This window comes from Nocardia pseudobrasiliensis NBRC 108224 (assembly GCF_001613105.1).
In the GTDB taxonomy this organism is placed as follows: Bacteria; Actinomycetota; Actinomycetes; order Mycobacteriales; family Mycobacteriaceae; genus Nocardia; species Nocardia pseudobrasiliensis.
Genome location: NZ_BDBS01000009.1, coordinates 172,221 through 286,984 on the forward strand (window position 1 = coordinate 172,221; position 114,764 = coordinate 286,984).

At 67.9% G+C, this 114,764-nt stretch carries 112 protein-coding genes and 1 pseudogene (2 of these 113 cut by a window edge); 48 read left to right on the plus strand and 65 right to left on the minus strand.

The features are described from left to right. The 10 genes from pyk to NP4_RS10430 all read right to left on the minus strand — a co-directional run. On the minus strand, positions 1-947 hold the 5' portion of the coding sequence (pyk, locus tag NP4_RS10385) for a pyruvate kinase (RefSeq protein ID WP_082875732.1). The gene continues 475 nt to the left of window position 1, outside the view; the window shows 947 of its 1,422 coding nt (coding positions 1-947); the start codon lies at positions 945-947; its stop codon lies beyond the left edge, outside the window. A gap of 81 nt (positions 948-1,028) precedes the next feature. Beyond that, positions 1,029-1,697, minus strand: coding sequence for an amino acid ABC transporter permease (locus tag NP4_RS42520; protein ID WP_067995567.1), 669 nt, complete (start codon positions 1,695-1,697; stop codon positions 1,029-1,031). A gap of 21 nt (positions 1,698-1,718) precedes the next feature. Beyond that, positions 1,719-2,477, minus strand: a complete 759-nt coding sequence (locus NP4_RS42525) for a transporter substrate-binding domain-containing protein (protein WP_067995569.1) — start codon at positions 2,475-2,477, stop codon at positions 1,719-1,721. A 318-nt stretch (positions 2,478-2,795) separates the two neighbouring features. Then, positions 2,796-3,206, minus strand: a complete 411-nt coding sequence (locus NP4_RS10400; protein ID WP_067995571.1) for a TM2 domain-containing protein — start codon at positions 3,204-3,206, stop codon at positions 2,796-2,798. 19 nt (positions 3,207-3,225) lie between these two features. Then, complete coding sequence (lgt, locus tag NP4_RS10405; RefSeq protein ID WP_373863820.1) at positions 3,226-4,398, minus strand: prolipoprotein diacylglyceryl transferase; 1,173 nt, start codon at positions 4,396-4,398, stop codon at positions 3,226-3,228. Positions 4,399-4,612: 214 nt separating this feature from the next. After that, positions 4,613-5,404, minus strand: coding sequence for a tryptophan synthase subunit alpha (gene trpA / locus NP4_RS10410; RefSeq protein WP_067995575.1), 792 nt, complete (start codon positions 5,402-5,404; stop codon positions 4,613-4,615). Beyond that, positions 5,401-6,663, minus strand: a complete 1,263-nt coding sequence (trpB, locus tag NP4_RS10415) for a tryptophan synthase subunit beta (protein WP_067995583.1) — start codon at positions 6,661-6,663, stop codon at positions 5,401-5,403. The genes trpA and trpB overlap by 4 nt, the downstream gene beginning before the upstream one ends. Then, positions 6,660-7,484, minus strand: a complete 825-nt coding sequence (trpC, locus tag NP4_RS10420) for an indole-3-glycerol phosphate synthase TrpC (protein ID WP_062510083.1) — start codon at positions 7,482-7,484, stop codon at positions 6,660-6,662. The genes trpB and trpC overlap by 4 nt, the downstream gene beginning before the upstream one ends. A 145-nt stretch (positions 7,485-7,629) precedes the next feature. Next, positions 7,630-8,412 carry a TIGR02234 family membrane protein gene (locus tag NP4_RS10425; RefSeq protein ID WP_082875733.1) on the minus strand — a complete coding sequence of 261 codons (783 nt, stop codon included), beginning with the start codon at positions 8,410-8,412 and terminating at the stop codon, positions 7,630-7,632. Then, entirely contained in the window at positions 8,409-9,971 is a 1,563-nt protein-coding gene (locus NP4_RS10430; RefSeq protein WP_067995586.1) for an anthranilate synthase component I, read from the minus strand. The genes NP4_RS10425 and NP4_RS10430 overlap by 4 nt, the downstream gene beginning before the upstream one ends. Positions 9,972-10,200: 229 nt before the next feature. On the opposite strand from NP4_RS10430, the gene NP4_RS10435 reads away from it, so the two are divergent. The 4 genes from NP4_RS10435 to NP4_RS10450 all read left to right on the plus strand — a co-directional run bounded on the left by NP4_RS10435 (position 10,201) and on the right by NP4_RS10450 (position 12,341). After that, positions 10,201-10,512, plus strand: coding sequence for a hypothetical protein (locus NP4_RS10435; protein ID WP_062510077.1), 312 nt, complete (start codon positions 10,201-10,203; stop codon positions 10,510-10,512). A 54-nt stretch (positions 10,513-10,566) separates the two neighbouring features. Continuing rightward, on the plus strand, positions 10,567-11,028 hold the full coding sequence (locus tag NP4_RS10440; RefSeq protein ID WP_062510075.1) for a peroxiredoxin: 462 nt from the start codon (positions 10,567-10,569) through the stop codon (positions 11,026-11,028). A gap of 59 nt (positions 11,029-11,087) precedes the next feature. Continuing rightward, positions 11,088-11,672 carry a permease gene (locus NP4_RS10445; protein ID WP_067995593.1) on the plus strand — a complete coding sequence of 195 codons (585 nt, stop codon included), beginning with the start codon at positions 11,088-11,090 and terminating at the stop codon, positions 11,670-11,672. Between the two features lie 156 nt (positions 11,673-11,828). Then, entirely contained in the window at positions 11,829-12,341 is a 513-nt protein-coding gene (locus NP4_RS10450; RefSeq protein WP_245997905.1) for a MarR family winged helix-turn-helix transcriptional regulator, read from the plus strand. Here NP4_RS10450 and hisI read toward each other — a convergent pair. Genes hisI through priA form a run of 4 tightly spaced genes read right to left on the minus strand, consistent with a single transcriptional unit; the run spans position 12,338 to position 15,072 of the window. After that, positions 12,338-12,694: a phosphoribosyl-AMP cyclohydrolase gene (gene hisI, locus NP4_RS10455; RefSeq protein ID WP_067995604.1), complete on the minus strand. Its 357-nt coding sequence runs from the start codon at positions 12,692-12,694 to the stop codon at positions 12,338-12,340. The two genes, NP4_RS10450 and hisI, sit on opposite strands and share 4 nt — an antisense overlap. After that, positions 12,691-13,464, minus strand: coding sequence for an imidazole glycerol phosphate synthase subunit HisF (hisF, locus tag NP4_RS10460; RefSeq protein ID WP_067995605.1), 774 nt, complete (start codon positions 13,462-13,464; stop codon positions 12,691-12,693). Before hisF ends, hisI begins: the two co-directional genes overlap by 4 nt. After that, a complete protein-coding gene (locus NP4_RS10465; protein ID WP_067995607.1) occupies positions 13,461-14,297 on the minus strand; it encodes an inositol monophosphatase family protein in 837 nt (278 codons plus the stop codon). The genes hisF and NP4_RS10465 overlap by 4 nt, the downstream gene beginning before the upstream one ends. A 4-nt stretch (positions 14,298-14,301) precedes the next feature. Further along, positions 14,302-15,072 carry a bifunctional 1-(5-phosphoribosyl)-5-((5-phosphoribosylamino)methylideneamino)imidazole-4-carboxamide isomerase/phosphoribosylanthranilate isomerase PriA gene (gene priA, locus NP4_RS10470; RefSeq protein ID WP_174556119.1) on the minus strand — a complete coding sequence of 257 codons (771 nt, stop codon included), beginning with the start codon at positions 15,070-15,072 and terminating at the stop codon, positions 14,302-14,304. Positions 15,073-15,303: 231 nt separating this feature from the next. On the opposite strand from priA, the gene NP4_RS10475 reads away from it, so the two are divergent. After that, positions 15,304-15,780, plus strand: coding sequence for a hypothetical protein (locus NP4_RS10475; protein ID WP_067995611.1), 477 nt, complete (start codon positions 15,304-15,306; stop codon positions 15,778-15,780). Here NP4_RS10475 and hisH read toward each other — a convergent pair. Genes hisH through hisD form a run of 4 tightly spaced genes read right to left on the minus strand, consistent with a single transcriptional unit; the run spans position 15,777 to position 19,484 of the window. Continuing rightward, positions 15,777-16,409 (minus strand): imidazole glycerol phosphate synthase subunit HisH, encoded by a 633-nt coding sequence (hisH, locus tag NP4_RS10480; RefSeq protein ID WP_067995612.1) that lies wholly within the window; start codon positions 16,407-16,409, stop codon positions 15,777-15,779. The two genes, NP4_RS10475 and hisH, sit on opposite strands and share 4 nt — an antisense overlap. After that, complete coding sequence (gene hisB / locus NP4_RS10485) at positions 16,406-17,020, minus strand: imidazoleglycerol-phosphate dehydratase HisB (RefSeq protein WP_067995613.1); 615 nt, start codon at positions 17,018-17,020, stop codon at positions 16,406-16,408. The genes hisH and hisB overlap by 4 nt, the downstream gene beginning before the upstream one ends. Positions 17,021-17,031: 11 nt before the next feature. Further along, the gene (locus NP4_RS10490; protein WP_067995619.1) at positions 17,032-18,150 is read right to left on the minus strand and encodes a histidinol-phosphate transaminase; all 1,119 of its coding nucleotides are present in this window, start codon (positions 18,148-18,150) and stop codon (positions 17,032-17,034) included. Continuing rightward, positions 18,147-19,484, minus strand: coding sequence for a histidinol dehydrogenase (gene hisD, locus NP4_RS10495; RefSeq protein WP_067995622.1), 1,338 nt, complete (start codon positions 19,482-19,484; stop codon positions 18,147-18,149). The genes NP4_RS10490 and hisD overlap by 4 nt, the downstream gene beginning before the upstream one ends. Before the next feature lie 283 nt (positions 19,485-19,767). Here hisD and NP4_RS10500 point away from each other — a divergent pair, with 283 nt between their 5' ends. Continuing rightward, complete coding sequence (locus NP4_RS10500) at positions 19,768-20,190, plus strand: YjdF family protein (protein WP_067995624.1); 423 nt, start codon at positions 19,768-19,770, stop codon at positions 20,188-20,190. Positions 20,191-20,202: 12 nt separating this feature from the next. Here the strand turns inward: NP4_RS10500 and NP4_RS10505 are convergent, their stop codons facing one another. Continuing rightward, positions 20,203-20,814, minus strand: a complete 612-nt coding sequence (locus NP4_RS10505) for a maleylpyruvate isomerase family mycothiol-dependent enzyme (protein WP_067995627.1) — start codon at positions 20,812-20,814, stop codon at positions 20,203-20,205. A gap of 62 nt (positions 20,815-20,876) precedes the next feature. Further along, positions 20,877-21,164 (minus strand): putative quinol monooxygenase, encoded by a 288-nt coding sequence (locus tag NP4_RS10510; protein ID WP_067995629.1) that lies wholly within the window; start codon positions 21,162-21,164, stop codon positions 20,877-20,879. Between the two features lie 134 nt (positions 21,165-21,298). Between NP4_RS10510 and NP4_RS10515 the strand changes: the two genes are divergently transcribed. Next, the gene (locus NP4_RS10515; RefSeq protein ID WP_067995958.1) at positions 21,299-22,135 is read left to right on the plus strand and encodes a helix-turn-helix transcriptional regulator; all 837 of its coding nucleotides are present in this window, start codon (positions 21,299-21,301) and stop codon (positions 22,133-22,135) included. Here NP4_RS10515 and NP4_RS10520 read toward each other — a convergent pair. From NP4_RS10520 to NP4_RS10530, 3 genes are all read right to left on the minus strand, one after another. Then, positions 22,130-23,734: a serine/threonine-protein kinase gene (locus NP4_RS10520; RefSeq protein ID WP_082875735.1), complete on the minus strand. Its 1,605-nt coding sequence runs from the start codon at positions 23,732-23,734 to the stop codon at positions 22,130-22,132. The genes NP4_RS10515 and NP4_RS10520 overlap by 6 nt on opposite strands. A 206-nt stretch (positions 23,735-23,940) precedes the next feature. Continuing rightward, positions 23,941-25,713 carry a penicillin-binding transpeptidase domain-containing protein gene (locus NP4_RS10525; protein ID WP_067995637.1) on the minus strand — a complete coding sequence of 591 codons (1,773 nt, stop codon included), beginning with the start codon at positions 25,711-25,713 and terminating at the stop codon, positions 23,941-23,943. Between the two features lie 58 nt (positions 25,714-25,771). Then, on the minus strand, positions 25,772-26,635 hold the full coding sequence (locus NP4_RS10530) for an arylamine N-acetyltransferase family protein (protein ID WP_067995640.1): 864 nt from the start codon (positions 26,633-26,635) through the stop codon (positions 25,772-25,774). 93 nt (positions 26,636-26,728) lie between these two features. Here NP4_RS10530 and NP4_RS10535 point away from each other — a divergent pair, with 93 nt between their 5' ends. Next, entirely contained in the window at positions 26,729-27,901 is a 1,173-nt protein-coding gene (locus tag NP4_RS10535) for a winged helix DNA-binding domain-containing protein (protein ID WP_067995642.1), read from the plus strand. Positions 27,902-28,235: 334 nt separating this feature from the next. After that, a complete protein-coding gene (locus tag NP4_RS41605) occupies positions 28,236-28,652 on the plus strand; it encodes a tellurite resistance TerB family protein (RefSeq protein WP_067995960.1) in 417 nt (138 codons plus the stop codon). A gap of 4 nt (positions 28,653-28,656) precedes the next feature. Here NP4_RS41605 and nadC read toward each other — a convergent pair whose 3' ends face one another. From nadC to nadA, 3 genes are read right to left on the minus strand one after another with little or no spacing between them, the layout of a single operon-like run. Further along, on the minus strand, positions 28,657-29,514 hold the full coding sequence (gene nadC / locus NP4_RS10545) for a carboxylating nicotinate-nucleotide diphosphorylase (RefSeq protein WP_067995645.1): 858 nt from the start codon (positions 29,512-29,514) through the stop codon (positions 28,657-28,659). 33 nt (positions 29,515-29,547) lie between these two features. Next, entirely contained in the window at positions 29,548-31,146 is a 1,599-nt protein-coding gene (locus NP4_RS10550; protein ID WP_067995648.1) for an L-aspartate oxidase, read from the minus strand. Continuing rightward, positions 31,143-32,168, minus strand: coding sequence for a quinolinate synthase NadA (gene nadA / locus NP4_RS10555; protein WP_067995649.1), 1,026 nt, complete (start codon positions 32,166-32,168; stop codon positions 31,143-31,145). Before nadA ends, NP4_RS10550 begins: the two co-directional genes overlap by 4 nt. A gap of 74 nt (positions 32,169-32,242) precedes the next feature. On the opposite strand from nadA, the gene NP4_RS10560 reads away from it, so the two are divergent. After that, positions 32,243-33,001 carry an NUDIX hydrolase gene (locus tag NP4_RS10560; RefSeq protein WP_067995650.1) on the plus strand — a complete coding sequence of 253 codons (759 nt, stop codon included), beginning with the start codon at positions 32,243-32,245 and terminating at the stop codon, positions 32,999-33,001. Between the two features lie 140 nt (positions 33,002-33,141). Next, on the plus strand, positions 33,142-33,516 hold the full coding sequence (locus NP4_RS10565; protein WP_147287972.1) for a hypothetical protein: 375 nt from the start codon (positions 33,142-33,144) through the stop codon (positions 33,514-33,516). A gap of 8 nt (positions 33,517-33,524) precedes the next feature. Here the strand turns inward: NP4_RS10565 and NP4_RS10570 are convergent, their stop codons facing one another. Next, positions 33,525-34,715 (minus strand): dipeptidase, encoded by a 1,191-nt coding sequence (locus tag NP4_RS10570; RefSeq protein ID WP_067995656.1) that lies wholly within the window; start codon positions 34,713-34,715, stop codon positions 33,525-33,527. Positions 34,716-34,773: 58 nt separating this feature from the next. Here NP4_RS10570 and NP4_RS10575 point away from each other — a divergent pair, with 58 nt between their 5' ends. Further along, the gene (locus NP4_RS10575) at positions 34,774-34,977 is read left to right on the plus strand and encodes a DUF5988 family protein (protein ID WP_067995964.1); all 204 of its coding nucleotides are present in this window, start codon (positions 34,774-34,776) and stop codon (positions 34,975-34,977) included. A gap of 4 nt (positions 34,978-34,981) precedes the next feature. Here NP4_RS10575 and NP4_RS41610 read toward each other — a convergent pair whose 3' ends face one another. Continuing rightward, complete coding sequence (locus NP4_RS41610) at positions 34,982-35,155, minus strand: hypothetical protein (protein ID WP_169813708.1); 174 nt, start codon at positions 35,153-35,155, stop codon at positions 34,982-34,984. A 108-nt stretch (positions 35,156-35,263) separates the two neighbouring features. Between NP4_RS41610 and NP4_RS10580 the strand changes: the two genes are divergently transcribed. Beyond that, on the plus strand, positions 35,264-35,908 hold the full coding sequence (locus tag NP4_RS10580; RefSeq protein ID WP_067995967.1) for a DedA family protein: 645 nt from the start codon (positions 35,264-35,266) through the stop codon (positions 35,906-35,908). Between the two features lie 19 nt (positions 35,909-35,927). On the opposite strand, the gene NP4_RS10585 is transcribed toward NP4_RS10580, so the two are convergent. Continuing rightward, complete coding sequence (locus NP4_RS10585) at positions 35,928-36,464, minus strand: DUF1353 domain-containing protein (protein ID WP_067995972.1); 537 nt, start codon at positions 36,462-36,464, stop codon at positions 35,928-35,930. 208 nt (positions 36,465-36,672) lie between these two features. Here NP4_RS10585 and NP4_RS10590 point away from each other — a divergent pair, with 208 nt between their 5' ends. Next, on the plus strand, positions 36,673-39,432 hold the full coding sequence (locus NP4_RS10590) for an outer membrane protein assembly factor BamB family protein (RefSeq protein WP_067995667.1): 2,760 nt from the start codon (positions 36,673-36,675) through the stop codon (positions 39,430-39,432). A 145-nt stretch (positions 39,433-39,577) separates the two neighbouring features. Here NP4_RS10590 and NP4_RS10595 read toward each other — a convergent pair whose 3' ends face one another. From NP4_RS10595 to bioB, 3 genes are all read right to left on the minus strand, one after another. Further along, a complete protein-coding gene (locus NP4_RS10595) occupies positions 39,578-40,246 on the minus strand; it encodes a DUF2567 domain-containing protein (protein ID WP_067995670.1) in 669 nt (222 codons plus the stop codon). Beyond that, the gene (bsaP, locus tag NP4_RS10600; protein WP_114755711.1) at positions 40,246-40,455 is read right to left on the minus strand and encodes a biotin synthase auxiliary protein BsaP; all 210 of its coding nucleotides are present in this window, start codon (positions 40,453-40,455) and stop codon (positions 40,246-40,248) included. Before bsaP ends, NP4_RS10595 begins: the two co-directional genes overlap by 1 nt. An 82-nt stretch (positions 40,456-40,537) precedes the next feature. After that, positions 40,538-41,563: a biotin synthase BioB gene (gene bioB / locus NP4_RS10605; protein ID WP_062505051.1), complete on the minus strand. Its 1,026-nt coding sequence runs from the start codon at positions 41,561-41,563 to the stop codon at positions 40,538-40,540. 100 nt (positions 41,564-41,663) lie between these two features. Between bioB and NP4_RS10610 the strand changes: the two genes are divergently transcribed. The 4 genes from NP4_RS10610 (at position 41,664) to NP4_RS10625 (ending at position 45,274) form a co-directional block, all read left to right on the plus strand. Continuing rightward, a complete protein-coding gene (locus NP4_RS10610; protein WP_067995672.1) occupies positions 41,664-42,248 on the plus strand; it encodes a TetR/AcrR family transcriptional regulator C-terminal domain-containing protein in 585 nt (194 codons plus the stop codon). 167 nt (positions 42,249-42,415) lie between these two features. Next, positions 42,416-43,447, plus strand: a complete 1,032-nt coding sequence (locus NP4_RS10615; protein WP_067995673.1) for a FecCD family ABC transporter permease — start codon at positions 42,416-42,418, stop codon at positions 43,445-43,447. Beyond that, entirely contained in the window at positions 43,444-44,235 is a 792-nt protein-coding gene (locus NP4_RS10620; protein ID WP_067995675.1) for an ABC transporter ATP-binding protein, read from the plus strand. Before NP4_RS10615 ends, NP4_RS10620 begins: the two co-directional genes overlap by 4 nt. A 13-nt stretch (positions 44,236-44,248) precedes the next feature. Continuing rightward, entirely contained in the window at positions 44,249-45,274 is a 1,026-nt protein-coding gene (locus NP4_RS10625) for an ABC transporter substrate-binding protein (protein ID WP_114755710.1), read from the plus strand. Here NP4_RS10625 and NP4_RS10630 read toward each other — a convergent pair. The 3 genes from NP4_RS10630 to NP4_RS10640 form a co-directional block, all read right to left on the minus strand. Further along, on the minus strand, positions 45,271-46,416 hold the full coding sequence (locus NP4_RS10630) for an alpha/beta fold hydrolase (protein WP_067995975.1): 1,146 nt from the start codon (positions 46,414-46,416) through the stop codon (positions 45,271-45,273). The two genes, NP4_RS10625 and NP4_RS10630, sit on opposite strands and share 4 nt — an antisense overlap. Before the next feature lie 91 nt (positions 46,417-46,507). Then, positions 46,508-47,188, minus strand: coding sequence for a dethiobiotin synthase (bioD, locus tag NP4_RS10635; protein ID WP_067995685.1), 681 nt, complete (start codon positions 47,186-47,188; stop codon positions 46,508-46,510). Beyond that, on the minus strand, positions 47,185-48,333 hold the full coding sequence (locus NP4_RS10640; RefSeq protein WP_082875739.1) for an 8-amino-7-oxononanoate synthase: 1,149 nt from the start codon (positions 48,331-48,333) through the stop codon (positions 47,185-47,187). The genes bioD and NP4_RS10640 overlap by 4 nt, the downstream gene beginning before the upstream one ends. A gap of 83 nt (positions 48,334-48,416) precedes the next feature. Between NP4_RS10640 and NP4_RS43160 the strand changes: the two are divergent. Then, positions 48,417-48,706: pseudogene (locus NP4_RS43160) on the plus strand (PIN domain-containing protein); the annotation flags it as partial. A gap of 94 nt (positions 48,707-48,800) precedes the next feature. Here the strand turns inward: NP4_RS43160 and NP4_RS10645 are convergent. Next, positions 48,801-50,063, minus strand: coding sequence for an adenosylmethionine--8-amino-7-oxononanoate transaminase (locus tag NP4_RS10645; RefSeq protein WP_067995687.1), 1,263 nt, complete (start codon positions 50,061-50,063; stop codon positions 48,801-48,803). Positions 50,064-50,184: 121 nt separating this feature from the next. On the opposite strand from NP4_RS10645, the gene NP4_RS10650 reads away from it, so the two are divergent. From NP4_RS10650 to NP4_RS10665, 4 genes are all read left to right on the plus strand, one after another. Continuing rightward, entirely contained in the window at positions 50,185-51,117 is a 933-nt protein-coding gene (locus NP4_RS10650; RefSeq protein ID WP_067995690.1) for a bifunctional helix-turn-helix transcriptional regulator/GNAT family N-acetyltransferase, read from the plus strand. Between the two features lie 164 nt (positions 51,118-51,281). Continuing rightward, positions 51,282-53,399 carry a glycogen debranching protein GlgX gene (gene glgX / locus NP4_RS10655; RefSeq protein WP_067995691.1) on the plus strand — a complete coding sequence of 706 codons (2,118 nt, stop codon included), beginning with the start codon at positions 51,282-51,284 and terminating at the stop codon, positions 53,397-53,399. A gap of 11 nt (positions 53,400-53,410) precedes the next feature. Further along, positions 53,411-55,822 carry a malto-oligosyltrehalose synthase gene (gene treY / locus NP4_RS10660; protein WP_067995981.1) on the plus strand — a complete coding sequence of 804 codons (2,412 nt, stop codon included), beginning with the start codon at positions 53,411-53,413 and terminating at the stop codon, positions 55,820-55,822. Positions 55,823-55,938: 116 nt separating this feature from the next. After that, positions 55,939-57,342: a S1 family peptidase gene (locus NP4_RS10665; protein ID WP_067995699.1), complete on the plus strand. Its 1,404-nt coding sequence runs from the start codon at positions 55,939-55,941 to the stop codon at positions 57,340-57,342. Between the two features lie 5 nt (positions 57,343-57,347). Here the strand turns inward: NP4_RS10665 and NP4_RS10670 are convergent, their stop codons facing one another. Further along, complete coding sequence (locus tag NP4_RS10670; RefSeq protein WP_067995711.1) at positions 57,348-58,481, minus strand: T6SS phospholipase effector Tle1-like catalytic domain-containing protein; 1,134 nt, start codon at positions 58,479-58,481, stop codon at positions 57,348-57,350. A 128-nt stretch (positions 58,482-58,609) separates the two neighbouring features. Between NP4_RS10670 and NP4_RS10675 the strand changes: the two genes are divergently transcribed. Both NP4_RS10675 and NP4_RS10680 read left to right on the plus strand, forming a co-directional pair. Beyond that, positions 58,610-59,326, plus strand: a complete 717-nt coding sequence (locus NP4_RS10675; protein ID WP_245997904.1) for a response regulator transcription factor — start codon at positions 58,610-58,612, stop codon at positions 59,324-59,326. Further along, positions 59,323-60,579 (plus strand): sensor histidine kinase, encoded by a 1,257-nt coding sequence (locus NP4_RS10680; protein ID WP_067995716.1) that lies wholly within the window; start codon positions 59,323-59,325, stop codon positions 60,577-60,579. Before NP4_RS10675 ends, NP4_RS10680 begins: the two co-directional genes overlap by 4 nt. Here NP4_RS10680 and NP4_RS10685 read toward each other — a convergent pair. After that, positions 60,560-61,402, minus strand: a complete 843-nt coding sequence (locus NP4_RS10685; RefSeq protein WP_067995983.1) for a hypothetical protein — start codon at positions 61,400-61,402, stop codon at positions 60,560-60,562. The genes NP4_RS10680 and NP4_RS10685 overlap by 20 nt on opposite strands. Before the next feature lie 210 nt (positions 61,403-61,612). Here NP4_RS10685 and NP4_RS10690 point away from each other — a divergent pair, with 210 nt between their 5' ends. The 3 genes from NP4_RS10690 (at position 61,613) to dnaE (ending at position 67,480) form a co-directional block, all read left to right on the plus strand. Next, positions 61,613-62,626 (plus strand): esterase/lipase family protein, encoded by a 1,014-nt coding sequence (locus NP4_RS10690; protein ID WP_067995717.1) that lies wholly within the window; start codon positions 61,613-61,615, stop codon positions 62,624-62,626. Positions 62,627-62,638: 12 nt separating this feature from the next. After that, positions 62,639-63,784: an AI-2E family transporter gene (locus NP4_RS10695; protein ID WP_067995723.1), complete on the plus strand. Its 1,146-nt coding sequence runs from the start codon at positions 62,639-62,641 to the stop codon at positions 63,782-63,784. A gap of 144 nt (positions 63,785-63,928) precedes the next feature. Continuing rightward, positions 63,929-67,480: a DNA polymerase III subunit alpha gene (dnaE, locus tag NP4_RS10700; protein WP_082875740.1), complete on the plus strand. Its 3,552-nt coding sequence runs from the start codon at positions 63,929-63,931 to the stop codon at positions 67,478-67,480. On the opposite strand, the gene NP4_RS10705 is transcribed toward dnaE, so the two are convergent. From NP4_RS10705 to NP4_RS10720, 4 genes are all read right to left on the minus strand, one after another. Continuing rightward, positions 67,481-68,089: an MspA family porin gene (locus NP4_RS10705; protein ID WP_067995734.1), complete on the minus strand. Its 609-nt coding sequence runs from the start codon at positions 68,087-68,089 to the stop codon at positions 67,481-67,483. 50 nt (positions 68,090-68,139) lie between these two features. Further along, positions 68,140-69,147 (minus strand): LacI family DNA-binding transcriptional regulator, encoded by a 1,008-nt coding sequence (locus NP4_RS10710; RefSeq protein WP_245997903.1) that lies wholly within the window; start codon positions 69,145-69,147, stop codon positions 68,140-68,142. 104 nt (positions 69,148-69,251) lie between these two features. Beyond that, positions 69,252-70,139 (minus strand): methyltransferase domain-containing protein, encoded by an 888-nt coding sequence (locus NP4_RS10715; protein WP_067995737.1) that lies wholly within the window; start codon positions 70,137-70,139, stop codon positions 69,252-69,254. 66 nt (positions 70,140-70,205) lie between these two features. Then, complete coding sequence (locus NP4_RS10720; RefSeq protein WP_062505091.1) at positions 70,206-70,427, minus strand: hypothetical protein; 222 nt, start codon at positions 70,425-70,427, stop codon at positions 70,206-70,208. Positions 70,428-70,514: 87 nt separating this feature from the next. On the opposite strand from NP4_RS10720, the gene NP4_RS10725 reads away from it, so the two are divergent. Together NP4_RS10725 and ilvA are read left to right on the plus strand one after the other, a co-directional pair. Further along, positions 70,515-70,949, plus strand: a complete 435-nt coding sequence (locus tag NP4_RS10725; protein WP_067995738.1) for a nitroreductase family deazaflavin-dependent oxidoreductase — start codon at positions 70,515-70,517, stop codon at positions 70,947-70,949. Between the two features lie 51 nt (positions 70,950-71,000). Then, entirely contained in the window at positions 71,001-72,356 is a 1,356-nt protein-coding gene (gene ilvA / locus NP4_RS10730; RefSeq protein WP_067995739.1) for a threonine ammonia-lyase IlvA, read from the plus strand. Here ilvA and NP4_RS10735 read toward each other — a convergent pair whose 3' ends face one another. Next, positions 72,357-72,962, minus strand: a complete 606-nt coding sequence (locus NP4_RS10735; protein WP_067995989.1) for a class I SAM-dependent methyltransferase — start codon at positions 72,960-72,962, stop codon at positions 72,357-72,359. A 73-nt stretch (positions 72,963-73,035) separates the two neighbouring features. Here NP4_RS10735 and NP4_RS10740 point away from each other — a divergent pair, with 73 nt between their 5' ends. Next, positions 73,036-73,893 carry a helix-turn-helix transcriptional regulator gene (locus NP4_RS10740; protein WP_067995992.1) on the plus strand — a complete coding sequence of 286 codons (858 nt, stop codon included), beginning with the start codon at positions 73,036-73,038 and terminating at the stop codon, positions 73,891-73,893. Between the two features lie 462 nt (positions 73,894-74,355). Here NP4_RS10740 and NP4_RS10745 read toward each other — a convergent pair whose 3' ends face one another. The 3 genes from NP4_RS10745 to NP4_RS10755 form a co-directional block, all read right to left on the minus strand. Further along, positions 74,356-74,835, minus strand: coding sequence for a hypothetical protein (locus NP4_RS10745; RefSeq protein WP_067995751.1), 480 nt, complete (start codon positions 74,833-74,835; stop codon positions 74,356-74,358). 73 nt (positions 74,836-74,908) lie between these two features. Next, complete coding sequence (locus NP4_RS10750) at positions 74,909-75,526, minus strand: FMN-binding negative transcriptional regulator (RefSeq protein WP_067995753.1); 618 nt, start codon at positions 75,524-75,526, stop codon at positions 74,909-74,911. A gap of 188 nt (positions 75,527-75,714) precedes the next feature. Continuing rightward, entirely contained in the window at positions 75,715-76,965 is a 1,251-nt protein-coding gene (locus NP4_RS10755; RefSeq protein ID WP_174556117.1) for a serine hydrolase domain-containing protein, read from the minus strand. A 222-nt stretch (positions 76,966-77,187) separates the two neighbouring features. On the opposite strand from NP4_RS10755, the gene NP4_RS10760 reads away from it, so the two are divergent. Continuing rightward, positions 77,188-78,573, plus strand: coding sequence for an alpha/beta hydrolase family protein (locus NP4_RS10760; protein WP_307596920.1), 1,386 nt, complete (start codon positions 77,188-77,190; stop codon positions 78,571-78,573). On the opposite strand, the gene treZ is transcribed toward NP4_RS10760, so the two are convergent. Together treZ and NP4_RS40830 are read right to left on the minus strand one after the other, a co-directional pair. Then, positions 78,545-80,293, minus strand: a complete 1,749-nt coding sequence (gene treZ / locus NP4_RS10765) for a malto-oligosyltrehalose trehalohydrolase (RefSeq protein WP_067995759.1) — start codon at positions 80,291-80,293, stop codon at positions 78,545-78,547. The genes NP4_RS10760 and treZ overlap by 29 nt on opposite strands. Before the next feature lie 20 nt (positions 80,294-80,313). Then, positions 80,314-80,523: a hypothetical protein gene (locus tag NP4_RS40830; RefSeq protein WP_147287971.1), complete on the minus strand. Its 210-nt coding sequence runs from the start codon at positions 80,521-80,523 to the stop codon at positions 80,314-80,316. 407 nt (positions 80,524-80,930) lie between these two features. Here NP4_RS40830 and NP4_RS10775 point away from each other — a divergent pair, with 407 nt between their 5' ends. From NP4_RS10775 to NP4_RS10785, 3 genes are read left to right on the plus strand one after another with little or no spacing between them, the layout of a single operon-like run. Continuing rightward, positions 80,931-82,145 (plus strand): helix-turn-helix domain-containing protein, encoded by a 1,215-nt coding sequence (locus NP4_RS10775; RefSeq protein ID WP_067995762.1) that lies wholly within the window; start codon positions 80,931-80,933, stop codon positions 82,143-82,145. Continuing rightward, the gene (locus NP4_RS10780) at positions 82,130-83,026 is read left to right on the plus strand and encodes a phosphotransferase (RefSeq protein WP_082875742.1); all 897 of its coding nucleotides are present in this window, start codon (positions 82,130-82,132) and stop codon (positions 83,024-83,026) included. The genes NP4_RS10775 and NP4_RS10780 overlap by 16 nt, the downstream gene beginning before the upstream one ends. Before the next feature lie 12 nt (positions 83,027-83,038). Continuing rightward, complete coding sequence (locus NP4_RS10785) at positions 83,039-83,650, plus strand: class I SAM-dependent methyltransferase (RefSeq protein WP_067995769.1); 612 nt, start codon at positions 83,039-83,041, stop codon at positions 83,648-83,650. On the opposite strand, the gene NP4_RS10790 is transcribed toward NP4_RS10785, so the two are convergent. Both NP4_RS10790 and NP4_RS10795 read right to left on the minus strand, forming a co-directional pair. Continuing rightward, positions 83,651-84,319, minus strand: coding sequence for a response regulator (locus NP4_RS10790; RefSeq protein WP_067995770.1), 669 nt, complete (start codon positions 84,317-84,319; stop codon positions 83,651-83,653). Further along, entirely contained in the window at positions 84,301-86,004 is a 1,704-nt protein-coding gene (locus NP4_RS10795; protein WP_245997902.1) for a sensor histidine kinase, read from the minus strand. The genes NP4_RS10790 and NP4_RS10795 overlap by 19 nt, the downstream gene beginning before the upstream one ends. 181 nt (positions 86,005-86,185) lie before the next feature. On the opposite strand from NP4_RS10795, the gene NP4_RS10800 reads away from it, so the two are divergent. The 3 genes from NP4_RS10800 to NP4_RS10810 are packed head-to-tail and all read left to right on the plus strand — an operon-like array spanning position 86,186 to position 88,918. Further along, complete coding sequence (locus NP4_RS10800; protein WP_067995771.1) at positions 86,186-86,992, plus strand: ABC transporter ATP-binding protein; 807 nt, start codon at positions 86,186-86,188, stop codon at positions 86,990-86,992. Beyond that, positions 86,982-87,869 carry an ABC transporter permease gene (locus tag NP4_RS10805; protein ID WP_067995777.1) on the plus strand — a complete coding sequence of 296 codons (888 nt, stop codon included), beginning with the start codon at positions 86,982-86,984 and terminating at the stop codon, positions 87,867-87,869. The genes NP4_RS10800 and NP4_RS10805 overlap by 11 nt, the downstream gene beginning before the upstream one ends. Next, positions 87,869-88,918 (plus strand): ABC transporter substrate-binding protein, encoded by a 1,050-nt coding sequence (locus NP4_RS10810; protein ID WP_067996006.1) that lies wholly within the window; start codon positions 87,869-87,871, stop codon positions 88,916-88,918. Before NP4_RS10805 ends, NP4_RS10810 begins: the two co-directional genes overlap by 1 nt. Before the next feature lie 156 nt (positions 88,919-89,074). Here the strand turns inward: NP4_RS10810 and NP4_RS10815 are convergent, their stop codons facing one another. Continuing rightward, a complete protein-coding gene (locus tag NP4_RS10815) occupies positions 89,075-89,653 on the minus strand; it encodes a VOC family protein (protein WP_444980113.1) in 579 nt (192 codons plus the stop codon). Next, positions 89,557-90,480: an EamA family transporter RarD gene (gene rarD, locus NP4_RS10820; protein ID WP_373863821.1), complete on the minus strand. Its 924-nt coding sequence runs from the start codon at positions 90,478-90,480 to the stop codon at positions 89,557-89,559. The genes NP4_RS10815 and rarD overlap by 97 nt, the downstream gene beginning before the upstream one ends. A 179-nt stretch (positions 90,481-90,659) precedes the next feature. Here rarD and NP4_RS10825 point away from each other — a divergent pair, with 179 nt between their 5' ends. Beyond that, a complete protein-coding gene (locus tag NP4_RS10825; protein ID WP_067995779.1) occupies positions 90,660-91,031 on the plus strand; it encodes a group I truncated hemoglobin in 372 nt (123 codons plus the stop codon). 3 nt (positions 91,032-91,034) lie between these two features. Here the strand turns inward: NP4_RS10825 and NP4_RS10830 are convergent, their stop codons facing one another. From NP4_RS10830 to NP4_RS10840, 3 genes are all read right to left on the minus strand, one after another. Then, positions 91,035-91,850, minus strand: coding sequence for a PhzF family phenazine biosynthesis protein (locus tag NP4_RS10830; RefSeq protein WP_067996013.1), 816 nt, complete (start codon positions 91,848-91,850; stop codon positions 91,035-91,037). Positions 91,851-91,951: 101 nt separating this feature from the next. Then, positions 91,952-94,375: a cation-translocating P-type ATPase gene (locus tag NP4_RS10835; RefSeq protein WP_067995782.1), complete on the minus strand. Its 2,424-nt coding sequence runs from the start codon at positions 94,373-94,375 to the stop codon at positions 91,952-91,954. A gap of 25 nt (positions 94,376-94,400) precedes the next feature. Continuing rightward, positions 94,401-94,991 carry a helix-turn-helix domain-containing protein gene (locus NP4_RS10840; protein ID WP_067995785.1) on the minus strand — a complete coding sequence of 197 codons (591 nt, stop codon included), beginning with the start codon at positions 94,989-94,991 and terminating at the stop codon, positions 94,401-94,403. A 13-nt stretch (positions 94,992-95,004) separates the two neighbouring features. Here NP4_RS10840 and NP4_RS10845 point away from each other — a divergent pair, with 13 nt between their 5' ends. Then, a complete protein-coding gene (locus tag NP4_RS10845; RefSeq protein ID WP_245997901.1) occupies positions 95,005-95,523 on the plus strand; it encodes a GNAT family N-acetyltransferase in 519 nt (172 codons plus the stop codon). Positions 95,524-95,888: 365 nt separating this feature from the next. Here the strand turns inward: NP4_RS10845 and NP4_RS40835 are convergent, their stop codons facing one another. The 3 genes from NP4_RS40835 to lspA form a co-directional block, all read right to left on the minus strand. Next, on the minus strand, positions 95,889-96,542 hold the full coding sequence (locus tag NP4_RS40835; protein ID WP_245997900.1) for a hypothetical protein: 654 nt from the start codon (positions 96,540-96,542) through the stop codon (positions 95,889-95,891). Then, complete coding sequence (locus NP4_RS10855; protein WP_067995793.1) at positions 96,535-97,461, minus strand: RluA family pseudouridine synthase; 927 nt, start codon at positions 97,459-97,461, stop codon at positions 96,535-96,537. The genes NP4_RS40835 and NP4_RS10855 overlap by 8 nt, the downstream gene beginning before the upstream one ends. 73 nt (positions 97,462-97,534) lie before the next feature. Further along, positions 97,535-98,125 carry a signal peptidase II gene (lspA, locus tag NP4_RS10860; protein ID WP_245997899.1) on the minus strand — a complete coding sequence of 197 codons (591 nt, stop codon included), beginning with the start codon at positions 98,123-98,125 and terminating at the stop codon, positions 97,535-97,537. Positions 98,126-98,203: 78 nt separating this feature from the next. Between lspA and NP4_RS10865 the strand changes: the two genes are divergently transcribed. The 3 genes from NP4_RS10865 to NP4_RS40840 all read left to right on the plus strand — a co-directional run bounded on the left by NP4_RS10865 (position 98,204) and on the right by NP4_RS40840 (position 100,220). Then, positions 98,204-99,181 carry a hypothetical protein gene (locus NP4_RS10865; RefSeq protein WP_245997898.1) on the plus strand — a complete coding sequence of 326 codons (978 nt, stop codon included), beginning with the start codon at positions 98,204-98,206 and terminating at the stop codon, positions 99,179-99,181. Beyond that, positions 99,178-99,882, plus strand: a complete 705-nt coding sequence (locus tag NP4_RS10870) for a sensor domain-containing protein (RefSeq protein WP_082875743.1) — start codon at positions 99,178-99,180, stop codon at positions 99,880-99,882. The genes NP4_RS10865 and NP4_RS10870 overlap by 4 nt, the downstream gene beginning before the upstream one ends. Positions 99,883-100,046: 164 nt before the next feature. Next, a complete protein-coding gene (locus NP4_RS40840) occupies positions 100,047-100,220 on the plus strand; it encodes a hypothetical protein (RefSeq protein ID WP_156524902.1) in 174 nt (57 codons plus the stop codon). A 77-nt stretch (positions 100,221-100,297) separates the two neighbouring features. On the opposite strand, the gene NP4_RS10875 is transcribed toward NP4_RS40840, so the two are convergent. From NP4_RS10875 to NP4_RS10885, 3 genes are all read right to left on the minus strand, one after another. Beyond that, positions 100,298-103,561 carry an arabinosyltransferase domain-containing protein gene (locus tag NP4_RS10875; protein ID WP_067995810.1) on the minus strand — a complete coding sequence of 1,088 codons (3,264 nt, stop codon included), beginning with the start codon at positions 103,559-103,561 and terminating at the stop codon, positions 100,298-100,300. A gap of 151 nt (positions 103,562-103,712) precedes the next feature. Continuing rightward, the gene (locus NP4_RS10880; protein WP_067995812.1) at positions 103,713-104,222 is read right to left on the minus strand and encodes a WKL family lipoprotein; all 510 of its coding nucleotides are present in this window, start codon (positions 104,220-104,222) and stop codon (positions 103,713-103,715) included. A gap of 101 nt (positions 104,223-104,323) precedes the next feature. After that, on the minus strand, positions 104,324-105,712 hold the full coding sequence (locus NP4_RS10885) for a DNA polymerase IV (protein WP_245997959.1): 1,389 nt from the start codon (positions 105,710-105,712) through the stop codon (positions 104,324-104,326). Positions 105,713-105,981: 269 nt separating this feature from the next. Between NP4_RS10885 and NP4_RS10890 the strand changes: the two genes are divergently transcribed. Continuing rightward, complete coding sequence (locus NP4_RS10890; protein ID WP_067995814.1) at positions 105,982-106,881, plus strand: UTP--glucose-1-phosphate uridylyltransferase; 900 nt, start codon at positions 105,982-105,984, stop codon at positions 106,879-106,881. Here NP4_RS10890 and NP4_RS10895 read toward each other — a convergent pair. Then, entirely contained in the window at positions 106,857-107,291 is a 435-nt protein-coding gene (locus tag NP4_RS10895; protein WP_067995816.1) for a MarR family winged helix-turn-helix transcriptional regulator, read from the minus strand. The two genes, NP4_RS10890 and NP4_RS10895, sit on opposite strands and share 25 nt — an antisense overlap. 76 nt (positions 107,292-107,367) lie before the next feature. Here NP4_RS10895 and NP4_RS10900 point away from each other — a divergent pair, with 76 nt between their 5' ends. Continuing rightward, positions 107,368-108,435 carry an ABC-2 transporter permease gene (locus NP4_RS10900; protein ID WP_067995820.1) on the plus strand — a complete coding sequence of 356 codons (1,068 nt, stop codon included), beginning with the start codon at positions 107,368-107,370 and terminating at the stop codon, positions 108,433-108,435. On the opposite strand, the gene NP4_RS10905 is transcribed toward NP4_RS10900, so the two are convergent. The 3 genes from NP4_RS10905 to pruA form a co-directional block, all read right to left on the minus strand. Continuing rightward, positions 108,436-108,921: a C40 family peptidase gene (locus tag NP4_RS10905; RefSeq protein WP_067995822.1), complete on the minus strand. Its 486-nt coding sequence runs from the start codon at positions 108,919-108,921 to the stop codon at positions 108,436-108,438. It lies immediately after the preceding gene. A gap of 596 nt (positions 108,922-109,517) precedes the next feature. Further along, positions 109,518-110,489 (minus strand): proline dehydrogenase family protein, encoded by a 972-nt coding sequence (locus tag NP4_RS10910; RefSeq protein ID WP_067995825.1) that lies wholly within the window; start codon positions 110,487-110,489, stop codon positions 109,518-109,520. Then, the gene (gene pruA, locus NP4_RS10915) at positions 110,490-112,133 is read right to left on the minus strand and encodes an L-glutamate gamma-semialdehyde dehydrogenase (protein ID WP_067995828.1); all 1,644 of its coding nucleotides are present in this window, start codon (positions 112,131-112,133) and stop codon (positions 110,490-110,492) included. A gap of 89 nt (positions 112,134-112,222) precedes the next feature. Here pruA and NP4_RS10920 point away from each other — a divergent pair, with 89 nt between their 5' ends. From NP4_RS10920 to NP4_RS10930, 3 genes are all read left to right on the plus strand, one after another. After that, positions 112,223-113,863 (plus strand): PucR family transcriptional regulator, encoded by a 1,641-nt coding sequence (locus NP4_RS10920; protein ID WP_245997897.1) that lies wholly within the window; start codon positions 112,223-112,225, stop codon positions 113,861-113,863. Between the two features lie 157 nt (positions 113,864-114,020). Continuing rightward, positions 114,021-114,350 (plus strand): WXG100 family type VII secretion target, encoded by a 330-nt coding sequence (locus tag NP4_RS10925; protein WP_067995835.1) that lies wholly within the window; start codon positions 114,021-114,023, stop codon positions 114,348-114,350. Between the two features lie 8 nt (positions 114,351-114,358). Next, positions 114,359-114,764 carry the start of an Rv0964c family protein gene (locus tag NP4_RS10930; protein WP_082875745.1) on the plus strand. 956 nt of this gene lie beyond the right edge of the window, so the window shows 406 of its 1,362 coding nt (coding positions 1-406); its start codon is at positions 114,359-114,361; the stop codon falls past the right edge of the window.

Genomic DNA, 114,764 nt, shown 5'->3' on the forward strand with positions numbered 1-114,764 from the left:
CCGACCGAGGTCTCACCCGAGAGCATCACCGCGTCGGCGCCGTCGAGCACGGCGTTGGCCACATCGGAGGCCTCGGCGCGGGTGGGCCGGGAGTTGCCGATCATGGATTCGAGCATCTGGGTGGCCACGATGACCGGCTTGGCGTTCTCGCGAGCCATCTGGATCGCGCGCTTCTGCACCAGCGGCACCTGCTCGAGCGGCAGCTCCACGCCGAGATCGCCGCGGGCGACCATGATCGCGTCGAAGGCCAGCACGATCGCCTCGAGGTTATCGATCGCCTCGGGCTTCTCCAGCTTGCCGATCACCGGCACGCGGCGGCCGACGCGATCCATCACGTCGTGTACCAGCTCCACGTCCGAAGGCGAGCGCACGAACGACAGCGCGATGAAGTCCACGCCCAGCTTCAGGGCGAATTCGAGATCGGCGATGTCCTTTTCGGACAGGGCGGGTACCGACACGTCCATGCCGGGCAGCGAGACGCCCTTGTTGTTGGAGACCGGGCCGCCCTCGGTGACCCGGCAGACCACGTCGTTGCCGTCGACGCGCACCACGGTCAGGCCGATATTGCCGTCGTCGACCAGCAGGCGGTCGCCCGGGCGGGCGTCGTGGGCCAGTTCCTTGTAGGTGGTGGAGACGCGGTCGTGGGTGCCCTCGACGTCGTCGACGGTGATCCGCACCTCCTCTCCGGTGGCCCAGGTGGTACGGCCGTCGATGAAACGACCGAGGCGAATCTTGGGGCCTTGCAGATCGGCGAGAATGCCGACAGCGCGGCCCAATTGGTCCGCGGCCTTGCGAACCTTCTTGTAATTCTCGGCGTGATCGGCGTGTTCGCCGTGACTGAAATTCAACCGGGCCACGTCCATGCCGCTTTCGACAAGTTCGCGGATCCGGTCCTCGGAGGCCGTTGCCGGTCCGAGAGTGCACACAATCTTTGTCCGTCGCATCACGTGCTCGAGCCTAGTCCTGTCGAAGATCGACCGCTGAGCTGGCATACCCTTCGCTATCAATCGACCAAACCATGACGCGCGTCACCTGGCCACATGCCTGGCAAGACGCGTCTCGAGGCGGGTTTGCGCAAATCCGAGTATCAAACAAATTATCCAGTAGTACACCGCCGCGACACCATAGAGAGCGAAGAAGTCGAAGGTCGGCGCGGCCGCCAATTGCGCTACCCGCAACAGTTCAGTCACCAAGATCGTGGACGCCAGCGAGGTGTCCTTCACCAAGGAGATGAGCGTGTTCGACAGCGGCGGCACGGCAATGCGCGCGGCCTGCGGGAGAATGATCGAGCCGAGAGTCTGCACCTGCGACAGACCCAGCGCCTGCGAGGCCTCCCACTGCCCGTGCGCGACCGACAGAATCGCCGCGCGCACGATCTCGGCCGCGTAGCCGCCGACATTGAGACTGAAGGCGATGACCGCGGCCGGGAACGGATCGATCACAATGTTCAGCTGCGGCAGCGCGTAGAACACGATGAACAGCTGCACCAGCAGCGGGGTGCCGCGGATGATCGAGATGTAGAACCGGGCCAGCGCCGACAGCGGCCACATCGTCGACATGCGCGCCAGCGCGACGGCCAGCGCGATCGCCAGACCGATGGCGAAGCTGATCGCGGTCAGCGGCAGCGTCTTGGTGACCGTCGCCTCCAGCATCGGCCAGAGGTTGTGGCGAATGAGCGTCCAGGTGGGTGAGTCCATACCGGTGGACGAGGTTACCGGCTACTTGCTGACGTCGGCGCCGAAGTATTTCTCGGAGATCTTGGCCAGGGTGCCGTCGGCGCGCAGTTTGTCCAGGGCGGCGTTGACGTCCTCGATCAGCTTGGCCTCGTCCTTGCGGCCCGCGAACGCCTGATGGCTGGTCTCGCCGGTCTTGCCCGCGACCTTGATGCCGGAGTCGCCGGTCTTCTTGCTGTACTCACCGACGGCCAGCGTGTCGTTGACCGTGGCGTCCACCCGGCCCTGCTTGAGCAGCTGAATGGCCTGCACGAAGCCCTCCACGGCCTCGACCTTGCAGCCCGCGCCCGCGGCGACCTTGCCCCAGTTGCTGGTCGAGGACTGCGCGCAGGTCTTGCCCGGCAGATCGGACAGCGTCTTGATCGACCCGTTGTTGGCATTGGTCACCAGCACGCCGTCGGAGGTGGTGTAGGCCTGCGACAGGGCGTACTTGTTCTGCCGGTCCGGATTGACCGTCACCTGATTGGCCACCAGATCGAACCGCTTGGACTCGAGCCCCGCGAAGATCGCGTCCCACGGCGTCTGCACGAATTCGACCTTCTTACCGAGCTTGTCGGCCACGGCCTGCACAACCTCGATGTCGTACCCCGTCAGCTTCCCGTCGGTCCCCTGGAAACTGAACGGCGCATAGGTCCCCTCGGTCCCCACCTTCAGCACATTGGGATCGCTCCCGCTCCCGCAGGCGGTCAACAGCCCGGCAGCGGCGGCAACGGCGAACACGGCAGCGAACAGCTTGCGGCGCAATGGAGTACCTCTCCGGCAGTATGCGGGGTTTCCCTCATACGAGACACATAGAACCGCCACAGCCTACGACATGCGTCTTCGAAGGTGGAGGATGACGCTCGGCGTGAGTCGAATCCCCTCGCTTCGCTCGGGGAAGGGGAACGAGCGCGGGGAAAGGGGGAACGAGCACGGGGAAGAGAGGAACGAGCACGGGGAAGAGAGGAACGAGCACGGGGAAGAGAGGAACGAGCACGGGGAAAGGGGCCCGTCCCAGCGCAGCCCGCCCCCAAATCTTCCCCCGGCGCAGCCCGCCCCAAATTTCCCGAGCGAAGCGAGGGATCAGTTCTCCTGCAACGGCAGCCCGTTCGGATCACGCACCTTGCCCGTCAGGATGAGCACCCCGTCGATGATCCCCCAGATATGCCCCACCCCGCAGGTGAGGACACTGACCACCAGCTGGGCCACGCCCAGCGCCGGGTAGCCGAGGTAGAAGCGGCCGACGCCCGCCCAGCCGAGGAAGATCTGCAGCAGGCCCGCGACGAGTTTGGACTTGTCGGAGTAGGGCTCGCCGTAGATGTTGCGGCCGTAGGGGGCGTTGGGGTCGACGCCGGGCGGGACGGGGGCCTGTGGGTAGGCGTAGGGCTGGGCGTAGGGCTGCTGGGCGTCCTGGGGGCCACCGACGCCCGGGCCGGTACCCGCGGGGCCGAACTGCGGGCCGTAGCCGGGCTGCTGCTGGTACGGATCGGTCATGCTGGTCCTCCTCGATCACTCAATTCTGGCCGGAGTCGGCGGATTTCGCCGCCTTGGTCTCGGCCGAATCGGTCGCGGAGTTATCGTTCGCGGGCTCGGATTCGTTGCCGTCGTCGGCGGGCGTCTCCGCCGTCGCCTCGGACTTCTCCTCGGATTCCTTCTCGATCACCTCGGTCGATTCCGGCTCGTCCGCGGCGGGTTCACCGTCCACCACGGTCACCGCCTCGGTCGCCGAATCAGCCTGGGCCGATTCGGATTCCGCCTGCGCGCCGCGAGCCCGCAGCGCGGCCAGCTGCCAGGGCCACGGCCGGTCGGCGCCGGGGCGCAGCGCCTCGGCGGTCTCGCGGCCCTTGGTGGCGAGGACGAAATAGGCGATGGCGCACGCGAATACGATGATCGAGGTGTAGGTGTTGACGCGAATGCCGAAGATATGAGTGGCCTCGTCGTCGCGCAGCAGCTCCACCCAGAACCGGCCGAAGGTGTAGATCGCCACGTACAACGCGAACAATCGGCCGTGGCCGATGCGATAGCGCCGATCCAGCCACACCAGCGCCACGACGCCGAGCACATTCCACACCAGTTCGTACAGGAACGTCGGCTGCACGATCTTCTCCACCACGCCGGTGGAGACGCCGTTCATCATGTCCAGCTGACCGTCGGAGCCGAACCGCTCGTAGATCTCGAGGCCCCACGGCAGATCGGTCTTGCGCCCGTAGAGTTCCTGATTGAAGTAGTTGCCCAACCGCCCGATGGCCTGCGCCAGCAGAATCGCGGGCGCGATCGCATCGCCGAAGGCGGGCAACGGAATCCGATACACCCGGCAGCCGATCCAGGCGCCGATGCCGCCGAGCAGCACCGCACCCCAGATGCCGAGGCCGCCCTCCCAGACCTTCAGCGCGTTCATCGGATGCCCGTCCGCGCCGAAATACTTCTGCCAGTCGGTGGCCACGTGGTATAGCCGACCGCCGATCAGGCCGAACGGCACCGCGAACATGGCCACGTCCAACACCGCGCCCGACTGCCCGCCGCGTTCCTGCCAGCGCTTCTCACCCCACCAGATGGCGATGATGATGCCGACGATGATGCACAGCGCATATGCCCGCAGCGGCAGCGGACCCACATACCAGACCCCACGCGGCGGGCTGGGAATGTAGGCAAGCACGGCCGAGGATGGAAAAGTCACGGGCCCCACCGTAACGGAATACGCCGACGACGCGCCCGCGGGTCCGGGCGAGCGCCGCTCGATCGTTGCCGGACCCCTCGACCGACTCGAGCAGCCCGGCCCCCCGAATCCAGCGACGCACGCGTCACCGCGGGCGTGTGGGAACACTCGCCGGCGTACTCCGTTCAGCGCGACCCGAGGAACGGGTCGCTATATCGAAATACGAGGCGCGGGCGCCGATGGTTCAGGACGGAACGGCGGCCGAACGCACGCCACGGGCGAGTTCGGCGGTGAGCGCGCGCACCGCGTCCAGGCCCTCGGCCGCAGCCGACACCAGGGCCGAACCGACGATCACACCGTCGGCGTAGGCGGCGATCTCCGCGGCCTGTGCGCCATTGCGCACACCCAGGCCGACGCCGATCGGAATATCGGAATGCGCGCGCACCCGCGCGCACAGTTCCGGGGCCATCGACGACACGCTGTCGCGCGCGCCGGTCACACCCATGGTCGAGGCGGCGTAGACGAATCCACTGGTGGCTTCGAGGGTTTTGACCAGCCGCTCCTCGGTCGAGGACGGGGCGACCAGGAAGATGCGGTCCAGATCGTGTGCGCGGGAGGCGTCGAACCACTCCCCCGCCTCGTCCGGAATCAGATTCGGGGTGATCATGCCGAGCCCGCCCGCAGCGGCGAGATCCCGCGCGAACCGGTCGACGCCGTACTGCAGCACCGGATTCCAGTAGGTCATCACGACGGCCTTACCGCCCGCCTTCGTGATCGCCTCGACGACGGCGAATACGTCGCGCACCCGAATGCCCGCGCTCAGCGCCTGTTCGGTGGCGGCCTGGATGGTCGGCCCGTCCATCACCGGATCGGAGTACGCGACGCCGACTTCGATGATGTCGCAACCGGATTCGACCATCGCGGTGCAGGCGGCGATGGATCCGGCCAGATCCGGATAGCCCGCGGGCAGATAGCCGATCAGCGCGGCCCGGTTCTCGCCGCGGCAGGCCGCGAAAGTACTACCCAGGCGACTCACTGATCGGTCTCCTTGTCGAACAACCCGAACCAGCGGGCCGCGGTGTCCATATCCTTGTCGCCGCGACCGGACAGGTTCACCAGAATGATTGCGCCCTCGCCCAATTCGCGGCCCAGCTGCAGCGCGCCCGCCACGGCGTGCGCGGATTCGATGGCCGGGATGATGCCCTCGGTACGCGAGAGCAGCAGCAGCGCGTCCATCGCCTCGGCATCGGTGATCGGCCGGTACTCGGCGCGGCCGACATCCTTGAGGAAGGCGTGTTCGGGACCGACGCCCGGATAGTCCAAACCGGCGGAGATGGAATGGGATTCGATCGTCTGGCCGTCCTCGTCCTGCAGCAGATACGAGTACGCGCCCTGGAACGCGCCGGGGCGTCCGCCGGTGAAAGTGGCGGCGTGCCTTCCGGTTTCGACGCCGTCGCCCGCGGCCTCGAAGCCGACCAGTCGTACGCTCGGATCATCGATGAACGGATGGAAGATGCCGATGGCATTGGATCCGCCACCCACACAGGCCACCACGGCATCGGGCAACCGCCCGGTCCGCGACTGCACCTGCACCCGCGCCTCGAGGCCGACGACGCGCTGGAAATCGCGCACCATCGTCGGGAACGGATGCGGGCCCGCGGCCGTGCCGAAGCAGTAGTAGGTGTCGTCGGCGTGCGAAACCCAGTCGCGCAGCGCCTCGTTGATGGCGTCCTTGAGCGTCTGCGAGCCGGTGGTCACCGAGACCACCTCCGCGCCGAGCAGCCGCATGCGGGCCACATTCAGCGCCTGGCGGGCGGTGTCGACCGCGCCCATGTAGATCACGCACTCCTGGCCCAGCAGCGCACACGCGGTCGCGGTGGCCACGCCGTGCTGGCCCGCGCCGGTCTCGGCGATGACCCGGTTCTTACCCATTCGCTTGGCGAGCAGCGCCTGACCGAGCACATTGTTGATCTTGTGAGATCCGGTGTGGTTCAGATCTTCCCGCTTGAGCAGGATGCGCGCACCGCCCGCGTGCTCGGACAGCCGCTCGCATTCGAATACCGGCGAGGGGCGACCGGCGTAGTCGCGCTGCAGCCGGTCCAGCTCGTGCAGGAAGCCGGGATCGACTCGGGCCTTGTCGTATTCGGCGGTGACCTCCTCGATCACCGCCATCAACGCCTCGGGTACGTGCCGACCGCCGTAGACGCCGAAATGGCCGCCCCCGTCGGGGTCGTGACTGCGCTTGACGACGCCCTCGCTCGCCTGCGGCAGCGCGGTATCGGGGAGATCCGTCATCGGCTGGCTCCGCGGCGCAGCGGGCGCGGGCAGGACGGATGCGTTCCGGCGGTGGCCAGTTCGGAGACCGCGGCGCGCGGGTCGCCACTGGTCACCAGGCTCTCGCCGACGAGTACGGCATCGGCTCCGGCGCCCGCGTAGGCGAGCAGATCGGCGGTGCCGTTGATACCGGATTCCGCGACGCGAATGATCTCGGTCGGCAGGCCGGGCGCGATGCGCGCGAACACATCACGGTCGACCTCGAGGGTTTTGAGATTGCGGGCGTTCACGCCGATCACCGAGGCGCCGGCCTCCAGGGCCCGGTCGGCTTCCTCTTCGGTGTGCACCTCGACCAGGGCGGTCATGCCCAGCGATTCGGTGCGGTCGATCAGCGAGGACAGCACATCCTGTTCCAGCGCGGCCACGATCAGCAGGATGACGTCGGCGCCGTGGGCGCGCGCCTCGTGGATCTGATAGGGCCCGACGACGAAGTCCTTGCGCAGGATCGGCACATCGACCACGGCGCGCACGGCGTCCAGATCGGCGAGCGAACCGTGGAAGCGGCGCTGTTCGGTCAGCACGCTGATGATGCGCGCGCCGCCGTCCTCATAGGCCTTGGCGAGTTCGGCGGGGTTGGGGATGTCGGCCAGCGAACCCTTGGAGGGGCTGGCGCGCTTGACCTCGGCTATGACCCCGACACCGTCCTGATGCAGTGCGGCCAGCCCGTTGCGCGGCGACGGGGCGGCGGCGGCAGCCTTCTTGACGGCCTGGAAATCCAGGAGGGCTTCCCGAGCGGCCACATCCGCGCGGACCCCGTCGAGAATCGAGTCGAGTACCGTCATCTGGCTCGAATCCTTTCTGGGGAGACGGACTTGCTGCCTGAGAATCCCCCCAGGCGCTGTCTCACCGATGCTGATAAAGAGTAATTGGCTATGTTCGCCGCGCCGACGGCGGGGTGTTCTGCGTCGCATCCGCGAGCCGCGCGGGTCATCGCTTACCCGGCTCGTCGTCGGTCGGATCGGTTCCCGCGTCGAGCGCGTCCCACAGCACGCGTTCGGACAACCCGCCGGTCGGGGTGGATTCGTCCGGTCGTTCCGATGTATCCGATTGGCCGCTGGCGGCTTTCGCGTGCCGCTCGGCCACCTGCGCGGCGGCCGCCGCGCGGCGGAACACCGGATTGTCGTACTTGCCCGACAGCCGCGCGGTGGTCTCGGGCATACGGGCCAGCAATACGCCCGCCACGAACGCCGCCAACGCGCCCAGCACGCTCAGTAATGCGGGGAATCCGGCCGTGGTGACCTGGTCCACCTGTGCTCGGGCGGGCAGTTCGGCCAGCCGGGCCGCGCGGGCGGCGGTATCGCCGTGATGGGTCAGCATGGCGAAGCCGGGCACCGCGGCCACCGCGGCCAGTACCGCGACCACCACGCCGACCAGCCGTCGCAACCAGCCCCGCGCGGCCAGTACGGCCGCGACCGATGCCAGCAGCACCAGCGCCAGCGGCGTCAGCGCCCCGAACCACAGCCCGCCGTTGAGCTGATGGGTCCGCGGTTCGGTGAGCCCGTCGGAGGAGCGCAGCGTCACCCAGTTCAGCCGCGAGGAGCCCCACAGCGCGAGCGCCGCGACCGCGAGCAACAGCACCGGCCCGATCGGATATTTCCGAGGGTGGGCCACCGCAGCGGCGTGAGCGGCGTCGGCCTGCGGATCGTCACGACGCGGCGGCTGGGGCCCGCGCGAATCGGGCTGGGGTGGTTCGGTTTCCGGGGAACTCATCGATCCTTGCCGTCGTCGGGGGCGAAGGTGCGTACGGTCCTGGCCGCGGCGACGGCCTTGAGTACCGCCATGGCCTTGTTGCGGGCCTCGGTGTCCTCGTATTCGGCCTTGGAGTCGGCGACGATGCCCGCACCCGCCTGGACGTAGGCGACGCCGTCCTTGAGCAGTGCGGTGCGGATGGCGATCGCGGTATCGGCGTCGCCCGCGAAGTCGAGATAGCCGACCACCCCGGCGTAGACGCCGCGCCGGGTGGGCTCGAGCTCCTCGATCAATTCCATCGCCCGCACCTTCGGCGCACCGGACAGCGTGCCCGCGGGGAAGCATGCCTGCACCGCGTCGAGGGCGATGCGGCCGGGCGCGAGCCGACCCGACACCGTCGAAACCAGATGCATCACATGGCTGTAGCGCTCGACGTGGCGGTAGTCGGTGACGCGCACGGTGCCGGGCTGACAGACTCGGCCCAGATCGTTGCGGCCGAGATCGACGAGCATGAGGTGCTCGGCGTTCTCCTTCTCGTCGGCCAGCAGATCCTTCTCCAGCAGCAGATCGTCCTCGTCGGTCGCCCCGCGCCAGCGCGTACCGGCGATCGGATGGGTGGTCGCCACCCCGTCCTTCACCGTCACCAGCGATTCGGGGCTGGAACCGACGATCGAGAACGCGGTGCCGCCCGAGCCGTCGGGCACATGCAGCAGATACATGTACGGGCTCGGATTCGACGCGCGCAGCATGCGATACAGATCCAGCGGACTGCCGTCGTAATCCATTTCGAAGCGCTGCGACAGCACGACCTGGAACGCCTCGCCCGCCTCGATCTCCCCGACCAGTCGCCGCACGCCCGCGCCGAACTCCTCGATCGTTCGCCGGCGGCGATAGTCCGGCTCGGGCCGGTCGAAGATCGACACGGTCGATTCCGCGGGCGCGGCCAGCGCGGCGGTCATGCGATCGAGCCGCGCCAGCGCGTCGTCGTAGGCCTCGTCGACGCGTTCGTCGGTGCCGTTCCAGTTGACGGCGTTGGCGATCAACGTGATCGCGCCCTCGTGATGGTCGAAGGCGGCCAGATCGGTGGCCAGCAGCATGACCATATCGGGCAGTTGCAGATCATCGGTGGCCAGTTCGGGCAGCCGTTCCAGGCGTCGCACGATGTCGTAGGCGAAATAGCCGACCAGTCCACCGGTCAGCGGCGGCAGGCCGGGCAGGCGTTCGGTGCGCAGCACCTCGAGGGTGTGACGCAGGGCCCGCAGCGGATCGCCGCCCGACGGCGCGTCCGCGGGGGTCGCGCCCAGCCAGGCCGCCTCGCCGTCGATCACGGTCAGCGCGGCCGGACTGCCCGCGCCGATGAACGACCATCGCGACCAGGACCGCCCGTTCTCCGCGGACTCGAGCAGGAATGTCCCCGCGCGATCGGCGGCCAGTTTGCGGTAGGTCGACAACGGAGTCTCCGAGTCCGCCAACACCTTTCGGGTCACCGGCACCACACGGTGCTCGGCCGCCAGCGCCCGGAACTGCTCGCGCGTCGTGGTGGTGGGTTCTCCGAGACGATCGGATGAGGGGCCGTGCATTTCTTCATCATTCCAGGCACCGGCAAGCGGGTTTCCCGCACCCCGCGACCGGCGAAAACCCTCCCCGGACCCGATCGCGCGGGCTAGCCTTACCGGCATCGTCGCGGCCGTCGGCTTCCCGGTTCGCGAACTCACCTGATGCGAGGGCTGGCAATCGGACACAGCCGAGCCTTGATCTGTCTCGAATAGAAGTAGACCGAAGACCGCCACAGAGAGGAGTTCCCCAGCGATGTACCCCTCGCAACCGGTGTCGCCGGAAGGTCCGCGACATGCTGCCGGCCAGCCGTTGGGCGGCATGCCCACCCAGGCGCCGCGGATGATGAACATGAGCCCGCCCGCGGGAATAGGCAAGCACAACGCACTCGCCTCGTTCGTCACCTATGTGAAGGCGCTGGAGGGCCTGGACCGCAACAGCTTTCCGCAGGAGTACGCGCAGCACGCCGATCGCATCAAGGAGCTCAAGCCGTTCCTCAAGGCGCACGGCATCCTCGACGTCATGGATATCAAGAACCCGGAAGTTGCCGCGCTGATCGGCGCCTAGTACCGAATTCGCCACCGGTGCCGGGCGCCTCGCGCGCCCGGTACTGTCCATGCCATGAAGCAAGGCCAGCGCGCACCCCAGTTCGAGCTTCCCGATCAGTCGGGCACCGCCCGGTCCCTCGATTCGCTGCTGGCGGACGGGCCGCTGGTGCTGTTCTTCTTCCCCGCCGCCAATACGCCGGTCTGCACGGCCGAGGCGTGCCACTTCCGGGATCTCACCGCCGAATTCGCCGCCCTGGGCGCGTCCTGCGCGGGCATCAGCACCGATTCGATCGACACCCAGGCGGGCTTCGCCGATAAGCAGCGGTTGGCCTATCCGGTGCTGTCGGATCAGGACGGCGCGGTCGCCGAGCGATTCGGCGTCAAACGCGGGCTGCTCGGCAAACTGGCTCCGGTCAAGCGGCAGACCTTCGTCATCGATACCGACCGCACGGTCCTGAAGGTGATCTCCAGCGAATTCAGGGCGAATACCCACGCCGATACCGCGCTGGAGTTCCTCCGCCAACGAAACGGCTGATCCGAAACGCTGTTCGCGACAACCCCTCGGCTCGAGGCCGGGCGCATACCCTGAGAGGTATGACTACGCGAAGCGTGGAGCAATCACCCGGCAGCGGGTCGTCGTCCGCCACGTGGCGCAACCGGATCGTCGGGTTGCTGCTCGTGATCGTGGCGCTGGTCATCGCCTACTTCCTGCTGGCCGCCTTCATCCCGCGCTGGTGGGCCCAGCGCATCGCGGAGATGTCCGGGCACGGCAGCTTCGCCAAGGGCATCTGGTCCGGATTGGCGCTGGGCTTCCTGTGCTCGCTGGTGCCGCTGCTACTTCTGCTGTGCGCGGCGCTGATCTGGCGCAGGCGCGGTGGCCGGTTCGTCGCGGGAGCGGCGGCGGTGCTCGCGGTGGCCGCGGCCGTCCCGAATCTGATGACGTTATCGATCGTGGCGGGTGGCAGCAGCGCCGCGCACGCCGGGGAGCGGGTACTCGACGTCGATGCGCCCGGATTCCGCGGGGCGACCCTGATCGGCGCGATCGTCGCGGCCGCGCTGTTCCTGCTCGTCGTGTTCGGCAGCGTGCGGCGGCGCTTCCGCAAACATCGGGCGGCCACCCGGCCCGAGCAGCCCGCGCCGACGACTACCCCGACGTCGCCGACGCAGTCGGACGCTTGATCAGCCGTGAGAGATGTCACGTCATTTCCAACACGGGTGACCTTCGAGCGAAATCGTGGCAAACTTGAAGCCGCAGGTGACCGTGAATTGAAGTTTCAATAATCCCTAGGATTGCTAACGAAATCACCGTCACTTGGCTGCAAGAGAGGGCGCGAAGTGACGAAGTGGCTGAATCCCATAGAACAGCGAGCTTGGCGGACCCTTGTCGCACTGACGACTCGGCTACCAGCGGCAATGGATACGCAACTGCAGCGTGAATCCGGCGTGACGCATTTCGAATATTTCGTAATGGCAGTGCTGTCGGAGGAACCGGGGCACCGGCTGCAGTTGAGCGAACTCGCCTATAAGGCAAATGCATCGCTATCTCGACTGTCCCATGTCGTGACCAAGTTGGAACGACTCGGCTGGGTGCATCGCGAGGTGCTGCCCGGGCGACGCGGCGCACATGCGGTGCTCACCGACACCGGCTATCGCAAGGTCGAGGAGGCCACTCCCGGCTATCTCGACGCCGTGCGCGGACTGGTCTTCGACGGTATGGATGCCAATCAGACCCGGCAGCTGCTCGAGCTCGGCCAGACGCTGGTCCAGCAGCTGGAGACGGGTATGGACCGCGGTATCGGCCGCTCCAGCGGACGGCCGACGCCGCCCGCGGACTCGATGACCGATTAGCGGGATCGGTCCGACAGCAGAACGTCACCGTCCCAGCAGGTGTGCGTACCGGTGTGGCAGGCCGCGCCCTCCTGATCGACGATCAGCAGGATGGCGTCGCCGTCGCAGTCCAGGCGCACCTCGTGGACGTACTGGGTGTGGCCGGAGGTCTCACCCTTAACCCAGTACTGCTGGCGCGAGCGCGAATAGTAGGTGGCCTTGCGGGTCGCCAGCGTGCGGGCCAGGGCCTCGTCGTCCATCCACGCCATCATCAGCACATCGCCGGTGGCGCGCTCCTGGGCGATGGCCGCGACCAGTCCGGCCTCGTTGCGCTTCAGCCGGGACGCGATCCCCGGATCCAAACTCGTGCTCACCGTACGACGATACCTTCGCCGCGCATGGCGTCCTTGACCTGCGTGATCGTCAGATCGCCGAAGTGGAATACGCTCGCGGCCAGCACCGCGTCGGCGCCGGTCTGCACGGCGGGCGCGAAATCGGCCACCGCGCCCGCACCGCCACTGGCGATGATCGGCACGGTGACGGCCGCGCGGACCGCGGCGATCATGGGCAGATCGAAGCCGGCCTTGGTGCCGTCGGCGTCCATCGAATTGAGCAGGATCTCGCCCACACCCAATTCGGCTCCGCGCACGGCCCATTCGACGGCGTCGATGCCGGTGCTGCGCTTACCGCCGTGGGTGGTGACCTCCCAGCCCGACGGCGTCGGATCATTGCCCTCGGGCACCAGCCGCGCGTCCACCGACAGCACGATGCACTGCGAGCCGAAGCGCTCCGACATCTCGCGCAGGATCTCCGGATCGGCGATGGCGGCGGTATTGACCGAAACCTTGTCCGCGCCCGCGCGCAGCAGCCGGTCGACATCCTCGACCGTGCGCACGCCGCCGCCGACGGTCAGCGGGATGAAGATCTGCTCGGCGGTGCGGGTTACCACGTCGATCATGGTGCCGCGCTCGCCGGTGGAGGCGGTGACGTCGAGGAAGGTCAGCTCGTCGGCGCCCTGGGCGTCATAGGCCGCGGCCAGTTCCACCGGATCGCCCGCATCGCGCAGATTTTCGAAGTTCACGCCCTTGACGACGCGACCGGCGTCGACGTCCAGGCAGGGAATCACGCGTACGGCCAGGGTCATTGCGTTCGGTCTCCCGTCGTGCGGCGCGCGGTCTCCCGATCCACCGCGATATCGATCAGCTCCAGCAGTTCCTCGTGCACGCCGGGCGCGGCCGCGAGCACCGACCCGGAGGCCAGCGTCCACGGCTCGCCGCGCAGATCGGTCACCACGCCCCCGGCCGCGCGCACCAGCGCGACCCCGGCGGCGTTGTCCCAGGGATGATGGCCGAACACGACCGCGCCCCCGAGAACGCCGGATGCGGTGAACGCCAAGTCGATTCCCGTCGAACCATGCATGCGCATGCGCCCCGACAACCGGCTCAGCGCGCCGAGCAGATCGAAGCGGAACCGCCCCGGGATGCGACCGTGACTGTCGAGATTGAACGTGCCGAAGCCGATCATGACATCGGAGAGTTTGCCATGCGCCAAGGGCGGCAACGGATTTCCGTCCAGATACACCGGACCCCCGACCACGGCGGCGTAGCGGCGGCCCAGCAGCGGAAGCCAGGTCAGTCCCAGTACCGGTTCACCGTCGTCGACCAGCGACAGCAGCATGCCCGACAGTGGATGGGCCGCCGAGTAATTGAAGGTGCCATCGATCGGATCGAGCACCCAGGCCGTGCCGGAGCTCAGTTCGGGACCGCCGAATTCCTCGCCGTGCACCGGGATTCCGGTGCGCTCGCGCAATTGCTCGGACAGGGTGCGCTCGAGCTCGAGATCCAGCGCGGTGGCGAAGTCGCCGCGCCCCTTCTGCACCGCGCTCGGGGCGCCGATGCCCTCGGCGAAACGCGGTGCGACCGAATCCAATACCTCGCTCGCGATGGCGAGCAGCGCGTTGCGGTCCCGGACGGCCATCGCCTCAGCGCACCGCGGCCAGGGCCTCGGGCAGCGTGAATCGCCCGGCGTACAGGGCCTTTCCGACGATCGCGCCCTCCACTCCCTCCTCGACCAGCGAGGCGATGGCCCGCAGGTCCTCGAGGGTGGAGACGCCACCGGAGGCGATCACCGGCGCGTCGGTGGCATTGGTGACCTCGCTCAGCAGCTCGAGGTTGGGCCCGGTGAGGGTGCCGTCCTTGGTGACGTCGGTGACCACATAGCGCGTGCAGCCGTCGCGTTCGAGGCGCTCGAGCACCTCCCACAGATCGCCGCCGTCGCTGACCCAGCCGCGCCCGCGCAGCCGGTACTCCCCGTCGACGAGGCGCACATCCAGGCCGACCGCGATCTTGTCGCCGTATTCGGCGATCGCGCGGGCGCACCACAGCGGATCCTCGAGGGCCGCGGTACCGAGGTTGACCCGGGCGCAGCCGGTGGCCAGGGCCGCCTTCAGCGAGTCGTCGTCGCGGATGCCGCCCGACAGCTCGACCTTGACGTCCAGTTCGCCGACCACCGCGGCCAGCAGCTCACGGTTGGAGCCGCGCCCGAAGGCGGCGTCCAGATCGACCAGATGCACCCATTCGGCGCCGGCCTCCTGCCAGGCGAGCGCGGCATCACGGGGCGCGCCGTAGCTGGTTTCGCTCCCGGCCTCCCCCTGAACCAGGCGCACGGCCTCACCATTGGCGACATCCACCGCGGGTAGCAACACAAGACGAGCGCCGCCGCCTCGCTGGCGCTCGGCCGCGCCGCCCGTCAGGGACGCTGTGTTATCTGGTTCGCTCGCAAGCTCGCTCACGTGAGAAGCCTACTGGGCAATCTTTACGGCATCCGAACCGGGCGGCACGCAATGCGACCTGTGTCACGCGTGGCCTCTACCACGGCAGGGTTTGGCCGGTCGCCGAGTGGGTTACAGACACAGTGGACGTGTCATCGGGGGCACGGGCACAGGTCCTTTCGCCAGTCCATGTCGACCAACGAGGGGTGACCCATGTTCCGGATCACGCTGCGGCGCCTGGCCGTCGCGCTGCCTTCGGCGGTAGCCGGAACGGCTGCGCTGGTAGCCAATCCGGCCGCGGCCGCGCCGTCGGACCCATTGACCCAGGCGGCCTGCGATTTCGGTTGGCAGCTGAACACCTACGACTACAGCAACTACGACGACTACACCCGTCGCGTCCTGGACCGCTCGACCGGCGAATTCCGCGGTCAGTTCGAGGGACAACTACCCGACAAACGCGCCCAGGCCGTGGCCGCGCACACCCGCGCGGAAGCCCTCAAGGTCGAATGCGTCACCGACACAGCCGATCCCGATCACGCCCAGACGATCGTCACCGTCGACCAATCCACCCGCAGCGACACCACTTTCGGCATTCCGCAGCAGGCCCGCTCGGTTATGCGGGTGAACCTCGACAATGTCGACGGACGCTGGCTGGCCGGGCGCGTGGATCCGGTGCTGCCGCAGCGCTAGAGCGACGATACCCAGTTGCGCAACAACTGCGCGCCCGCGTCGCCGGACTTCTCCGGATGGAACTGGGTGGCGCTGAGCGGGCCGTTCTCGACCGCGGCCAGGAAGCGGCCGCCGTGGTCGGACCAGGTGAGTTTGGCCGGTTCCAGCGGGCCCTCGCCGGTCCACTCCCACTTCTGCGCGGCGTAGGAGTGCACGAAGTAGAAGCGGGTATCGGCGTCCATGCCCGCGAACAGGACGCTGTCGACCGGGGCCCGGACGGTGTTCCAGCCCATATGCGGCAGGATCGAGGCGGGCAGCCGCTCGACGGTACCGGGCCATTCGGCGCAGCCCTCGGTCTCGACGCCGAATTCGACGCCGCGCGCGAACAGGATCTGCATGCCGACGCAGATGCCCAGCACCGGGCGGGCCCCGGCCAGGCGCTTGCCGATGATGCGTTCACCGCGCACCGCGCGCAGACCGGCCATGCAGGCGGCGTAGGCGCCGACGCCGGGCACCACCAAACCGTCCGCGTTCAAGGCGATTTCAGGGTCGGCGGTGACCGTCACCTCCGCGCCCGCGCGAATCAGCGCGCGATTGGCGGAGTGCAGATTGCCCGAGCCGTAGTCCAATAGGGCGACCGACTTCGTCACAGCGTCCCCTTCGTCGACGGCACGCCGCTCACGCGCGGGTCGAATTCCACCGCGGCGCGCAGCGCCCGCGCCACGGCCTTGAATTCGGCCTCGGTGACATGGTGCTGATCGCGGCCGTAGAGCACCCGCACGTGCAGGGCGATGCGGGCGTTGAGCGCGATCGACTCGAAGACGTGCCGGTTCAGCACGGTCGAATAGGGCGCGCCGGGCCCGTTGGTGGGAATCACGGTGTGCAGCAGGTGTTCCGGCTCGCCGGTGTGCACGCAGTACGGGCGGCCGGAGACATCGACCGCGGCGTGGGCGAGGGTTTCGTCCATGGGAATGTAGGCGTCGCCGAAGCGACGGATGCCCTGTTTATCGCCCAGCGCCTGTCCGAGCGCCTGCCCGAAGACGATCGCGGTGTCCTCGACGGTGTGATGCGCCTCGATCTCGATATCGCCCTCGGCACGCACCGACAGGTCGAAGCTGGCGTGTGCGCCGAGCGCGGTCAACATATGGTCGTAGAACGGCACGCCGGTGGCGATATCGGTCTTGCCGGTGCCGTCGAGATTCAACTCGACGACGATGCTCGACTCCTTGGTGGTGCGTTCCACCCGCGCGGTTCGGTTCATACTCACTTCCGTCACTTCACGACCTCCGCGCTCGCGAGTTTCTCGCTCACACGCAGGAATTCGTCGTTCTCCGCGGCCAGGCCGATGGTGGCGCGCAGATAGCCGGGGATGCCGACATCGCGGATCAGCACGCCCTCGTCGAGATACCTCTGCCACGCGCCCGGTGCGTCGGCGAACCGGCCGAACAGCAGGAAATTGGCGTCACTCGGCGCGACCTCGAAACCCAATTCCCGCAGCGCCGCCGCGACCCGATCGCGCTGCGCGGCCAATTCGGCCACGCTGGCGAGGGTTTCGTCGGCATGACGCAGGGCCGCCCGCGCGGCGGCTTGGGTGACCACCGACAGGTGATAGGGCAGGCGCACCAGCAGCAGCGCATCGATCACCGCGGGCGCGGCGGCCAGATAACCCAGCCGCCCACCGGCGAACGCGAAGGCCTTCGACATCGTCCGCGTCACAACGAGTTTCGCCGGATACCGATCGATCAGCCCGATCGCGCTGGCGGCCGCGGAGAATTCGCCGTAGGCCTCGTCCACGACCACCAGACCGGGCGCGGCCTCGAGGATCCGGATCAGATCCGCGGCCGCGACGCTGTGTCCGGTCGGATTGTTCGGGCTGGTCACGAAGACGATATCGGGCCGCCGCTCGGCGATGCAGGCCAGCGCGTAGTCCACATCGAGGGAGAAGTCCGCGGCGCGCTTGGCCTCGACCCATTCGGTATCGATGCCCTCGGAGATGATCGGATGCATCGAATACGAGGGCACGAAGCCCATGGCGCTGCGACCCGGACCACCGAAGGCCTGCAGCAGCTGCTGCAGAATCTCGTTGGAGCCGTTGGCCGCCCACACATTCGCCGTATCCAGGGCCACCCCGGTCTGCCGGGTCAGATACGCCGCGAGCTCACCGCGCAGCGCGACCGCGTCGCGATCGGGATAGCGGTGCAGATCGGCGGCCGCGGCGCGGATCGACTCGGCCACATCGTCGATCAGCGCCCGGCTCGGCGGATGCGGATTCTCATTGGTGTTCAGCTGCACCGGAACGGTCAATTGCGGTGCGCCGTAAGGCTTCTTACCGCGCAGATTGTCCCGCAGCGGCAGATCGTCGAGGCTGATCGCGGATCCGGGGACGGTCATGACAGCGCCTCGAAACGAATCCGCACGGCCTGACCGTGGGCGGGCAGGTCCTCGGCGTCGGCCAGCGCGACCACATGTCCGGCAACGTCTTTCAGCGCCGCCTCGCTGTAGTCGACGACGTGGATACCGCGCAGGAAAGTCTGCACGCTCAGACCCGAGGAGTGCCGGGCGCATCCGGCGGTCGGCAGCACATGATTGGAACCCGCGCAGTAGTCGCCGAGGCTGACCGGCGACCACGCACCCACGAAAACCGCTCCGGCGCTGCGGACCCGGGCCGCCACGGCGGCGGCGTCGGCGGTCTGGATCTCCAGGTGTTCGGCGGCGTAGGCGTTCACCACGCGCAGGCCCTGCTCGATGTCGTCGACCAGTACGATGCCGGACTGCTTGCCCGACAGCGCCTCCGCGACGCGGTGGTGGTGTTTGACGACCGCGAGCTGAGTGTTGATCGCGGCGTCGACGGCGTCGGCGAGTGCGACGCTGTCGGTGACCAGCACGCTGGCGGCCAGCACATCGTGTTCGGCCTGGCTGATCAGATCGGCGGCCACATGCGCGGGGTCGGCGGTGGCGTCGGCGAGTACGGCGATCTCGGTGGGCCCGGCCTCGGCATCGATGCCGACCAGGCCGCGACACAGCCGCTTGGCGGCGGTGACATAGATATTGCCCGGGCCGGTGATCAGATCGACCGGTTCCAGTGCGACGCCGTCGGTATCGACGCCGCCGTAGGACAGCAGCGCGACCGCCTGCGCCCCGCCGACGGCCCAGACCTCGGTGACGCCGAGCAGTTTCGCCGCGGCTAGGATGGCCGGATGCGGCAGGCCGCCGAACCGCGCCTGCGGCGGCGAGGCCACCACCAGCGATTCCACGCCCGCGGCCTGGGCGGGCACCACATTCATCACGACGCTGGACGGATAGACCGCATTGCCGCCGGGTACGTACAACCCGACCCGCTCGACCGGAACCCAGCGCTCGGTGACCGTCCCGCCCGGGACGACCTCGGTGGTGGTGTCGGTGCGGCGCTGATCGGCGTGCACCTTGCGGGTGCGCTCGATGGCGACCTCGAGGGCCGTGCGCACGGCCGGTTCGAGTTCGGCCAGGGCCTGGTCCAGGGCCGCGGCCGGAACGCGGATCGAGGCGGGCGCGACGCCGTCGAACTTCTCGCTGAATTCGATTGCCGCGCCCACGCCGCGATCGCGGATCGCCTCGACCACCGGGCGCACCTGATGCAGCACCGAGTCGACGTCGACTCCCCCGCGCGGCAGCGCGGCGCGCAGCTCGGCGGCGGTGGGAGTGCGACCGCGCAGATCGACGCGGGCGAGCTCGATGCGGGATGTCATGGCGGTGGAAATCCTTCGTCTGTGCTGGTCATCAGATCGGCTTCTGGCCAGTTACCAGACTATCCGGTAGCTGCCAGTGGATATTCACCGCCGTCGCCGGGCGGAAATCCGATGGCCCGCCGCGGCCGGATGTCGCTACCATCGCGGGCGGGACGAGCGAAAACACGGCCCGGTCGGTAGTCCGGGCGGTCGCGACCCGCGGCTCAGTAACCTCCCTCCCAGGGTGTCCGGCCCGTCCTCCCACCCGCGGCGCGCAGCCGCACCACAACCATGGGAGGAAACGATGCCGAGCACGTTCAGCGTGTTCTACGACGGCCAGTTCTGGGTCGGGGTCCTCGAGATCACCGACGAATTCGGTGTGCGCGCGGCCCGCCATATCTTCGGGGCCGAGCCGAGCAATGCCGAACTCGAGGAATTCGCCCTGCGCCACTACGGCCGTCTGCTCGACCGAGCCCTGGCCGCCCCGCCCGTCCCCCTCGAGTCCCGGCCGACCGCACGACTCAACCCGAAACGCCTGGCCCGCCTGGCCGCCCGTGAACAGGCGGCTCGCCCGGTGAGTTCCGCCGCACAAGAGGCCCTGCGTGAGGCTCACGAACAGGCGGGCCACGAGAACCGCGCGGCCGCCAAGCGCCGCCGCGTCACCGAATCCGAGCAACGCCGAGAGGCCGCCGCCCGCAAACGAAAGGCCAAGCGCCGCGGGCATTGACGCGACGGAAGCTCAGGCGGGCGTCGACATCCGCTGCCGGAGCACTGATACGCCCGCACCGTCGAGGTCGTCCAGTGCGGCCGATCGGCCCACCATGGCCATGGCCAAGGCTTCGCCCGGCCCGCGGACCTCCGGGCCGGATCCGGTGGACCAGTCCAGATCGGTCGCCGCGAACCGCAGTCCGCGGGTGTAGCGACCCGGCCCGGCGAACGGGTCCGGATGCGACAGCACGCTGCGCAGCCGGTCCTCGGGGATCTGCCGGGTCCGGCCGAGCGGGCGGCGGATGTCCTGCTGATGAACGAGCATGTCGGACAGGCCCACCCGCGGCGCCAGCCGGGTGATGCGCTCGCCGGAGTTCTCCAGCCTGCTCACCAGCTGTGTCGTCGACAGGGCGCGGGACTTGTCGGCCAGCAGGTTGTTCATGCGGTCGGCCGACAGGCCACAGCGCAGGAATACACCCGCGTAGGTCGGGGCGGCGATGGCGTCGTAGAGCAGATGTCCGACGACATCGCGCACCCGCCAGCCCGCGCACAGCGACGGCGCCAGCCATTCCTCATCGGACAGGCTCCGCAGCAGCGCGATCAGCTCCGCCCGCTCGGCCCGCAGCAACTCCCGGGTGTTCACAGCGAAAGACTATCCACGGCAACGGTTGTCGCGGAAGTCATAGTTCCGGCCGGTAGCGGATGCTATTCGGCGACCAGGCGGCGAATCACCAGCGGCTCGGCCAGGATCTCCTCGAGCACCTTGGCCACATGTTCGAAATGCGGTGTGCGGAAATGCTCGTCGAGCGCTTCCCCGCCGGTCCACTCCTCCACGATCACCATGTGCGCCGGATCGTTGGGGTCGACGAACGGTTGATAGGAGATGCAGCCGGGTTCGGCCAGCGACGGCTCGATCATCCCCTCCAGCGCGGTGCGCAGCCGATCCTCCTGTCCGGCCGCCGCGCGGGTCTCGGCAATAACGAACAGACTCATGGGTTTTCACTCCTTCAGGCTGAAAGCTTTATGGGACCCACTCTCGCCCTCTCCAAGAGGACGCGCCAGTGCGCCGCTCGCCTGGGCACGACGTGACCAGGTTCGGTTCCGCCCCGCCGACGATACTGATGATCATGACATTCGATCGACGCGCCGAACTCGGCGAATTCCTCCGCTCGCGCCGGGCCCGGCTGCGTCCGCAGGAGTTCGGCCTGGCCGATCACGGCACTCGTCGCCGGGTTCCGGGTTTGCGCCGCGAGGAATTGGCGATGCTGGCCGGGATCAGCGTTGATCACTATGTTCGTCTCGAACAGGGCCGCACCCTGCAGTTCTCCGAATCGGTGCTGGACGCCGTGGCTCGCGTGCTGCGGCTGACCCCGATCGAACGCGAACACCTCTACCGGCTCGCCCGGCCATGGTCGGGTGCGGAGACCGGTGACGATCAGCAGGTCCGCCCGGGGTTGCGCCGTCTGCTCGACACCGCCGATATCCCGGCCTATATCGTCGGACGCGGCGCCCGGGTGCTGGCCTGGAATCGGCTGGCCGCAGCGCTAATCACCGATTTCGCCGCGCTCGCGCCCGCGGACCGCAATCTGGCGAGGCTGGTATTCCTCGACGAGGGCATGCGCCAGCTGTTCGAAGACTGGGACGCCAAGGCCGCCGATGTGGTCGCCTATCTGCGCCTGGACCTCTCGCGCCATCCGGGCTGCCCGCTCATCGGCGCTCTGATCGACGAATTGTCCTCGGGCAGCGCCGAATTCCGAACGCTGTGGGCCCGGCACGAGATCCGCGACAAGACTCACGGCCGCTACGTCTACCGGCATCCGGAGGTGGGTCGCCTGGAGCTCGCCTACGAAACCCTGCGGCTGCCCGATGACCCCGATCAAGCCTATATCGCCCAGACCGCCGAGCCGGGCTCGCCGTCGGAAACGGCGCTGCGCCTGCTGGGTTCGCTGAGCGTGCGGCTATGAGTTGGAGGCGGACATCCGGGTGTCGCTGTCGATCAGCGGGCGGCCGCCGCTGCCGATGACGACTCGCATGGTCACCCGCTTGCTCTGGCCACCGGCGGTGACACTGGCGACCGACATGTCCACCGAGCCATCGGAATTGGTGCCCGAGCCGCCGCCCGTGCCCTCGATGCCCCGGTATCCCGTCACCGGGTGCTGGGACCAGTAGCTGTCGAAGTCCTTCTGACTGCCGTACACCTGCTGCGCGGCCGGGGTGAGCATATTCCAGGCGGTGCTCGTGCCCTGATCGACCAGGGCACTGTAGAACTGGTCGATCATATCGGCGGCGGCGCCGACGGTGGCCTGGCCATTGCTCTTGGTCTTGCCCACCGCGGCGGCCGCGGACGTGGTGCTGCCGCCGCCCGTCGGGCCACTCACCGCGGAGGAATTGCCCTGCGCGCCGGGTGAATTCGAATCCGAGCTGTTGAACATCGCCACCAGCGCCACGGCCACGATAACCAGGCCCACCGCGAAACCGCCGATGAACAACAGCGGCTTGCGATTACGCGGCGGCTCCGCGTCGACCGGGGTCTGCACCGGATGCGAACGGGTCGGATGCGCACCCGGCGGGGCCGGGCGAACCGGCGGCATCTCGGGTTCGGAATACGGTGCGGCCGTAGCCATCATCTCCGCGGTGGAGATATCCGCCTGTGCCGCACGGCGATCCAGGGTGCGCACGGCCTGCTGCCGACGCGGGGCGGCCGCGCGATTGGCGGCCGGGCGACGGGTCGCGAGCATATGGGTGGGCTCGGAATCCGCGCCGTAGTCGGCGAAGTCGGCCAGGATGTCGCGGACCTCGGTCATGCTCGGGCGATCCTCGGGATCGAAGCTGAGCAGATCGAGCAGCAGATCGGTCAGCGGTCCGGCATTGCGGGGCTGACTGAGCTGGCCGTTGGCCGCGGCGTAGAGCAGCGCCAGCGGATTCGGGTTGGTGCCGTAGGGCGGCTCACCCTCGAGGGAGTGGAAAAGCGTTGCGCCCAGGGCGAAGACGTCGGCGGCCGGGCTCGGCTCCGCGCCGCGCGCCACCTCGGGCGCGAGATAGGCGGCGGTGCCGGAGATCAGGCCGGTCGCGGTCAGCGTCACATCGCCCTTGGCCTTGGAGATGCCGAAGTCGGTGATCTTGACCGTGCCGTTCTCGCCGAGCAGCACATTGCCCGGCTTCACGTCGCGGTGCACGATGCCCGCCCGATGCGCGGCCACCAGCGCGGAGGCGACCTGCTCGCCGATGCGCGCGACCTGCGGCAGCGGCAGCGTGCCCTGCGAGGACAGCACCACCGCGAGGCTCTGCGAGGGCAGATACTCCATGATCAGGCACGGATCACCCTCGTGGTCGGTGATGTCGAAGACCACGATGGCGTTGGGGTGCTGGAAACGCGCGGCGTTGCGGGCCTCACGAGAGGCGCGCTGGCGCACGATGTCCTTCTCACCCGGCGGCAGGCTCGGCTGGGTGAGGATCTGTTTGATCGCCACCGATCGTTCGAGTCGCTCGTCGACGGCACGCCAAACGACGCCTGTGCCGCCGCTACCAATCCGTTCGACCAGGCGGTAATGCCCTGCGATCACTTGGCCGGTTTCGATGGCACTACTCCGAGTTTCTCCGCGATCCATGACTTACCGATGTGCGGTTGCCCGCGTGTTCCCCGCACGAGTGTAGCTGGCCCGACCGGGAGCTCCGACGCCGGAGTGAGATCTGAGCGAAATATGTCCGACACCTGTGCGATGAAGGCGAGATCACTGTGTGATCACCGCTACATGTTCCGTGACCAACGTCACTTCACCGTCCGCAGAAACCGACCCGCCGCATCCACGGCCGGGGTGGAACTGCCCGCGTCGGAGATGAATACCGCCAGCGCCAGATCGCCATCGATGCCGACGAACCAGCCGTGCGCGTGCTTGTCGTCGATGTACTCCGCGGTGCCCGTCTTGCCCAACATGCCCGGAATGTCGCGCAACTGGGTGGCGGTGCCGTTCGTAATCGTCTCGCGCATCATGGATTTCACCCGGTCGGCGACGGCGGCCGGAAGCGGTTCCGGATTGTGGTCGGGCACACCGGGTTTGCCGTTGACAATGGTCGGCGCGGGCACCGAACCGTGCGCGAGCGCCGCGGCGACCAGCGCCATGCCGAACGGGGTCGCGGTCACCTTGCCCTGACCGATCCCCTCCTCGACGCGCAGCGCCGCGGTGTCGGCGACGGGAACCTTGCCGGTGACCGTGGTCATGCCCGGCGCGGTGTAGTCGATACCCAGGCCCAGTTGTGCGGCGGCCTTGGCGAGGCCGTCCGGCGGCAGGTTCACCGCCAACCGGCCCATCGTGGTGTTGCAGGAGCGCGCGAACGCGGTGTGCAGCGGCACCTGGCCGAGGTCGAAGTTGTTGTCGTTGGGGATCTGACGACCCTCGATGTTCTCGGTGCCCGGACAGGGCAGCACGGTGTCCGGGGTGACCTGACCGGCCTGCAACGCCGCGGACACGGTGACGGTCTTGAACGTCGAGCCCGGTGGATACAGACCGGTGAGCGCGATCGGGCCCTGCGCGTCGGCCGGGGCGTTCTGGGCCAGGGCCAGCAGATTGCCGGTGGACGGCTGGATGACGACCATGGCCGCCGGGGTGGGGATGGGCGTGAGTGCGTCCTCGGCGGCGCGCAGCATGCCGATGTCGAGGGTGCTCGGGATATCGGCGACCGGTTTGGCGTCCTGACCGCCGATTCGCTGAGTGCCGCCCGCGGTCTGGGCGCGTACCGCCCAGCCCGCCGCGGCGTCGGAGTCGTGCTGCCACAGCTCCGACAGGCCGGACAGGGTCGGCGAGGAGAGCGTTTTGTCGGTGGCCACCAGGCGGGTCTGCGGGGCGAGGGTCACATTCGGCAGGGCCGTGAGCCGATCGGAGATCGGGGCGAGATCGGCCTGGCGCAGATTGACGGCGGTGATGGATTTGCCCTGCGCGGCGGACAATTCGGACTGTAGCGCGGCCGCGGTGATGCTCGGGTCGATCGGATTCAACAGGGCGGCAAGGGCGTTGAGATCCGCGCCCGGGGCGACATCGACCAGCGTGATGACCTGCTGGGTGAGCAGTTCCGCGCCGGTGCGGTCCAGTACGCGCGCGGCGGGCTCGGGATAGACCGTGCCGTAACTCAGTGGGCCCGTATCGAGTCCGGGCGCGACGGTGGCCGGACTCCAGCGGATCTTCCAGTTGTCGCCGGCGCGCACCGCGGTTCCGTTGGTCGTATAGGACCACTGGTTCTTGCCGTCCTGGCCGAGCTTCCAGGTGGTGTTGAGCGTGAAAGTAGCGCCCGCGTCGTTCTTCTCGACCGTGCCGACCTCGACGCGCACATCCTTGCCGAGACTGTCGAACAGCTTGCTCAGCGTCTCCGCGGCCTGGGCTGGATCGCTGGTGATCGCGGCCGCGGCGGCCGGATCCTCACGGCCCAGCGCATCGGCGAAATTGTGTACCGTGCTGTTCAACCGGTCGGCCGCTTTATCTCCCGAACAGCCGGCGAGGGCCAGGGCAGGGGTGGCGAACAGGGCGAACAACCTCGTACTCGTACGCACCCGCCCGACCCTACCGGCCACAACAGCTACCGCCCGGAAACGTACGTTTTGTCGGGTGTCATCGCACCCAGAAGCCGGTCGCCAGTCGTTCGGCGTCGGCATCGTCGAGTTCGATGTCGAATTCCTCGGCCAGCAGAGCGGGCAGTTCCTCGGGAGCCACATCGCTGGACTGCCAACTGCCGTCCGGATATTCGCTGGTCCAGGTGCGATCGTCGAGCACGTGATGGACATGGGGCCGGAAGCGTTGCACGAACGGGCGGGTGACGAACGGTGAGCGCGGTGAGGTGGCGACGAAGTGATTGCCGACCGCGTAGTCGATGCGGTACTGCGGGTTCAGGGTGAATGTGTGGCGATCGATCCAGCCGTCGCGGCCGAGCTGATGCAGCGTCCACAGTTCGCTGTCCAGTTCGCCGCGGCCGCGCTCGAGCCGATAGCGCCACTCTCCCGCCGCCACCTCACCCGCGTCCGCCCTCAGCTCCAGTGGAGCCAGCGGCCCCGACCCGAAACCGACGTCGCACAGCCAGATTCGCTCATCGTCGTCGGTGGTGACGCGCAGCAGCGCGTGCGTGGCCGGTCGCAATGCCCCCGTCGCGCCCATGCTGACCCGAGCGTGCAATCCGGTGACGCCGAAGCCGAGCCGCTCCAGCGCGGCCGCGAACAGGCCGACGTTCTCATAGCAGTAGGCCCCGTGCCGTCGCCGAACGACCTTGTCCAGCAACGACTCCGGATCCAACGGAACCGGTCGCCCGAATACCGGTTCGAGATTCTCGAACGGAATCGTGGTGGTGTGGGCGAACTGCACCGCCCGCAGAGTCGCCACACTCGCGCTCCGCTCCCCGTCGAACCCGATATGCCCGAAATAGGCATCGAGATCCAACGCATCCCCGTCCCAGTGATACGCCGCCTCCGCGGGCTTACCCATCTTCGCCTCCGTCTCGCTACACCCGCTGTGGACAACCGCCGGCAACCCTTACATGTTCCGCGAGGGGCCGGGAGGCGGGGTTAGGATTCGACCGTGCGTTCGATTGACGTGGGCGAGCGGCGGGCTCGGCTGGCAGTGCGGCATCGGCTGGCGGCGGAGTATCGGAGTGGGGATGTGGCGGGTATCGCGGGGGCGATGGTCGCATTGCATGCCACCGATCCGGCGACGGTGTATTTGTCGGTGGCCGCGCGAGGGGTGGGGCTCGAGCCCGGGCATGTGGAGAAGGTGCTGTACGAGGATCGGACGCTGCTGCGGATGTTGGCCATGCGGCGGACGATGTTCGTGGTGCCGGTGGATCTGGTGCCCGCGCTACAGGCTTCGGTGGCCGATGCGCTGGCGGACAAGCAGCGGCGGACCTATGGGCGATATCTGACCGAGGTGGTCGAGGGAGATGTGGGGGCGTGGCTGGCCGAGGTGGAGCAGGAGACCCATCGGGTGCTGCTCGAACGTGGCAGCGCGACGGGGGCGCAATTGGGTGCGGCGGTGCCGCAGTTGCGCACGCAGGTGGATACCGCGCCGGGCAAGCCGTATTCGAAGCCGACCAATATCACCACCTGGGTGCTGGTGACGCTCGGCTGTTCGGGGGCGATCGTGCGGGGGCGGCCGGGTGGCACGTGGACGAGTAGTCGGTACAGCTGGACGCCGATCGAATCGTGGTTGCCCGCGGGCATTCCCGCGATGCCGATCGATCGGGCGCGGGCCGAGTTGGCGCGACGCTGGCTGCGCGCCTTCGGTCCAGCGCCGGTCTCGGATTTCAAATGGTGGACCGGGTGGGGCCTGGGGGAGGCACGAAAAGCCCTGGCTCAGTTGGATATCGAAGAGGTGGATCTCGACGGGGTCACCGGTGTCGCACTGGCCGACGATCTCGAGCCGGTGGCCGCGCCGGAGCCGTGGGCGGCGCTGCTGCCCGCATTGGATCCGACTCCGATGGGGTGGCAGTCGCGCGAGTGGTTCCTCGGGGAGCACGGGCCCGCGCTGTTCGATCGCTTCGGCAATATCGGTCCGACGGTGTGGTGGGACGGGCGGATCGTCGGCGGGTGGGGGCAGCGGCGGGACGGTGAAATCGCCTGGCGGGCTTTGGAAGATGTCGGCGGCGCGGCGCGGGCGGCGATCGAGGCGGAGGCCGAGCGGGTACGGGAGTGGTTCGGTGAGGTGCGGGCGATTCCGCGATTCCGTACGCCGTTGGAGCGGGAGTTGACCGCATGAGTGTGGCGGAAATCACGACCCTGTAATTCGGGCTGTTCGGCCGGGAGCATCGGCGTGTGCCCGGCGCGGCCCTCGGCGCGTTCGGACGATGCCGTAGCGCTCGATCGGATGCTGGTCGTCTCGGAGGCGGGCAGGTCATCGGGACGGTGAAATTTCATCGGTCGCAGGCGGTTCCAGATGCAAGGGAATTGCTTGGATATTGCCCCGCGCGCTGGGATCAGTCGGATCGGCTATTGCCGAACCGGCCGCGGCCGATATCCGCGCGTCAGGTCGGGCGCACTCTGTTAGCGTCGGTCCGTTCCGTTCTCGAGTTCGCGTCTCGGAGGTGATCACCTTGTCCGCCGTCGATCGTCCCCCTCCGGAAGGATTGCGCGACAGCGTCTTTCGCGACGCCGCCGTCGGCGTCTGCGCGCTGGTGAGCACCGCCGGAACGACCGGGGATCCGGATCGCCGTGTCCGGATCGCCAACCGTGTCGGCAGTGCCGCTGTCCTGCACCACTTTCCGCAGCGAGAGCTGCGAACCCTGTTCGAAGACAATTGGCTTCGGCTGAATCTGGATCCAGCGTTCGGCCGGGCGTATGTCATGCAGCAGGTCGCCCGGGCGACCGGCCGACCCGCGCAGGCACGCGCCGCGGTGCGCATCGGGCTCGAAATCGCCGGGGCCGACGGCGATGTCGGCGATCGGGGCGCCGCCGCGCTGCGCGAATGCTGCCGGGTGCTGCGATTGACCCCGGCGGAATTCGGGTTGTAGTCCGCTAGAAGTCCAGGCCGAGGTCCAGGGCGCGCACCGAGTGGGTGAGTGCGCCGACGGCCATGTAGTCGACACCGGTCCGGGCGTATTCCGAAGCGACGTCGAGGGTCAGGCCGCCGGAGGATTCGAGCTCGGTCCGCGGCGCGCGGGCGTCGCGGCGCTGCACCGCCGCCTGGGTGGCCCAGAGCGGAAAATTGTCCAACAGAACCAGTTCCACATCCTCGGCGAGTACGGCGTCGAGCTGATCGAGACTGTCGACCTCCACCTCACAGGCGATCTCGGGATTCAACTCCCGCACCGCCCGCAACGCGGCGACCGCCGACCCCGCGGCCACCACATGGTTGTCCTTGATCAGGGCCGCGTCCCCCAGCCCCATCCGATGATTGACCCCGCCACCGGCGCGCACCGCGTACTTCTGCAAGGCCCGCAACCCCGGCAACGTCTTACGGCTGTCCCGAACCCGACACCGCGTCCCCGACACCGCCTCCACCCACGCGGCGGTGGTCGTGGCGATCCCCGACATATGCGTCACCAGATTCAACATGGTCCGCTCGGCCACCAACAGCCCCCGGGTGGGCGCCACCACACTCAACACCGAATCCCCCGCCCCCACCCGACTCCCATCCGAAACCCGCCCCGCCACTTCATATTTCCCCGCCCCGATGACCTCATCCAGCACCAGCAACCCCACATCGATCCCCGCCACGACCCCCGCCTGCCGCGACACCATCTCAGCCTTCACCACCGCCTCCTCGGAGACGGTCGCCAAGGTGGTCACATCGGGCCCATACCGAAGATCCTCATCCAACCCGGCCCGAACAACCCGCAACACTTCGTCCCGATCCAGCCCGGCATCCAACATCACTGCACTCCTATTAGTTTCGAATCCTGTGGGTCATGAGGCTCGGGGGACTGTGGTGGGTGGCCAGTGGCCGGGGCGGTCGGCGCCTTCCGGGGCGAGTTGGGGGCGGCCGTCGGGGCCCAGGCGGAGGGGGAGGCTGCGGTGGAAGTCGTCGCGGGGGGTGGGGTGGTCGGATCGGGTGTGGCAGCCTCGGGTTTCGGTTCGGGCCGCGGCTGCTATGAGGAGGGTTCTGGCGGTGAGGGTCAGGGCCGCGTCTTCCAGGGCGGTGAGGTCGGGGGTGGTGGGGGGCTCGGCGCGGTGGAGTTGGAGTAGGCGTAGGACCGCGGCTCGTAGGCCGTCGCCGTCGCGGACTACCGCGGCGTGGTCGGTCATCAAGGCCTGCAGGGCTTTTCGGTCGGCTCGCGGGAACGACAGTGCGGGGATGTCGGTGACGCGGGCTCGGACCTCGACGCGTTCGGTGGCGGCCGCGCCCGCTCGCTCGCCGACCACCAGGCCCTCGAGGAGGCTGTTGGAGGCCAGACGGTTGGCGCCGTGCAGGCCGGTGCGGGCCACCTCGCCCGCGGCGTAGAGGCCGGGAACCGTGGTGCGGCCGGACGGGTCGGTGACGACGCCGCCGCATTGATAGTGCGCGGCGGGCGCTACGGGGATCAGGTCCGCCCGCGGGTCGATGCCCGCGGCCAGACAGGAGGCGGTGATGGTCGGGAAGCGTCGGTCGAAGCCCTCGATCGCTCGGGCGTCGAGGTAGACGTGATCGACACCCGCCTCCCGCATCCGCGCGGCGATGGCACGCGAGACCACATCGCGCGGGGCGAGATCACCGCGCGGATGCACCCCGGCCGTCACCGAACAACCCTCGTGATCGACCAGAATCGCGCCCTCACCGCGTACGGCCTCGCTGATCAACGGACGCCGCCCGAGACCACCGGCGGTGAACAGCACGGTCGGATGGAACTGCACGAATTCCAGATCCGCCACCACCGCCCCGGCCCGCAGCGCCAGCGCCACACCGTCGGCCGTCGCCCCGGAGGGATTGGTACTGCACGCGTACAGCTGCCCGAGCCCGCCGGTCGCCAGCAGCACCGCGGGCGCGTGCACCACACCCAGCCCTCGCTCCGACACCACGAGCACACCCCGAACCCCACCGGGCCCGGTCACGACGTCCACCGCGGCGGCCCCGAACAGCACCGGCAGCCCGGCCGCGTTCAATGCCCGCTGCACCTCCGCCCCGGTGGCATCGCCGCCCGCGTGAATGATGCGCCGCGTACTGTGCCCGCCCTCGCGCGTGCGCGAAACCTCCCCGTCGCGACCGAGATCGAAGACCGCGCCGAGATCGGTCAGCGCCGCCACCGCCGCGCCGCCACCCGCCACGATCGAGCGCACCGCCTCGACGTCACACAGCCCGGCCCCGGCGACCACGGTGTCGTGTACATGCGATTCCACCGAATCACCCTGCGGCGCAACGACCGCGATCCCACCCTGTGCGTACTGGGTGGAGGTGTCGGCCGGACCGCCCTTGCTCAGCGTCAACACCCGAAGCCCGCGCAGTGCGGCGGTGCGCGCCGCGGTCAAGCCCGCCACGCCACCGCCGATCACCACCAGATCGGCCTCGGCCTCCCAGACGGGCGCGGTCATTCCCCGCCGCCGGGATTGCCGATCTCGATCATCCGCTGCACCGACTTGCGGCCCGCCGCAGCGGTTTCCGGATCCACATGCACCTCGTCACGCCCCTCGACAAGGCACCGCAGCAGGGCGGCCGGGGTGATCATCTTCATGTATTTGCACGAGGCGCGATCGTTGACGGCCTGGAAGTCGATGCCCGGCGCGGCCTTTCGCAGCTGATGCAGCATGCCGACCTCGGTGGCGACCAGCACCTGATTCGACTTGGCGGCCTTGGCGGCATCGATCATGCCGCCGGTGGACAGGATGTGCACCCGGTCGGCCGGGAACGCACCCTCCCCCGCCAGATACAGAGCCGACGTGGCGCAACCACATTCGGGGTGTACGAACAGCTCCGCGTCGGGATGGGTGCGCGCCTGCTCGGTCAGCTCGTCGCCGTTGATACCCGCGTGCACATGGCACTCCCCGGCCCAGATGTGCATATTCTCCCGGCCGGTGACCCGCTTGACGTGCGCTCCCAGGAACTGGTCGGGCAGGAACAGCACCTCCCGATCCGGATCTATCGAGGCGACCACGTCCACGGCATTGGAGGAGGTGCAGCAGATATCGGTGAGCGCCTTTACCGCGGCCGTGGTGTTCACATACGACACCACCAGCGCGTCGGGATGCTCGGCCTTCCACGCGCTCAGTTCGTCGGCGCTGATCGAATCGGCCAGCGAGCAGCCCGCGCGCTGATCCGGGATCAGGACCGTCTTGTCCGGGCTGAGGATCTTCGCCGTCTCGGCCATGAAGTGCACACCGCAGAACACGATGGTGTCCTCGGGCGCCTGCGCGGCGATCCGGGACAGCGCCAGGGAGTCACCGACGTGATCGGCGACATCCTGGATCTCGGGCAGCTGGTAGTTGTGCGCCAGGATCGTGGCGTTGCGCTCGCGCGCCAGCCGCTTGATCTCCTGCGCCCATTCCGGGGTCGCCTCGACCCCGGTGAACCCCGACGGACCGTCCACAACGTGCCCGGCAAGCATCATCGTCGCCATGGCAGCTCCTTCCACAAGCGGTCGGCACCCGTGCCGATTCGCATACAACCGGTTTTCGACTTATAATCGAAAACGTGCCCCATAGTAGCACCATTCACGAATCGCTCACCGCCGTGTTCCAGGTTCGTCGCTTCCCCGACATGATCACCGCAGGTCAGAGCCGTAGCGAGCCCGTCGATCCGAATTCCGTGCGCCCGGCGCCCGGCTGGCACACCGAACTGGCGGTGCTGCTGTGGCAGCGAGCGATGGAACCGCAAACCGGCACCTGGTCGCTACCGGGCGGTCGGTTGCGCGACGACGAGGACCTCGACGCCTCGGCCCGGCGACAGCTCGCCGAGAAGGTGGATGTGCGCGAACTGTGGCACCTCGAGCAGCTGTCGGTGTTCAGCGATCCGCATCGCGTCCCCGGCCCGCGCCGCATCGCCTCGGCCTATCTGGGCCTGGTCCCCCTGACCGCCGATCCGCGACTTCCCGCCGACACCCGGTGGCAACCGGTGTCCACGCTGCCCGATATGTCCTTCGATCACGGCACGGTCGTCCATCACGCCCGCGCCCGCTTGGCCGCCAAACTCTCCTACACCAATATCGCCTTCGCGCTGGCCCCCGCCGCCTTCACCATGTCCACCCTTCGCGAAATCTACTGCGCCGCATTGGGATACGATGTGGATACGACGAACCTGCAACGAGTCCTGTCTCGCCGCAAGGTGATCACACCCACCGGCGCCACCGCCGCACCGGGCAAAACCGGCGGCCGCCCCGCCGCGGTCTATCGCTACACCGATACCGGCATTCGGGTCACCGATGAATTTGCCGCGCTGCGCCCGCCGAACTGACCACGCGGTAACCGCAGCGTTTACGACATAGCGACAACAATTTCGCGCCATCGCCCCCGGGCCGCCCCGCCCTCTGGTATCGAAGAACCAGCGCTGGAAAACCGTTGTGCGACTAGGTGGCCCGACTGGAAGGTATGCCGGTGACGGGGGAACGGTTCGACGAGGAATCGGGGGTGGAGGCGCTCAATCGTGTGCGCCATTGGGACGGCTTGCTGCCGCGGGCAGAAGGGGACCCCGCGGCCTACGAGGAGGTATCCAGTTTCAAGTTGGTGGCCGCGGCCGAGGCGCTCACCTTCGGCGTCGACGAGCGGCTCGTGCAGGCGGCGGGGAATTACAGCGCGCGGCAGATGTGCGAGGTACGCGAGGTGGCCGCGGAGATCCACGCGGACAACGCCGAGATCGAGCGCGAGACCCGCGCGAGCATGAGCGGCGGGCCGATTCCGCGGCCGCGCCCGCCGGTACCCGAGGACCGCGGCCGCCGCGACAAGAGCAGGCGGCATCTTCGCCTGCTCTGAGCCGCGCGCTATCCGCCCAGCCGCTCGATGGTCGCGATCGACGGCCGCCGGGTCCGCCGCAGATCCCGGGCGACCCCTTCGACCTCGCGCAGCACCCGAACCGCGTTGTGCCAGGTCAGCTTCGCGACATCCGCGTCCGACCAGCCGCGCCCGAGCAGTTCGGCGATCAGATTCGGATATCCGGACACATCGTCGAGCCCCGAGGTGACGAATGCGGTGCCGTCGAAGTCGCCGCCGATGCCGATGTGATCGACGCCCGCGAGTTCGCGCATATGGTCGAGATGATCGGCGATCGTCGCGACGGTCGGTGTCGGCCGGGGATGGGCGGCCTCGAAGGCCCGCTGACAGTCCAGACCGGCCGGACTCGTGTCGAACGGATCGAAACCGTGCGCGCGCATATTCTCATCGGCCTGGGCCGTCCACGAAATCGCCTCGGGCAGTACGAATTTCGGCACGAAAGTCACCATGGCGACACCACCGTTGGCGGACAGGCGGCTCAGCACGTCGTCGGGGATGTTGCGCGGATGGTCACACAGCGCGCGGGCCGAGGAATGCGAGAAGATCACCGGCGCTTCGGATATCGTGAGCGCGGCGCGCATGGTGTCGGGTGCGACGTGCGACAGGTCGACCATCATGCCGAGCCGATTCATCTCCCGCACCACCTCTTCACCGAAGGCGGTCAGCCCGCCCGCCTTCGGTTCGTCGGTCGCCGAATCCGCCCACGGCACATTGTCGTTGTGCGTCAGCGTCATATAGCGCACCCCGAGCCGGTGCAGCGCGCGCAGCGACCCGAGCGAACAGTCGATGCTGTGCCCACCCTCGGCCCCGAGCAGCGAGGCGATCCGGCCGTCCGCGCGGGCGGCCTCCATCTCCTCGGCGGTGTGCGCCAGGCGCAGCCGATCGGGGAAGCGCTCGACCAGCATTCGCACGAAGTCGATCTGTTCCAGCGTCGCGCTGACCGCCCGGTCTCCCGCCAGACCGCTGGGTACGTAGACCGACCAGAACTGCGCGCCCACCCCGCCCGCGCGCAGCCGGTCCAGATCCGTATGCAGCCGATCGCTCTGATCGGTGGCCAGATCCACCGCGTCCAGGTCGTAGCCCGCCAGGACCCGCATTGTCCACGGCAGGTCGTTGTGGCCGTCCACAACCGGGGCCTCGCGAAGCAGGGCACGGGCTCGCTCGATCAGCTCTGGTGTCATCGTTCCGTTGTATACCAATCGATTCCGCACGCCCACCCAGCGCGCGCATACTCGGGTGATGAGTGGTGTGAAGGCCTATCTCGAGGGCGGCCCCGAGGCACTTTCCGAGCGCATCGTCTCCATCACCCCGCCGGGGGTCGAGCTGAAGATCCCCTTCCGCGGCGGCTATGAGCACTTCCGGGCCACCGCGCGGCACGCCGAGACCGCCGAGGGGCAGCTACCGGTGTTCGAGTGGGTCGATCGGACCCGGGTCGCCGAATAGCGGTTCAGAACCGATCGCGTTTGCGGTGTTTGACGCCGCGCCGATAGGTCCGATTGCTCGGAACCGGTTGGGTCGCGCCGGATCTGCGTAGTTCGTGGCGGCGGCGCCAGGCCGTGAGGTCGGCGCGCTCGGCGGGCTGGGTCGTGTCCTGGTCGGCCCGCTGCCGGGTTCTCGTCATCGCCGTACCTCCTTTCGTCACGGCGCACCACGGTAGCCCCGGTTCGGCGATGCTGCCAGTGAGTTTCGCGGCCGGACCGCACCTGGCCGACCGGGTACGGTGGCCGATATGGACTCGCTGATGCACCGCATCCTCGATATCTCGCCGGTGTGGGTGTACGTGATCGTCACCCTGCTGGTATTCGCCGAGGATGCGATCTTCGTCGGATTCGTGATTCCCGGCGAGACGGCCGCGGTGCTCGGCGGCGTGGCTGCCAGCCAGAACCATGTGGTGCTGTGGGCGATGATCGTGCTGGTGGTCGCCGCGGCCATCATCGGCGACAGCGTGGGCTACGAGGTCGGCAAACACGTCGGCACGCGACTGCTGAACGCCTCGATCCTGGACCGTCATCGCGCCCGCCTGGACAAGGCGCAGGATTTCCTTGCCCGCCGCGGCGGCTGGGCGGTGTTCCTGGGTCGCTGGACGGCCTTCTTCCGCGCCGTGATGCCCGCGCTGGCGGGCACCGCGCGGATGCCGTATCCGAAGTTCCTGGCGTACAACGCGACCGGCGGCGTCGTATGGGGCGTCACCTTCGTGGTGCTGGGCTATGTGGCGGGACAATCCTACGAGGCGGTCGCCAAGACCGTGGGCCGCACGGCCGCGATCGTCGTGGTCGCGTTGATCGTCCTCGCCCTGATCGTGTGGAAGCTGCGCGAGCGCCGCCGCGAGCGGACGATGGAGGCCCGGTACGAGGCCGCCCACCGCGGCCGATAGTCCGGCGGCGCAGCGATATTCATTCGGCGATGGTGGCCTTCGGTCGCGGCGGTGGCGTGCAGACGCCCGTGACGATCCGGCCGCCGAACCAGAACGCCGTCTCCACCAGCCAGAACAGCAGTAGCCACACCTGCACCACGAGCACCGGCACCGCCAGGAACAGCGCCGACAGCGTCAGCACCAGCAGAAATCGAGCCACATCCAGACCCGTCGCACCCGCGAGCCGAGAGGCGGCCCGCACCCCGGCCCACATCATCCAGCGCTGCGGGGTGGATACGCCCGATTCACGCAACACCCGGCGGAACAGACCGTCGGCGTCCTTGGGCCCGACGATGCCGGTCCGGCACACGTAGTCGTGCAGGATCGCCGCCTTGGTATACGCGCCGTAGCGGGGAATCAACCACACCAGAACCCTTGGGACGGAAGCGAAGTCGGTCCGGAAGCCGACCGGTATCACGAACTGCTGCCGCTTGCCCTCGTAGACGATCGGCTCGTGAACGCGCCAGGACACGGCGTCGATCTCCTCGACCACCGGACCGGACCCGATGAAGCCCACCACCGCACCTCCAAGATCTCCCCGCCCTCAGGTTACGTTCCATACGAAAACAATTCGGCTGCCATTCGGTTAATTTCCAGACAGCGCAGGGGTTTCACGAACGGCCGAGGTACATCGGGCGAACTGTAGCGCCGGGCCACCGCACGACGAATCCCCGTGCCTTAGCTTTCTTTTCGTGTGGAAATGTCTTGTTTGTCTGTTTGTCGCATTGGCGACGCTCGCGGCTCCGGTGCCGGCCGCCGCGGCGGAGACCTCGGTCGAGGCGAGCGGCACGGTCTTCGCCGATTACAACGGCAATGGCGTGCGCGACCATGGTGAGATCGGTCTGCCCGGGATCTCGATCACCGACGGCTCGGTGTGGGCGACCACCGGCTGGGACGGCCGCTATCTGCTGCGTGTGGATCCGACGCGGCGGGAAACCGATCTGGTCCAGGTGGTTTCGCCGGACGGCTACACCCCGGCGCTGCGCGAGGACTCCGTTCCGCGCTTCTTCCGCACCCTCGAGGAGGGCAAGCCCCGCCAGGACGGTATCGACTTCGCGCTGGTGCCAGACCGCCATGCCGCCGATCCGCGCGAGACGTGGCTCATGCTCTCCGACAGCGAAACCGATAATCGCAGCGATGCCTCCGCCGCGAATACGCTGGCGCAGTGGACCGGTCAGGTCGAGGCCATGGCCCGTGATCGGCAGGCGACCATGGCCATCGCGACCGGCGATCTCACCGTCACCGATTACACCGGCGCGCCGCGACGGCAGGGCAGCTACGACATTCTGCGCAACGGCCTGACCAAGGGCCGCTTCGGTCGCCCGTTCTATCCGGTCATGGGCAATCACGACGCGGGCGGCACCGGCGCCACCCAGGGCTACGCGGCCGCTATGGAGATCTACCGCCGCAACCTCGGACCGGAGTGGTACAGCTTCGACCGCAACGGCCGCCACATCGTGGTGCTCGAGGACAACTACGACACCACCGGCCTGGCTCCCCAATTGCAGTGGCTGCGTGAGGATCTGCGCCGCCACGCCAGCAAGCGACAGGTACTCGTCTTCGCCCATCGTTCGCTGTTCACCAAATACGGTGCCGGACAAGCGATCCAGCCAATCGTCGACGAACTGGCGAACTACGACGTGCGCATGTTCGCCGCAGGCCACGATCAGCAGAGCGAATTCCGCCGCGGCGCGTTCCCGCGCTCGGTGGAGGTGAACAATATGGGCATCACCTACGGAATCGACGGTGCGCGACCGGGTTACAAGCTGGTGGACTTCTCCGGCGTGACCGACGATCCGGTGACTCCGACGAACGAGGACACCGGCTACATCTCCGGCGTACACCGGCAGTTCTTCGTACGCGATCGAATGGCGCTGGTCAGTCCCGCGCCCGACGGCGTGTACGGCGGCGCGACCGCGATCCCGGTGGATCTGTACGCCGAGGACGCCGGGCGCGGCGCGACCGAGGCCCAGGTGCGCGTGCGCGACGACCGCGGCGGCGAAGTATGGAGCGCGCGAATGCGATTCGGAACCACCACCGCCGAACCCGGCCGGATCAACTGTTACACCCCACCCGGCGGACGCGCCGAACCGTGCCCCGCTCCGCACGCCAATTGGGCGACCGCGCACGACAGCATCGCCAAGTTACGGCCCGGAACCTATCGCATCGAGGTGACCACGACCGGCGCGGCGGGCGCGCAATGGCCCGAGCTGCGCGGCGGTTTCCGTGTGACACAGGAGGATCGGGCCCCGGCTCGGGGTAGGGATTGGCCGCGCCAGGGCGGTGACGAATCCGGCGGCTCGACCGCGGCGTCGGATCCGGGTCCGGTACTCGACCAGCGCTGGTCGGCCAATACCGGTGAGCAGTTCGTCCTCGACGGCGCGGCCGTGACCGGCGATACCGTGATCGTCACCTCCCAGGCCTTCGCCTCGCCCTACAACCAGGTCCTGGCCTATCAGCGCGATACCGGCCGCGAATTGTGGCGGACCTACCTGGACGGTGACGCCGAATCCTTCCCCACTGTGCACGGCGGCCGGGTGTATCTGACCACCGGCGTGGGCCGGGTGTACGCGTTGGCCGCGGATACCGGCGCGGTGGTGTGGGAGACGATCGACGACGAGCACCGCGCGGGAAAGTCCGTGCGCCGCTACGGCCGTGCGGGTGGCCCGGTGAGCGTCTTCGATGTTCCGGGGCAGCAGCGCACGGTCGCGATCTATCAGCAGTTCGACCGGATCTCCTGCCGCGACGCCGCGACCGGTAAGCAGCTCGGCGGTTTCGCCGCGCCCGCGGGCTGGGGCGAATTCCACGGCACCGCGGTGCGGGCGGCGAATTCGGCCACGGCATATCTGCATTCGGGTTCGAGTCAGACCCTCGTCGCCATGGACCTGACCACCTGCGCGCAGCGATTCTCCGTCGATACCAAGGGCGGCCTGTTCAGTCACTCCTCCCCCGCGTTCACCGAGGGCGCCCGGCAATTGGTCACCATGACCGCGGGCGGGGTGACCGGCCACGATCCGCGCGACGGCCGCGCGCTCTGGCATGCCGACATCCCCGGCAGCGCCTGCGAACCCGGGCCGCCGCCGATCACCGGCCCGGCCACCCGCGGGCAGCTGGCCTATGTCGCCTCGATCGACGGCGTGGTGCGCGCCTTCGACACCGCCGCGAGCAATCCGGCGAAACCGGTGTGGGAGACCGCGGTCGGCTATGTGCCGGGCGCGGGACCGCTCGAGGATCCCGCGCGGGTCGCGGCGGGCTGTACGGCCGCGCCGAACGCCCCCGCGATGCACGCGCTGGCCACCGAGACCGTGGTGTACGCGGGCACCTGGGACGGTCGAGTGGTCGCGCTGGACCGCGCGACCGGAAAGTTGTTGCACCAGTACGACCTGGGCGGCGGGGTCACCTCGGCGCTGTCGGTCAGCGGTGATCTGCTGTTCGCGCTGACCACCGACGGCACCGTGCACGCACTGGCCCGCCGGGCCGGGTAATCGGCGGCCGCCAGGTGCAGGTCCCACGCCCGTCCGTCGGGCGCGGGAGCTACACCCGGCCGAGGAGATCGAACAGCGGCGCGCGACCGGGCCGCGATGTCAGCGGACGGGACCGTACCCTCGCCGAGGTGTCGCGCTCGGTCGGTCAGCGGGAGTCGACGTCCTGAAACGGTCCGCTGTTGCCGAGGGTGATCGGGGTGGAGCCGGAAACCGGGGTGCCGTAGGGACCGTAGGTGACATCGGACGCGTACGGCCTTGCGGCGCCGGTGTTTTCGGAATCGGGCGCGATATCGGCTCCCAGATCCTCCGAGGTGGACAGCGCGGCCAAAATCAGGATCACCAGCGATGCCACCAGCGGCTGCACCAGCAGCGCGGTCCAGCCGGTGATACTCGGCGCGAATTCGACGATCGTGTGCACGGCCGGTTCGACCGGTCGCGGATGGATCCGCCGCGCCACGAACTCACCGCAGAACGACATCAACCACGCCCCGGCCAGCGACGCGAACAGCAACGCGCACTGCATGATCGGGCCGCGCCGACGCCGCAACCGCCACATCGCCGCGGCGGAGATCAAACCCACCACGGCCCCGATGCACACCAGTACGGCAAGGGAATCGAACCGGTGCGCGCTCTCCCCCGTCAGCGCCGCGCCGCGGCCCGGTTCGAGCACCACGACCTTCTCGGTCGGGGCGAGCAGAGCCCACACCACACCGCCGAGCGCGCTCACCAGCAGCACGGCGCCCGCGAATCCCGCCGCGGCGCGCAACTCGATGCGTACCGCGCCGGATCGTACAGCGGTGAAGGTGTGTGCCATCAGCGATGTTCCAGGCTCTTGGAATCGATGATCCCGTGCCGCGAGCATTTCGCCCACCAGCCATCGGGATTCACCTGCACGATCATCCGCCGACCGCACTGTTCGCAGAACCGCGGGGGTTCGAGCCCCAGCGCGGCCGCCGCCGGGACGGTATCGGCGAGCCCGGCCACGACCGGCTTACCCGTGAACGGGTTGTAGCGCTGTTGAATGTCCACGACCACCTCGATGCAGTACTCGTCCCAGGCCGAAGAACGACCATACCCGAACAGCCTGTGCGGGTCCGGACGCCATTCACAGAGTTTCGTTCAGCGCCTTGATCGGCATCTTCAGATCCGACAGCAGATCCAGATCCTGTTCGGCCGGGCGGCCGAGGGTGGTCAGGTAGTTGCCCACGATGACGGCGTTGATACCGCCGAGGATGCCCTGTTTGGCGCCCAGATCGCCGAGGGTGATCTCGCGGCCGCCGGCGAAGCGCAGAATCGTGCGCGGCAGCGCGAGGCGGAAGGCCGCGACCGCGCGCAGCGCATCGGCCGCGGGCAGCACCTCGAGGTCGCCGAACGGCGTGCCCGGACGCGGGTTGAGGAAGTTCAGCGGAACCTCGTCGGGCTCCAATTCGGCCAACTGGGCGGCGAATTCGGCGCGCTGCTCGAGCGATTCGCCCATGCCGAGGATGCCGCCGCAGCACACCTCCATCCCGGCCTCGCGCACCATGCGCAGGGTGTCCCAGCGCTCCTCCCAGGTATGGGTGGTGACCACATTCGGGAAATGCGATTTGGCGGTCTCGAGATTGTGGTTGTAGCGATGCACGCCCATGGCGGCCAGCTGATCGACCTGCTCCTGGTTCAGCATGCCCAGCGAACACGCGACCTGGATGTCGACCTCGTTGCGAATGGCCTCCACACCGGCGGCGACCTGGGCCATCAGCCGGGCATCGGGTCCGCGCACGGCCGCGACGATGCAGAATTCGGTGGCGCCGGTCTTGGCGGTCTGCTTGGCGGCCTCGACCAGTGAGGGGATGTCGAGCCAGGCCGCGCGTACCGGCGACTGGAACAGACCCGACTGCGAGCAGAAGTGGCAATCCTCCGGGCAGCCACCGGTTTTCAGCGAGATGATGCCCTCGACCTCGACCTCGGGACCGCACCAGCGCATGCGCACGTCGTGCGCCAGCGCCAGCAGTTCCTCGAGCCGCTCGTCGCCCAGACGCAGCACCGCGAGGGTCTGCTCCCGGGTGAGCCCGATACCGCGTTCGAGGACCTGCTCGCGAGCGACGGCGAGAATATCGCTGTCGACCTCGGTCCGGACCGGTGCCTGAGTCATGCGCGCGAATCCCTTCGTTCGGCCGGGTGGCCGTGCAACTTGAACGGTGTTCAGGCTAGGGTAGCGGCAGTAGTGAGTCAAAGCGGGAGAGGTTTGGAAAATGCAGCTGCATCGCGGGGACGTGGTCGATGGGGCCATTGCCATCCTCGACCAGTACGGCCTGGCCGATTTGACCATGCGCCGGCTCGCGACCTCGCTGAATGTGCAGCCGGGGGCGCTGTATTGGCATTTCCCGAACAAGCAGGCTCTGCTCGGGGCCGTCGGCGACCGGATTCTCGCGCCGATGGACGAGCCGGTCGAGGCCGAGGACTGGGCCGCGCAGATCGATGAGCTGATGCATCGGATGCGCTCGTGCCTGCTGGCCTATCGCGACGGCGCGGAGCTGGTATCGGCGACCTACGCCTCGCGGCTGACCACGAGCAAGGGACGCGAACGCGTGGCGAGCGCGCTGATCCGCGGCGGCATGACCCGCGAGGAGGCCGACCTGGGCGCCTACACCCTGCTGTACTACGTGCTGGGCGAGACGGTGGACGAGCAGTCGCGCATGCAGATGGACTCCGCGGGCGCGCTGGCCGAGGAGGACTCGCCGCTGTACGAGAACACCAGCGCGACCGAGCGTTTCGACTTCGGCCTGCAGTTGTTCCTGGGTGGCGTACGCCACCTGCTGGGCGACCGGGTGCGCTGACCGGACAAACCGGACGGTAGAGTTCGGGCGTCCTACCCGGCGGGTGCGGGAATCCGGTGCGAATCCGGAACGGTCGCGCCACTGTGTCCGCGGCCTGCCGCGGAAGTCAGACCTCCCTCGCCGGGCGCAACTCTCGAGAGGTCGCGAATGCCCGTGGAGTCCCGGCGATGATCCGTGCCCGGATCTCGTACGTCCTGCCCGCACTCGCCGTACTACTGGCGCTGGCCATGGTGGCGGCGACCGGTTTCGGCGCCGAAAACCTGCCGACCGCAACGGTCTTCGAGGTGCTGCGCGGACATCTGACCGGCGCGGTCGCCACCGACCCCGGTATCGACACGATCGTGTGGCAGCTGCGCGTGCCGCGCACGGTGCTGGCCGCGGTGGTCGGGGCGGGCCTGGCGCTGGCGGGTGCGGCGATGCAGACGCTGGTGCGCAATCCGCTCGCCGATCCGTATCTGCTCGGGGTGTCCTCGGGTGCGGGCGTGGGCGCGGCCGCGGTGATCACCTCCGGATTTCTCGCCGGGGCCGGGGTGTGGGCGCTGTCGGGCGGCGCGCTGGCCGGGGCCTTCGCGGCGAGTGCGGCGGTCTTCGTGATCGCGCTCGCGCAGGGCGGGCTGACTCCGCTGCGGCTGGTGCTGACCGGGACGGTGCTCGGTTCGGCGTTCGCGGCGCTGAGCAGCTATCTGATCTTTCGCAGCTCGGATCCCGCGGCGGCGCAGCGGGTGCTGTTCTGGCTGCTCGGCAGCCTGTCCGGGGCGGACTGGACGCGAGTCGGACTGCCCGCGACGGTGGTCGCGATCGCGGCGGTCGGCCTGTTCGCGGTGAGCGGATGGCTCGACGCGCTGCATGTCGGGGCGGATACGGCGGCCTCGGTCGGGGTGCCGGTGCGGGCGTTGCGGATCGGATTGTTCACCGGGCTGGCGATTCTGGTGGGAGTGCTGGTGGCGGTGTCGGGCGGGATCGGATTCGTGGGACTGGTGGTGCCGCATGCGGCGCGGCTGCTGGTCGGGTCGCCGCATCGGACGTTGTTGCCGGTGTGCGCGGTGAGCGGGGCGCTGTTTCTGGTGGTGGCGGACGCGGGGGCGCGGGTCCTGGTGCGGCCCACCGAGATTCCGGTGGGGGTGCTGACCGGGCTGATCGGAGCGCCGGTGTTTCTGCTGCTGCTCGGACGGCGCGGCTATCGGTACGGGGCGGCATGAGCGGCAAACCGGCGGCCCTGGACATGGTCGACCTCTCGTGCGCGCGCGGGCGGCGGACGGTGCTGAACGGGGTGAACGCCTCGATCCGGCCCGGGGAGACGATCGGCATCGTGGGCCCCAACGGCAGTGGGAAGACGACGCTGCTGCGCACCCTGGCCGGATTGGCGCGTCCGTCGGCCGGCCGGGTGCTGATCGACGGGCAAGAGCTGCACGGACTTTCACCCCGCGCGCGAGCCCGGCTGGTGGCGCTGGTGTCACAGGACGAGCAACCGCCCGCGGATCTGCGAGCCGGTGAGGTGGTGGCGCTGGGCTTGACGCCCTATCTGCCGCCGTGGGGCCCCGGCAGCCCGCGCGAGCGACAGGCGATCGAGAAGGCTTTGCGCGCAGTCGATCTGGATGGTTTCGCCGACCGGCCCGTGCATCGAATGTCCGGCGGCGAGCGGCAGCGGGTGCTGCTGGCGCGCGCACTGGTCCAGGACACCGCGCTGCTTCTGATGGACGAGCCGACCAACCATCTCGACATCACCCACCGGCTGGCGCTGCTGGATCTGGCCCGCGACCTCGACCGCACGGTCGTACTCGCCCTGCACGATCTGGGGCTCGCCGATCGGTATTGCGATCGAGTGTTGTTGGTGCACAACGGGACAACCGGTCCCCTGGCTGCTCCCGAGACGGCGCTGCGTCCACAGGTATTGGCGGAGGTCTTCGGCGTCCGAGCGGCGCGGGTGCGACATCCCGACAGCGGGCGGACGCATCTGCTGCTCGAGGCGCGGGCAGACCTATTGTGAGAGGAGCACGATGATGAGACGGTTCGGATCGGCGGGCGCGGCACTGGCCGCGGTCGCGCTGGTGGCGGGGTGCGGGGGTTCGACCGCGGCCGAAGGCAATCTGGCCGTGCGCAATTGCGGGGAGGAGGTGAAATTCCCCTCGCCCGCGCAGCGGATGTTCGTCAACGACGGCAATATGATCTCGATGGCCCTGGCCCTGGGCGCACAGGATTCGGTGGTTGCGGTGTCGAGTCTGCAGCGCGATGCCGATACGCTGCGGCGGCACTACGGCGATTCGGTGGATAGACTGAAACAGGTTGCGCCGGAATATCCTTCGCGGGAAACCGTGATCGCACAGCGACCCGATGTGATGGTCGCGGGGTGGAGTTACGGCTGGAACGACGCGGCGGATCTGACGCCGGATTCGTTGCGCAAGAACGGGATCGCGGCTTATACGCTGACCGAGAGCTGCCGCCAGCAGGAGGGCGGGCGACCCCGGGGCGTGGTGGAGCCTTGGGAGGCGCTACGCACCGATCTGACCAATCTCGGTGCGATCACCGGTCATACCGACAGGGCCACGGGCCTGGTGTCGGATCTGGATCGCCGCCTCGACGCCCTGCGCCAGGCGCCCCGCGCGGCGCGCACGCCGAATATCTTCGTCTTCGACAGCGCGAGCGATACCGTGTTCTCCAGCGGTAAATTCGGTGCGCCGCAGGCGATTCTGGACGCCGCGGGCGCCCGCAACGTTCTCGACGACGTCGCCGACACCTGGACCGCGGTCTCCTGGGAACGCGTGGCGGCCTCGAATCCGGACGCCATCGTCTTCGTCGACTATCCCAAGCAGACCTTCCAGCAGAAGGTCGACCTGTTGCGCGCCAAGCCGGGTATCAATCAGCTGCGCGCGGTCACCGAGGGCCGCTTCCTGAATCTGCCCTACGCGCTGTGGACCAGCGGGCCGCTCAACATCGACGCCGCCGAACAGATCCGCGTCCGGCTCGAGCACTGGAATCTCCTGCCGCCCTCGACGATTCGACCGCAGGCCGACGACACCGTGAGCTAGCGCGAGGCGGTCAGCTCCTGCCGCGCGATCTGGCGGACGAACGGCACGATCTGCTGAGCGATGACGGTGTTGTATTCGCGCGGCTGCTGCATCGGATTGGCGTGGCCGGTGGTGCGGGTCAGCACCACCAGCAGCGTGCCGTCGATCCCGCCGACCCGATCGATCAGCACCTGATGGGTGTAGGTGTCGTCGACGATCGGGTCGCGGTCGGGATTGTGCGGCCGGATGAACGCGATCGCGGGCCGGGGCTTACCGGCCGCCGGTTTGGCCAGTGCGCGCAGATCGTCGACCGCGCCGCCCGCCACGATCGCCTTGAACTGCGCCTCGATCAGCCCATTGCTGGCGACATCGCGATTGAACACCTTCTGCGCCAGCACCTGTCCCAGCGTCGTACGTAATCGTTGCGCGCGCACGCCGGGCCCGAGGCTGCCGTAGTCGGTGAATTGCTCACGCCGGGCGAAGGTTTCGGCGAGCAACCGCAGGGTGCGACTCTCGCGCGCGCCGGGCATCCAGCCCGTCCAGCGCAGCAGTTCCTCACCCTGGTCGCGGCTCTCCGGCCGCACAGCGTCCAAATTGACCGGGGTGCAATCCAATATCACCGCCGATAGCCTCTTGGCGCTGCCGGTATGGATGTGCTTGCCGATCTCGAGCGCGATCACCCCGCCCATACTGTGACCGACCAGGACGATGTTGTCGATATTCGCGGCATCGGTGACCCGGATGATCAGATCGCTGATCACCTTGGTATCGATACCGGTGTTGTCGTAGCGGATCGCCCACACCGAGCCGAGCTGGGTCAGCGACGGCAGCGTGCGGGCGGTATCGGTCGCATCCAGCCCGCCCAGACCGAGCAGATCGAACACCGCGGTCCCCCGCTGCTGCGGGGTCGCCGGCGCCGCGATGGGTACCGCCCCCGGTTCGGTGCGCGCCAGCCGAGCCCGCTCGGGCTCGATATCCCCCGCCCAGTACTGAGCGAACAGGGACACTGCCACCAATGGCACGACGGCCAGCCGCAACAACACCAGGCGAGTGCGCCGCAAGGTCTTCCAACCATGGCCGAGCCGGGTCTCGGCCAAGCGGGCCTGCCGCCGCGCATCGTCGAAATCCGCGACGGTGGACGGGTGCCGGTCCTCATACAGCATCCCCATCCACTGTAGGACCACTCGCGCGGATGATCATCCGCCCAGCTCGGCGACGTGATCCCGGCAGGGGGGATCCGGATGCCAACCCTGTTCAGCCCAGGTAGCGGGCGGCCCAATCCGTTCGGAACCACCCCGGAGCCTCGGCTTCGAACCGCTCACTCCCCCAACCCCCCGCCCCCTCGGGCACGACACCGACAACCTCCACGCCGGTGACCGCCGGAAGATCCGAGCGATTGCACTCACTGGCGAGATCCGGTGTGGCGGGCCAGGATCCGATGACCAGGCCCGCGCAGTGCAGGCCCGCGGCGGTCAGGGTTCGGGTGGTCAGTTCGCTGTGGTTGAGGGTGCCCAGGCCGGCCGCGGTGACCACCAGGACCGGGGCGCTGAGCTTTTGGGCCAGGTCCAGGAGGGTGAATTCGCCTAGGCGGACCAGGAGGCCGCCCGCGCCCTCCACCAGGGTGAGGTCGGCGTCGGAGAGGGAGTCTATGGCGGCGGCCACCTCGCTCAGGGTGAGCAGGGGCTGGCCGCAGCGGCGGGCGGCGGTGTCGGGGGCCAGCGGTTCCGGGTAGCGGGCCAATTCGAGGGTGCGGGTGGCGCCGGAGAGGCGTTGGATTTCGGCCAGGTCGCCGGGTTCGCCGGGGGCGATGCCGGTTTGGGCCGGTTTACATACGGCCACCGACCGGCCCGCCGCGCGGGCGGTGGCGGCCAGGGCCGCGGTGGTGACGGTTTTGCCGATATCGGTGGAGGTTCCGGTCACGATCAGAACGGTCATCGGGTCTCCTGTACGCCGCGAGCGTGGGCCAGAACCTCGGCGAGAACCGTTGCGATGGTGCGCATCTCGTCATCGGACAGATCGGCGCGGGCGGTCAGGCGCAGGCGTGAGGTATTTTCGGGAACCGAGGGCGGACGGAAGCAGCCGACGCTCAGGCCGCGGATGCGGCAGGTCTGAGCGGCGTCGTAGGCGCGTTGCGCCTCGCCGAGGACCACCGAGACGACCGCCGAATCCGGTTGCGCCACATCGGCGATGCGCGCGATCTCGGCGGCGCGAGCGAGTACGCGAGTGGACATGGCGGGTTCGCGGCGCAGCAGGCGCAGTGCCGCGCGGGCCGCGCCCACCGCGGCGGGAGCGAGGCCGGTATCGAAGATGAAGGTGCGCGCCGCGTCGATCAGATGCGCCCGCACCCGCTCGTCGGCCAGCACCACACCGCCCTGTGCGGCAAGGGCTTTCGACAGCGTCGCGGTGATCACCAGATCGGGCTGTCCGGCCAGGCCGAGCTCGTGCACGAGACCGCGACCGCCCGCACCGCGCACGCCGAGTCCGTGCGCCTCGTCCACGACGAGTACCGCGCCGTTGGCACGCACCACCCGGTGCAGTTCCGCCAGCGGCGCGAGATCGCCGTCGGCGCTGAATACCGAGTCGGTGACCACCAGCGCCCGCTCCTCGGTGCGCGCGGCCAGCAGCCGATCGACGGCCGCGACGTCACCGTGCGGGGCGATCTCGACCCGGGCCCGCGACAATCGGCAGGCGTCGACCAGCGAGGCGTGACTGCCCGCATCCGACACCACCAGCGCTCCCCGCCCGGACAGCGCGGTCACCACACCCAGATTCGCGGCGTAACCGGAGGCGAAGACCAGCCCGGCCCGCGCGCCCACGAAGTCGGCGAGTTCGGCCTCGAACTCCTCGTGTTCGGTGGTCGTCCCGGTCACCAGCCGCGAGCCGGTCGAGCCGGCCCCCCATTTGCGTACCGCCTCGATCGCGCCCTCGATCACCTCGGGATGACGCGAAAGTCCCAGGTAATCATTGGAAGCCAGATCGATCAGCCCGGTCTCCGGCGCCCGCGCCCGCAGCTCCCGCCGCAGTCCCGCGGCCACCCGCCCGGCGGCCCGCGCGTCCAACCAGCTCAACGGATCACTCACAGGCAGGAAGCATACTTGAACGGCGTTCAGGAGCAAGCGGCGATCGGCGAACCGACTCGGGGTCGGCCCATCCAACTACAGGCGTAGTCACTCTCGGCGAGTTGCGCCTGAGAGTCCTCCACGCGGGCGACCCACAAGCGACTGCCGGAGACTGTCCACCTACCAATCGGACCAGCGATACGAACCACTGGCCATCGATGAAGAAGTATCGAACGCATGGGCTCTACTGGTATCCCAGTTGCGGGCAGCCCGACGAAAGGCGCCGACCAACGACACTTGGATCGCAGCCACGGCGATCGCGTACGGGATCCCGGTCGTGACACAGGATGGCGACTACGACGATATGCCCGGCCTGGAGGTCATCGAACTGTAGGTCCGACGGCCGAATTCTCTACCGTCCTGCGGACCAATGGAATTCGCGAAATCATCCGCAGGACGTCGAGGCCGGTTGATGGTCGCAACGCTTCTCACGCCGATGCCGCGGCCACCACACCCGCGGCGATGCGTTCGACGTCCGCGGCGGTGCTGATGTAGGGCGGCATGGTGTAGATCAGATTGCGGAACGGCCGCAGCCATACCCCGGCCTCCACCGCCGCGTGGCTGGCCTTGCGCATATCCACGGGGTGCTCCAATTCCACGACCCCGATCGCGCCCAGCACCCGCACCTCGGCTACGCTCGGAATCGCCTGGGCCGCAGCCAATCCTGCGGTCAGTCCCGCCTCGATGCCCCGCACCTGCGATTGCCAGTCCCGCGACAGCAGCAGCTCGATCGAGGCCACTGCCACCGCACAGGCCAGCGGATTGCCCATGAAGGTCGGCCCGTGCATGAGCCCGCCGTGCCCGGCGCTGACCGTCTCGGCGATCTCCGAGGTACACAGCGCCGCGGCCAGGGTGAGATAGCCGCCCGTGATGGCCTTGCCCACACACATCACATCCGGCGCGACCCCGACCCGATCGGCGGCGAAAAACGTTCCGCTGCGGCCGAATCCGGTGGCGATCTCGTCGAACACCAGCAGCACGCCGTGCTCGTCGCACAGGCGGCGCAGATCCCGTAGATAGTCCGGATGATGGAACCGCATTCCGCCCGCGCCCTGCACGATCGGCTCCACGATCACCGCCGCGAGTTCGCCGGCATACTCGCCCAGCAGCCGGTCCAGCCGCGAAACATACTCCGGCTCATACTCTTTCGGCGGCATCGGCGCGAATACCTGTTCGCTGAGCACATCGGTCCACAGCGAATGCATACCGCCGCGCGGATCGCAGACGCTCATCGGAGTGAACGTATCCCCGTGATATCCGCCGCGCCAGGTGAACAGCCGCCGCTTCTCCGGCCGCCCGAGCGCGCGCCAGTACTGCAGGCACATCTTGACCGCCACCTCCACCGACACCGAACCGGAGTCGCAGAGGAACACCTTGTCCAGCCCGGCCGGGGTCAGCTCGACCAGCAGCTGCGCCAGGCGCGCGGCGGGTTCGTGGGTCAGGCCGCCGAACATGACGTGGCTCATTCGCTGCGACTGCGCCACCAGCGCGGCGTCGAGCACCGGATGCCGATAGCCGTGCACGGCCGCCCACCACGAGCTCATACCGTCCACCAGCTCGCGCCCGTCGGCCAGGGTGAGCCGGGTGCCCGCGGCCGAGGCCACGACCAGCGGTTCGGTGGTCGCCGGGAAGCCGCCGTAGGGATGCCAGACGTGCGCGGCGTCGAGTGCGGTGATCTCGTCGGGTGTCACGGAACTCCTCCACGATACGAAGCTTGAACGCCGTTCAAGTTACCACCGGACCGCGAAAAACCGGTCCGCGACGGCCGAACCGGCCGTATCCTTTGACTCAGTCAAAGGATTGGAGACGAATATGACCGCCGTCACCGACACCGTCGACACCGAGCACATCGCCGCGGTCCGGGAGTTCAACCGCCGCTACACCCGGCTGATCGGGGTACTGCAGGAACACCTCGTCGAGAGCGAACATTCGCTGACCGAGGCGCGAATCCTGTTCGAGCTGAACAACTTCGGCCCGCTCGAGGTCGTCACCCTGCGCCAGGACCTGGACCTGGATCCCGGCTATCTGAGCCGCATCCTCACCCGTTTCGAACAATCCGGCCTCGCGCAGCGCCGCCGCTCCGAACACGACGGCCGACGCCAGGAGGTAGCGCTGACCGAGCACGGCCGCGAGGTCTTCGCCGAACTGGACCGACGCTCCGACGCGAGCGTGGCCACCCTGCTCGGCGACCATTCCCCCACCGAACGCAGCCGATTGGTCAATGCCATGCGGACCATCGAGCGCATCCTCGACGGCCGCGCGGCCGCCTCCTTCACCATCCGCGATCCGCGTCCGGGCGACTACGGCTGGGTCGTACAGCGCAACGGCGCGCTCTACGCCGCCGAATGCGGCTGGAACCTGGCCTACGAAACCCTGGTCGCCCGCATCGTGGCCGACTATCTGGACACCCACGAACCGGATACCGAACGGGCCTGGATCGCCGAATCCGACGGCGAGCCGGTGGGCTCGATCTTCTGTATGCGCGAGGACGACACCACCGCCCGGCTGCGGCTGCTGCTCGTGGAGCCGTCGGCGCGCGGACTGGGCGTGGGCAGCGCACTGGTCGAGGAGTGCCTGCGCTTCGCCGCCGCGGCGGGCTATCGCCGAATGGTGTTGTGGACCACCGACGCCCAGACCTCGGCCCGCCACATCTACGAGCGCGCGGGCTTCGAACTGGTCGACACCGCACCGCATCACGACTTCGGCCGGGAGGTGACGGGACAGACCTGGCGTCGCGCCCTGTGACGCGTCGCGGCCCGGTTACGGGATGGTCAAAAGTCCAGATTCCGGATGTGACCGATTCGTCCAGAATCGCGGCCGGGCACCGAACCCGTCGCGAATCCGCGAAACACCGGCACTCGAACCCCACGCGCATCGACCCGTCGGACCCGGCGGCTACTGTCGGTAGCATGGTGCTGCCCGATCCGACCGGCGACGTGGCCCCGCTGGGCGTCTGGCCGGGGACGCCCTATCCCCTGGGCGCGACCTACGACGGCGCGGGCACCAACTTCTCGGTCTTCTCCGAAGTCGCCGAGCGGGTGGAGGTCTGCCTGATCGATGACGAGGGCGTCGAGACGCGAATTCCGCTGGAGGAGGTCGACACCTACGTCTGGCACGCCTATGTGCCGACGGTCGCGCCCGGTCAGCACTACGGCTTCCGGGTGCACGGACCCTTCGATCCGGACCGCGGATTGCGCTGCGACGCAAGCAAACTGCTGCTCGACCCGTACGGCAAGGCCTTCGCGGGCGAATTCGACGGGCATTCCTCGCTGCACACCTACGGCCAGGACACCTTGGGCCACACCATGACCGGCGTGGTGATCAACCCGTTCTTCGACTGGGCCGACGACCGCTCGCCCACCCGTCCCTATCACGAGACGGTCATCTACGAGGCCCACGTCAAGGGTATGACCATGACCCATCCGGCGGTGCCCGAGCAGTTGCGCGGCACCTACGCGGGCATCGCCCATCCGGCGATCATCGAACATCTGAAATCGTTGGGCATCACCGCGATCGAGCTCATGCCGGTCCATCAGTTCATCCACGATCAGATGCTGCTGGATCAGGGACTGCGCAACTACTGGGGTTACAACAGCGTCGGCTATCTGGCCCCGCATCACGACTACGCCGCCGACCGCCGACCCGGCGCGGCGGTCACCGAATTCAAGGCCATGGTGCGGGAACTGCACGCGGAGGGCATCGAGGTCATCCTCGACGTGGTCTACAACCACACCGGCGAGGGCAATCACCTCGGCCCGACCATCGGCCTGCGCGGTATCGACAACGCCGCCTACTACCGGCTGATGGAGGACGAGCCCGAGCACTACATGGACTACACCGGCACCGGCAACAGCCTCAATGTGCGCCATCCGCACACCCTGCAGCTGATCATGGATTCGCTGCGGTACTGGATCCTGGAGATGCACGTCGACGGCTTCCGCTTCGACCTGGCCGCGACCCTGGCGCGCGAATTGCACGATGTGGACCGGCTTTCCACCTTCTTCGATCTGGTGCAGCAAGATCCGGTGGTGAGCCAGGTGAAGCTGATCGCCGAACCGTGGGACGTCGGCGAGGGCGGCTATCAGGTCGGCAACTTCCCCGGGCTGTGGACGGAGTGGAACGGCAAATACCGGGACACCGTGCGCGATTACTGGCGCGGTGAGCCGTCGACGCTGGGCGAGTTCGCCTCCCGGCTCACCGGCTCCTCCGATCTGTACGAAGCCACCGGCCGTAGGCCGAGCGCCAGTATCAACTTCGTCACCGCCCACGACGGGTTCACCCTGCGGGATCTGGTGTCCTACAACGACAAACACAATGAGGCCAACGGCGAGGGCAATCGCGACGGCGAGAGCCACAACCGCTCCTGGAACTGCGGCGTGGAGGGCCCGACCGACGATCCGGAGGTACTGGCGCTGCGAGAACGCCAGAGCCGCAACATGATCGCGACACTGGTGTTGTCGCAGGGCACCCCGATGCTGCTGCACGGCGACGAGATGGGTCGCACCCAGCAGGGCAACAACAATGCCTACTGCCAGGACTCGCCGCTGTCGTGGATGGATTGGTCGCTGGCACAGAAGAATTCGGATCTGCTCGAATTCACCCGCGCGGCGATCGCGCTGCGCGCCGAACATCCGGTGTTCCGGCGACGACGCTTCTTCGACGGCCGCCCCGCCACCGGCCACGCTCACCCCGGTGACATCGCCTGGCTGACCCCGGCGGGTGAGGAGATGACCGCCGCCGACTGGGACTCGGGCTTCGGCCGCTCGCTGACGGTATTCCTCAACGGCGCGGCCATCAAGGAACCGGGCCCGCGCGGGGAGCGCGTCACCGACGACTCCTTCCTGCTGTGTTTCAACGCCCACGATGCCGCAATCGGGTTCGTTCTGCCCGGCGTCGAGTTCGGCGAGCGCTGGTCGGTGGCGCTGGACTGCGCGACCCCGACCGGGGAGTCCGAGGCGGATTTTCCCGCCGCCGCGACGGTCGAGGTTCTCCCGCGCTGCTTGCTTGTTCTGCGCCGGACGGCATGATCGATGGCGAGATGACAGAACCGACACCGCCCGACGAGGTCACCGGGCCGATCGCCCGCCGTACATCGGTCCGCAGCACCTACCGGTTGCAACTGCGGCCCGACCTGCTCACCTTCGCCGATGCCCGCGCGATCGCGGAGTATCTGCAGCAGCTGGGCATCTCCCACCTGTACCTGTCCCCGATCCTGACCGCGGCCCACGGGTCCACCCACGGCTACGACGTGACCGATCCGACAACGGTCTCCGCGGCGCTGGGCGGCCCGGCCGGACTCAAGGCGCTGTCCGACGAGGTTCGCGCCCGGGGTATGGGGTTGATCGTCGATCTGGTGCCCAATCACGTGGGCGTGGCCGATCCGCGCCAGAATCCGTGGTGGTGGGATGTGCTGCGCAACGGCAAGGGCTCGCAGTTCGCGCACTTCTTCGATATCGACTGGAGTCCGGCCAACGGCGCGGGCGGACGCTTGGCGCTGCCGGTGCTGCAGAGCGAGAACGATCCGGCCGCGCTGACCGTGGACCGCAGCGGCCCCGAGCCCATGCTCGCCCTGCACGATCTGCGCTTCCCCATCGCCCCGGGCACCGACGGCGAGAACGCGCTGCGCATTCACGATCGCCAGCACTATCGCCTGGTCAGCTGGAAGGCCGGGGTGTGCACGTATCGCCGTTTCTTCGCGGTGTCGAGTCTGGCCGCGATCCGGCAGGAGGATCCGGCCGTCTTCGACCTCAGCCATCGCGAACTGGCCGCCTGGTGTGAACACGATCTCGTCGACGGCGTGCGCATCGACCATCCCGACGGGTTGGCCGACCCCGCGGGTTATCTGACCAAACTGCGCCGCCTGATCGGCCCCAATCGGCTGCTGCTGGTGGAGAAGATCCTCGCCCGCTCCGAACCGCTGGACCCCGTCCTGCCCATCGATGGCACCACCGGCTACGACGCGCTCGCCCTCGTGGGCGGGGTCTTCGTCGACCCCGCCGGGGAGCCGGCCCTCACCGAACTGTCGCGCGAATTGTGCGAGCACGGCAGCGACGCGGAATGGTTCGCCGATACCGAACATCGGATCAAACGCGCGGTGGCCGAGAAGCTGCTGGTGCCCGAGGTGCGACGACTGGTGGCCGCGGTCAAACGCGACGGCGGCGCCGAGGATTTCGACACCATGGCGCTCACCAACGCCACCATCGAGGCGCTGTCGCATGTGCCGGTCTATCGCACCGACTATTCGCCCCTGACCGGTGTGCTCGCCGAGGTCATCGCCGAAATCGAAAGGCGCAACGGCGAATTGGCCGCGCCGCTGGCGGTCCTGGTCGCGGCGCTGGCCGCGGGCGGCGAGGCGGCGGTGCGCTTCCAGCAGGTGTGCGGGGCGATCACGGCCAAGGCCGTCGAGGACACCATGTTCTATCAGGCCGCGCGGCTGGTGTCGCTGCAGGAGGTCGGCGGCGATCCGGCCCGATTCGGGCGCTCGCCGTTGGAATTCCACCTCGCCAATGCCGATCGCGCTCGCCGCTGGCCGGCCTCGATGACCGCCCTGTCCACCCATGACACCAAGCGCGGTGAGGATGTGCGCGCCCGCATCTCGGTGCTGTCGCAGCTGGCTGAGACGTGGGCGGGCGCGGTAACGGCGTGGAACGACATCACCCCGCCGCCGGACGGCGCGACCGCGCTGTTCCTGTTACAGAACATGTTCGGGGTCTGGCCGGCCGACGGCCGCGCGGCCGCCGCGGTACCCGGACTGCGCGAGCGGCTGCATCAGTTCGCGGAGAAGGCCGTTCGCGAGGCGGGCACCCGGTCCTCCTGGGAGGAGCCCGATTCCGAATTCGAGACCGAACTGCACCACTGGATCGACGCGGTGATCGACGGCCCGGTCGGTGCGGAGCTGAGCGAGCTGGTCACGAAACTGTCCCCGCACGCCTGGTCGGACGCGCTGGCGCAGAAGCTGTTACAGCTGTGCGGGCCCGGCATTCCGGATATCTACCAGGGCTGCGAACTCTGGGAGGATTCGCTCGTCGATCCGGACAACCGCCGCCCGGTGGATTTCTCCCATCGCCTGGCCATGCTCCAATCTCTCACCGGCACACCGGAACTGGACGCCTCCGGGGCGGCGAAGATGTGGGTGGTCGCCTATGCGCTGTGGCTGCGCCGCGAGCGCCCCGACTGCTTCGTCGGCGGCGGCTACACCCCGCTGTTCGCGACCGGCGAGCGGTCGGCGCATCTACTCGGCTACGCCCGCGGCCGGATCGGCGAACCGCCGCAGGTGATCGTGGCCGCGACCCGGCACAGCGTGGGACTGGCCGATTCCGGCTGGGGCGATACCGCCCTCGAACTGCCCGAGGGCAGTTGGACCGACCGGCTGACCGGGCAGATCTTCTCCGGTCCGGTCCGCGCGGACAAGCTGTTCGCCCGGCTTCCGGTCGCCCTGCTGGTGCGATGACACGCCCGGCCACGCGACACGCTGGCCGACCCGTTGGTCCCTTTTGTGACTGGTGAGACATAGCATCATCGGCTGCATCCGCACGATCGATCGCGTTTCGTCAGGAGGCAGCTCGTATGGAGTTCGGTTTCCGCGCGCGTCGGGTGGCGCTCGGCTGTTGCGTCGCAGTCACGATGATCGGGACGCTCGCCGCTCCCGCCCCCGCGGCTCCGCAATCGCCGGACCTCCCCACCGATCTGGTCGAGGCCCTGCAGCGCGATCTGAAGATCAGCGCTCAGCAGTATCTCGCGCGCATCCGAACCTCCGAGCGGCTCGCCGACTTCGCGTCCACCGCGCGCATCGCGCATCCGAACGTTTTCGCCGGTGTCCGCATGGACGGTGACCGCGGCGTCGTGGCGCTGGCCGACGGGGTGAGTTCGGATGCGGCCCGAAAGGCCGCGCAGCAGGCGGGTTTCGCGGTGGAGACGGTCGGCGACAGCCTGGCCACGCTGCGCGGGCGGCGCACCGCCTTCGAACAGTGGCTGGCTCGGCAGCCGCGATCGGTGGCCGAATCGGTGGTGGGCTACGGCATCGACGTCACGCACAACAGCCTGACCGTGCGGGTCGCCCAGGGCACGCAGCTGCCCAGCGAGGCGGGTCGGCTCCGCTCGATCACCGCGCAGATCCCGGTGGCCCAGCCCTACAGCGGCCCGATCGTCGACAAGGAGCCGATGACGGGCGCCGGCACCGACGCCGTCATCGGCGGGCAGCCCTATGCCTTCGACTTCCTGGGCCGGACCGGCAAATGCTCGTTCGGATTCAACGGCACCGACGCCGCCGGACACGCCGTGAATATCACAGCGGGACATTGCAATCCGAACAATCTGCTCCCCAAGGCCGACAAGTCGACCCAGCCGCGGCACATCTTCGAAACCGGTTTCGACGCCCACGACAAGCGGCGCGGCGACGATCTCGGCTACTTCGAGGCGTCCAATCTCGGCCCGCACGACTTCTCGGTCATCCGCATCGGCGACGCCGCGGCGGCGCGCTTCCGCAACAACCAGATCACCACCCGCCGCATCACGGTGCCGGGCCCGATGTCGGCGGGTTCGGCCGCCGGACTGCATCTGCCGACCAGCAGCAGCGAGGGGTCGGCCGGGACGCCGCCGGCCGGTCCGGATATCGGCATCGACGGCACCGCCGACCCCGTCGTCGGCGGCATCGTCTGCAAGGCCGGTATGCGCACCGGCTACACCTGCGGCCAGGTCATCGACGTCGATCTGGAACTCAATGTGAAGATGAAGCCCGAGGACAAGGACTCCACCCGCCTCGAGCATATGTTCGCCGCCAATGTCTGCGGTCAGCACGGCGACAGCGGTGGTCCGATCTTCGCCGGCTCCAAGGCCGTCGGGATCACCAGCGCCGTCGCCATGGATCCGACCTCACCGTCGGACGGATGCGGTCTGATCCCACTGCTGATCGGTCAGCCGATCAACCCTGTGCTGCAGGCCAATCCGGGTCTGACGGTGCGAACGAACTGACGACCTCAGGCCGTGATCGCCTGCGGTAGCTCCGAGGTCGTCGCGGCCGGCTCGTAGGGAAGCGAGCCGGCCAGTTCGTTCTCCCAGCGCATCACGTTCGGCGGGTTGTAATCCGAACAGGGCTGCGCCGTGGTCGACAGGTACACCTGGTGATCGTCGGGCAGGCCCAATCGCCGCCAGGAGTCGCGATAGAACCGCTTACTGGTCGGATGCGCCACCTTCGCGCACAAATTCAGCATGCGATAGCCGACGGTCAGCGAGTTGTGCGGCGTCACGGAGTTGTCGAAGCCCGCGTGGCGAGCGATCAACTGCTCCAACCGATCCCGATCGAACACCAGGCCCTGCTTCTCGGCCTCGCTCACCATCCAGCGCAGCGTGATGTTCGACAGCCGCGGATCCTGATAGCCGCCGCCGATATCGGTGTGCACTCCCTTGAACCAGACCTGCTTGACCCGCTCGGGATCCTGCTGCACCGCCTCGGGCACCTCCCACAGACACGGCGCGAAGGCGCGGCGGCGTTCGTTGATGGCCAACGCCTGACGCGCGCATTCGACCAGCGGCGACAGCCGCACATCGTGGAAGCGGTAGCGCCACGAGGTCAGCAGCGGCACACCCATCGAGCCCACGGTGTCGAAGACGCCCATGAACTTGATCGGCACCGAGTAGTGGCAGTTCTCCTCGCGGAAGCGCACCCAGTGCTGCGGATCCGGATCATCGGGATTGCGCTTGCGCTCCCGATAGATCCGCAGCGCCTGCGGATATTTCCCATCGATCATCGCCTCGGCCGTCATCAGGCCCAGGCGGTTGATCATGCCCGCGAGGCTGCGCGCGGTATAGGCGCCGCGGCTGAAGCCGAAGATGTAGATCTCGTCGCCGGGCTCCCAGTTCAGGGCCAGCTGCCAGTACATGGTCGACAGATTCGCGTCCAGGCCCAGGCCGAACGCCCCGCCGAGCAATTTGTCGGCGAGATAACCGCGCGAACCGGGCCCGTCGATGTAGAAGACGCGCTGACCCACCCCGCCCCCACGCGCCGAGGGGGTGTGCAGCCGGACCGATTCGGCGATCTTGACGATATTGGACACCGAGGGGTTGCTCTCCGCACCCCACGTGCCGTCACAACAGACCACCAGTCGTTTCATGGGTGAAATCCTCCCGCCCCGTTCGTCCCCGAACTTGCGTAGCCGACTACCCGAATCATCGACTCGGCCCTACGCAAGTGTTAATCGCTTCACAGATTCCTCATGAAGTCCCTGCCATTGTGACGGACATGCCCGCAGAACGCGCTGCCGTCGCCACCGCACCCGGCTGTGCTGAAATGAGCAGGATGCGCGTACTGGTAGTCGAGGACGATCGCGAGCTGGGCGACGAGGTCGCCGACGGCCTGCGGGCCGCGGGCTTCGCGGTCGATCTCGCGCGGGATATGGCCGATGCGGATCTGAAGATCACGGTCAACGCCTACGACTGCCTGATCATCGATCGCGGCCTGCCCGACGGCGACGGCCTGGATCTGGTGCGCGCACATCGCGAATCCGGCGACCGCACCCCGGTGCTGATCCTCACCGCCCGCGACGGCCTGGCCGACCGGCTCGACGGCTTCGCCCACGGCGCCGACGACTATGTGGTCAAACCCTTCGACCTCGACGAGCTGGCCGCCCGGGTGCGCGCCCTGTGCCGCCGCCAGGAACGCCCGGCGCCGACCCGCACCCAGATCCGCGATCTGGTGGTCGACCGCCCGCGGCGGCGGGTACAGCGGGCCGGGGTGCTGTTGACGTTGACGCCCAAGGAGTTCGGCGTCCTGGAACTGCTCGCCACCCGCGCGGGCAGCGTCGTCACCCGCACCGAACTCATCGAATGCTGCTGGGACGAGATGGCCGAACCCGCCTCCAACGTGGTCGACGTGGTGATCGCGCAGCTGCGCCGCAAACTCGGCGCGCCGCCGCTCATCGATACCGTCCGCGGCGTCGGCTTCACCATCGAACCGTGACCGGACGCGATCCGCGCCCGGCGGTCGCACGGCTGCGACGCACCCGTTGGCGGCTGACCGTGCTGTTCACCGCGATCACCGCGATCTGCCTGATCGTCTTCGGCGCCTTCGCCGCGACCATCGACGCCCGCTCACGCCAGCGGGCCCTCGACGATCGCGTCGACCGGATCGCCACCGGCCTGACCCGCGACGTGTTCTGGGACGAGAAGGGCGGACTCGATCTGGAACTGCTGCGCGAGGACGATCTGGCCCAGGGCACGGCCTCGGTCGCGGTGTTGAGCCACGATGCGACCGCGGGCTGGCGCGAGGCGTTCGGTCACCGGCGGCCGGGCCTGCCCACCGACGCGCGGCTGGCGGCGCTGGCCGCCGACGCCGCCACCGAGGGCGAGCAGATCATCCGGACCGTGCCGAGTAACGACGGCCATCCCGTGCGGGTGGCCGCGGTGCCGAGCTGGAACAGCGAAACCCAGGTGGGCGCGGTGGTTTTCGCGGCCGTGGATCCCGCGCCGGGCGAACGCGATCACGACGGGCTGGTGCTCGCGCTCGAACTGGGCGGCGCGGCCCTGATCGCGCTCGCGGCCGCCGCGGGCCATCTGCTGTCGGGGCTGAGCATGCGCTCGGCGCTGCGCATGCTCGACGATCAGGAACGCTTCCTCGCCGACGCCGCACACGAACTGCGCACCCCGCTGGCCACCCTGCGTCTGCACACCGATGCGGGCCTGCGCGAACCGGATCGAGCCACCACGGCACTGACCGATGTGCGGCGCTTGGCCGATCGGATGGGCCGGTTGGTCACCGGACTGCTCGCCCGCACCCGCACCCAGACCGGGGTGGTGCGCCCGGACGCGGTGCGGCTGCGGCTGGATCAGCTGGTCGAGGCCGTCGTCGCCGAATGCGGGCCCGATATCGCCCTGAGCGCCGAACCCACTGTGGTGCAGGCGGATCCGGACCTGCTCACCCTGGCCGTGCGCAATCTGGTCGACAATGCCCTGGTACACGGCGGCGGCCGGGTCGAGGTGAGCGTGGCCGCGGGCCGGGTCAGCGTGCGCGATCACGGCGCGGGAGTGGACGCGACACTCGGCGATCCGTTCACCCACGGCACCACCGGTTCGCCGAGCGGGCACGGCATCGGATTGTCGATCGTGCGCTGGGTCGCCCAATTGCACGACGGCAGCGCCATTATCGAGGCCGCGCCCGACGGCGGCACGCTGGCGGTGCTGGCGCTGCCGGAAATCAGTACCGCGTCAGAATGAGATCGGTCTTCAGCACGTCGGTCGGCGCCAGCCAGCCCTTGGACCGCAGCGTGCCGATGGCCTTGTCGCGCAACGTCCTCGCCTCGTCGCGGGTATCGGTCTTGAACGACAGCTCGATCACCGTCTCGGTGCCCGAGCCCGAGACCGCGCGGATCGGCACCACCTCGAGATCGATATCGGTCCCCTGCCAGGAGCCCGACCAGTCGCGCGCCTCGACCGGCCCGTGCTGGCGCGAGTCCGCCAATCGGTCTCGGCCCCAATTCCTTCCCGACCAGTCCGCCAGCTTGCCGGGAATCCGGTCGACCAGCAGCGTGCGCGCATCCGATTCCGAGGGCAGCCGAGTTCCCTTGTAGCCCTTGGCCGATTCGGACTTCTTGTTCGAGAAGCTGAGCGTCATCTTCTCGTAGGTCCAGTCCACCTGGGCCGCGTAGTTGGTATCGGAGGAATCGAAACCCTGCCGGTTGGCCTCGGTCAGGGCGGCGTCGATATTCTCGCCCGAGATCGCGAAGCGCTTCTTGTAGTCCAGGTCGAGATCCTTGCCGTCCTTGTGCCGCAGGCGCACACTCCAGCCCGCGTTCTTCAATTCCAGCGGCGAGGTGTCGAAGTACTCGTAGGCGAGCGCCCTGGACGAGGCGCCGAGCCCGAAGGCGGAGCGCACCTCGGCGGTGGGCGCGCCCGACGAATCCAGCGCCGCGGCAACGAGATCGAGTTTGACCTCGAAATTCGGCTCGGCGTTCGCGGCGGCCGACGCCAGCGGGGCGCGCGCTCCCCCGAACAGAACGGCGACGATCGCAAGCAGTAAGACAAGATCACGTTTGGCCATCACGGCAGCCTGCGCGGTCGGTATGACCGACCGGCGAGCAATACACAGCGCCGACATGAACTCTCCGATCGTGTCCACGGGTCGGTTCGAGCCACAACCATTCGGTGAGCACACTCACAGCAACATTACTTCCATCCGGACGCTACTATCACTGCAACTGGACGGCCGACCAGTTCGACCCATCGCTGCACACAGATTCACAGGCTCCACATGAAAAGCGTTCTCCGCCGCGCACCCCGTGTCGCGGTAATCCTGGCCGCGGCCACTGCCGCCGTATTCGGCCCCCTGTCCGCAACCGCGTTCGCCGATTCCGGTTCGCATTCCTCCGATACCGTCGGCTACGGCCCGATATTCACCGACGAGGCGATCGCCTTCGCCTACGGATTGGCCAATCCCGATGTCGCGCCGCAGGGTTCCAACGACTGGAACTGCAAGCCCGACGCGGCCCATCCGCGCCCGGTCGTGCTGGTGCACGGCACCTGGGCCAGCGCGTTCGGCGCCTACTCCTATATGTCGCCGCAGCTGGCCGAGGCCGGATACTGCGTCTTCACCTTCAATTACGGGCGCGCGAACGCACCCGGTGACGGACTCGTCCAGCCGAGTATCGGGGCCACCGGATACATCGAGGACTCCGGAAAACAATTGGCGGCCTTCGTCGATCGCGTCCTCGCGACCACCGGCGCGGATCAGGTCGATATGATCGGCCATTCCCAGGGCGGCGTCGTCGCGCGGCAGTATCTGAAATTCGACGGCGGTTCGAATTCCGGCGGATCGAAGGTGCGGCATCTGATCACCTTCGGCGCCACCAATCACGGCACCACGCTGAGCGGTCTGGGCAATCTGCTCGCAATCGTCAAGGCGCGCACCGGAACCGATCTCACCGCGCCGACCGAGGATCTGATCGGGCACGCGGGCATCCAGCAATTGGTCGGCTCATCGGTGCTGAGGAAACTCAACGCGGGCGGCGACACCGTGCCGGGCGTGGACTACACGATCGTGGCCGATGCCCTCGACGAGGTCTCCACGCCCGCCCCGCGCACCTTCCTCACCGCCGGGCCGGGCGCGACCGTGCACAACCGCACGCTGCAGGACGGTTGTGCGCTGGACACCTCCGATCACAATTCGATGCTCTACTCACCGCGGGCGGTGTCGATCGCACTGCACGCCCTGGACCCGGTGGCGCACCCGAACCTGGTGTGTACGACCAACCCCTGGTTACTCTGACAGACTGGGGCGGTGAGCGAGCGGCAAACGGACGAAACGGGCGCGGCGGATCGCGGGACGGTGATCGGCAACGGATTGCTCTGGCTGGCCAAGTGGTCGGTGTGCATCGTCGCGATCGCCGCGGGCGCCTGGGTGATCTTCTACGTCCTCGCGAAATTGTGGGTCGCGGTGCTGCCGGTGCTGCTGGCCGTCGTCGTCGCGACGGTGCTCTGGCCACCGACCCGCTGGCTGGTGAAACGCGGGCTGCCCGCCGCCGCGGCGGCATCGATCACCATGCTCGGCTTCGTCGCCGTACTCGCGGGAATCATCGCCCTGATCGTGCCGTCGGTGGTGGACCAGGTGCCGCAACTGGCCGACAGCGCCACCGACGGCATCAATCGGGTCACCGCCTGGCTACACGGCCCGCCGCTGAATATCCGTGACGAACAGCTGAATTCGGCCAAGGACGCGATCGTCTCGCGGCTGCAGTCGAGTGCCACGCGGATCGCCACCGGAGTGTTCAGCGGCGTGAGCGCGGCCACGAGCGGGATCATCACGCTGTTTCTGGTGCTGGTGCTCACATTCTTCTTCGTCAAGGACGGGCCGCGCTTCGTGCCGTGGCTGCAGGCGCTGTTCGGCCGCCGCGGCGCGCAGCACGTGGAGGAGGTGCTCAACCGGGTCTGGGCCACCCTCGGCGGATTCATCCGCACCCAGGCGCTGGTCAGCCTGATCGACGCGGTCTTCATCGGGGCCGGGCTGGTGATCCTCGGCGTTCCGCTGGCGCTGGTGCTGGCCGTGATCACCTTCCTGGGCGGATTCGTTCCGATGGTCGGCGCGTTCGTGGCCGGGGCGCTGGCGGTGCTGGTGGCGTTGGTGGGCAAGGGTTTCACCACCGCGCTGATCGTGCTGGCCATCATCATCGCGGTGCAGCAACTCGAGGGCAATGTGCTCCAGCCGGTGCTGCAGAGCCGCAGTATGAAACTGCACGCGGTGATCGTGCTGCTCGCGGTGACCGCGGGCGGATCGCTCTACGGAATCGTCGGCGCGTTCCTGGCGGTGCCGATCGCGGCGGTGGCGGCGGTCGTGGTCCGCTATATCGGCGAGCAGATCGACGTGGTCACGACGCCGCCGGAGCCCGAACGCGACCCCGAGGACGAGATCGTCACCGGCGCGAGCTGAGATCGGTTCGCAGACACGCAGAATCGCGACACGCCGATCTTGTCGGGTCCCGACCAGGACCGTGACCTATACCATGAGCCGGTTCTGCGTGTCGGGCCGTGTCGGACCGATTTTCGTCGGTGGCTACCTCTAGAATCCGATGGCGTGTCAGCCTCGTCGGGATCTTTCGTCCATCTCCACAACCACACCGAGTACTCGATGCTCGACGGCGCGGCGAAGATCACGCCTCTGTTCAAAGAGGCCGAGCGGCTGAATATGACCGCGGTCGGCATGACCGACCACGGCAACATGTACGGCGCCTCGGAGTTCTACAACTCCGCCAAGAAGCAGGGCATCAAGCCGATCATCGGCATCGAGGCCTACATCGCGCCGGAGTCGCGGTTCAACACCAAGCGCGTGCTGTGGGGCGACCCGTCGCAGAAGAGTGACGACGTGTCCGGTTCCGGTTCGTACACGCATATGACCATGGTCGCCGAGACCGCGACCGGGCTGCGCAACCTGTTCAAGCTCTCGTCGCTGGCCTCCATCGAGGGTCAGCTCGGCAAGTGGGCGCGTATGGACGCCGAGATCATCGCCGAGCACGCCGAGGGCATCATCGCCACCACAGGCTGCCCCTCGGGCGAGGTGCAGACCCGCCTGCGCCTGGGCCACGATCGCGAGGCCCTCGAGGCCGCCGCCAAGTGGCAGGAGATCTTCGGCAAGGACAACTTCTTCCTCGAGATCATGGATCACGGGCTGTCCATCGAGCGCCGGGTGCGCGAGGGCCTGCTCGAGGTCGGCCGCCAGCTGGGCATTCCGCCCCTGGCCACCAACGACTGTCACTATGTGCACGAGTCGGATTCGGCCAACCACGAGGCGCTGCTCTGCATCCAGACCGGTAAGACCCTCTCCGATCCGACACGCTTCAAATTCGACGGCTCGGGCTACTACCTGAAGTCCGCCGAGGAGATGCGCGCCATCTGGGACGCGGAAGTGCCTGGGGCCTGCGACAATACGGTCCTCATCGGCGAGCGCGTGCAGTCCTACGAGGACGTCTGGGCCCATCGCGACCGGATGCCGATCTTCCCGGTGCCCGAGGGTGAGACCCAGGCCAGCTGGCTGCGCAAGGAGGTCTTCCGCGGCCTGGATCGCCGGTTCCCCGGCGGCGTGCCCGACGAGTACGTCCGCCGCGCCGACTACGAACTCGACGTCATCATCGAGATGGGCTTCCCGGCCTACTTCCTCGTGGTCGGCGACCTCATCACCTACGCCCGCTCGGTCGGCATCAGCGTCGGCCCGGGCCGTGGTTCGGCGGCCGGCTCGCTGGTCGCCTACGCCATGGGCATCACGAATATCGACCCGATCCCGCACGGGCTGCTGTTCGAGCGCTTCCTCAATCCCGAGCGCGTGTCCATGCCCGATATCGATATCGACTTCGACGATCGCCGCCGCGGTGAGATGGTGCGCTACGCCACCGAGAAGTGGGGTACCGACCGGGTCGCCCAGGTGATCACCTTCGGCACCATTAAAACCAAGGCGGCGCTGAAGGATTCGGCCCGCGTGCAGTTCGGCCAGCCGGGTTTCGCGATCGCCGATCAGATCTCCAAGGCGCTGCCGCCGCCGATCATGGCCAAGGACATTCCGCTGTCGGGCATCATGGATCCCGAGCACGAGCGGTACAAGGAGGCCGCCGAGGTCCGGGAGCTCATCAATACCAACCCGGATGTCAACAAGATCTACGAGACCGCGCGCGGCCTCGAGGGCCTGATCCGCAACGCCGGTGTGCACGCCTGCGCGGTCATCATGTCCAGTGAGCCGCTCACCGACGCCATCCCGGTCTGGAAGCGTGCGCAGGACGGCGCGATCATCACCGGCTGGGACTATCCGTCGTGTGAGGCCATCGGCCTGTTGAAGATGGACTTCCTGGGTCTGCGCAACCTGACGGTCATCGGCGACGCCCTGGTCAACATCAAGGCCAACCGCGGTATCGAACTCGACCTGGACACCCTGCCGCTGGAAGATCCGCCGACCTACGAATTGCTCGCTCGCGGTGACACTCTCGGCGTATTCCAGCTCGACGGCGGCGCCATGCGCGATCTGCTGCGCCGCATGCAGCCCACCGGCTTCGAGGACATCGTCGCGGTGCTCGCGCTGTATCGCCCGGGCCCGATGGGCATGAACGCCCACAACGACTACGCCGACCGCAAGAACAAGCGGCAAGAGGTCAAACCCATCCATCCGGAGCTCGAGGAGCCCCTGAAGGACATCCTGGCCGACACCTACGGGTTGATCGTGTACCAGGAGCAGATCATGCAGATCGCGCAGAAGGTGGCCGGATACTCCCTCGGCCGAGCCGATATTCTGCGCCGCGCCATGGGTAAGAAGAAGGCCGAGGTGCTCGAGGCCGAATTCGAGGGCTTCGAGAAGGGCATGTTGGAGAACGGCTTCTCCAAACCGGCGATCAAGGCGCTGTGGGACACGATTCTCCCGTTCGCCGGTTACGCGTTCAACAAATCCCATGCCGCGGGCTACGGCCTGGTGTCGTTCTGGACCGCCTACCTCAAGGCCAACTATCCGGCCGAATACATGGCGGGCCTGCTCACCTCCGTCGGTGACGACAAGGACAAGGCCGCGGTCTATCTGGCCGACTGCCGCCGCCTGGGCATTCAGGTGCTGCCGCCGGATGTCAACGAGTCCGAACTCGAATTCGCCTCCGTCGGCAACGACATCCGCTTCGGTATGGGCGCGGTGCGCAATGTCGGCGCGAACGTGGTGGCCTCGATCATCGCCGCCCGCAAGGAGAAGTCGAAGTTCACCGACTTCTCCGACTACCTCAACAAGATCGACACCGTGGCCTGCACCAAGAAGGTCACCGAATCGCTGATCAAGGCGGGCGCGTTCGATTCGCTCAATCACCCGCGCAAGGGTCTGCTGCTGGTGCACTCCGATGCGATCGACGCGGTGATGGCCACCAAGAAGGCCGAGGCGATCGGCCAGTTCGACCTGTTCGGCGGCCTCGACGACAGCGACGAGTCGATGGCCTCGGTCTTCAATGTGAAGGTCGCCGACGAGGAGTGGGACACCAAGCACAAACTCGCCCTCGAACGAGAGATGCTGGGCCTGTATGTATCCGGCCATCCGCTCGACGGCGTGGCGCATGTGCTCTCGGCCCAGGCCGATACCGCGATCCCGAACATTCTCGAAGGCAATCTCCAGGACGGCGCGCAGGTCACCGTCGGCGGCATCCTGGCCTCGGTCACCCGGCGCATCAACAAGAACGGAATGCCCTGGGCCTCCGCGCAATTGGAGGATCTGTCCGGTGGTATCGAGGTGCTGTTCTTCCCGCAGGCCTATTCGGCCTTCGGTATGGACGTCGTCGAGGACGCGGTCGTGCTGGTGAAGGCCCGCGTCTCAGCCCGCGACGACCGGATCTCGCTGATCGCCAACGATCTGGTGGTGCCGGACCTGTCGGCCATCGGCATGGAGAAACCCCTCGCGGTCACCATGCCCACCCGCATGTGCACCCCCGACAAGATCAAGGCCCTGCAGCGCGTCCTGCGCAGCCACCCCGGCCCCGCCGACGTCCACATCCGCCACGTCGGCGCCCGCGAGAAGACCACCCTGCTCAAACTCGACGACAGCCTGCGCGTTTCACCGTCCTCGGCACTGATGGGCGACCTGAAGGCGCTGCTGGGCCCGGGGTGTCTGGCGGGATAGTTACAGCCAGGTCGGATCGCCGAATACCGCGCCGCTGTCGTCCACATCGGCGGATTTGGCGTACAGGTAGGCGTATTGGCGCAGGGTGACCGGGCCGCTGCACTGGTTGACGGTGAGGTGGAAGTCGCGGATGACGATTTGAACCACGCGGCCCGGGGCCATCTCCTTCTCCCCGAGCGGGACCTCCTTGACCTCACCGGGGGCCAGGCTCATGCTCACGATGGGCTGAAATTCGGCCTGTACCTGGGGAAGTCCGTTCTGACTGCCGGGGCTGGTGACGGTCACCTGGGGGGAGGCGCCCACGCTGCCGCCGCCGATATTGACCGCGCAGCCGACGTGGTAGCCGGTTTTGAGCACACCGACCGCGGCACCGTTGACCAGACCGTAGGCGATACCGCTGAGCAGCGCCTCACGCGTGGTGCCCATGAGATTCAGCGACGCAATCCGATTGATGGTCTCGAACCGGCTGCCAACGGTGAAACTGCCGAATGCCGAGCCGAAGGTCTTCTCGTGCGGCGTCAACTCCTCGACATCCGCCCGCGCGGTCGGCGTGCTGAACAGGACGACACCGACAGCGATAGCGCAGACCTTCCACAGGGCGGACGTCATAGTCGAAACTGTAGTAGCCGACGGCTATCTGCCCAGGGTGGACACGCGGTTCAACGCGGCGCGGCCGAGCTTTCCCGCACCACCAGCGTCGGGGCCACAGGCGGTTGCGGCTCCGGTTCGACGGACTCGATCAACTGCCGCAGCAATCGCATACTGCGCCGACCGACCTCGTCGAAATCCTGGCGCACGGTGGTCAGCGACGGCGTCAGATAGGCGGCCTCGGGAATATCGTCGAATCCGACCACCGACACCCGGCCGGGCACGCCGATACCGCGTTCGGCGAAGGCCCGCAGCACGCCGAGGGCCATCTGGTCATTGGCGACGAATAATGCCGTGACCTCAGGGTTTTCGGCCAGTGCGAGCCCGGCCTCATATCCCGAGCGCGCACTCCAGTCCCCCACGCCGGGGGGCGGTACGGGCGCACCCGCGGCGGCGAGTGTGCGCTGCCAGCCCTCGCGGCGATCGCGCGCCTCGCCGAAGCCGTCCGGTCCGGCCAGATGCCACACCGTCTCGTGGCCGAGGTCGAGCAGATGCCGCACCGCCAAGCGCGCGCCCTCGAACTGATCCACCGCCACCGACGGCAGCCCCACCTCGCGCCCGGCCTCCACCACCACCGCCGCCAGCGGGGTGGGCAAACTGTGCAGCGCCGCGGCCGCGGCCTCCTGCGGGGCGATCACGATCACCCCGTCGACACCCTGTCCGGCAAGGGTGTTCACCGCGGCGAGCACGCTGTCGCGATCGACCTGCTCGAGGGTGACGATGCCGACGCCGTAACCCGCTGCGCGCGCGGCCCTTTCGATACCCAGCAGCATGCAGGCCGGACCGTAGAGGATGGTGTCGAAGGTGACCACGCCGAGCACCTTGGAACGCCTGCTCACCAGTCCGCGGGCCATCGCGTTGGGCCGGTAGCCGAGTTCGGCGACCGCGGCCAATACCCGCTCACGGGTCTCCGGCCGCACCTGCGGGCTACCGTTGAGCACACGCGAGACCGTCTGATGCGAAACCCCCGCCAGCTTGGCGACGTCGGTCATCACCGCCGGTCGTTGTCTGTCCGTCACATCCCGCCTTCCGGTGCACCCGATCCCGGTCTCAGGTTAGCGGTCCGGCGCGCCGGACCGCCGAAACCGCGGCGTTCGAGGGGAATCCGTTCGGCGGCAATCGGTTACGGCTTGTGCGCGAGGACCGCGACGAGGGTGACGGAGACGTGATAGTCGTCGGCGGCGACGCCGGCGTCCAGATCGGCCAGGAATTGCTCGCGCTGGGCGGCGCTGATCGCCCCGGCGGCCTCGGCGCGCCGGGCGAGTTCGGCATAGGGCGGTCGGAACTGCCGGGGTTCCCACACGCCCGCCGCGGATGTGATCCGATCGATGACACAGCCCGCCGTCGCGAGTTGCCCGCGCAGCCGCCGTCCCGCCGCGGGATTGGGCACCCCGGCCAGCATGAAGTCGTGCAGCGCGCGCAGGATCACCGGATCGGCCGGATGCACGATCGTGGTGTACCAGTCGGTGTCGATCAGCGCCACACGCCCGCCGGGGCGCAGCACGCGCGCGATCTCGGCGGTCGCCGCCCGCGGGTCCTGCAGATGCTGATAGACCCGCTCGCATCGGACGGCGTCGAAGGACGCGTCCGGAAACGGCAGGCGATAGACCGAGCCGGTGACGAAATCGACCGGTCCCCCGAAACCGATTCCTTCGCCCTCGACTCCTTCCGCACTCGGTCGAGACCCGTGTCCCGCACTCGCGGCGGCGGCGCCGACCAGATTTGCCGCGCGCTCGCGGGCGAGCTCGATCATGCCGGCGTTGGGATCGATACCCACGGATGCTCCGGTCGGCCCGACCTCTTCCGCCGCTGCCAGCACCTCGGTTCCGGTGCCGCTGCCCACATCGAGTACACGCTCGCCGGGCCGCAACGCCAGGGCCGCGCGCGACCACTCCCGCAAATATTGGATGCCGGGCACTCGATCCTGCACGTCCAGCAGCCACACCTGTTCGTCGAGACGCCCGACGTCGGTGCTCTCGTGGAACGACAGAGCATGCGCGCTATCGGTCATACATCGCCTCGCAGTTCGGAGCAAACAATCAGCCGACACTACGATTCGCGCAGACCCCCCGGTTTATCAACGTGACGGCTGCCACTTCCCCCGCGCGGCGGCAATAACCCAGCGCAACGTCGCCACCGCGGCCGCGGCCAGCACGGCCGCCTGCAGCGAACCGGTGACCACGGCGAGAACGACACAGGTCAGCAGCGCGAGGGCCAGAGCCTCGATTTTGTACACGGGCCACGCCGTCCCGGCGATATCAATGCTCGCCGACCGCGGGGTGGGGTTGACCGCTGCCATGTAGTCAGGGTACTCGGACTGTCAAGTTCGGGTAGACGAACTTTCTTGCGGGCTTATTCGATCGGTTGCCGGGGAATTACCAGAGGTATGCCACTGACCGGAGAATATGAGCCCAGCGCATTGGACGAGTCCCGCCAGCACGCGGAACAGTACGAGGCCAGCAACGGCGCCGAGGGCAACACCATGCGGGGCAAACCCGTCGTCCTGCTGACCACCAAGGGAGCCAAGACCGGCAAACTGCGCAAGACCCCACTGATGCGCATCGAGCACGACGGCGAGTATGCCGTGGTCGCCTCGCTGGGCGGGGCGCCGAAGCATCCGGTCTGGTACTACAACGTCAAGGCCAACCCGCACGTCGAACTGCGCGATCGCGAGGTGGTCAAGGACTACACCGCCCGCGAGGTCTTCGGCGACGAGAAGGCCCGGTGGTGGAAGCGCGCGGTCGAGGCCTGGCCCGACTACGCCGAGTACCAGAAGAAGACCGAACGCGAGATTCCGCTGTTCGTGCTCAGCCCGCGGTAGTTTCCGCATGCGGCCGAGGGCGCCCGCGACGCCCCCGGATAGCATGTTCGGGTGTCGAATCCGCTTGATCTCGCAGAGAAAGTATCCGGTCCGCTGCCCGAACTGAGCGCGGACGAGATCGATGCTGCCGCCGAGCGAATTTCCGACATCATTCAGCCGACGCCGCTACAGCGGGTGGACCGGTTGTCCGCGCTGACCGGAGCGAACGTCTACGTCAAACGCGAGGACCTCACCTCCGTCCGCTCCTACAAACTGCGCGGCGCCTACAACCTGATCGTCCAGCTCACCCCCGCCGAACGCGCCGCGGGCGTGGTGACCGCGAGCGCCGGAAATCACGCGCAGGGCGTGGCATTCGCGTGCCGGGCGATGGGCATCTCGGGTCGCATCTACGTGCCGACCACCACGCCGAAGCAGAAGCGCGACCGCATTCGCGCGCACGGCGGCCAGTTCGTGGAACTGATCGCGATCGGCGACACCTACGACGCCGCGGCCGCCGCGGCCGCCGACGACGTCGCCCGCACCGGTGCGACCATGGTTCCGCCCTTCGACGATCCCCGCACCGCCGCCGGCCAGGGCACCATCGCCGCGGAAATCCTCGAACAGCTCGGGCACACACCGGATCTGGTGATCGTGCCGGTCGGCGGCGGTGGCTGCCTGGCCGGGATCGGGACCTATCTGCGCGAGCGGTCGCCCGCGACGGCGATTCTCGGCGTGGAGCCGTCGGGTGCGGCGTCGATGACCGCCGCGCTGGTGGCGGGCGGGCCGGTGACGCTGCCGGAGATCGATCCGTTCGTCGACGGCGCGGCGGTGCGCCGGATCGGCGAACTGCCCTATGCCACGGTCGCCAAATTCGGCGGGCGGGTCATCTCGCACGCCTCGCTACCGCTGCTGACCGCGACCGAATCGCCCAGCGGCGCGGGATCTTTCCGCATCTCACTGGTCGACGAGGGCGCGATCTGCACGACGATGCTCGAGCTGTATCAGAACGAGGGCATCATCGCCGAACCCGCGGGTGCGCTGGCGGTCGCGGCGCTGCCGACGGTCCGGATCGAACCGGGCGCCACGGTGGTGTGCCTGGTGTCCGGCGGTAATAACGACGTGTCCCGCTATGGCGAGATCATCGAGCGGTCGCTGGTCCATCAGGGACTCAAGCACTACTTCCTGGTCGACTTCCCGCAGGAGCCCGGTGCGCTGCGGCGGTTTCTGGACGAGGTGCTCGGGCCCGAGGACGATGTCACGCTGTTCGAGTACGTCAAGCGCAACAATCGGGAAACCGGTGCGGCGCTGGTGGGTATCGAACTCGGCTCGCCGGAGGGGCTGGATCCGCTGTTGAAGCGGATTCGGCATTCGCCCATCCAGTGCGAGCGGCTGGAGCCCGATTCGCCCGCCTACCGCTATCTCACCTGATCACGCCGGGCGTTCGGCCCGGTAGTAGGCGACTCGGCCCAGGCGGCGGCGGTGCTCGGAAGCGACCAGGGCGCAGTCGAATCCGGCGGCGGTCAGCGTCTCGGCGATCTCGTCGCCGCCGATATCCACCAGGTGCAGGCGGCCGCCGGGGCGTAGCACGCGCAGCGCCTCGGCGGCGGCCGCGGCCCGGGTGTCGGCGGGCAGGTGGTGGAGCATGAGCGCCGAGAGCACGCGGTCGTATTCGCCGTCGGCGTAGGGCAGATCCTGGGCGTAGGCGCGTTCGAAGCGGATTCCGCTGCGGCCGTTGATCTTTCGCTGCGCCCGCAGAAGGGCCTTCGGATCGGGGTCGGAGCCGATCACCTCGGCGGCGGGTTGGGATCGGGCGGCCATCACGGTGAGATTGCCGGTGCCACAACCGATCTCGAGTATCCGATGGCCCGGGGCGAGTTCGGCCTGGTCGATCAGGCGGCGGTGCAGCTGCGGTGCGCCGAGCAGTCGGGTGAGCAGATCATAGGCGGGCAGCAGGGCGTCGATGCCGAAGGCGGGCAGGTAGTCGTGGCGGTCGGTCAGTCGGCGGAGCACTGGATGAGGATGATGTTCGGTCATGAATTCCATAGTGATCGCATTACATGCAGAGAAGTTGGGTGATCATCGGCAGGACTGGGACTATCTTCGGTATATGAATCAGGCGGCTCGGCTGGTGCGGCATCAAGGCGGGGTACCCGTTTACGGCTATCGCAGCGATCCACTCACGCCGCCGGTTTCACTCATGCGCTACGACCCGTCGACGCGGCCGACCGGGCATCCGCATATCCATGACTTCCCGGTGCTCTGGTACAGCGCGGCCAGCGGCACGGTCTGCGTGGTCGCCGCGGGCGAGGTCGTCGACGGCACCGCGGCGGGGATCGACGGTATGGGCACCGCGGTCATGTTCGATCCGGCCGCGCTGGGCGAGGATGCCCGCGCGCCGTGGCCCGCCTGGCATTCGCATCCGCTGCTCTATCCGTTCCTGCACGGCAGACGCGACGGCCTGCTGAGGCTGACCATCCCGCCGGAGCGACGCCCGCTGTGGGACAACGCGATCGCCGCCATCGAAGCCGAACTCACCGAACGCCACGACGGCTACCGCCAAGCCACCCGAGCCCATCTCACCCTGCTCCTGATCGACCTGTCCCGCATAGCGGCCGACGTGGTCGGCGACCTACGCCGCAGCGGCGAACCGCTCCTGGCCGAGGTCTTCGACATCATCGACAAACGCCACCACGAACCCCTCTCCCTCAGCGACATAGCCCGCACGGTCAACCTCACCCCCGGCTACCTCACCACCGTCGTCCGCCACCGCACCGGCCGCACAGTCCAAGACTGGATCCTGCACCACCGCATGACCCAGGCCCGCCGCCTCCTGACCGAAACCACCCTCCCCATCTCCGAAATAGCCCGCCGAGTGGGCCTCCCCGACCCCGGCTACTTCACCCGCCAATTCCGCCGAACCCACGGCCTCCCACCCCGAACCTTCCGGATCAACTCCCCCACCTGACCCCTCGCTTCGCTCGGGGAAAGGGGAGGATTCCGCCGGGGAGGAAAAGGAGGTCGCACGGGAAGAAAAAGGAGAATTCCGCACGGGACAATCGGATTCCGAACGATGCACCGTCCGACCCCGCCCCCTTGTGGCCCTCAGGCCCGCTACCCGCTTGTTCCCTGCGCTCCCCGGCCCGCTACCCGCATGTTTCGCTGCACCGCCCGGCCCGCTACCCGCATGTTTCCCTGCGCCCTCCGGCCCGCTACACGCATGTTTCCCTGCGCCCTCCGGCCCGCTACCCGCATATTTCCCTGCGCCCTCCGGCCCGCCGCCCGCATATTTCCCTGCGCCCTCCGGCCCGCCGCCCGCATATTTCCCTGCACCGCCCGGCCCGCTACCCGCATGTTTCCCTGCGCTCCCCGGCCCGCCGCCCCCTTGTTTCCCTGCACCGTCCGCCCAGCGGGCGGTGCAGGGCCCCGCTCAGCTGATATCAACCGACCCGTCGAACACCATCGGTGTCGGTCCCGGCATGCAATCGCGGAACATGGTGGTGGGCATGGGGATTCCGTAGCCGATCATATTCGGCTGGCCGTTGTGGCCCTTGGTTACGGTGATCTGGACCGCCATGGAATCCGGGGGGAACAGCATGATGGGCTGGGTCGTGGTGATCGGGTAGACCAGTGACACGGTGTCGCCGTTCACTCTCAGGCAGGTGACCGGGCCGGTGACCTGCACCGGCAACGGCATATTCCCGAATTGGGCCGTGGCCAGATAGGTTCCGGTGGCCGGGCCGTCGCCCGTGCCCTGTGCATTGATGTGCAGCACGTTCATGCCCATCACTTGCATATTGCCGTCGATCGATACGCCGACGGGCGCGGCCACCGCCTGTCCCGTCGCCGCCAGCACCGCCGCCCCGGCCGCAGCCGTGGACACGGCGAAACGAGTAAGCCGAGTTGTCATGGGAAAACGCCTCCTACGGTAGGTTTCCGGCGGCCGGATACCCCCTGCGGGAGCGCCTATTCGGGCGAGCGGTTCACGCTGGCCGGGCGTTGCGCACTGCCGCTGCGGCGGCTTCGTGCCCGTCAGCGCTCAGCCCCGAGATCACGCCGTCGATATCGGCGGACGGCCGATTCTGGCTGAGCTTGAATTTCGCCTCGATCCGGGTGATCGACAACTCGACCCCGACGATCGCCCGCAGCAGTCCCGAAATGAATTGCGGCGGAGCGTCATCCACCGACCACGGATTCACCCGCCCACCCTCGTGCCGCTCGGACAACTCGACGACATTCCGCTCCACCCACGCCGGATCATCATGCACCGTCAGCCGCCCATAGACATGCGCCGTCACATAATTCCAAGTAGGCACCACCCGCCCATGCTCCCCCTTACTCGGATACCACCCCGGCGACACATACGCATCCGGCCCTCGCACAATAACCATCGCCTCCCCAATCACAGGCCGCCTCCACTGCTCATTGACCCGAGCCAAATGCCCTCGCAACACCCCCTCCCCCGCCCCGTCATACACAAGCGGCAACGTCGTGGCAACAATCCCCTCCGCCGTCACCGTAATCAAATCGGCAGCCCCACACCGCCCGAGCAACTCACGCACAGCCTGCTCATCGGGAACGAAAGACGCGGGAATATACATGCCCCCACCCTGACCGAACCCCACCCGAACCAACAGATCCGCTTCCCCAACACTGGCCCTGAGCCAACCCCAGCCCTCGCTTCGCTCGGGCGGGAATATGGATTTCCCACTCGGAATCGAGACGGGCGACTTTCCCCTTCCCCGCCCGAGTTTCCCCTTCCCCCGCCCGAGCGAAGCGAGGGCTGGGGTCAGGCTGCTTGGGGTTGTGGGAGGTGGGCGGGGCCCGTGGTGGGGCGGGCGTTGCGGACGGCCAGGGGGAGGATCCAGCTGGCGGCTATTTGGTCCCAGGCGAATTTGTTGAGGGTCAGGCGGTTGTGGACGAAACCTATCGATAGTCCCGAGCGGGGGTCGGCCCAGCCGAAGGAGCCGCCCAGGCCGATGTGGCCGAAACCGGCGGGGGCGCCGGGGGCGGGGAGGGAGTGGTAACCGAGGTGCCAGAGCATGGGGAGGTAGAACAGGGCGTGGTCGAGGTGAAGGGTTTGGACCTTGCGTAGGGAGCGGATCGTGTTGGCGGACAGGTACTGTCGGCCGTTGGCGGTGCCGCCGCAGGCCAGGGCGCCGTACATGGTGGCCAGGGCGCTCGAGGTACATACGCCGTTGCCGGCGGCCAGCTCTGTGTTCAGGATGGGTGGTTCGTCGCCCTCCAGCAGGGCCTCGAGGCCGGGGAGGAACAGGGCGCGAGTGGCCGCGCCGGGCGCGCCGGGGATGCCGGAGGCACGGCCGAGGAACATCGCGCCGATCACGGAACCCGCTGCGGCCAAACGCGATCCCGACAGTGCCGCGACCGACATGGCGGTGTCCGCGGGCGGTCGGCCCAGATACATCCCGTCGATCCCGAGCGGTTCGGCGACCTCGCTGCGGATCAACTCCCCCATCCCCCGACCGGTCACCGACCGCGCCAGCCCGGACAGCAGCCACCCGAACGTCAACGCGTGATAAGCCGGAACACCCAGCAGCCGATCGGGTTTCGCCGCCGCGAGCCGCTGCTCCATCAGCCGATGATCGAGCACCTCGTCCAACCCGGCGGCGATCGGCGCCAGCCCGGACAGCCCGGCTCGATGAGTAAGCAACTGCCGCACCGTGATTCGATCCTTACCGGCCGCGCCGAACTCCGGCCAGTACGCAGCCACAGGCAGGTCGTAATCGATCAGCCCGCGATCGGCGAGACGGTGAACAACCGTTGCCGCGATACCTTTCGTCGCCGAGAACACGATGCTGCCGGTATCGCGCGTCCACGCCACCCCCGGCGCCGCCTCCCCGGTCCACACCTCCGCCAGCACCCGACCGTGCCGATGCACCGACAGGGCCCCACCGGCTCCGCGCCGATTGCCCACCAACCTGGCGAAGGTACGCACCAGCGGTTCGAATTCGGCGGCCGCATGCCCGCCCATATCGGCGGGAAGATCCGCGGTAGCGGAGGAAAAAGCGTCGTTGCTCACATACCCACGGTACTTGCGAACAACAGCGGTCGGCAATGATGTTGGCCGACCGGTGATTTCCCGTCCACCCACCCGACCGCCCCCGCTCACCGGGCCGCGACCACATCGTGACCCCACCTCGAGACACGCCGCGATCTGCGAGAACGTCCGTCGAATATCACCGAACCCCACGCCCCGACCCCACACCGATGGATACGCTGAGTTATGCGATCGTTGCGATCAGTGGCCGTCGTACTACTCCTCCCAGCCCTGGTATCGGCCTGCTCGAAAGCGCCATCGCCCGCGCCCACGCCGACCAAGGCCCCCGCCCAGGATCTGGTCGGCGACTGGAACGGCACGCTCGCCCTGCCCAACCACGCGCTCCCCCTGGGCATCACCGTCACCAGGGACGCGACCATCACGGTCACCATCCCCGAACAGGGCATCTACGACAAACCCACCATCCAGGTCACCACCGATCCGGACAATGTCGGCTTCACCATCCCCGACATCCCCGGCGTCCCGACCTTCAAGGGCCGCCACGACCGCGCGGCCGACACCCTCACCGGCACATTCAGCCAATCCGGCAACCAGCTACCCCTGACGATGAACCGCGGCAAGGTGCCCCCGCCGCCGCGTCCGCAGGAACCGAAACCACCGTGGCCGTACAAATCCGAGGACGTCACCTATCGCAGCGGCGATATCACCATCGCGGGCACGCTCACCGAGCCCAACACCCCCGGCCCGCACCCCGCGGTGATCCTGATCAGCGGCAGCGGCGCCCAGGACCGTAACGAGGAACTGCTGGGCCACAAGCCCTTCCTGCTCCTCGCCGACACCTTGACCAGGGCGGGCTACGCCGTCCTGCGCACCGACGACCGCGGCGTCGGCGGCACCGGCGGCAAACTCGACAGCGCCGACTACCGCGACCTGTCCAACGACGTCGTATCCGGAACAACCTTCCTGCGCACCCGCACCGACATCGACCGCAACCGCATCGGCCTGCTCGGCCACAGCGAGGGCGGCTACCTCGGCCCGCTGGTCGCCTCGCGCCCCGACAGCGGCGTGGCCTTCGTGATCATGATGGCGGGCCCGGCCGCCTCGGGTTCGGATGTGCTGCTGGAGCAGAACAAACTCCTGCTCACCGCCCAGGGCGCCAGCCCCGAGGAACTGCGCAAACAGACCGAATTCGTCAGCACCCTGGCCACATTGATCCGCACCGGCGATATGGAACAGGTGCGCCGGTACCTGCTCGACCACAATGCCTCGATCCCCGCGAACGAACAGGCCACCCCCGCGCAGATCGACTTCTACACCTCCCCGTACTGGGCGTCGTTCATCTCCTACGACCCCGCCCCGGCCCTGCAGGCCCTGCGCATGCCGGTCCTCGCCTTCTACGGCAGCAAGGATCTCCAGGTCCCGGCCGCCCAGAGCGAACCGCTGGCCCGCCGGGATCTGGCCGCTGATCCCGATGCCGATATCCATGTCTTCGACGGCCTCAACCATCTGATGCAACCGGCCGGATCGGGCCTGCCCGCCGAATACCCGACCATCGAAACCACCATGGCCCCAGAGGTTCTGGACTACATCACCGCCTGGCTCACCAAGCGTTTCCCGCCCGGTCGCTGACCGCCTCGAGCACCACGAACGAATGCCCCGGGACCGCGGTGCCCGCGGCATTCGGCTCGACCTCGTCCCACGAGGCCAGCACGGCACCGACGAACGGCACGACCACGGCCGCCGCGGACAGATTGCACACCAGACGAATCCGATTGCGGCACACCGCGATCCACCCCTTGTCGTCGTCGAACTCGACCCCCACCCCGGCCAGCCACGGATCGGCGATATCGGCGTACTCGCGCCGCAGCGCCAGCAGCGTGCGATAACACTCGAGCAGCCGCGCCTGCTCCGGCTCACCGAGTTCGGCCCAGTTCAGCTTCGACCGCTCGAACGTCGCCGGATCCTGCGGATCGGGCACCTCGGCCGCCGCCCACCCGTGCTCGGCGAACTCCTCCTTGCGCCCATGCGCGACGGCCGCGGCCAACTCCGGTTCCGGATGCGAGGTGAAGAACTGGAACGGCGTGCGCGCACCCCATTCCTCCCCCATGAACAGCATCGGCGTATACGCCGACAACAGCACCAGCGCCGCCTTGATCGCCAACTGCCCGCCGTCCAGATACGCGCTCGGCCGATCACCGAGCGCGCGATTGCCCACCTGATCGTGGGTGCAGGTGTAGGCCAGCAGCGCGCTACCGGGCACCACCCGGGTATTCAACGGCCGCCCGTGCACTCGTCCTCGGAAGCTGGAATACGTTGCGGCATGGAAGAATCCGCGCCGCAATGTCTCCGACAGGCAGCCCAGTGAACCGAAATCCGCGTAGTAGCCCTGCCTTTCGCCGGACACCGCGGCATGTACGGCGTGATGCAGATCGTCGTTCCACTGCCCGTGCAACCCGAACCCACCGGCCGCACGCGCGGTGATCAACCGCGGATCGTTCAGATCGCTCTCCGCGATCAGCGTCAACGGCCGCCCGACGCGCGCCGAGAGCCGCTCGACCTCCACCGCCAGTTGCTCGAGCAGGTGGATCGCCCGATGATCGACGAGCGCGTGCACCGCGTCCAACCGCAGCGCGTCGATATGGAACTCGTCGAACCACCGCAGCGCGTTGTCGACGATGAACCGCCGCACCTCGTCGGACCCCGGACCGTCCAGATTCACGCTCTGGCCCCAAGTGTTGCGACCCTCGCTCAGATACGGTCCGAACCGCGGCAGATAGTTACCCGAGGGCCCGAGATGGTTGTAGACCACATCCAACGCCACCGCCAAACCCCGCGCATGGCAGGCATCGACGAAGCGCTGCAACCCATCCGGACCGCCGTAGGGTTCGTGCACCGCGTACCACAGCACACCGTCGTACCCCCAGTTGCGCACGCCGTTGAACGCGTTGACCGGCATCACCTCGACCGTGGTGATCCCGAGCGCCACCAGATGATCGAGCCGCCCGATCGCCGCGTCGAATGTGCCCTCGGGGGTGAACGTCCCGATGTGCAGCTCGTAGATCACCGACCCGGCCAGCGGCCGCCCGGTCCACCCGGAATCGGTCCACCGGCCGGTGTCGAGCGTGTGCACGGCCGAATGCCCGTGCACACCGTCGGGCTGACGCGGCGAGCGCGGATCGGGTAGGACGGCCGGATCGTCGTCGAGCAGAAATCCGTAGCGGGCGTCGTCACCCGCCGCGAGTTCGACCCGCCACCATCCGGACGTATCCGCCGACATCTCGGATACGCGACCGTCCACCTCGACCCGCACTCGCCGCGCCCGCGGCGCCCACACCTCGAACAAGGTCACCGCCCCAGCATGGCAGCCCGCTAGCCGCGGCGGCGTTCGAGGAGGTCGTGGAGCTGTTCGAGATACGGCAGCCGGGAACTGTCCAGCCGCACCTTCCCCGCCTCGACCAGCACCACCAGCGCGGCGGCCTTCTGCGGGCAGCCATCGATTCGGCAGCGCCGATGGGCCTGCCAGATCAGATGTGCGCCGTTCACGGTGAGCGGCCGGGCACGCCGCACATGCCGGTTCACCGGTGCTCCGGAACGCGGGCAGCCGATCGCACCGATCGCCGCGCCGCGCGCCGCCCCTGATTGGCGCCCGCGCAGAACGCGGAGATCTTCGTGAAACGACGTAACCGCGAATCCACCCGAGCACATCCGAACCTCTGTGTATCGGCGATCGAAACGCCGTACACCCCAGTGACTTCCGATGGTTCCATCGTGAACCGCCTCTTGGCTCCGCTAATCTTGGGCATTCGGCACAACTCGGTCACCGACCGCTCGGTCTCCACGAATCGAGACCGATTTTTCACACCGAATGCACGTGCAATTGTGCTTGCAGATGTGCGTTATGCGGTAGCGTTGCGGTGTTGCCAGTAGTTGCCATGACTGCGCAACGAGTGGTGAAAGTTGTTGTACTGAAACGGATTGTTAGCGGTATGAACGACTGGCAGACATTCGGGGGTGAGTTGCGGCGCTTGCGCCTGCAACAGGACAGGTCCCTGCGCAGCCTGGCCAAAAGCATTCGATACGACGCGGGGGCGCTGTCGCGGATCGAGAACGGTCTGCGCAGACCGCCGCTCAAGATCGCGCAGGATCTCGACGCCGAACTCGACGCCGGGGGCTCGCTGATGTCGCTGGCGAGCGAGTGCGGGGCGTTCGCCCCCGACGGCATCAGCGCGGCCGCCGCCCGCTCGCTGGCCTTCGCCGACTGGGCGACCGGCGAAGGGGCCGACCAGCTTTCGGTCGACAGCCTGCACTACGAGATCACGCGGATCGCGTCCAGCTACGTCCACGCACCACCGCAACCGCTGTTCAACGATCTGCAGTTGCTACGCGATCAGGTGTGGCAGCTGCTGCGGCACGGCCCCTCACCCTCCCGCGCGCGAGAGCTGATGTTCCTCGGCGGCGCGGCGATCGTGCTGCTGGCGCAGGTCACCGACAATCTGGGTAATTCGGTAGCGGCGATGCAGCACGCGCTCGCGGCCGAACGGCTGGCCGAACGGGCCCAGCACACCGCACTGTTGGCCTGGGCCGACGGGGCCAAGGCGCTGATCGCCGAGTGGAGCGGAAATCCGGCCAAGGCCATCGAATTCGCCCAGCAGGGCGCGCTGGTGGCGCCGCCGGGTGAGCAGCGCGTCCGACTGGCCGCGCTGGAGGCCCGCTGCGCGGCTCGGCTCGGCCGGGCCGAACAGGTGCGGGCCGCGGTGTCCCGGGCCTTGGCGGCCGGCGAACAGGCCGGTGATGTCGACGACATCACCGAATTCGGTGGGGTGCTGCGGTTCTCGATGACCAAGGCGTCCTACTACATCGGCAGCGCCTTCCGCCTGATCGGCGATTACGACGAGGCCGAGCGCTGGGCGAACAGGGCGATCACCGCCTATCAAACGGGGCCGAGCCACGAACGCAGCTACGGCGACGAGGCGCTCGCCCGCGTGGACGTGGCGATCGCCCGGATCGCGCACGGGTCGGTCGACGGCGCGGGCGAGGTCCTGACACCGGTCCTGGCGCTGCCGCCGGGGCAACGCATCCATCCGGTGCTGGAGGGCCTGCGGCAGGTGGACACCCATCTGCAGGGCCAGTCCGGGACCGGCCGCCGACTCCGTGACGAAATCTCCTCCTTCAGAACTCCCGAGACATGGACACAGCACTGATCGACCGGCCCGCCGGACACATTCTGGAATTCGCCTGCCGCCGTGTGGGTCTGGCCGCGCACAGCGCCCGGCTGGTGCACGCCCACTCCAATATCGTCTACGTCCTCGAACGCGAACGCGTGGTCGTCCGGATCAGCGATACGGACAACCGCGGGCTGCGCGCCCGGGCCTCGGTCGCGATCGCCCGCTGGCTGGCCGACCAGGGCCTCGCGGTGACCGAACCCGCGCGCGACGAGGTGGTCGAAATCGCCGGGGCCACGGTCACATTCTGGCGCTACTACCCGCAGCCCGATCGCTCCCGCCCGCCCGCCCGGGAGCTCGGCGCGATTCTGCGCGATCTGCACGGCCTCTCCGATCCGCCGTTCGAACTACCGCGCTATCGACCGCTGGACGGGTTGGCGCAGGTACTCGACGCGGGCCCGCGCACGCTGCCCGAATCCGATCGGCGTTGGCTCGACGAGCGCCGGACGCTGCTGCTGGGGCAGTACGACGGGCTCGAGTCCCGGCTCGGAATCGGCATGGTGCACGGCGACGCCTACCCCGGCAATACGATCTGGGACGAGGACCGCGGGCTGCTGGGCGATTGGGACGAGGTCGCGATCGCGCCGCGCGAATTGGATCTGGTCAATATCTATCAGGGCGGCGTCCGCTTCGGCCACAGCGCCACCGAACTGCACGAATTCGGTCTGGCCTACGGCTGGGACGTGCGCGAGTGGGTGGGCTTCGAGGTGCTGCGGCAGATCCGCGATCTGCACACCCTCACCTCCTACATCCGCCGCGCCGAGGCCGGTGACCTCGCCGCCGCCGCGGAATTGTGCCACCGGATGCGCAGCCTGCGGGATCCGCGCAGCGCCGACGTGCGCTGGCACGCGGTGGCGTGACACAGTGGGCCCGTGGGTATCTACAGTGACCAGGTGCTACCGCGCATCGTGGATCTGTCCTGCGGGGCGCGGCTACACGACGACAAGCGTCGCCGGGTGTGCTCCGGGCTGACCGGCCGGGTGGTCGAGATCGGTTTCGGTTCCGGACGCAATGTGCCGTTCTATCCGAAGACCGTGGCCGTGGTCAGCGCGGTGGAACCCGCCGGACTGGGCTGGGAGCTCGCGGCGAAGCGACTGGCCCACGCGCCGGTTCCGGTGGAACGCGCGGGACTGGACGGACAGGCGTTGCCGTTCGCCGACAACAGCTTCGACAGCGCGCTGTCGACCTGGACCATGTGCACCATTCCGGATATCGATACCGCGCTGCGAGAGATCCGCCGGGTGCTGATCCCCGGTGGCACGCTGCACTTCGTCGAGCACGGCCTCGCACCCGATGCGGGCATCCAGCGGTGGCAGCATCGACTGAACCCGGTCCAGAAGACCCTGTTCGGCGGCTGCCATCTCAATCGCGATATCCCCGCCCTGCTGGACCGGGCGGGTTTCGAAGTCCGGGAGCTGGATTCGTTCTATGAGAATCCGAAGGTGCTCGCGGCGCAGGTCCTCGGCGTGGCGGTCTCGCCGTAGTCAGCGCGGCACGGCCGAATACTCCTGTTCGGGGCGGCCGGTACTGCCGTAGCGCAGCTGCATGCGCAGCGTGCCCGTGCCGACCAGGGTGGCCAGATAGCGCTGGGCGGTGGCGCGCGAGACGCCGGTGACGGCCGAGACCTCGGCGGCCGACATGGGCGTGGGCGAGTCCAGGATCGCCTGTAGCACAAGCTCTTTGGTGGGCGAGGCGGGGGCGGCAACGGGGCTCGCCGCGCCGAACGGGCGCAGCGCCTCCACCGCGGTATCGATATCGCGGGCGGTGACCACCGAGGTCGACAGCAGGCGGCGATAGCGGGCGTATCCGGCCAGCCGGGTGGCCAGCACCGAATGATCGAACGGCTTCACCAGATACGCCAGGGCCCCGGCGCTCAGGGCCGAGCGCACGGTATCGGCCTCGGTCGCGGCGGTCAGCATCATGGCGTCGAATCGGATCTCGCGCACCAGATCTATCCCCGAACCGTCGGGCAGATAGACATCGACCAGCGCCAGATCGAATCGCGCGGTGTCGATGGCAGACCGTGCCGCCGACAAGGTGTGCACTGCCGCCCCCACCGCGAAACCCGGTAGCGCCGAGACGATTCCGGCATGCAGATTCGCCACCCGGAAATCGTCGTCCACGACCAGTACGTTCAGATCGACTGCGCCCACACCACTTCTCCCTCTACCAGCACCCCCGGCAACCGTGCGATGAATTCCGCACCGCCCGGGGAAGTCTCGCCGCCACCGGGATGCGCCAGCACCACATCCCCGCCCAGCGCCCGCGCCACCTGCCGCGACAACGCCAACCCCACGCCCCGACCGCCGGGCACCCCGCCGTCGGCCTTGGTCGAAACCCCTTCGGCGAATACAGATTCCGCCAACTCCGGCGGCACACCCGGCCCACTGTCGGCGACGGTGATGTGCAGCGTCGCGCCCTCCTGCACCAGCTCGATCTCCACCTGTCGAGCATCGGCCGATTCCGTATCGTCGTCGAATCCCACTGTCCGCACGGCCTCGATGGCATTGTCGAGCAGATTACCCAGGACGGTCGTGACCTCCACGGGCGCAATCAGATTGGCATCGACCCACGTATTGGGACCGAGGCGCAGGCGGACATTGCTCTCGCGGGCGTGGGCGGCCTTGGCGGCCAGGAAGGCCTGCAGATACGGGTCGCGGATGGCGTCCATACCGGGTAGGGCCGCGCCGAGCGGTCCGGAGCCCAGCAGTTCGTCGATGTACTGCGAGGCCTCCTCCGGGCGGCCGCCGTGCAGCAGACCGCTGAGCAGGTGCAGGCGATTGGCGAATTCGTGGCGCTGGGCGCGCAGGACGGTGCTCATCGAGCGGACCGCGTCCAGTTGACGGGTCAGCGATTCCACATCGGTACGGTCGCGCACGCTGAGTACCGCGCCCAGCGGGCGGCCGTCGCGGCTGACCTCGCGGGCGGTCAGGACCACCAGCCGATCGCCCACCGCGGCGGGCACCGGACGGCCGTCCGCGGCACGGAAGACCTCCAGAACCCTTGGGGTGAGCCCGATCTCGTCGACCGGAAGCCCGCCGACCGCACCGATCCCGAGCAGCCGTCGCGCCTCGTCGTTGATCACGGTCGTGCGCCAGCGGGTATCCACGGCCACTACACCCTCGCCGATCCCGTGCAGCACCGCGGCCTGCTCGCGCACCAGTTCGGCCAGTTCCGCGGGTTGCAGGCCGAGGGTCAGCCCATGCCAGCGCCGGGCCAGCAGCAGTGACCCCACCACTCCCGCCAACAGCGCCGCCGCGGCGAACAGCGCGGCCCGGCGCAGATCGCGCAGCAGCTGCTGATGCACGGCCGCGGTGGAGATGCCGACGCTCACCTCGCCGACCACACGCTGGTTGTCCGGCTGCAGCACAGGCACTTTCGCCCGCACGGACTCCCCGAGCGTGCCCAGCTCCTGGATCACCACCTCCGAACCGCCCAGGGCCGCGGAGGGATCGGTGCTCACCCGCTCCCCCAACCGCACGATCTCCGGATGCGCCAATCGAATTCCGGCATCGTCGGTGATCACCACGTACAGCGCACCGGTCCGCACCCGGGCCTCCTCGGCGACGCGCTCAAGCTGTCCCCCGGCGAGCTCCTGCGACAGTTCCGGCCCCACGGCGGTTGCCGCCGAATAGCGAGCCACCTCGGCGCGCACCGCCGGCTCGGCCGCCACGGTGCGGGCTATCGCCAGCGCCCGCTGCCCGTACTCACCGGACAGCCGCTGCTCACCCACATACGCGAATACGCCGAACGCGATACCCAGCGTCAGCGCGACCAGCACGACCTGCAGCAACACGATCTGCGTCCGCAACCGCACGGCGCGGCCGAACATCCTCATCGTGACACTTTGTATCACCGTGCACAGAATGATCACAATGCCGCGAGCACAATGCGCAGAACGCGGACATTGCGGGTTGCGGAGGTTGTGCGCACAAGCGATCCACTGTGACCTGCGGCACCTATGGTCGAATCCCGAGTCGCACGTCACACGGTGCGGCAGGAAATTGCAGGAGCTCGACATGACCAACCCACTCATCGAGCTGCGGGGCGCGACCAAGCGCTTCCCCGGCTCCGGCGGTGGCATCCACACCGCGGTGAAGGATCTCCATTTCACCGTCGCCCCGGGCGAATTCGTCGCCGTCGTCGGCCCCACCGGCTGCGGCAAATCCACCACGCTGTCGCTGGTGTCCGGCCTGGAGAAGACCTCGGCCGGACGCACCCTGGTGCGCGGAACGGATGTCGTGGGCATTCCCGAAGGCATCGGCTACATGTTCCAGCAGGACGCCGTGCTGCCGTGGCGAACCGTGCTCGACAATGTCGCCCTCGGGCCGCGGTTCGGCGGCATCTCGAAGGCGCAGGCACGCGAGCGGGCCGCGGAGTGGGTGCGCAAGGTCGGCCTGGCCGGATTCGAGCGCTACTACCCGCATCAGCTGTCCGGCGGTATGCGCAAGCGAGTGGCGCTGGCCCAGACCCTGGTCAACGAGCCCGAGATCCTGCTGATGGACGAGCCGTTCAGTGCGCTGGACGTGCAGACCCGCCAGCTCATGCAGGACGAGTTGCTGCGGGTGTGGTCGGGAACCGGTTCGGCGGTCATCTTCGTGACCCACGATCTGGAGGAGGCCATCGTCCTCGCCGATCGGGTGGTGGTCATGACCGCGAGCCCGGCCACGGTCTGCGGTGATTTCACCGTCACGCTGGACCGGCCGCGCGATGTGGAGGAGGTCCGGATGACCGATGAGTTCCGGCGGCTCTACACCGAGATCTGGGGCACGCTGCGCGACCAGGTCGAGGCCGCCCGCGCGAAGGGAGCCCGTCGTGTCGCCTGACACCATCGCCCGGATCGCCACGGCCGCACCGGAAGTCGAGGCCGAATCCGAGGAACAGATCCTGGCCCGCGCCCGCGGCCAGGCCCGCCGGTCGGCCCTGCGCACCTGGGGGCTCAGGGCCGTACTGGTGGTGCTGTGGCTGGGGTCGTGGGAGCTCACCGCGACGCTGTGGATCGATCCGTTCGTCTACTCCAAACCGTCGCGCATCTGGGACCGTCTGGTCGAATGGTTCTCGCAGGGAACACAATTCGGCTCGATCTGGCTGCAGATCTTCACCACCGTCGAGGAGGCGGTGCTGGGCTTCGTGATCGGCAGCGTCGCCGGTGTGGTGCTGGGCGTACTGCTGGGACGCAGCCGATACTGGGCCGAGGTGCTGGCGCCGTTCATCAAGGCGCTCAACGCCGTTCCGCGTATCGTGCTGGCCTCGCTGTTCATCATCTGGTTCGGGCTCGGCCTGGAGTCCAAGGTGGCGACCGTGGTCGTGCTGACCTTCTTCGCTGTGTTCTTCAACGCCTTCACCGGGGCGCGCGAGGTGGACGGCAATGTCATCGACAACGCCCGGATCCTGGGTGCGGGGCGCTGGCAGGTGCTGTCACAGATCGTGCTGCCGAGCGCGACAACCTGGATTCTGTCGAGTCTGCACACCGCCTTCGGTTTCGCGCTGATCGGCGCGGTGGTCGGTGAGTACGCCGGTGCGTCCAAGGGGTTGGGTCTGCTGATCTCCAACGCGCAGAACACCTTCGACGCGGCCGGGATCTACGCGGGCATGATCATCATCACCGTGGTGGCGCTGCTGGCCGAATGGGGTATCGGGGCGGCGGAGAACCGGCTGCTGAAATGGCGTCCCTCGCAGGCGCAGTCGGCGCGGGAGGTGTGATGCGCTACCGCAAGCACATCGCGGTCGTCCTGCTGGCGATCTGCACGCTGCTGGTGGCCACAGGCTGCCGGGATTCGCGACGCATTCCGATGGTGAACGGACATCCGCAGATCACCATCATCGTGGGCGGGCTGGAGAAGGTGATCTACCTGCCCGCCATGCTCACCGAGCGGTTGGACGGGTTCGCGCGCAATGGAATCGACGTCAAACTGATCGGCCAGTCCTCCGGGTCCAGCGCCGAGCTGGCGCTGCTCACCGGCGAGGCGCAGGGCGTGGTCGGGTTCTACGATCACACCATCGATATGCAGTCCAAGGATCAATGTCTGCGCACCGTGGTGCAATTCGCGGATGTGCCCGGCGAGGTCGAGTTGGTGTCGAAGGCCGATGCCGAATCCGTCACCTCCCCAGCCGATTTCCGCGGGCGCAAGCTCGGGGTGACCTCGTTCGGATCCTCGACCGACTTCATCACCCAGGCACTGGCCGGGCAGGCGGGGTTGAAACCGGCCGACTACTCGACCGTGCAGGCCGGTGCGGGACAGACCTTCATCTCCGCCATGAACCACGACGGCATCGATGCGGGTATGACCACCGATCCCACGGTCGCGCAGATGGTGAAGTCCGGTGAGGCGAAGGTATTGCTGGATATGCGAACCGAGGCGGGCACCCGGGCGGCCCTCGGCGGCCTGTATCCCGCGTCCTCGCTCTACATGCGCTGCGATATGGTCGACGCCCACCCCGATATCGTGCAGAAACTGGCCGACGCCTTCGTCCAGACCCTGCGGTGGATCAAAACCCACTCCGCCGAGGACATCGCCGCCACAATGCCCCCGCAGTACGCCTCCGGCGGCAAGGACCTCTATATCCAGTCCCTGCGCGATTCGATCGGCATGTTCAACGGCGACGGCCTGATGAAACCCGAAGGCTCCCAGAATGTTTTGAATATTCTGGGTCAGTACTCCCGCTCGGTGAAGCCCGCCAGGGATCGGATCAAGTTGGAAGAGACGTATACCAACGAGTTCGTGCAACGGGCGTTGGACAAGAGGCAGTAGGTAGGCCGTTCCCCGCCGGGCAGGCCCCACCTCGCCCAGCAGGCCCCACCATTTCCCTGAGTTCCGGCCCTGGCCCCACTATTTTCCCCGAGTTCCGGCCTTGGCCCCACTATTTTCCCCGAGTTCCGGCCCCCAGGGCCGGAACTCGGGGATCACCTACGTCTCCGGCCACCCACCATAAGGCACCGTAATCAACTCCATATAATGACCATTGGGATCAAGGAAATAAACCCCCCGACCACCGTCATTACGATTGATCTCACCCTCGAGATGCTGATGCGGATCCGCCCAGAACTTCAACTTCCAGCCCTGGATCTTCGCGAAGGCCGCATCGAATTCCGCCTCGGAAATCAGGAAGGCGTAGTGGGTCGGCGCGATCTCGGTGACATGTGGTGGGACCGTGGCGAAGTCGAAGGTGACCCCATTCGCCACGACGATGGGAATGAACGGCCCCCATTGCGCGCCGACGTCCAAACCCAATATCTCCGCCCAGAATTCGGCGGTTTCCCGATTGTCACGACATCCGACAATGGTGTGGTTGAACTGTACAGACAGTTTGGATTTCTCCTCTGGTAGTGACGATCCCGACCCTGGACCGGTACAAGTCGGCCGACAGGAGCATAGCCACTCCACGAAGGCTACACCGCGCTGTCGGCTTTGCGAAGTCGCGCGGCCCGCAGGGCATGCGCGGTGAAGACCGCCAGCGCCAGCCAGATCAGCCCGAATCCGGCCCACCGCGACGGCGGCATGGCCTCATGCCCCACCAGCACACCCCACGCCATTTGCAGTGCGGGAGTGAGATATTGGAGTATGCCGATGGTCGACAGCGGCACTCGCGCGGCGGCGAGGGCGAACAGCAGCAGCGGCACCAGCGTCACCGGTCCGGTCGCGATCAGCAGCGCGGTGTGGCTCACGCCGTGCCCGAAACTCGCCTGCCCGGTCACCGCGAAGGCGATGGCCACCGCCAGCGCGACCGGGGCCGACACCAGTCCCTCAGCGGCGATGCCGCGCATCGGGTCGAGGCGGATCACCTTCTTCACCAGACCGTAGGTGGCGAATGAGCAGGCCAGGATCAGCGCGATAACGGGTGGTTTGCCATAGTCGATGGTCAGCACGATCACCGCGGTCGCGCCCAGTCCCAGTGCGAGCCACTGCGGCCACGCCAGCCGCTCGCGAAAGATCACGACACCGAACAGCACCGTCACGAGTGGATTGATGAAATAGCCGAGCGCGCATTCGACCACATGTCCGGTGGTCACGCCGTAGACGTAGACGCCCCAGTTGGTCGCGATCGTCACGGCCGCGACGGTGGCCAGCCGCCAGGTGGCCGCGTCGATCGTGCGCAGTTCCCGCAGGCGACCGGAGACCGCAAGCAGCGCCAGCACCACGACCAGGGTCCACAGAATGCGCTGCGCCAGAATCTCGACCGGACTCGCGAATTCCAGCAACCCGAAGAACGCCGGAAACAATCCCCAGATCAGATAGGCGCTCGCCCCGAAGACCACACCCCGCGACCCGCGTCGCACCGGAACCACATCCACTTCGGAACCGCGTAACTGCACCGTAACGACGCTAGTTCCACCCGGTAGCCATGTCGAGCCGTTTCCGGCCCGGCCGGTCACCGTCCTCACAGCCGCCCGGCCCGTACGGTGAGATCGGGGCAATCTCGCGGCTACGCGCGGATACCGTCTCGCGACCGCGGACTAACGACGACGCAACAGCCCGATGCTGTCCTGGAAACATGCGAATCGACACCCACACGATCTACGACAGGATCGGCGGCCACGAGGCCCTCGAAGCGGTCGTCGACGACTTCTACGTCCGGGTCCTCGCCGACACCGACCTCGCCCCGTTCTTCACCGGCACGAATATGGCCCGCCTCAAAGGCCGCCAGGTCGAATTCTTCGCCACCGCCCTCGGCGGCCCCGACCCGTACACCGGGGCCCCGATGAAACAGGTCCACCAGGGCCGCGGCATAACGATGCACCACTTCACCCTGGTGGCCGGTCACCTCACCGACGCCCTCACCGTGGCAGGTGTCCCCGAAGATCTTGTCTCTCAGATCATCTCGGCTATCGCGCCGTTGGCTGACGATATCGCCTCGACGGCGTGATCGTCAGTCCGGAAGGCGCACAACCCCGTCCATGTACCGATGACACCGCCCCGACAGCAGCACCCGGTCGCCGTCGAGGGCGCAGTGCAGTCGGCCGCCGCGGGCGGAGAGTTGGTGGGCGGTGAGGTTCGCGCGGCCCAGATCTCGCGACCACAGGGGGACGAGTTGCGCGTGGGCGGAGCCGGTTACCGGGTCCTCCGGGATCGCGCCCTGGGAGAAATAGCGGGAGACGAAGTCGGCGGTGTCGCCGGGAGCGGTGAGGATGACGCCGCGCGGAAGTTTCGGGAACCCCGCCACATTCGGGCGGGCCTCGCGGACTTCGTATTCGGTGGCCAGGACCAGGACCTCGTCCTGGCCGGTCAGCGCGCGCATGACCCGGACGCCCACGGCCGCCGCCAGTTCCGGGTCGGGAACCACATCGACCGACGGCAAGGCCGGTAGGTTCAGGACGAATTCGTCGTCATCGGTGCGATCGACGCTCAACCAGCCGCTGCGGGTGAAGAAGTGCACGCGGTCGGAGCCCGGATACAGGTCTTCGAGGATTTGCGCGGCGGTCGCCATGGTGGCGTGGCCGCACATGTCGATCTCGGCCTCCGGGGTGAACCAGCGCAGGTGGAACGCGGGGCCGTCCGCCGGGGCCGCACCGGCCGACGGCGGCAGAACCGAAGTGTAGAAGGCGGTTTCGGCGAGGTTGTTCTCCTCGGCCAGGTGCTGCAGCAGCTCGTCGGGCAACCATTCCAGCAGCGGCATCACCGCCGCCGGATTGCCCGTGAACGGCGCATCGGCGAAGGCATCGATCTGATGCAGCAGGACCTCCATACTGCCGAAGGTACCCTCGCCGCCAATCGACACGCGGCACAACGCAGCCACGGCGCGCCATAGCATCTGTCCAGTTCACCGGGCTCGAATCCGCGCGGCGGTCAGCCCTTTTCGCCGGGCGCCTCCGGCAGCAGCCCGCGCCGCTCACCGCTCAGCAGGGCGCTGACCCACCAGGCCACCTCGACCAGCACGATGCCGATCACACCGCATATCGCCGCCGTCCCGGTCAGTGTGAGGTTGGACGGATCGAGTTTGAAGAAGTGCCTGGTGAACGGCACCGTGAACAGGATCAGATAGCCCGCCGCGGATCCGAAGATCAGCAGCAGCTTCCACCAGTTCCACGGCCGCGCCACGATCGCCAGCACCCAGACCGCGATGATCAGCAGCGTGATCAGCGCGGTCGTACCCGCCTGCACCTTCTCCGTCTCGGACTGATCCGCGCCCTGATAGGCGATCAGGTATGCCACGAAGGTCATCACCCCGATCACCATCCCGGACGGCACCGCCAGCCGCAGCACGCGCGGCACGAAACCCGTTCGCGCCCTTTCGTTGTTGGGCGCAAGCGACAGGATGAACGCCGGAATGCCGATGGTGAACCACGCCGCGATCGTGACGTGCCGCGGCAGGAACGGATACGGCACGGGGTCGTAGTGGAACCACTGCGATCCGATGCCCACCACGCCGACCAGGAATGCCAGCAGCACCGAGTACACGGTCTTGGTGAGGAACAGATTCGAGACGCGCTCGATATTGCCGATCACCCGCCGGCCCTCGCCCACCACATATGGCAGCGTCGCGAACCTGTTGTCCAGCAATACGATCTGTGCGACCGCGCGGGTGGCCGGACTGCCCGCGCCCATGGCCACGCCGATATCGGCGTCCTTGAGCGCGAGTACGTCGTTCACGCCGTCGCCGGTCATGGCGACGGTATGTCCGCGCGACTGCAGCGCCGCGACCATGGCCCGCTTCTGATCGGGACGCACACGGCCGAAGGTGGTTTCGTGGTCGAGCACATCGGCCAACTCGTCCTGCCCGTCGGGCAGTTTGCGGGCGTCGACGGCGTGGTCGCCGCCGGTGAGACCCAGCGAAGCGGCCACTGCGCCAACCGAAACCGCGTTGTCGCCGGAGATGACCTTGATCGCCACATTCTGTTCGGCGAAGTACTCGAGGGTCTCGCGCGCGTCGGGGCGCACCTTCTGCTCGAGCACCACCAGCGCCTGCGGCGTGACCCGGCCCGGGGCGTCGGGGGCGTCGACCGCGCCGGAACTGCTCGCCAGCAGCAGCACCCGCAGGCCCTGTGCACCGATTTCCTGTGCGGTGGAGGCGATTTCGGAGCCGGAGTCCAGCAGCACATCGGGTGCGCCGAGCAGCCAGTTGCCGTGTTCGCCGTAGGAGAATCCGCTCCACTTCTTGGCCGAGGAGAACGGCGCGATACCGGTCTGCCGCCAGCCCGGCCCGTCCCCGGTCGCCTCCTTGATCGCCAGCACACTGGCATTGGGGCGCGGATCGTCGGAGGCCATGGCGGACAGCACTTCTCGCAGCGCCGCCTCGTCCGTGTCGCCGACCGTGCGAATCTCGGCCAGCCGCATACCGTTCTCGGTCAGCGTGCCGGTCTTGTCGGCGCACACCACATCCACCCGCGCCAGGCCCTCGATGGCGGGCAACTCCTGCACCAGGCATTTGCGCTGACCCAGCCGGACCACACCGACCGCGAACGCGATCGAGGTCATCAGCACCAGGCCCTCCGGAACCATGGGCACCAGGGCCGCGACCATGCCGTTGAGGGCCGAACGCCAGGATTCGTGACTGGAGAACAGCTGGTTGTAGATGGTCACCAGACCGGCCGGGATCAGCAGGTAGGTGATGACCTTCAGGATCGTATCGATGCCGTTGCGCAGTTCGGAGTTGACCAGGGTGAATTTGCTGGCCTCGGAGGCGAGTTTGGCGGCGTAGGCGTCCTTGCCGACCTTGGTGGCGCGGTAGCAGCCCGAGCCGGAGACCACATAACTGCCCGACATCACCTGGGCGCCAACGGTTTTGTCGATCGCGTCCGCCTCGCCGGTGAGCAGCGACTCGTCGACCTCGAGCAGTTCGCACTCCACGACCTCGCCGTCGACCACGATCTGATCGCCGGGGCCGAGTTCGATCAGATCGTCGAGCACCACATCCTTGGGCGCGACCTCGCGCGCGGCGCCCTCGCGGCGCACGACCGGCTTGGCCTGGCCGACGATCGCGAGTTTGTCCAGGGTCTGTTTGGCGCGCAGCTCCTGCACGATGCCCACGACGCTGTTGGCCACGATCAGCAGGCCGAACATGCCGTCGATGAGCGAGCCGGTCGCCAACACCAGCACGAACAGCACCCCGAGGATGGCGTTGATGCGGGTGAAGACGTTCGCCCGGACGATATCGGCCACCGAGCGACTGGCTCGATCCGGCACATCGTTGCTCTGCCCGTCGCGGATGCGTTGCTCGACCTCGGCCGTGGTCAGACCCGGCGCACGCGATGCCTGCTCGGTGATGGACATGCTCGACAGCCTAGAACGTGTCGGACTAATCGGGCAGTATGCGGTGCATTTGCCGGGCGCCGCGTGGGCGCATGATGAGCGCGGCGACGTAGTAGACGCACGGGCGGTCGGAGTTGTTGGCGTAGTGCAGGGTCGCGTCGGCGGCGAGGTAGATCGAGTCGCCGGCGCTCAGCTCGACGATCCGGGTGCGGTCGACGGTGAGGGTGACGGTGCCGGATTCGACGTAGATGAATTCATGCGAACCCGGTGCGTAGGAAGGGTATTCACCCGGGACGCAGCCCGGCGGCAGGGCGGAGCGGATCCATTCGAAGTTCACCCCCGCCACCACCGGGGTGAGGATGGTGCGCTGCCAGCCCTGTTCGTGGACGACGTCCTGTTCTGCCGCGCGGCGCACGATCATGCGCTCGTCGTCGGATTCGGCGACCAGGGCCGAAAGCCGCGTGCCCAATCCCCGTGCGACACGATCCAGCACCACGACGGTCGGCGCCTTGTCCCCGTGCTCGACCGCCGACAGCATGCTGACGCTCACCGCCGACAGCTCGGCGAGCTGCTGCAGGGTGAGACCGCGCTCATGGCGCAGCCGCTGAATGCGGTGGCCGAGCGCAACCAGATCCATCTACACTATAGTAGTGACTGCTTCCTCTATAGAGAAATCGCCGACGCTCCGGCACGGCACCGAGGCCGATCTACCGGCGGTCGCCAAGATCTACGCGCACTACGTGACCGAGACCGTGGCAACCTTCGAATTCGATGCCCCCGACACCGCCGAATGGCGCCTGCGCTTCGCCTCGATCACCGCCGCCGGATTACCGTTCCTGGTAGCCGAATTCGACGGCCGCCTCGCCGGCTACGCCTACTGCGGCCCCTGGAAGCAGCGCCCCGCCTACCGCAACACGGTAGAAAACTCGATCTACATCGCCCCCTGGGCCACCGGCCGCGGCCTCGGCGGCCGCCTCCTCGACGAATTGCTGACCGAATGCCGAACCCGAGGCATCCGAGAGGTCATAGCCGTAATCGCCGACAGCGGCGACCTTACCTCCCCAGCCCTGCACCGCGGCCGGGGTTTCGTCGAGGCGGGCCGGTTACGCAACGTGGGCCACAAACACGACCGGTGGCTGGACACGATCTTGATGCAGCGCAGTTTGTAAGGGACCCGACCCCTGTCGTGCATCGCGCTGCGCTGCACGACAGGGAAAAGGATGCGGCAAGCGCGGCGGATAGAGCGCGTCCCTCGCACAAGATGAGTGCGCGCCGCAGGCGGCAAGCGCCTCGCGCAACACAGATGCGTGACAGAGGCGTCAGGCGCCGCATCCAAGAAGCGCGGCGAGCGGGAGGAAGATGCCCAGCACAATGTCACCTCGCGCCCAGCCTCCCCATTTCCCGGCGCAATGTCGCTCGCGCCCAGCTCCTCCCTTCCCCCGCAACGTCTCTCGCGCCCAACTTCTCCCTTCCCCGGCGCAATGTCGCTCGCGCCCGGCCTTCTCACTTTCCCGGCGCGCTTTTCGCCGGGATGTCAGTTCTCCGGGATCGGCCCGTCGTCCGGGCCGGGGGCGGCCCTGTCGGTGTACTCGGGCAGTAGTGGGGTCACCGCGAAAATTCCCGCGTCGGCGGGTAGGGCCTCGATTGATCGGATGTCGTTGTGGGAGGACAGGGCTCGCAATTGGTTCAGGCGGCCGCGGAGGATCAGGGCGATCGTGCAGGGGCAGCCGGAGCGTAGGCGGGTCGCGGAAACCTTGGCGATGCGGGCGGCGCGGTCGTCCAGGGGTGGGGTGTGGTCCAGGGTGGCGGCGGCGGAGCTGGCCGTCGCTATGGCGGCCTGGTCGCCTGCGGGGACGGGGAAGGTGAGGACGGGGGTGAGGACTCGGTCGAGTGGGACGTGGTGGAGGACCTGGGCGATGCGTAGGCCATCGGTGTGGTCGGGGATGCGGTCGGGGGTGATGCCGGTGGTGAATGACGCCAGGGCCCAGTGGTCGTCGGAATCCGTGCCGGACAGGGAAAGTTTCGCGCGCGCAAGGTAATCCGCGATCGGCTCGTTCGCATCCGGGCCGAGGCGGTCGGTGGCGATGACCGAGGCGCGCGGCGGGTAGGCCCAGCCGAGCGCCACGATAAGCACCACGAGCACAAGCGCCGCGCCGGCGAATACGGCCGCGCGCAGCGACTCACGCACCGCGCAGCACGTCCAGCGCATGCTCCAGATCCGCCGGATAGTCGCTGGTGATCTCGACCCAGCGGCCGTCGGCGGGATGCGCGAAACCCAGAGTCCTGGCGTGCAGCCACTGCCGTTCCAGACCCAGCCGCTCGGCCAGTCGCGGATCTGCCCCGTAGGTGAGATCGCCGCAGCAGGGATGGCGGACCGCGGAGAAGTGCACCCGAATCTGATGGGTGCGACCGGTTTCCAGATGGATGTCGAGCAGGCTCGCCGCCTGGAACGCCTCGATCGTGTCGTAGTGGGTCACACTCGGCCGCCCGTCCGCGGTGACCGCGAACTTCCAGTCGTTACCGCGCGCCCGCCCGATCGGCGCGTCGATCGTGCCGCTGGAGGGATCCGGATGCCCCTGTACCAGAGCGTGATAGCGCTTGTCGACCGTGCGCTGTTTGAACGCCCGCTTGAGCACGGTGTAGGCATGCTCGGACTGCGCGACCACCATCACCCCGGAGGTGCCCACATCGAGCCGGTGCACGATGCCCTGCCGCTCGTGCGCGCCGGAGGTCGAGATCCGATAGCCCATCGCCGCCAGACCGCCCACCACCGTCGGCCCGGACCAGCCGACACCGGTATGCGCGGCCACCCCGACCGGCTTGTCCACCGCGACGACATCATCGTCGGCGTAGAGGATCTTCATCCCCTCCACCGGAGTCGCCTCGACGGTCAGTTCGCGCTTGGGCTCGGGGAATTCGACCTCGAGCCAGGCCCCGCCGGTGAGCCGCTCCGATTTGCCCACGGCCACGCCATCGATCTGGACCGCGCCCTCCTCGGTGAGCGAGGCCACGGCCGTCCGCGACAACCCCAGCAGGCGCGACAGCCCGGCGTCGACCCGCATACCGTCGAGCCCATCCGGAACCGGCATGGCCCGGGTCTCCCTCATGCTGTGTCCTTCCGTGCATGAGCCCGGGGCCCTGCTTGGTTACGCACGCTGCCTCCTCGGGACCCCGACGGGCTCACGCGTCCGCCTCCGGAGCCCGCTCGTCGCGACCCGAGCGGGTCCCGTCCGGCTCGAATCCGAATACGGTGAGCGCCACCAGCAGGATCGCCCCGCACACGATCGAGGAGTCGGCCACATTGAACACCGGCCACCACTTGGTCACCGAGATGAAGTCGACCACATGCCCCTGCAGCGGTCCCGGCGCGCGGAACAGCCGATCGATCAGATTGCCGACCGCACCGCCCAGCACCAGACCCAGCCCGACGGCCCAGCCCACCGACCGCAGCGAGCGGCCGATACGGATCACACCGACCACGACGGCCGCGGCGATCAGGGTCAACAGCCAGGTCATGCCGGTGGCCATGGAGAACGCCGCACCCGGATTGCGCACCAGGGTCAGCCGGACCACGTCATCGATGATCGAAATCGGCTCGCCCGGCTTCATTTTCGCCACGACCAGGGCCTTGGTGCCGAGATCCAGCGCGAACACGACGGCGGCGACCGCCAGTAGGGCGGGTAGCCGCCGCGGCCGGACCGGGGCTTCGCCGGGCGGCTCGTGGTCGTCGGTGTGCTGCTCGCGCTGCCGGTCGTTACTCACAGCAGACATCATCCCCTATAGAGATAGCGGCCCCGTGGCCCGCCGCGTCCCAGCTGATTTTCAGGAACCGGTCGTACCCTGTTCGGCGTGACGGTGTTGTCTTCCCGCTCCCGCTCTCCGCTCGGGACATTCGCCCGCGCCGGAGGCGTGCGATCCGCTCGGTCGGGTGTGCTGCTGATGGTGCTCGCTGTCGCCTTGTCGGCGATGGGTGTCGGCTGCGCCGATCGCACCGAGTCCAGCGGCGATGCCGAGGTGGAACCCGCCGGAATCGGCAAAGAGGTCACCATGCCGATCAACGCGGCGCTGACGACCGTGGTCGAATCCGGCGACACGCCGCGCGCGCCGCTGCGCCCCGAGGTCGCCCCCGGCACCGCCCAGCAGGTGACGCTGCGCACCGATCACCACATCGAACAGCAGCTCAACGATCAGGCCATGCGCGATTTCTCACCGCCCTCGGTGACGATCCCGCTGACCGCCCGGGCCAATCCGGCGGGTATCGATCTGACGCTGGGCACGGCCACCTCCCCCGATCCGACCCTGGCCCAGCAGCTGCTCTCGGCCGACGGCTCGCACGCCGGATTCGAGGTCGGCGAGCTGGGCTCGGTGACGGCCCTGCGGCTGACGCCCAAACCCGCCACCCCCGACAGCGCCCGCGCCGCCCTCGAGCAGGCGTTCTATCAGGCCGTGTATCAGTCGATCACGCTGCCCCAGGAGCCGGTCGGCGAGGGCGCGGTCTGGACGGTGCGCCAGCAGGTGTCCACCGGCGTGCTGCTCGATCAGGTCACCACGGCCACGCTGACCCGGCGCGACGGCAATCTGCTCACCATCGAACTGAATGTGACCCAGACCCCGAAGTCGTCGGTGTGGAAGCTGCCCAACAATGCCGGCTCGCTGGACATCATGGAGTACATGATGCACGGCAACGGCACCATCACCGTGGATCTCGGTCTGCCGCTGCCGGTTTCGGGTTCGGTGACCATCGGCGGGCGACAGACCTACCGCGATCCGCACACCAATGTCGCACTGCGGCAGAACATCTCCACGCAGGTGCAATGGGGCCAGTGAAACGCGCCGGATGGCTGCTGGCGGGCGTGGCGTTGTGCGCGGCCGGATGCGGTTCCTCCCAGGATGATTCGCTACCCGGCTTCGGCCCGACCGCGACCGCGCCGCCGATCTCCGCACCCGCGACCACCGATGCCAAGGGCCTGCGGTCCCGCCTGCTGACCGTGGCCGATCTGCCGCCCGGGTTCACCGAACTCGAGGACGCCTCACCCGGCAACGGGGTACAGCAGCCGGTGGACCGCTCGCGCACCGATCCCCCGGCTTGCGCGAAAGTCCTGGCGGCCGTGAGCGATCAGGCTCCCGGGTTCAGTGCGCGCGCCGCCGCGCACTATACGAATACCGACTTCAGCAGTATCGATATCGATATCGCGAGCTATCCGGGCAGCGGTGCGGCGCAAGCCTTCTCGACCGTGCAGGGTCTGCTTCGCCAGTGCGGCAAGTACTCCGGCACCGATGCCGACGGCACGGCCACCAGCTACCGGGCCGGTGGGCTGGATCAGCCGCGCGCCGGGGACGCGTCCACCTCGTTCCAGGTCCGCACCACCAGCGAGGGGATGACGCTGTACTCCTCGGCCACGGTCGCGGTGGTGGGCAGCGCGGTGGTCCAGATCGCGCGCACCACAACTCAACCGGTCGACCCCGCGGCCCTGCGCGATCTGACCGCCGCGCAGATCGTGCGGCTGCAGGGCTTCATCGGCCCCTAGATAAATGGGATGCGGCTCCCCCGCACCCGCTGCTACGGTCTCAACCCATGTGGATTCAGTTGTTCTCCTGAGCGCCTCTCGCGCGCATTCCCGCCGCCTCGCGGCATATCCGATCCGGCCGGCCACCGCCCGGTACGTCGGCCCACATATCTCAGGAGGCACTTATGCCCGCAGCGAACAACCCCTCCCCCGTGCCGCCGGAACAGTCCCAGCTGTCCCGCCGCGAGCGTCGACGCAAGACAACCCAGACCGAAACCAGCCTGACCGATACGAAGTTCAGCGCGCACAACCGGACGACAGTGCCCGCGCGCAAACATGTGAACTATCGGCGCGGATGACTGTGATGCCCTGGCGTCCGGCCCTTGGGGCCGGACGCCAGGGAAATGGAAAACCAAGCCCGGACGTCAAGAACCCACTACTGCCAGTTCGTATTGATATGCCCCGGATTCCACAGTCCCGTATGGGTTTCCTTGGTTACCGTCGGAACCGCTGGGGTCGCGTCGGCGTCGATCGGGGTGAGGCGTTGTAGCTCGCCCCAGTCCTCGTACAGGGCGTGGTTCAGGTAGGTGGCGAGGGTTTGCGAGTGCAGGAGTTGTTGGCTCCAGCCGAGGGGGCCGCCGCCGTCGTGGCTTTCCCACAGGTTGGTGTCGTGGGCGCCGCCGCGGTCGGGCAGGATGCGCCAGGCGGGGGTTTGGGCGATGCCGTCCTTGTGGTCGTAGGGGCGTTGGCACGGGAATTGCAGGCCCACGGCCCAGTCCAGTAGGACGGGGCTGCGCGAGCCGAGCAGTTCGTTGATCGTCTGCGTGCGTGGGACGCGCGGCGGGGTCAGAGCCAGCCACTGGCCGGGGTCCAGGCTGCGCGCACCGGCCACGATGCGAATCACATCGGCCTGAGCGGGAATCTGGTCCAGCGGCACCCGCAGGTTGCGCCACGACGGCGCGGGACCGATATCGATCGGGACGACCCGGCCCATCGGCTGCGCCGAGGTCGCGGAATCGGCGGTGCCGTATTCGATTTCAACCGACTGACCGGGGCTGACGACGCCGTCCTTGTCCATGGAGCGAATGCGCCCGGCCGCCGCGATCGCGATGAGACCCTCGCGATTGCCGCCCTCGGGCAGGCGATACCAGCCGGTGGTCAGATCCGCGTTACCCGGATGTCCGGCCGTGCCCAGTTCGGGCGTCGTCGCCGAATCCAGGCCGAACGGCAGTGGCGCGCCGCCGGTTTCGGTACCGCTGTCGCCGCCGGGCTTGTTGTTGAACGCATTGGCGATACTGCTGCCGTTGCTCGGCTCACCGTCGGGAGTCAGATCCCCGATACCGCCGCGCACGAAGCCGTCGGCCTGCGCGCCGAAGGTGGTGAACGCGTCGCCGGTCAGCGGCGTCAGCATCGAGGCGTTGGGATCGGTTTCGACCAGCACCTCATTGGCCAGCCCGCATGGTTTGCCCAGTACCGCATTGATATTCGACTTCGCCAGCGAGAACGCCGGATACTGCGCGACCGCGCCCTTGGCGAACGAGGCGACCTCGAACAGCACCATCAGCGCCGCGGCCACCGTCAGCGGCGGAATCGCGGCCAGTCGCCAGGCGCGCGGCGAGATCCGGTGCGGCGTACCGGGTTCCGGTGCGCGCACATGCCACCAACCGGCCAGCAGCAACAGCACCAGCGCGGCGGCCAGGAACACCAGATAGAACCCGTGGCCGTGAATCGAGGGCGCCTTGTCGTTCCACGGAATCCCGAAACTCGAGATCCACCACCACTCGTTGACACTGGTGAAGATCTGCGCGAGCGCCAGGCAGATCACCGCCGCGAACAGGGCCCGGTTACGCGGTGACCGCATCACCCGCGGCCCGACCGCCACCGCGGTCAGCACCGCCAGCGCACCCGCCAGCCCGGCGTAGATGCCGTTGTGATGGGTGAACTTGGTGGGCGTGATCGCCATGAAAAGCATGGCACCGAAGGTGATTCCGAGCAGCCGCTTGGCGGGCCCCGACGCGGTGAACGGAATCCGCCCGCCCTTGCGCAGCAGCACGAACACACACGCCAGCAGCCCGAGCCACATCGCCACCATGGCGAAGCGCCGCGCGATCGAACCGTCGGCGGTGGGCATGAACAGCCACTGGTAGGCCAGATAGTCGTTGTACCAGGGGTCGGCCGGACCGACCGCGTGATGCACCCGGTTCATCTCGAACATCGCCGACAGCGGTTCGACACCGAACATGCACACCAGCATGACCGTGCCCGCCGCGATCAGCGGCAGCACCAGCGCGCCGTATCCGCGCACCCAGCTCCACCACGAGATCTTCTGTCCGGCACCGGAATCGGCGAATTCACGGGCCCGCGCCATACCGCTGCGCACCGCCGTGCGCAGCCCGGCGATCAGCGGCGCGAGGCAGATGATGCCCGACGGCGCGGCGGTGAAGCTGAACGCGGCGATCACGATCGCGAACGCATAGGGCAGCAGCCGCCGCGTCGCGATGGACCGTTCGACGAAACACCAGGTGGTCAGCACCGATACGGCGATCACCGGTTCCGGCCGCAGACCGTTGTTGTACGGCAGCCACACCGCGAGGAAGCCCAGCGCACCGGTCCACACCGCGATCCGGTCGTGGCGCACCGCCACACCCAGCCGCGGAATCACCTCGCGGCTGAGCACCAGCCAGGTCACCACACCGGCCAGCAGCGTCGGCAGCCGCACCCACGGACTCGCGGTGCTGATCTCGGCCATCCGGGCGATGATGTCGTAAGGCGGTGTGCCGACCGGATTTTCGGGCACGCCGAAGAAGCGGAAGTAGTTGGCCATATAGCCCGAGACCAGCGAGGCGCGCGCCATCCCGAACTGATAGCCGTCATCGGAGGTCGTGGAGCCGATGAAATGCCAGACCACCAGAGTGGCCAGCACCAGGCTGTCGACCAGGGAGAAGCTGCGCCAGCGCCGCGGAATCCAGCGCCGCACCCGCCGGCCGTCGAAGGCGTCGAGCCGATGCAGCGCCAACAGCGCGATCAGGGTGAACACCACCGCCAGCACGCTGGCCACCCGCTTGAGCACGGTCGGGGTCACCGAGAACCGGCTGTCGACCTGCGCGGTGACCACAGCGCCGTCCGCGGCGGTCAGATCGCTGAAGATGCCCACCAGTTGCGGTCGGTAATCGCCCTGCAGCGCAATCGGTTTCACACCGGGAGCGGTGGCGGTCGTACCGGCTGTCTCGGAGTGGACGGTGACCGCGCCGTCGCCCAGCTGATCGAGCGGCACGCTCAGCAGCGACTGATTGCGCAGCACCAGTTCGAGCCGCGCGGGCTTGTCGTCCTGTGCGGGGCGTACCCGCGCGACGAAACCGTAGTGCTCGAGGTCGGGCGCGCCGTCGGGCAGGGTCGAGGTCACGATCCCGCCGCGTTCGCTCAGCTGGGCGGTGGCACGGCCCGGAATCGTGGCGTCGAAACTCAACGGCGCGTAGGAGACCAGCGGCGCGGTGATACTGCGCGGCGAATCCTGTTGTGGCCAGGTCAGAGTCGTCTTGTTTACCTGTACCGGCAGCAGCGGCACGGCGACGGCGAACAACACGGCGAGCAGACCGGCGACGAAGGCGAGCGGCTGGGCCCAGCCGCCGCGGCGTCCGCCGGTCCCGGATAGCTCACCTGCCGCGGCTGCCGCATCGCCCCTCACCATCGTGTCTGTCACGGAGGCAGATGCTAGCGGCAGGGCTTCGCAACCTGTTAAGTCGTCCGACGATTCTCAGCGTCCACTTAACTTGGACCTTAACTACCAGGACCTACCGATAGCATCGGCCGGTATCCGAGTTGTCGGATACCGGCCGATACGCGAGCGCGATCTAGGTGCAGGCGGGCGAGGTCTGGCCGAGGTTCTGCAGACCCGCGCAGGCCCAACTCTTCTGCAGCTTCCACTTGCCGTCCTGCGCGATGAACGGCACATCGGCCTCGGTGGGGGCGGCGCCGTTGATGGAGAAGTTGACCTTCGCGGTCAGCTGATCGAGCAGCGCGGAGACGCTCGTGACCTCGATCTTGGCGTTGTTCTGCTGGTACGCGGTGACCAGCTTCTTGATCATCTCCGGATCCTTCTGCAGCGCGGCCTCGCCGTCCTCGAGGTACTGGACCTTCTGGGTGTCGGGCACATTCGGATCCAGCGTCTGCTGCAGTTCGGTGTTCAGCTCCGCGACCGACGGGGTCGGCGGCAGGTTGGCGGCCGAGGTGGCGACCGCGCTGGTCGTCGTCTTGGCGGGCTTGGTGTCCTTCTTGTCGCCGCTACCGCACGCCGACATCCCGAGCGCCGCCACTACGGCCAGGGAGGCGACCGCGATGCGTCCTGTGGTCTGAAGCTTCAATGCTCGTCCTTTGCGTTCGAGTTGGTCTGGTTCCGTTCACGTGACAGCTTCCACCCGGAACGGCAGCGCTGCACGAGTGGCCTCACGCTACCCGCAGAAATTCAACGAAGACTAAGGAGCGGGTCGGCCGGGGCGAGATCGACATCGTCGGCGGCAAAGGTATACGCCGGACCCGGCCCTGTCGAGCGTGTCTCGAACCGAATTGTCACGCGTCCGTGCCCGCTGCCCTGCACCCAGCCGTGGCCGTACTCGCGGTGGGCGACATCGCGGCCCGGATACCAGAATTCGGTGGTGTAGGAGCGGGTCGCGGGCGGCACCGCCGGACCCGGGCCGGGCTCGACGGGCTGGGCGATCGCCAAAGTCGGTTCGGGAGCGACGAATTCGTCGAGCGCGTCGAGCGCGCCCGGACTGCGCTCGGCCGGGCCGGGTGCGCGCCGCGCCGCGAGATCCTGATCCAGCTCCGGGAACAGTGATTCCTGACGCACCGTGGACAATCCGCCGAAACCCACCCCGACCAGTCGAATCGGACCGAGCTGAGCGGGATCGATGGCCGAGCGCAGCGCGGCGGCCGTGAGGGTGGCCGGATTCTCGGTGGCATAGGGCAGCGTGAACGACCGCGTCACGATGCTCATATCGGTCTTCTTCAATTTCAGCACCACCGTGCGGGCCGCGCGCCCGTCGTTGGTGAGCCGCCGATGCGCGTGCGCGGCCATCTCCTCGATGGCCGAGCGCAACTGGGTGAGGTTGAGAATGTCTCTCTCATAGGTGGTTTCGGCGCTGATCTGTTTGGCCTCGGCGCGTTCGGCCACCGGGCGGTCGTCGATACCGCGGGCCAGCCGGTGCAGGGCCGCGCCCACGCTGCCGCCCAGCAGCGACACCGCCTCCTGTTCGGGCAGCGCGGCGAACGCGCCGACGGTTTCGATGCCCACCGAGCGCAGCCGCCCCTCGGCTACCGGCCCGATCCCCCACAGCTTGCGCACCGGCAGCGTGGCCAGCAGCCGCTGCTGGTCGGCCGGTGAAATCGCCCGCACCCCATCGGGTTTGGCCAGGCCCGAGGCGATCTTGGCCAACTGCTTACCGGTGCCCGCCCCGACCGAGGCCACCAGTCCGGTGCGCTCGCGCACCAGCGCCCGCAGCCCCTCGCAGAATTCGAGCACCTCGCCCACGCTCGCCCCGACCAGTTCGGCCGGTTCGCCGAACGCCTCGTCGAACGACAGCGTCTCTAGTACCGGGATGCGTGAGCGCAGCGTCTCGAACACCTGCCCGCTGACCTCGCCGTAGACCACCCCGCGCGGCGGCACGACGACCGCGGTGACCCCCACCAGCCGCCGCGCCATATGCATCGGCATGGCCGACCGCGCCCCGAACACCCGCGATTCGTAACTGGCCCCCGCGACCACGCCGCGCCCGCCCGTCCCGCCGACCAGCACCGGACGTCCGCGCAGCGTCGGCCTGGTCAACTGCTCGACCGAGGCGAAGAACGCGTCCATATCGATGTGCAGCACCCAACGCCGGGCGGTCACTGTGAGGTCGCGAACCCCGACGATCCCATCGGGGCTAATAGCTACGGAATTGCTGTTGAATTCCTGGGGATCCGAACCCGCCCCGGACCGACTCGTACTACCCTGTCCTACCGCGCCAAATGCCTGCTGACCAGGCCAAAACCGTGGCGTAGCCGAGGCGGGTTCGCGGTTCATGTCCCGAAATCTACGCTCGCCTACCGACAGATCCGCTCGGAAGAGTATGTGATGATCGGTCCATGACTATCCGCAAGGCCGTGATCCCCGCCGCAGGCATCGGTTCTCGCTTGCTGCCGCTGACCAAGGCCATCCCCAAGGAGATGCTGCCGGTCGGCGACAAGCCGGTCATCGAGCACACCGTGCGGGAGCTGGTGGCCTCGGGTATCACCGACATCACGATCGTGGTCAGCGCCGGTAAGTCCCTGATCCAGGACCACTTCCGGCCCAATCCTGCCCTGGTGGCGCAATTGCGCTCCGACGGCAAGACCGCCTACGCCGACGCCGTGGAGGAGGTCGGTGAGCTGGGCCGCCTGGGCCACATCACCTACCTGGACCAGCACGGCCCCTACGGCAACGGCACGCCGGTGCTCAACGCCGCCCGCAACCTGGGCGACGAGCCGATGCTGGTGCTGTGGCCCGACGATGTGTTCGTCGCCGAGATCCCGCGCGCCCAGCAGCTCATCGACGCCTACAACAAGACCAAGGCCCCGGTGCTGGCGCTGATGCCCATGGACCCCGCCGACTCCAAGCGCTACGGCGTGCCGGTCGTGCGCGAAACCCTCGAGGACGGGCTGCTGCGCATCGGCGGCCTGCGCGAGAAGCCGAAGCCGGAGGACGCCCCGTCGGCCTATGCCGCTATCGGCGGCTACGTGGTCACCCCGGGCATCGTCGAGGAGCTGCGCAAGCAGGTGGCCGACTGGTACACCCACCGCACCGGTGAGGTCTATCTGACCGATGCCATCAATATCTTCGCCGACTCGAATGCCGTGTACGGACAGGTGATTCGTGGCCGCTGGTACGACACGGGCAATCCGGCCGACTACCTGACCGCCCAGTTCGCCTCGGCGCTGGCGCATCCGGAGTACGGCCCGCTGCTGCGCCAGATGGTGGCCGGTCAGCAGTCGTCGGGCGCGTTGTAACGCTCCAGATACGTTGCGAGCCGGGCGATATCGCGATCGTCCCAGTCGCGGAAGCGTTCGGTGAACGCCCGTCGGCGCGCCCGCTCGGCCGCACGCGCCACCGTCTTACCGTCGGCGGTGGCGCGCAGGATGTGATTGCGACGGTTGGCCGGATCGACCTCGCGGGTCAGATAGCCGTCGCGCTCCAACGCCGCGACCTGGCGGCTGACCGTGGACTTGTCGAGGAGGAAGTGCTCGGCCAGTTCCGTCGCCAGGCAGCCGTCTCGATCGATGACCAGATCGAGGATGCTCACCGCGACCAATGACAGCTCCGGATGCAGTTCGGCCGCGCGACCTCGGGCGCGCCGGGCGAATGCGGTCAGTTCCCGCTGGATTCTCTGGATCGCCGCGTCGCGAGCCGTGGGGGTCATAGTTGCATAGTACAACGATAAAGTTGTAGAGTACAACGATTAATAGTTGTATTTACCAACCTTTGGAGCGGAACGTATGGCCTCCCACCAGCTCCGGCACGTCGCCGGGCATCTGCTGACCCCGCTGCTGATGTGCGTCGGCATGGCGCTGGCCTATTTGGGCGCGTTCCACCATCCCGAGCCCAATCATCTGAAGGTCGCGGTCATCGGCGATACCGCACAGGTGAAGGTGCTCGCGCAGACCATGAAGGACACCGCGGGCGACGCGCTCGAGGTCGTGACGCTGCCCGATCGCGACGCCGCGATCGCACAGCTGCGCGACCGCGATCTGGCGGGGGCGTACGTCCCCGATGCGCAGCATCCGGAACTGCTTGTGGCCAAGGCGAATTCGGATACCACGGCGATGGCCGTACAGGCGGTGTTCGGACGGGTGACCGCCACGCAGGACGTGCCGCTGCGCACCACCGACATCACCACGCTGCCCGCGGGCGATCCGACCGGTCAGGGCCTGTTCTTCCTGCTGGTGGCGCTGAGTATCGGCTCCTACGGCAGCGTGGCGGCCATCGGCGCGGCCGGAGCCGGGCTGAGCGCCACGCTGCGGGCGCTGTGCGGGCTGGTGACCGCACTGCTGGTGAGCATTATCGGAATCGTCATGGCCGGACCGGTTTTCGGCGTCGTCGACCACGACTACGCGCAGATCTGGGCGATGGGCTGGCTGTATTCGGCGGGCATCCTGCTGATCGGCATCGGCGCGCACACCTTCCTGGGGCGTTGGACGACGCTGACGATGATGGTGCTGTTCGTGATGCTGAACTTCACCACCTCCGGCGGCATCTACCGCCCCGAACTGCAGAACGGGTTCTTCGGTGCGCTGCACGGCTTCTGGAACGGCGCGGGCTTCGTCGAGGGCGCGCGCAGCCTGCTGTATTTCGACGGCGCGGCCGGATTCGGCTGGCGTATCACCAGTCTGGGCCTGTGGTTCGCGGCCGGACTGGCGCTCGTCCTGATCGCCGGATCGACCGAGCGTCGCCGCGCCGCGACGACGCTCCCCGCGGCGCACGGCCGGCATGCGGTCGAACCGACGCCCGAGCCGGTGCGCCACGAGGACGCCGAGGAGGAGATGGAAGAGGTGGTCGGCGTCTGACTAGAAGAACCGGCGGATCGCGTAGATGTGGAAGGCGCTCAGCGGGGTCAGCACCACGCCGATGCCATCGGAGTGGGCGTTGAGCAGCATGCCGCCGCCCGCGTAGATGCCCTCGTGGGAACCGTCCGGATTCACCACGACCACATCGCCGGGCATGAGCGCGAAGAACGGCACCGCGCTCCCGGCCCGGGCCTGCTGCCAGGTGGTGCGGGGCAGCATGATGCCGACCTGGCGAAATGCCCACTGCACCAGGCCGGAACAGTCGAATGCCAGCGGGCCCACCGCGCCCCAGGCATAGGGTTTGCCGATCTGGGACAGGGCTATCTGCAATGCGCCCATCGCCCGCGGACTGGCCGCCGGAATATTGGCCAGGCCGTCGGCGCTGAGCGAGGCCGACCCGGTCCCCGAGCCGGAGCTACTGCCGCTGACGAAGCCGACATCGGCCGCCGCCGGTGCGGCACAGATCGAGACGATCAGAATTGCCATCAATCCGGTCCGTAGGGACCGGTTATGTCCGCCGTGCAGTGTTGTCACTGTGCGCTCGCCCTCCGGTCGCGATGCACCACCGCGAGAGGCAGGCCCGGCTACCGCGAAACACCTCCGGACGCGCCTGGTGGTGCGGTTGTCTCAGCTGGGTCGATCGGTACAACAAAGCTCAACTAGACAGTGATAGTTGCTGAGCATAACTCCGAACGGAGACGAGTGCGGCAAAATTCATATTCGGAAAAATAAGTCGCCGGGCCGCCCGGTCCTCAACTAGGGCCCGGGGCCGGTCCTCAACTAGGCCGGCCGAAGGGAGGGCTCGCCGTGCTCGGCGGATACGACCAGGTGGCGTCACTGTTGGGGTGTCGCACCCGCCGAGCATCGGCTTCGCATTCCCGAGATCGGTGAGCTCGGGAAGCTCGAGACAGCGGCCGGACTCCCCCTCACGAAGTGGGCCCAGTCACTGTCATGTGGATAACAGTACCACTATTTTGCCGTTGGACAACGGCACGATGAACAACGGTCCGATATTTTGCCGCCGCTCGGCGAGAACGCCCAGGTGGCGTCACAGAAAGCGGGCATACTCGCCGAGCCGCGACTCACTTCCCCGGTGCGGCCGACCGGAGGAAGAACATGAGGTTCGCCGGGCGCTCGGCGAGCCGTCGGACGAAATAGCCGTACCACTGATCGCCGAAGGGCACATAGACCCGTAGGTGCTGACCCATACCCACCAGCCGATCCTGTTCGACCGGCCGGATGCCGTAGAGCATCTGATATTCGAAGTCCTCACGCCCGCGCGACACCGCGGTCGCCATCAGCGCCGCCGCCTCGATCATGGCCGGATCGTGCGTGGCCACCATCGGATAACCCTTGCCCTGCATGAGGATTCGCAGACACCGCAGATACGAGGCGTCCACCTCGCGCTTGCGCCGGAAGGCAACGGTCTCCGGCTCGTTGTAGGCGCCCTTGCACAGCCGGATGCGCGCACCCTCCGCGGCGAAGGCCCGGCAGTCGTCCTCGGTGCGACGCAGATACGCCTGCAGCACGGTGCCGACCGTCTCCGGATGATCGCGACGCAACTCGCGCACGACCGCCAGGGTGGAGTCGGTGGTGGTGTGATCCTCGGCGTCGAAAGTGACCCAGACACCGGCGTTTTCGGCCGCCTCGACCACCTTGCGGGCATTGTTCAGCGCGATGGCGTGCCCGTCGCCGGGCAGCGCCTGCCCGAACGCCGACAACTTCACCGACACCTCCACCGGTCGCGCTCGCTCCGTCTCGGAGCCGACCGGCAACTGGGCCAGTGCATCGATCAGTTCCAGATACTCGTCCACCACGTGCTGGGCCTGCGCCGGATCGACGGTGTCCTCGCCCAGATAGTCGATGGTGACGAATCTATTGTGCGCCAAGAGCTCTCGAACCGCATCCAGAGCGGTCTGTCGGTTTTCTCCCGCCACGAAACGATCGACGATGCGCTTGGTCACCGGCATGCGGGTCAGCCCCCGCTCGGCCCGCGCCGAGCGGGCGGCGGCCAGCAGTGCGGGACGCAGCGGGTTGGTCAGCACCGTGCTCATCTACGCCTCCTCGGCCTGGTGGGGATACTCGTGAGTCGTCGGAGCCACGAAGGTCTCCTTGATCGAGCGCGGCGAGGTCCAGCGCAGCAGATTCAGCGCCGAACCGGCCTTGTCGTTGGTGCCCGAGGCGCGCGAGCCGCCGAACGGCTGCTGTCCGACCACCGCGCCGGTGGGCTTGTCGTTGACATAGAAGTTGCCCGCCGCGAAACGCAGTGCGGCACTGGCCTTCTCCACGGCCGAGCGATCGTTGGCGATGATCGCGCCGGTCAGACCGTAGGCCGAACCGGAATCCACCAGCTTCAGCACATCCTCGAAGGCGTGCGGGCGGGCGTCGTCGTAGACGTGCAGCGACAGGATCGGGCCGAAGTACTCGGTGCGGAACGCCTCATCGGTCGGATCGTCGCCGACCAGCAGGGTCGGGGCGACGAAATAGCCGACGCTGTCGTCGTAGGTGCCGCCGGTGGCCACGGTCACCGAGCCGGTGGCCTTGGCCCGCTCGATGGCCTCGACATTGCGGTCGAACGCGCGCCGATCGATCACGGCCCCACCGAAATTCGCGAAATCGGTGACATCGCCGTAGGTCAGCGAACCGATGCGGCCGATCAGTTCGTCACCGATGCGCGACCACAGCGACCGCGGTACGAACGCCCGCGAGGCCGCCGAACACTTCTGACCCTGGTACTCGTAGGCGCCGCGCACCAGCGCGGTGATCAGCACCTCGGGATCGGCCGAGGGATGGGCGAGTACGAAATCCTTGCCGCCGGTCTCACCGACCAGTCGCGGATAGGTGCGGTAGCGGTCGATGTGATTGCCGACCTCACGCCACAGATGCTGGAAGGTCCGCGTGGAACCGGTGAAGTGGATACCCGCCAGGCGCGAATCGGCCAGCAGCACATCGGAAACCTCGGGGCCGTGGCCGTGCACGAGGTTGATCACGCCCGGGGGCAGTCCGGCGGCCTCGAGCAGGCGCATGGTGTGATACGCGGCCACGGCCTGGGTCGGCGAGGGCTTCCAGACCACGGTGTTGCCCATCAGAGCCGGTGCGGTGGGCAGATTTCCGGCGATCGCGGTGAAGTTGAACGGGGTGATGGCGTAGACGAAACCCTCGAGCGGGCGGTAATCGGTGCGATTCCACACGCCCGCACTGGAAATGGGCTGCTCGGCCAGCAACTGCCGCGCGAAGTGCACATTGAAACGCCAGAAGTCGACCAGCTCACAGGGCGCGTCGATCTCGGCCTGCTGCGGCGATTTGGACTGGCCCAGCATCGTCGCGGCGGCGATGGTTTCGCGCCATGGGCCCGACAGCAGATCGGCCGCGCGCAGGAAGACCGCGGCGCGCTCGTCGAAAGGTAGTGCGCGCCAAGCGGCTCCGGCCTTCACGGCGGTGTCGACCGCGTCCTGCGCGTCACCGGCCTCGGCGACGCTGAAGGCGCCGAGCACGGCCGCGTGGTTGTGCGGCTGAACCACATCGACGCGGGCGCCGGTGCCGGCCCGGTGCTCACCGTCGATGACGTGCGCGAGCTCGATGGGATTGTTCGCCAACTCGCGCAGCGCGGCCTGCAGCCGCGCACGCTCCGGGGTGCCGGGCGCGTAGGAATTGACGGGTTCGTTGGACGGTGCGGGAACCGTGGTGATCGCGTCCATACTCAGGAATAAACCTCATCCGGACATTCCGGGCCGTTGTCCGCGCGGACGAATTGCCACCGCGATTTTCGTCCGATTGAATGAAGTGTGTGAACCGCTTCATACCGCTGTCGGAGCTGCTATCCGCGCTGACCAGCGCGGTTGTCACACTGCTCGACGCACCCGCGGGCGAGGAAGTGATCGTCGATTCCGTGGCATTCATGGATGTCGACGACCTCGCGATGGATATGCCCCCTGGGCGAGCGCTTCCGGAGGTGTATCTGCAGGTCGGCGTCGACGACGAGGACGCCACGCGCTGGCTGCGCGACCTGGGCGAGCGCTGTCCGCCCGAACATCGGCCGCGGGTGGTCTTCTCCAAGGGCGCCTCGCCGCGCCTGCGGACCGCGGCGCGCGAGGCCGGGATCGCGGTGGTCGCGGTGCATCCGCACGCACGGTGGGAGATGGTGCATTCGCTGATCGGGCGGATCATCGGCGACGGCGCCGGACCGCGCGCGGTGGAGTCGATGCCCGCGGTGGACACCGATCTGTTCGGGCTGGCGCAGTCGGTGGCGGAGTCGACGCGCGGGCTGGTGAGCATCGAGGACGATCAGTCCCGGCTGCTGGCCTATTCGGCGGACAGCACGGCCTCGGCCGATGTGGTGCGCCGCTCGTCGGTATTGGGCCGGCAGGGACCGTCGGGCTATCTGCACTGGCTGCAACGCGAGGGCGTATTCGATCGACTGCGCAATACCGCCGATGTGGTGGAGGTGCCCGCGCAGTCGGAGTGGGAGACGCGGCGGCGCATCGCGATCGGCATTCGCGAGCCCGGCCGCCGGGGCGGGCGCGGGCGCACCTGGCTGGGCACCATCTGGGTGCAGGAGGCCACCGAACCGCTCGACGGCGACAGCGCTCGGGTGCTGCGCGGCGCGGCTTCCATTGCGGCCCGGGTGATCTGGCGCGCCCGCAACGCGCCGACCTCCGACGCGCTGATGATCCAGCGGCTGTTCGGTGCGCACGGCGGCGAGGTCGATATTCCGATCTTCGCCGAAACCTTCGCCATGCCCGCCGACGGCCGCGCGGCGGTGATCGGATTCGCCCCGCACGCCGCGGGCGAACCGGACGAGGACACGCTGCACCGCGGCACGGTCACACTGCGCCTGCACGCCAGCGCCTTCCGGCAGGACTGTCTGACCACCCGGATCGGCGATCGGCTGTATGTGCTGTTCCCCGAACATCATTCGGTGGATCGGGTGGCCTCGTGGACCCGCCAGGTGATCGGCCAGCTCGCCGAGCGCTCCGGGCTGGATCTGCGCGCCGCCATCGCCGCGCCGGTGGATGGGCTGGCCGATGTGGCCCGCGCCCGCACCGAGGTGGACCGGGTCCTCGATCGCACCGCGACGCTGCCCGACGGCGAACGAGTCACCACCCTGGCGAGTTCGCGCACCACGGTGCTGCTCGCCGAGATCCTCACCCTCGTCGGCGATCACCCCGAACTGCGCGACCCCCGCCTGCGCACCCTGATCGACTACGACGAGAAGTACTCCGCCGAACTGCGCCTGAGCCTCGAGTCCTATCTCGTGTACCGCGGCGATGTGCGTACCGCCGCAACGCATCTGCGCATCCACCCCAACACCCTGCGCTACCGCATCCGCCGCGCCACCCAGCTCATGGGCCTGGATCTGGATTCCCCCTCCGACCGGCTGTTGCTCGAGGTCCAGCTGGCGGTGTATCGACAGGCACTGGGCGGGTGAAAGATTCGCACCGGGGAATCGAATCCACTGCCACACCGGACAATTCGCCCACATTGTGGTATTGCCCATGATTTCAGGGGATTTCGGGGCACCGGGCGCGAGCTAATCTGGGATTTCCGACAATTCGTCTCCGAAATTCTGAACCAGGGGGTCGCGGGTGCGAGACAGAATCAATGTGGAATTCCACGACATGCACAGCACGGGTAAGCAACTGGCGGGCTGGCACAGCGAGAGTTCACACCTCTTCGAATCCGGCCACACCGACATCGAGGACGCCACTTCTGGTGGCTGGGTGGGCGATTCGCGCATCGCGATGGAGGCGGCACTACGGAAGATGCGCGACTCGGCTGCCACGCTGACCGGTCGGCTCGACGACCATTCGACGAAATTCCACGGCGCGTTCCCCACCTATCACGGCGGCGATCGCGAATCCGGCGGCGAAATCGGACGAATAGGATCTCATGGGCCGCGGTTGACCAACCTCTGACCATTCCGATGGCACCGAAAATCACGATAGCCGATATCGATCGATGGAATCCCGACGATATCGACAAGGTATTCCAGGTCTGCACCCAGCACGCCGACCACTGCGACGAACGGGCCACCGGCCTGGGCAATCTATCGGCGTTCGACTCGTGGGACGGCGACGCCGCCGCCGCGGCCGAACAGTCGGTCGGCAAGACCCGGGTGGACTTCGACGCCCACGGTCAGCACGTCGCCGCGATCGCCGACGCCGCGAAGACGGCGGCGAGCGAAATCGCCACGGTCAAGACGAAATTGGCGGGACTGCGGACGCAAGCCGGTCAGCACGGTTTCGCGATCGGCGATGACGGGACCGTGCGCCAGACGATCAACGGACCGTTCACCGCGGACAGGCAGCAGATCCTGGACAACGAGAAGG

Bases quoted from the DNA above. Each gene is read 5' to 3' on its own strand.
- NP4_RS42520 (WP_067995567.1), bottom strand. From the start codon at position 1,697: ATGGACTCACCCACCTGGACGCTCATTCGCCACAACCTCTGGCCGATG.
- NP4_RS10400 (WP_067995571.1), bottom strand. From the start codon at position 3,206: ATGACCGATCCGTACCAGCAGCAGCCCGGCTACGGCCCGCAGTTCGGC.
- trpB (WP_067995583.1), bottom strand. From the start codon at position 6,663: ATGACGGATCTCCCCGATACCGCGCTGCCGCAGGCGAGCGAGGGCGTC.
- trpC (WP_062510083.1), bottom strand. From the start codon at position 7,484: ATGACGGTACTCGACTCGATTCTCGACGGGGTCCGCGCGGATGTGGCC.
- NP4_RS10425 (WP_082875733.1), bottom strand. From the start codon at position 8,412: ATGAGTTCCCCGGAAACCGAACCACCCCAGCCCGATTCGCGCGGGCCC.
- NP4_RS10430 (WP_067995586.1), bottom strand. From the start codon at position 9,971: ATGCACGGCCCCTCATCCGATCGTCTCGGAGAACCCACCACCACGACG.
- NP4_RS10435 (WP_062510077.1), top strand. From the start codon at position 10,201: ATGTACCCCTCGCAACCGGTGTCGCCGGAAGGTCCGCGACATGCTGCC.
- NP4_RS10440 (WP_062510075.1), top strand. From the start codon at position 10,567: ATGAAGCAAGGCCAGCGCGCACCCCAGTTCGAGCTTCCCGATCAGTCG.
- NP4_RS10445 (WP_067995593.1), top strand. From the start codon at position 11,088: ATGACTACGCGAAGCGTGGAGCAATCACCCGGCAGCGGGTCGTCGTCC.
- hisF (WP_067995605.1), bottom strand. From the start codon at position 13,464: ATGACCCTGGCCGTACGCGTGATTCCCTGCCTGGACGTCGACGCCGGT.
- NP4_RS10465 (WP_067995607.1), bottom strand. From the start codon at position 14,297: ATGGCCGTCCGGGACCGCAACGCGCTGCTCGCCATCGCGAGCGAGGTA.
- NP4_RS10475 (WP_067995611.1), top strand. From the start codon at position 15,304: ATGTTCCGGATCACGCTGCGGCGCCTGGCCGTCGCGCTGCCTTCGGCG.
- hisB (WP_067995613.1), bottom strand. From the start codon at position 17,020: ATGAACCGAACCGCGCGGGTGGAACGCACCACCAAGGAGTCGAGCATC.
- NP4_RS10490 (WP_067995619.1), bottom strand. From the start codon at position 18,150: ATGACCGTCCCCGGATCCGCGATCAGCCTCGACGATCTGCCGCTGCGG.
- hisD (WP_067995622.1), bottom strand. From the start codon at position 19,484: ATGACATCCCGCATCGAGCTCGCCCGCGTCGATCTGCGCGGTCGCACT.
- NP4_RS10500 (WP_067995624.1), top strand. From the start codon at position 19,768: ATGCCGAGCACGTTCAGCGTGTTCTACGACGGCCAGTTCTGGGTCGGG.
- NP4_RS10510 (WP_067995629.1), bottom strand. From the start codon at position 21,164: ATGAGTCTGTTCGTTATTGCCGAGACCCGCGCGGCGGCCGGACAGGAG.
- NP4_RS10515 (WP_067995958.1), top strand. From the start codon at position 21,299: ATGACATTCGATCGACGCGCCGAACTCGGCGAATTCCTCCGCTCGCGC.
- NP4_RS10530 (WP_067995640.1), bottom strand. From the start codon at position 26,635: ATGGGTAAGCCCGCGGAGGCGGCGTATCACTGGGACGGGGATGCGTTG.
- nadC (WP_067995645.1), bottom strand. From the start codon at position 29,514: ATGTTGGATGCCGGGCTGGATCGGGACGAAGTGTTGCGGGTTGTTCGG.
- NP4_RS10550 (WP_067995648.1), bottom strand. From the start codon at position 31,146: ATGACCGCGCCCGTCTGGGAGGCCGAGGCCGATCTGGTGGTGATCGGC.
- nadA (WP_067995649.1), bottom strand. From the start codon at position 32,168: ATGGCGACGATGATGCTTGCCGGGCACGTTGTGGACGGTCCGTCGGGG.
- NP4_RS10570 (WP_067995656.1), bottom strand. From the start codon at position 34,715: ATGACACCAGAGCTGATCGAGCGAGCCCGTGCCCTGCTTCGCGAGGCC.
- NP4_RS10575 (WP_067995964.1), top strand. From the start codon at position 34,774: ATGAGTGGTGTGAAGGCCTATCTCGAGGGCGGCCCCGAGGCACTTTCC.
- NP4_RS41610 (WP_169813708.1), bottom strand. From the start codon at position 35,155: ATGACGAGAACCCGGCAGCGGGCCGACCAGGACACGACCCAGCCCGCC.
- NP4_RS10580 (WP_067995967.1), top strand. From the start codon at position 35,264: ATGGACTCGCTGATGCACCGCATCCTCGATATCTCGCCGGTGTGGGTG.
- NP4_RS10595 (WP_067995670.1), bottom strand. From the start codon at position 40,246: ATGGCACACACCTTCACCGCTGTACGATCCGGCGCGGTACGCATCGAG.
- bioB (WP_062505051.1), bottom strand. From the start codon at position 41,563: ATGACTCAGGCACCGGTCCGGACCGAGGTCGACAGCGATATTCTCGCC.
- NP4_RS10610 (WP_067995672.1), top strand. From the start codon at position 41,664: ATGCAGCTGCATCGCGGGGACGTGGTCGATGGGGCCATTGCCATCCTC.
- NP4_RS10615 (WP_067995673.1), top strand. From the start codon at position 42,416: ATGATCCGTGCCCGGATCTCGTACGTCCTGCCCGCACTCGCCGTACTA.
- NP4_RS10620 (WP_067995675.1), top strand. From the start codon at position 43,444: ATGAGCGGCAAACCGGCGGCCCTGGACATGGTCGACCTCTCGTGCGCG.
- NP4_RS10625 (WP_114755710.1), top strand. From the start codon at position 44,249: ATGAGACGGTTCGGATCGGCGGGCGCGGCACTGGCCGCGGTCGCGCTG.
- NP4_RS10630 (WP_067995975.1), bottom strand. From the start codon at position 46,416: ATGCTGTATGAGGACCGGCACCCGTCCACCGTCGCGGATTTCGACGAT.
- bioD (WP_067995685.1), bottom strand. From the start codon at position 47,188: ATGACCGTTCTGATCGTGACCGGAACCTCCACCGATATCGGCAAAACC.
- NP4_RS10650 (WP_067995690.1), top strand. From the start codon at position 50,185: ATGACCGCCGTCACCGACACCGTCGACACCGAGCACATCGCCGCGGTC.
- glgX (WP_067995691.1), top strand. From the start codon at position 51,282: ATGGTGCTGCCCGATCCGACCGGCGACGTGGCCCCGCTGGGCGTCTGG.
- treY (WP_067995981.1), top strand. From the start codon at position 53,411: ATGACAGAACCGACACCGCCCGACGAGGTCACCGGGCCGATCGCCCGC.
- NP4_RS10665 (WP_067995699.1), top strand. From the start codon at position 55,939: ATGGAGTTCGGTTTCCGCGCGCGTCGGGTGGCGCTCGGCTGTTGCGTC.
- NP4_RS10670 (WP_067995711.1), bottom strand. From the start codon at position 58,481: ATGAAACGACTGGTGGTCTGTTGTGACGGCACGTGGGGTGCGGAGAGC.
- NP4_RS10675 (WP_245997904.1), top strand. From the start codon at position 58,610: ATGCCCGCAGAACGCGCTGCCGTCGCCACCGCACCCGGCTGTGCTGAA.
- NP4_RS10685 (WP_067995983.1), bottom strand. From the start codon at position 61,402: ATGGCCAAACGTGATCTTGTCTTACTGCTTGCGATCGTCGCCGTTCTG.
- NP4_RS10690 (WP_067995717.1), top strand. From the start codon at position 61,613: ATGAAAAGCGTTCTCCGCCGCGCACCCCGTGTCGCGGTAATCCTGGCC.
- NP4_RS10705 (WP_067995734.1), bottom strand. From the start codon at position 68,089: ATGACGTCCGCCCTGTGGAAGGTCTGCGCTATCGCTGTCGGTGTCGTC.
- NP4_RS10715 (WP_067995737.1), bottom strand. From the start codon at position 70,139: ATGACCGATAGCGCGCATGCTCTGTCGTTCCACGAGAGCACCGACGTC.
- NP4_RS10720 (WP_062505091.1), bottom strand. From the start codon at position 70,427: ATGGCAGCGGTCAACCCCACCCCGCGGTCGGCGAGCATTGATATCGCC.
- NP4_RS10725 (WP_067995738.1), top strand. From the start codon at position 70,515: ATGCCACTGACCGGAGAATATGAGCCCAGCGCATTGGACGAGTCCCGC.
- NP4_RS10735 (WP_067995989.1), bottom strand. From the start codon at position 72,962: ATGACCGAACATCATCCTCATCCAGTGCTCCGCCGACTGACCGACCGC.
- NP4_RS10740 (WP_067995992.1), top strand. From the start codon at position 73,036: ATGAATCAGGCGGCTCGGCTGGTGCGGCATCAAGGCGGGGTACCCGTT.
- NP4_RS10745 (WP_067995751.1), bottom strand. From the start codon at position 74,835: ATGACAACTCGGCTTACTCGTTTCGCCGTGTCCACGGCTGCGGCCGGG.
- NP4_RS10750 (WP_067995753.1), bottom strand. From the start codon at position 75,526: ATGTATATTCCCGCGTCTTTCGTTCCCGATGAGCAGGCTGTGCGTGAG.
- NP4_RS10775 (WP_067995762.1), top strand. From the start codon at position 80,931: ATGAACGACTGGCAGACATTCGGGGGTGAGTTGCGGCGCTTGCGCCTG.
- NP4_RS10780 (WP_082875742.1), top strand. From the start codon at position 82,130: ATGGACACAGCACTGATCGACCGGCCCGCCGGACACATTCTGGAATTC.
- NP4_RS10795 (WP_245997902.1), bottom strand. From the start codon at position 86,004: ATGAGGATGTTCGGCCGCGCCGTGCGGTTGCGGACGCAGATCGTGTTG.
- NP4_RS10800 (WP_067995771.1), top strand. From the start codon at position 86,186: ATGACCAACCCACTCATCGAGCTGCGGGGCGCGACCAAGCGCTTCCCC.
- NP4_RS10810 (WP_067996006.1), top strand. From the start codon at position 87,869: ATGCGCTACCGCAAGCACATCGCGGTCGTCCTGCTGGCGATCTGCACG.
- NP4_RS10825 (WP_067995779.1), top strand. From the start codon at position 90,660: ATGCGAATCGACACCCACACGATCTACGACAGGATCGGCGGCCACGAG.
- NP4_RS10830 (WP_067996013.1), bottom strand. From the start codon at position 91,850: ATGGAGGTCCTGCTGCATCAGATCGATGCCTTCGCCGATGCGCCGTTC.
- NP4_RS10835 (WP_067995782.1), bottom strand. From the start codon at position 94,375: ATGTCCATCACCGAGCAGGCATCGCGTGCGCCGGGTCTGACCACGGCC.
- NP4_RS10840 (WP_067995785.1), bottom strand. From the start codon at position 94,991: ATGGATCTGGTTGCGCTCGGCCACCGCATTCAGCGGCTGCGCCATGAG.
- NP4_RS10855 (WP_067995793.1), bottom strand. From the start codon at position 97,461: ATGAGGGAGACCCGGGCCATGCCGGTTCCGGATGGGCTCGACGGTATG.
- lspA (WP_245997899.1), bottom strand. From the start codon at position 98,125: ATGTCTGCTGTGAGTAACGACCGGCAGCGCGAGCAGCACACCGACGAC.
- NP4_RS40840 (WP_156524902.1), top strand. From the start codon at position 100,047: ATGCCCGCAGCGAACAACCCCTCCCCCGTGCCGCCGGAACAGTCCCAG.
- NP4_RS10885 (WP_245997959.1), bottom strand. From the start codon at position 105,712: ATGGACGCGTTCTTCGCCTCGGTCGAGCAGTTGACCAGGCCGACGCTG.
- NP4_RS10890 (WP_067995814.1), top strand. From the start codon at position 105,982: ATGACTATCCGCAAGGCCGTGATCCCCGCCGCAGGCATCGGTTCTCGC.
- NP4_RS10895 (WP_067995816.1), bottom strand. From the start codon at position 107,291: ATGACCCCCACGGCTCGCGACGCGGCGATCCAGAGAATCCAGCGGGAA.
- NP4_RS10900 (WP_067995820.1), top strand. From the start codon at position 107,368: ATGGCCTCCCACCAGCTCCGGCACGTCGCCGGGCATCTGCTGACCCCG.
- NP4_RS10905 (WP_067995822.1), bottom strand. From the start codon at position 108,921: ATGGCAATTCTGATCGTCTCGATCTGTGCCGCACCGGCGGCGGCCGAT.
- NP4_RS10910 (WP_067995825.1), bottom strand. From the start codon at position 110,489: ATGAGCACGGTGCTGACCAACCCGCTGCGTCCCGCACTGCTGGCCGCC.
- pruA (WP_067995828.1), bottom strand. From the start codon at position 112,133: ATGGACGCGATCACCACGGTTCCCGCACCGTCCAACGAACCCGTCAAT.